The following is a 91,867-nucleotide window of genomic DNA, read 5'->3' as shown; positions in this document are numbered from 1 at the left end:
CGAATATTGGCAAAAAGGACAGTTTTTTATTCATATTTCAAAAAGGTAGCTTAAAGCCTTGTACTATAAGGCTTTAACCCAACTTTTAGCAACTATTTTGTCCTATATGCCTATTAAAATGCAATGAATGAATAGCATAGCAAAGAAAAAGCCCTTGATTAACTCAAGGGCTTTTCCTATTAACGTACTAAGGAGGTATATTATGACGTTTTTAAATTAGTTGGCGGAATGGACGGGACTCGAACCCGCGACCCCCTGCGTGACAGGCAGGTATTCTAACCAGCTGAACTACCACTCCGCAGCGAACGAGACGTATATTAATGATTTCGCTCTTAAGCGTCAAATACTTTTTTAAAAAAATTTGTTGATTGATTTTTTCCTATACAAATTGCATTGTTTTTAGTTAATTGTTGCATTTTCTGCACTCAAGTCTCTCGTCCACAAACAATTTCCCTTAGATTTTTTATTGATCAACTCCAAATATTTGAGATGAGCTTCTTGCTCTTCATCATCAGGGTGAATTAACACCAATTTTGACGTATCGACCTGCAATGGCTGAAACACTTGCTCCGCTGTGCTTGTTGCCACCTTTTCGTGTTCTTCTTCGCCGATTAACGCAATTTGCCCCCCTGTCATCATCAGGAATACATCAGCAAGGATCTCCGCATCCAGTAAAGCTCCGTGAAGTACCCGCTTGCTGTTATCGATCCCCAAGCGGTCACATAAGGCATCTAAATTGTTACGCTTACCAGGGTACATTTTGCGAGCCAGTTGCAAGCTGTCGGTCACCACACACATCTCACTGACTTTTTCAGGTGGATTAGGCAAAAACGAAAATTCGTGATCGATAAAGCCCACATCAAAGGGAGCATTATGAATAATCAGCTCTGCTCCTTTGATAAATTCGATAAATTCATCGGCAATTTCTGCAAAAACAGGCTTATCTGCTAACATTTCATTGGTAATACCATGAACTTGTATTGCATCTGCATCAACTTCTCTCGGCGGTTTAATATAAACGTGGAAAGTTCGCCCTGTTAAACGACGGTTAATCACTTCCACCGCCCCAATTTCGATGATGTTATGTCCAAGATGGGGAGCACCGTTGAAGTTCATACCTGTGGTTTCGGTATCGAGTACGACTTGACGTAAAATTTGTGGTTCGCTCATATTAATTCCTAACTTAACAAAAAGTAATAAGCGGTAAGATTTGCAAAATAATTTGCCTATCTCACCGCTCATAGCTCAAATTAGCTACCTGCTTTTAATTCATCAATCGCTTTTTGATCAAAGAAATACTGGGTGCCACAGCATTCACACTGCATATCAATCACCCCTTGCTTTTCGGCAAGCATCTCGGCAATTTCCGCTTCAGGTAACAACAAAATCGCAGCCCCTGAACGTTCTCTTGAACAGCCACATTTAAACTCGGTTTTTTGTGGCGGATAAACTTCGACTGTTTCTTCGTGGAACAAACGATAAAGCAACTCGTCAGCGGTTAAGCCGAACAGTTCTTCTGCTTTAATGGTTGAAGTCAATGTTGCTAAATGCTCAAAATCATCGGGGGATCCCGTACCGTCTGGCACAATTTGCAATAGCGTACCGCCTGCGACCGCTTTGCCGTCAAATTCACCCACACGGATCACTAATTGTGTAGCAAGCTGTTCAGAACGTGCGAAATAATCTTCCAAACACTCACTAACAGTCGGCTTATCTAAAGCGATAACCCCTTGATAACGTTCACCTTTTTCAGGAATAATCGAAATTACCAATACGCCATTGCCAACCATTTCCGCTAACGTGGCATTTTCGGCAATATCACCATCCACACGGGCTAAAGCACGAAATTGCTGTTGATCATTGCCATTTACCACCGCTAATTTCAAGGCTCCGTCACCTTGAATTTGAACGGTAATTGTCCCTTCAAATTTTAAGGTTGCCGTTAATAAGCTCGTTGCAACCAACATTTCGCCTAATAAATGCTGTACTGCCGTAGGATAATGGTGCGTATTTAATGTTTCCGTAAAGGTATCGTTCAAGCGTACCCACTCTCCACGTACAGCACGGTTTTGAAATAAAAAGCGATAGAGTTTATCGTTATCTTGTTGATAAGTTGTCATTCTGTATCCTTATAAAATATAAATGCGGTGACTTATTTCACCGCAAGTGTTCACAATATGGGGACGATTTCGCCAATTACAAATCGTTTTCTTGATATTTAAACTTAATCAAATCCCGTCGCTCTTTTTTATTTGGACGGCGATCAGGATGTGGCATTGAAAGAGCGTTGGCTTTGCGAGCAAAAGCAATTTTTTCTCGCTCTTGAATACTCTTTTCCGTTTCTTGATAAAGCAACTGTGCTTCAGGTGCACCACGACGCTGATCGCTTAATGCCATTACCACAATCTCTTTTTCATCATTGCCTTGTCGCAATTTAATGGTTGCCCCAACTTCAACCATTTTACTGGTTTTCGCCCGTTGCCCGTTGTAATGCACCTTTCCGCCTTCAATCATTGCTTTGGCAATGGAACGGGTTTTATAAAAGCGAGCTGCCCAAAGCCATTTATCCAAGCGAACTTCTTCTGTATTTTCAGCCATTTTCCCCCCTTAATTTCCGCATATTCTACTCTTTTTCTTGCAAACAAGCGGTCAGATCGCAGAAAAAATTTGCAAAAGCGCTTATTTCGCTGTATTCTTTGCCACCACAATTCATACAAACAAATCTGAATTAACCTTTTTTAATCCAATCTTTTAATAACAATTTATTATTCCTATGCATCTTACAGAGTTAAAAAATACACCTGTATCGGAGCTTGTCCGTATCGGTGAAGAACAAATGGGGCTAGAAAATTTAGCTCGCTTACGTAAACAAGATATTATTTTCGCCATTCTTAAACAGCACGCAAAAAGTGGCGAAGACATTTTCGGTCAAGGCGTGTTAGAAATCCTACCTGACGGTTTTGGTTTTCTCCGCTCTGCCGACAGTTCCTACCTTGCAGGCCCTGATGATATCTACGTTTCTCCAAGTCAAATCCGTCGTTTCAATCTTCAAACAGGTGATAAAATCGAAGGTAAAATCCGCCCACCAAAAGAAGGCGAACGCTATTTTGCGTTGTTAAAAGTCGATTTAGTCAATGATGACAAACCTGAAGTTTCTCGCAGCAAAATTCTCTTTGAAAACTTGACCCCACTTCACGCAAACTCACGTCTGCGTATGGAGCGTGGTAACGGCTCGAAAGAAGATTTAACCGCTCGTATTTTAGATTTGGCATCGCCTATCGGTAAAGGTCAGCGTGGTTTGATCGTGGCTCCACCAAAAGCAGGTAAAACCGTGTTACTGCAAAACATCGCCCAAAGCATTACCCATAACTATCCTGAATGTGAGTTGATCGTGTTGTTGATTGACGAACGTCCAGAAGAAGTAACGGAAATGCAACGTTCCGTTAAAGGCGAAGTGATCGCTTCAACCTTTGATGAGCCTGCTACTCGCCACGTTCAAGTAGCAGAAATGGTCATTGAAAAAGCCAAACGCTTAGTCGAACATAAAAAAGATGTGGTGATTTTATTAGACAGTATTACCCGTCTTGCTCGTGCGTACAATACCGTTACTCCAGCATCGGGCAAAATCTTGTCTGGTGGTGTTGATGCCAACGCATTACACCGTCCAAAACGTTTCTTTGGTGCAGCGCGTAACGTTGAAGAAGGCGGCAGCTTAACCATTATTGCCACAGCCCTTGTCGATACTGGTTCCAAAATGGACGAAGTGATTTTTGAAGAGTTCAAAGGAACAGGTAATATGGAATTACACCTTTCTCGCAAAATTGCTGAACGCCGTGTCTTCCCTGCGATTGACTTTAACCGTTCAGGCACACGTAAAGAAGACTTGCTCACCAGCCCAGATGAACTACAAAAAATGTGGATTTTACGCAAAATTCTCAACCCAATGGGCGAAGTGGAAGCAATGGAATTTCTCATCGATAAATTAATGGTCGCAAAAACCAACGATGAGTTTTTTGAAATTATGAAACGCTCTTAATGATCTAAACGGCACATGATGTGCCGTTTTTCCTATAACCCTATGAAAAATAAAAAACTTCTTCTTACCCTTATTCTACCCGCCTTTACGTTTGCCGTCGAAAAAGAACCCCGCACAATGCCTGCCGGTGGTATTGATAAAGCATTGCTAGGGCAAATTCTCTTTTTTGATAACAGTCTTTCTTTTCACGGTAATCAGAACTGTGCCAGTTGCCACAATCCTGATAATGCGTTTATTGATGTTAGGGAGACGAGTGCGAAAGGAATGGTTTCACAGGGCGATGATCCAACCAAATTTGGTAAACGTAACTCGCCAACAATACTCTATGCCAAATATGCCCCTGAATTTCATTTTGACGAGACGACTCAGCAATATATCGGCGGGCAATTTTGGGACGGGCGGGCAATGGATTTGCAAAATCAAGCAGGAATGCCACCGCTTGATCCGCTTGAAATGGGAATGCCTGATAAACTTTCGGTAGCAAAACGACTTTGGCAAATCCCAATGTATGCCAGTTTGCTGACTCAACATTATAGAAAAGACGTTTGGAACAGCGTTGATACAGTCTATACGGCAATGGAAGATGCTTTAGCAACTTTTCAGCAAGAGAAGAAATTGCTTGCCCCTTTTAGCTCAAAATATGATAAATCGCTCAAAGGTGAATATCAGCTCACCGCCCTTGAAGCCGAAGGCAAGGCACTCTTTTTTGACAAAGACAAAGCCAACTGCGCCAGTTGCCACCAGCTACAACAGACACAAGATCATTTAGAAGAAACCTTTTCAAATTACCACTATTACAACATCGGCACACCGAGCAACAAAGCACTGATTGCTCACAATGGCTATTCTGCGGATTTTGTCGATTTCGGGCTATTTGAAAATCCAAAGGTAAAAGGCGATGAAGCACAAAAAGGCAAGTTTAAAGTGCCAACTTTACGCAATGTTGCCGTTACCGCCCCCTATATGCACAACGGCGTATTTCGAGAGCTGAGAACGGTTTTGCTTTATTTAGATCATTTCAACAATGAAAAAAGAGCGATCAATCCTGAAACACAACAAGCATGGGAAAGCCCCGAATATGCTCCAACCCTTGCCAAACAAGATCTAAAAGCCAAAGCCTTAACCGATCACGAAATTGACGCTTTAGAAGCCTTTCTTCGCACATTAACCGATGAGCGATACGAGCCTTTGCTTAACAAGCGGTAAGATTTAAACTCTTTTTGCAAAACGCCCTGAATAGTCAGGGCGTTGTTACATTGATTATTTGCTCGAGATTAACAAATTCGCTAAGGTTTTCACGCCAATGCCTGTTGCCCCTGCTGCCCATAAATCGCTTGCGGTTTTGCGGAAAGTGGCAGAACAGTCGATATGTAACCAATTTTGTTGGTAATTTTCGACAAAGTAGGAAAGGAATGCCGTTGCGGTACTTGCCCCTGCTCCCACAGGTACAGAACCGATGTTGGCAATATCAGCAAAAGAAGATGAAATTTGCGAACGGTGGAACTCTTCAAATGGCAAACGCCAGAACGGTTCATTTTCGGCTTTTGCTACGTCAAATAGACGGGCGACAAGCTGATCGTCCATGGATAAAACCGAATGGTAGTCGTTGCCGACAGCGACTTTTGCCGCCCCCGTTAAAGTCGCACAGTCGATGATAAATTGCGGTTTCTGCTTGCTGGCTTCAATTAAACCGTCCGCCAATACCAAACGCCCTTCTGCGTCGGTATTCAGCACTTCAGCGGTGACGCCATTGCGGTAGGTGATAATATCGCCTAATTTGAACGCACGGCTGCTGACCATATTTTCCGCACAGCAAAGATAGAGTTTGACACGCTGTTTCAAGCCACGAGCAATCGCAAAGCCCAACGCCCCCGTGACCAACGCTGCACCGCCCATATCAGTTCGCATTGTGGACATACCGTCACTTGGTTTTAAGCTGTAGCCGCCCGTATCAAAGGTGATTCCTTTGCCGACCAAACACGCCAACACAGGTGCATCAGGATTGCCTGTCGGGTTGAAATCTAATTGCAACATTGCTGGCAAGTGTGCAGAACCTTTGCCGACTGTCCAAATACCGTGATAGCCACGCTCATTTAGGGCTTCTCGAGCGATAATTTCAAAGGAAACTTTGCCCTTGCCCACATATTTATCCGCTTGATGTAAGATAAATTCCGCCGCTTTGTGAGCTAACACTTCAGGGGTAAGGCTATCTGACGGCTCATTAATCAGCTCACGGGTAAAGGTGCTACAAGCAAGGCGAGCGTCAAATTCCGCCTGCTGTTCATTAAGTGCGGGATATGTTACTGAACCTGCATTTTTAACGCTCACAAAACCTTGATGAAACGCCCAACATTGCTCTAGCCCCCAGCCATTACCTGATAAAGCCACATTTAAAATCCCTTGATTTTTAATTTTGCGAGCAGCTTTTTGAATGGTGGTAAGTTCATCTTTGACAAGATGAATTGTCATTCCCTGCTCATTGGCTGACAAAATGGCATTTTTTCCCCATGCTTCATGAGCTGGCGTTGTTGATAGTGTAATTTGCATTGCTGTCATTGTTATTCCTTACTGTATTGATAAATAAGGCATTATAGATCGCTTTGTAAGCGACGGGTATCGACTTTACGTTTAATCTATAAAATCACAAGCGGTCAGATCCGATGAACTTTTTGCAAATTGCAAAAGATTTAACGAAACTGACCGCTTGTCGTCGAAAAGTGAACTCGCTATAGATTAGCTTAGTTTCACGCCCCCCGTACCAAAGGCTTCTAAATGGATTTGTTCAGGTGCGATACCACGTTCGACTAAGGCTTTATGCTGTGCTTGCATAAAGAATGTTGGACCACATAAATAGTAATCGGCATCTTTTGGTAACATCTCAGCCGGAACTTGCGCCAAGTCTAAATGACCAATAACATCGGCTTCACCACGGCTATCTTCTTCATAAGCCACAAAGGTTTTCACGTTAGCATATTGCGCTTTAACTTGTGCAATATGTTGCTTCATTGCATGAACATCTGCATTTCGACAAGCATGGATAAAGCTTACAGGTTGTGGAATACCTGCTTCAACTAACTGATTTAACATTGCTACCATTGGTGTTAAACCCACACCGCCACTGATAAAAACATTTTTCTTATCTTGATTGATAAGGAAGAAATTACCCGTTGGTGCAGTAACTTCAATTTCGTCGCCTTCTTTTAATCCATGTAAGGTATTTGAAACCCAACCTGCAGCAAAATCACCTTTCGCATCTTCACGTTTTACTGAAATACGTAAATGATCTGCTTTTGGACTATCTGATAACGTGTACTGGCGTGGTTGTTTTAAACCTAACTCTTCAACAAAAACACGGACAGAAATATATTGCCCTGCTTTATATTGTGGCAAGCTGCCATTATCAGCTGGCACTAAATAGAAAGAAGTAATTTCACTGCTTTCATCTACTTTTTTCGCAATTTTAAATTTACGCCAACCTAACCAGCTACCTTGTGTTTGAGCATGTTCATCATAGATGGCTTTTTCTGTACTGATAAGTACATCAGCTAATTGCCCATAAGCCGCTGCCCATGCTTCAATTAATGGATCATCCATCGAAATATTTAGCACTTCACTGATCGAGTGTAAAAGGTTTGTTCCTACAATATTGTAGTCTGGCGCTTGAATTTCTAAGCTTACATGCTTGTGCGCCATTAATTCAATCGCAGCAGCTAATACGGCTGGATTTTCAATATTTTCTGCATACGCTAATACCGCTCCTGCAAGTGAACGTGCCTGTGCGCCACTGCGTTGATGCCCTAAATTGAATACTTCTTTCAATTCTGGATGGTTTGTTAACATACGATTATAGAAATAACTTGTTAATGCAACGCCATTTTCTTTTAAAACAGGAACAGTTGCTTTCACGAGTTCAATTTGTTGAGCGGTAAGAGACATAAGTTTTTCCTTTTAAGTTAATAGGATTAAAGATGTATTTATAATACACCTTTAAACATTCAAATTGCAATAAAGTAAAATAGAAGAAATCACAAAAAATGGTTTAAACTATAGGCAATAATAAAAATACAAGGACAGCCTATGCAGCTAAGTAAATTTACCGATTATGCTTTTCGAGTATTGATGTATATTGTTCATCACCAAGACGCACTTCACACTATTCCACAGCTTGCAGAACAGTTACATGTTTCACAAAATCATTTAGTGAAAGTGGTGCATTTTATGGCAAAGCAACATTGGTTAATTACCACAAGGGGAAAAGGTGGGGGGATCAGAGTCTCTTCACTAGTTTTATCTATGCCCGTAGGTGAAGTAATTAGAACATTACAGGGCGATCCTAAACTCGTCGATTGCAATACGCCTGTTTGTATTTTAAAAGCAGATTGCCATTTGAAAAATTTGCTAGATGAAGCGTTAGAGCAGTTTTATCAAACGTTAAATCAGTACACTATTTCTCAATGTATTGGTGCTAAGCACGCAATATCATTAATCTCTGTAAAAAATGGTTAAGCTATTTGCATAACTTAACCATTCGGTTATCGAGCTTCAATAAATTGAATAAGCTTATCCCCATCCTGATATAGCAACTGGCTAGGAACAATATACAACTGCTCATCTTTTTCCACAATCAACTGCGGTACGCCTTGCACATTACAATGTTGAGCAAGCTGTTGCCCAAATTGGATACGTTGCAAGGTTGCCATTTCGATTGAAGGATCTTTCAATAATGCCACTGCTTGACCCAAATCTTGTTGAAGTAACACCTGCTCAATCACGTTCCAATCTGTATTATCTAATCCATCTACATAACGCACTGTTTGCAAGGCAGAAAGTACAGCAAGCCCTTTTTCAGGGGCAATTTGTTGTACGGCAGTTAAGGCTCGCAAGGCATTTTCAGAGTCAAAATCACCATTTTGTTGCAACACATTTTCCAAATAAGCCTGGCTAAAAGGTTGCCCTGTAAGCTTTTCAATACGTTGATCGTTTTGCCACGCATAATTAGCAAAACTGGCATCCATTTTGCGACCGCTTTGATAAAACAAACCTGTTGGCGTTAATACAAGCGGGTAGATTTCGTTAATTTTTTGCAAAACAGACGAAGCCCCATAGCACCAGCCACAAAGTGGATCAAACAGGTAGTAGATCTTCATTAGAACATTCCACGTCCACTGACGCTTTTCTCTGGAACAGCTTGAATCACATCCCAGTGTTCCACAATTTTACCATTCTCATCAAAACGGAAAATATCAACCACCGCTTCACCACGATCTTGTTCGTTCAATTTACTATGTACGTGTAACATCACTAAATCGCCTTCAGCCACCACTCGTTTGATTTCTGCACGAGATTGTGGATGAGCTTTAAGGAATGGTGCAAATGCATCTACAAATGCTTTGCCACCATCTGCGACGGTCGGATTGTGTTGTAAATACTCTTTACCGATGTATTTATCGGTTGCTTCTTGAACTTTATGTTGGTTAAAAGCCATTTCATAAAATGCAAGGGCGTTAGCTTTATTCTGCTCAGGTGTCGTTTGCGCCATGGCGAAAGCAGAAGATAAAAGTGTCGTTAAAATAATCAATGATTTTTTCATTTGGTTTTCCTTAAAATTAAACAAGATGAAATGCATTATAATGAAATAAAAAAAGAGAAAAATAGCGATTTTAGAATAAATTTGTTTCTTATATTGAAATAATAAATAATTATAGAAAAGTTGTATGAAATATAGCAAGCTTCGAGAGCTTTTCCACTATTTTCGAGTGTTCTAGGATTAAACCCACAACGGCAACGCTAATGTCTATGGAAATATTACCATTCACTAGCAATATTATTTCATTAATACACTCTCAATCTCATCAAATGATGTCATATCGTCTAATTTATCTAGTGTTGTTAGTTTAATGGAATGCCGGAATCCTCTACCTTGACTATCTAAGCATGGCACATCTAAAATTGGTATTTCTAAAAGAAATGGTTTACTAAGTTCAAAGAGATAATAAGGTTCAGCACTTTGACTTTTACTGCCAGATTGTTTCTCGGTAATTTTTGAACGTGCTAATTTTTGTACATTTTTAACAGGGTAAATTCGTTCAATTTTTCCATTAAATGCCAAGGCTAAAAATTGAATTTCGCTTGCAAGATAATCTGCAACTTTTAGTTCAAATGTAGCAACAGGTGTATGATACCATTTAGACTTACCTTGTTTAAAATCTGCTAAGTATTGCTCAGAACGATTTTCACCTAATGAGATCATTAAAACTAAATTTGAATAGATACGCTGTTGCATACCATGGTCTGCAATACGCGCTTCGTGTTGTAATAATAATTGAGATTGTAACCTAGATTTGTTTAATAATCGTTCTTGTAAAAAATGCTTCAACCAATAATCACCATTTTTCACAGGTAATAATGCAAAGGCGCCAATACCTACTTGTTCAATGGCGTATTTGTATGGGTTATCCATCTGTTCTTGAGCAAAAAAACCTGGATACAACGCAAAAGCACCAAAAATAGGGCGAGATTTGGGATTTAATTCATCTTCATTCAACAAAATTAAGGCATCACGATAGCGATGCATTTGATTTATAGCATCATCAGGCACATAATCAATATGCTCAATATCATCTTGTTCACCTTGCTCTTGTTCAGTTTTAATTCGGTATTTTGCATCAAATAACCAAATATAACGTTGTTGATTTGGAAAGGTAATTTCTAAGAAAATATCGGGTTTTTGTGGGGTTACGAAAGATCGAAGTGTCTGATTTTGCTTGGTAAATTTAGGTTCATGGGCTAAACAAATATGAATGCCTTCTTTTTCAAAGCGAAAAGCACCGCATATCCCATCTTGCATAATTAAGCTGAAATCAGTATTTTTATTTAAATTTGCTTTTTTCTTCACTTTCTCTTCAAAACCTAATGCGAGTAAACATCGTCTTAATGCTAAAAAACACCAGACTTCATAAATCTCTGCCACTGATTTCTGTGAAATTTCCGCTTGATTATCAAATAAATCTAAATAATGTTTCAGCTCTTGCCAAATTTGAAACAAGCGACTATAACCAGAGCGTTGTTGCAATACCAAACTTTCTTTCATTAATCCCTGAAATTCACCCACTTGTTGCATAAATGGTTGATGTAGTATCTGTTTTAATGGCTTTTGCCAGCCACTTAATCGCTCAAAAAACGCATCTGACAAGCGGTCACTTTTCTCATTTTCTTTGCGTAAAGTGCGATTAAATTTTCCTAAAATCTGATCTGAACGGATGACAGCCATTTTCACAAAACGGTTTTCAGGCGTATCTGCAGATAAAAGTTTTTCCTTTATGGCATAACGTTTGTGGTGTAACCCATTTCTAAAATCATCCCGAATTTTTATTGCAACACGCTCTGGCACTTTACCTTTGATTTTTTCCGCTTTTTGATATTTTTCTACGGTTTGTAAGCGATGATGTGGGCTATTGGCGATAACTTTCAATGCCGCTACAAAATCTTCTTGTAAACATTGGAATTGTGCAATCCATAATAAGGGAAAATACTCACCAACTTGGTGGCTATCGCTAGCATATTGTTCTGTTTTTTCTGCCAAATTAAATCGCCATAACGGATATTCTGCATCAATATCCTGATACATTCTAGGTAAATCTTGATGTAGGTTTATCTTGCTTGGCAATACTTCAAAGGCAAATTCAAAATCGTGAATTGAACCATCAAAAAGTTCGTAGCTTAATGGCAAATGAAACCAGCCAATATCATTAGCTGTATCAATAGAACCGGTAAAAAGTTGTTTATTTTTATTAAAACGAAAAGCATGATTAACAGCACTAAGTTTATGATTTAGCTTAACGGACAGAACATCACAATGAAATTCCCACTCAAAATCATAACGGCTATTTTCAAAGAAAATTGGCAGTCCAAGCGATTGAATTTCACCATTAATTTGCACGTAATAAACTGGTACAGACTCCCCTCGTTTTTTTAAGGTTTGTGCATGGCGAATTTGACGAGAAAGAAGATTAGTAGAATAAATAGAAAATTTGAAATGAGATGTTGCTACACATTTCTCGGACGGATAAATATAAACTGTATTATCCATTTTGCTGTTCTCGGAGAATTTCTTCAACTAAATAATCATCACTCAAGCAATGTAAATCAGCAATACCTTCACTCATCATTTCATACGTTTTTGAGAACATAAAGCAATCTAAAGCTTCCGCCAAGGAAATATGTAACTGTGTAGCAAGCAATACAATAATTCGAGCGTATTTACGTTGTAATAATATGGGATTTGCCATCATAGTATTTCACTTCCTTTAAAAATAAGGTGTTGATTCAAAACTTCCTGTTTCAAAAAACAAATCTGTTGGTTATTTTCTTCATAAATCAGTCTCCCTAATGCATCTTGCTTTGAGATCAAATTTTCCATTAATAACTCAATAGTATTAAATACGCGATCATTCGCAACACCACCAATCACAATATCAAAAAGCTCAATCTCTTTTCCAGTACGATTTGCTAAAATAAAATCAAGCCATTGCTCATTGTAAGAATAAAATTCCTTAGTATGAAATTGGGAAAATAGCGATTCATCAAATTCATAATAATTTAACACCGCACTTTTTCCCAATCTCTTAAAACGCATAGCCCAATTTATAGCTTGTTGTTTAATTGGTGTCGTATAAAATCCGCGACCAAAATCTAGTTTTTCACGAGAAAAAGTAATATCCGGGTGTAAAATTTCCAGCGTTGAACCATGATATAAAATCATAACAAATCCTTTTCTCGCATTAAACCAATAATATCCTCCACCAAATAATCCTTTCCAAGCGTATGCAATATCTCATAATTCGCAATAATATAGCTTTGCAACAAACTACTTTCTGCTAATTTTTGATAAATAACGTTTGTAGGCATTTTCAACTCTTTTGCAACAAAATCGATACAAAAGAGTGCAAATTCAAGCTCTCTTTTGTTATGAATTTGAAAATTCGCGTTTACATTCTTCATTTTTATCTACCAGAAACTTACCATACCGCGTTTGATTAACTGCATTTTCATATGGGCTAATTTGGGCTTAGTACGGCATTTTACTTTATACTCGTTACCATCATTATCCGTTTGCCAGAAGTCAAGACGAGTCAATTCATCATTCCAAATATGAGTTAAGTTTGTTTCTAGCACATTTCCCACATCATCTAACACCGTCCCCAGTTTATTCTCATCACCCTCGATACGCGGTAAGACTTTCATCATCACAAAGTCGTCCCACACAGCTTCTAATTCATCATCATTTTTGGGTTGATATGATTTCAAACCCAATAACAATTCATTGAGTGCACGATAACCCAATTTAAACGGCGTATTCTCAAGTTTTTTATTAAGTGCAGTTAGAAATTGAGTAGATTTTTTTGCAAAAACCAATTCCTCTTCCGTTAAATTTTCTTGAGTTAATTGCGAATAAATAGGATAAGTAAGTTGTTTTTGTTGTGTTTTAGGTGCAAAGAAATATTCAAAATCATTAGGATAAAACTCGCTAAAATCAAAACTTAAAGCGCGATCTAACACCTTACGAGAAAAAGCGTGCGTAGTTTCATCCATATTTACCGTTCCCGCCACAATCAAGTTAAACGGAATACCAATACCATTTTGTTGAAAGAAATTCCAAAGTTTTTCGCTAACACCAAGTTGCTCTTTGAATCCTACAATAGTATCCCAAGCTGTTGCACTTAATAATGCTTCTGTTTTATAGATAAAATGATTTGGACTTACCCATTCCCATTTACGGCTTTCAATAATAGAAAGATAATCAGCAAAATATTGCTCTACAGGTGCAAGGTTCATTTCATCTAAACAGAGCCAATAAGGAGCAACTTCTGCTAATTTCTCTTTTGAACCTTTTACTGTATTGTTTTCAATTAATTGCGCCTTTTCGACCGCTTGCCACGCTTTCACAATAAATTTTAGTACATCAGTCATCACATATTGAGCTGTTCCACTTAAACGAGAAACATAACCCAATAAATCTGAAGGTTCGTGCCAATCAGGACGAACGGCAACTAATTGATAACGTTCACTACGTTCAGATTCCACGACTTGTTCACGCACAAAACGTGATTTGCCTGTACCTGATATACCAGCGAGAAGAAGGAATGGCTTGGGGATCGAAAGTAAATTTTGCTTTACATCATTTTCAGCTATAACTTCACTTTTTTGCTGTTCTGATTTTATTTGCTTTGCAACCTTTTCATATAACTTTAACATCGCAAATAAATCAGATATTAATTCTTCATCTGAAGGGATATGCTCTCTATCATAGAATTTTGCTGCTAAATTAGTTTTCTCGTAATTTTTACTACGGGTGGTCGAAGCTAACAAATCAATAAAATTTGTATTCCAACCTTGGAGTTCTGGAATATTGGATAAAAGAGTTGATTTAAATGTTGCAAACTTAGAAAATTGCTCATTAGAAAGTTTATCGGCTCCTTGTTGCAAAGAAAGGTAAACACCAGAGCCATCAGATTTAAAAAGATACGTAGGATAAATATCCGATTGCACCGATTGAGTGATACTAGGATTAATAATCTCAATCCATAATATATCCGCCCAACCACCATTACCCGGATGCCCTTTTATAGAATAAGAAGAAAGGTTATTTGCTTTAAGGATGCCAGAAATTTCTTTAGGAAATTCATCTCGAAGAAAATTTGCCAACTTGTGATCTTTGAATGGTTGCTGTTTTGCTGAACCAAGTTCACTTAATACTTGATATAGATAATTACCTAAGTTCTGCATTTTTATGTCACTCCACCTAATTCTTCTACATAGAATTTCAGGCGATTCTAACAAATGTAGGGGAGATTTTGAACGAAAATCTGATGGGCTATTAGAGAGAAGAATAGTGTTGGTTAGATAAAACAAACAGTGAGATTTTAGCACCTATTTACAATTACAAATGCCCCAAAATCCCACTGCATGTTTTCCGTCAATAATTACTTACTTGCTACAGTAAAACGTTTAAACAAATGCGCCTGTTGCTCTGCATCATCAGCGATGGCAATCGCTAAATCTGCTACACTGATGCCCGCTGGAATATCGCCATTCATTAGTAACTCTTCACTGCCTAAACGGTATTCGCCCGTACGTTCTTCGCTAAAGCCAGCATCTGCGCCAAGTAACGCTGGTGGTGAAACAAATGCCCAATTTACATCACGACGATCACGTAAATCGTTAAGTAAGTTACGTGCAGCATTGGCACCAGCAAAGATTTCTGCAGGAAACTCTGGTGTATCAATCAGTTGTACATTTGGTGCAACAAATAAGCTACCAGCACCGCCAACCACTAATAAATAAGGCACTTGTGCAACTTTTGCCGCTTCCACAATCGCATTTGCCCCACGGGTAAAATCTTCTGCGATATTTGGGTTTGTCCAACCCGGGTTGAATGCGCTTACGACGGCATCAAAACCTTTTAACTGCTCGGCAAAATTTGCAGAATTTACGTCAAAACTGACCGCTTGTACGTTTTCTGCTTTGACAACTTTCTCCGTATTGCGGGCAAAAGCAGTCACTTGATGACCACGATTCGCTAACTCTGCCACTACTGCACTGCCGACATAACCTGTTGCGCCAATTACTGCGATTCTTTTCATACTGTTTTCCTTCTATGTTAAATGAAATAAAGCGACTATCTCGCTGTTGATGTTGCGCATTATAAAGAAATAAAAAAATAGAAAAACAGCGATTTTAGAATATAATTGTTTCATATTAAGAAACAAAAAGGTATCTCACTGATGGACAAACTGACCGCAATAAACGTTTTTCTTTCCGTTGCTGAAACAGGGAGCTTCACCGCAACGGCAGAACAACTCGACATATCTAAACCGATGATCAGCCGTTATATTGCATTAATGGAAGAGTGGCTCAATGCACGGCTATTTCAGCGTACGACCCGTAAAGTATCGCTCACTGAAGCGGGCGAACAAGCGGTGACTTTCTGCCAAAAAATTGCAAATCTAACCGCAGAAATGGAACAGGAAATGATGTCTCAACAAGGGGAATTACGTGGCACAATCCGCATTAGCAGTAATAGCTCTTTTGGTGCAAGCCATTTAACTGAAGCGATAAATGCTTTTCTTGCGCAACACTCCAATCTGCACATTCAACTTGATTTAAGCGATCGTCTTGTAGATCTGATTGCAGAACGTATCGATCTTGCGGTGAGAATCACCAACAATCCCGATCCGAATTTAGTTGCACGTAAACTCACCGCTTGCCACTCTTTATTGGTGGCAACCCCTGATTATCTTGCTCGATACGGCATACCAAATCACCCTGAAGATTTGCGTCAACATCGATACCTGACTCACGCTAATATCAACCGTCGTGAATGGCGTTTTTATCGGGATAAGCAAGAAGTCTTACTGGAATTGACGAGCCAATTTACGACAAACGAAACAACGGCACTGCTTAACAGTGTTCTAGCCCATAATGGCATCGCAATGTTACCTAAGTATATGATTGAAAAGGAATTAGCCACAGGGCAACTACAAGCTGTAATGACAGAATGGCAATTACCGACATATCAAATTTATCTGCTATATCCATCACGCCACAAATTACCGTTTGCGGTTCGTAAAGTCGTGGATTTTTTAGTAGAAAGGTTTGAAGAAAAAGATTGGTAGAGCGATCAACACTTGCATTTTTTCCCCAAAATTCGCTACAATACCACTAGTTATTTTTACAGTATTATATCTATGAATATCGACCCAATTTGGCTTTACGTTGCAATAGCTTTACTCTGCTTGATTTCATTGTTTCTATTCTTTAGCTACTCTCGTTCACAGCGAGATAGCCTAGAATTGCAACAAGATTTGAACCAACTTCAAACGCAATTTTCTGCCGTTTCTCAACGGGCGGAACAGCTTGCTGTTGAAAAAAATCAGGTGGAGCAATTTGCAATTCAACAGCAGAGCAAAGCCGAAGCCACCCTTGAGCGTTTAAATGAGCGAGATGTGGCAATTTCAAAATTACAGTTACAGCTGGAGCAAGCGGAGCAACAAGAAGATCAGCTCGAACGCTATATTAATGAGCTAAAAGAGCGGATTGGATCGGCTCAAACTAAAGCGGAAAGTTTGGAAGAGCAGTTGCAACAATCACAGTTACAGCTTCTACAACAGCGGAATGAAAGCGGTCAGTTACAGGCAAAATTTTCCCAAACGCAACAGGAATTGACCGAATTACGCACAACACTTCACGAAAAACAGGCAAATTTTGACGCTCAACAGCGGAATTTTTTAGAAGTTCGCCAGCAGTTAAATGTGGAATTTCAACACCTTGCTCAACAAATTTTGGAAGAGAAAAGCAAGTCTTTTTCACAGAGCAATCAGTCGGCGTTAGACTTGTTGCTCAAGCCCTTTAAAGAGCAGATTGAGAGCTTTCAAAGACGAGTGAACGAGGTGCATAGTGAGGCGATTAAAGGAAATGCGGATTTAGGGGCGGAGATTAAACGTGTGCTAGAAATTGGGCTGTCGATGTCGCAAGAAGCACAAAATCTCACGACCGCCTTAAAAGGTAGCAATAAAATTGCAGGTAACTGGGGCGAAATTCAGCTCGAAAGTGCTTTGCAGTCGGCTGGATTATTGGCAGGCGATCACTATTTGGCACAAGAGAGCTATCGAGATGAGAAAGGCAAACGCTTTGCTCCCGATTTTGTGGTAAAGTTGCCTGACGATAAGCATTTGATTTTAGACAGTAAAGTGTCGCTAGTGGCGTACGATCAAGCGGTGAGATCGGACGATCCATTTGCAATTCAGCAGGCTCTTGATGAGCATTGCCGTTCGTTGCGTACCCATATTGATGGATTGTCGAAGAAAAATTACAGCAATTTGATTGGCATTAAAAGCCCTGATTTTGTGCTGATGTTTGTGCCGATAGAGCCAGCCTACATTGAGGCGATGAAGCACGATCCGCAACTGTTTAATTTTGGCTATGAACGCAATGTGATTTTGGTGTCTCACACGACCCTAATGCCGATTTTACGCACGGTGGCGAACCTGTGGCGAATTGAGCGAGGCAATGCCGAAGCCCGTGAAATCAGCGAAAAAGCAGGGGATATTTACAATCAAGTTTGTTTGATTGCCGAACGTTTGGCAAAATTGGGCAATACGCTCAATACCGCAAGTAATCAATATAATCAAAGTGTTACCGCATTGGTGGGTAAACAAGGCTTACTGGGTAAAGTTGAACGTTTTCAACAGCTTTCGGCTAAGGCTCAACAAAGCACGCCACAGGTCGAATTGCTTGAAACGGATTGGGATACCACACGTTTAACCTTGCTTATTGAGAAACCGATTGAAAAGCAGATTGAAAAAACGATTGAGACACGAACAGAACAGGATAACGCCTAATGTTACTTATTATTGATAACCACGACTCTTTCACATTCAATTTGGTCGATTTATTGCGAAAAATCGGGGCAGAGATGAAAGTGGTGTCTGTCGAAGAGTTGGATTTGGACGAGATTGAGCAGTTTAGCCACATTATGATTTCGCCTGGCCCTGATGTGCCAAGGGCTTATCCGCAACTGTTTGAGATGTTAGAGCGGTATCATCAACACAAATCTATTTTGGGCGTCTGTCTCGGACATCAAACCTTATGCGAATTTTTCGGCGGAGAGCTTTACAATCTCTCAAATGTTCGTCACGGTCAGCAACGTCCGTTGATCCAACAAACCGATAATCCTTTATTTGCTAATTTGCCCGAACGTTTTCATATCGGCTTGTATCACTCATGGGCGATTTCGCAAAAATCGCTCAAAAACACACCGCTTGTGCCAACCTCAACCTGCGATCAAGGGGTATTAATGGCGGTAAAACATTGCTCACTACCGATTTATGGGGTGCAATTTCACCCCGAATCCTTTATTACTGAGTATGGAGAACAAATACTGCGTAATTGGTTATACCAACAAAAAGAGATTTAATATAAAATAAAAAACCACTGATTTCTCAGTGGTTTTTGCTTATTGGTTGAACAAAACTACATCATTCCGCCCATTCCACCCATACCGCCCATTCCAGCGCCTAGGTCAGCTTTTTCTTCTTTTGGTAAGTCTGTCACCATACATTCCGTGGTGATCATCAAACCAGCGATAGACGCCGCGAACTGTAATGCAGAACGGGTTACTTTTGTTGGGTCTAAGATACCCATTTCTAACATATCGCCGTACTGTTCCGTTGCAGCGTTATAGCCGTAGTTGCCGTTGCCGTCTTTCACGTTGCGAGCAACCACAGATGCTTCTTCGCCTGCGTTGGTCACGATTTGGCGAAGTGGAGCTTCCATTGCACGTAGTGCTAAACGAATACCCACGTTTTGTTCTTCGTTGTCGCCTTTCACAGTATCAGCCACTTTGCTTGCCGCACGCACTAACGCAACGCCGCCACCTGCAACGATACCTTCTTCCACTGCCGCACGGGTTGCGTGAAGTGCATCGTCTACACGATCTTTCTTCTCTTTCATCTCAACTTCCGTTGCTGCACCGACTTTAATCACCGCAACACCGCCAGCAAGTTTCGCGACACGCTCTTGGAGTTTTTCTTTATCGTAGTCAGACGTTGAATCTTCGATTTGTTGGCGAATTTGTGCCACACGACCTTTGATTTGTGCTTCATCGCCCACACCGTCAATGATGGTGGTGTTATCTTTTGAGATCACCACACGTTTCGCTTGACCTAACTCTTCAATCGTTGCTTTCTCAAGTTCCATACCGATCTCTTCTGAGATCACAGTACCTGCGGTTAAGATCGCAATATCTTGTAACATCGCTTTACGGCGATCGCCAAAGCCCGGTGCTTTCACCGCTGCCACTTTCACGATACCACGCATTGTGTTCACGACTAAGGTCGCTAACGCTTCGCCTTCAATATCTTCTGCGATAATTAACAATGGTTTACCTGCTTTGGCAACCGCTTCTAACACAGGCAGAATTTCACGGATATTGGAGATTTTCTTATCCACTAAAAGAATGTATGGATTTTCTAATTCCACCGTGCCGGCTTCTGGTTTGTTGATGAAATATGGCGATAAGTAACCACGGTCAAATTGCATACCTTCAACCACGTCTAACGCATCTTCTAAACCTGTGCCATCTTCAACGGTAATTACGCCTTCTTTGCCCACTTTTTCCATTGCTTGAGCAATTAATTTACCCACTGTGCTGTCTGAGTTCGCTGAAATCGTACCAACTTGTTCGATCTCTTTCGACGTTTCGCACGGTTTAGAAAGTGATTTTAATTCTTCAACCACAGCTGCAACCGCTTTGTCGATACCACGTTTTAAATCCATTGGGTTCATACCTGCAGCAACGGCTTTCAAGCCTTCATTCACAATCGCTTGTGCTAAAACTGTTGCGGTAGTTGTACCGTCACCGGCTGCATCGTTCGCTTTAGAGGCTACTTCTTTCACCATTTGAGCGCCCATATTTTCGAATTTATCTTCTAATTCGATTTCACGAGCAACGGACACACCGTCTTTGGTGATTGTTGGCGCTCCAAAAGCTTTATCTAACACCACATTACGACCTTTCGGACCTAATGTCACTTTCACTGCGTCTGCTAATACATTCACGCCCTTTAACATTTTCACACGAGCGTCATTACCAAATTTTACGTCTTTTGCTGCCATTTTTCTGTTCCTTTATCTCCTAGGGCTACACGCCCTAGGTTAAGCATTGATGAACCCCTAAGGGGTTCTTTTTCTACTAATGGCTACCTAGTAGCCTATTTATACATAGCCTAGGACGTGTAGCCCTAGATAAAAAACTACTCGACTACTGCCAAAATATTATCTTCTGAAAGAATCAACACCGTCTCGCCGTCAATTTTCTCTTCTTTTACACCATACTCATTGAAAATCACCACATCGCCGACTTTCACATTTAACGGTAACACAGTGCCATTGTCTAAAGTACGACCATTGCCAACCGCAAGTACTTTACCACGGGTTGATTTAGTAGCAGCAGAACCAGTTAAAACGATACCACCTGCTGATTTTGTTTCGACTTCTTCACGTTTTAAAATCACTTTGTCGTGTAACGGACGAATTTTCATTGTGTTGCTCCTAAAATTTAATTGAAAAATTTTGCGTCACCTAATGTGACGCAACGTTGGGTATTTGGTGGCATGATTTGAGATTTCAAGGGGAAATGAAAAATTTTTGTAAAATTTTATGAGAATCTGACCGCTTGTTTATCAATGTAATTGCATTATTTGATCTCTTTCTACGCTTAGTACCCCTTCTACTTCTTTAAAAAAGGCTTCAGCGTGCTCAATATTTTTCCCTTTTGGAATCCGAATGGCAAATCCATTCATATTTTCATATTCATAAACGGTTTCGGCTTGATAGCGTTGAATCGCCTTGATCAAAGGCTGTTTTCCAACACGTTGATCATAAAAAATAATAAGCACATTGTTTGAAACTATCTCTGCTTGAGTATGAATGCCCTTTGATTGCTCAAAAGGTTTCACTAATTGGTTTGTACAAGCCGTGACTATACTGGCTAGCGTGATAATAAAGATATATTTTTTCATTCTGTTTCGACAAATTTTAATGCTTCAATCACAACCTTTAAGTCAGCCCCTTGCTTACAGGCATTTTCACTTAAATGGCGACGCCACTGTCTTGCCCCTTTGCAATTCTGAAATGCCCCAAGCATATGTCGAACAATGTGATTTAAATAAACCCCTTGTGAAAGCTGTTGCTCAATATAAGGCAACATTTTTTCGACCGCTTGTTTCGGTGTAACAATCTCTGCCGTTGGGTCAAACAGTTCACGGTCAATATAGCCGAGTAGAGACGGATTTTGATAGGCTTCACGCCCAACCATGACGCCGTCCACAAATTGCAGATGCTGTTTGATTTCGTCAATAGTTTTAATGCCACCGTTAATGCTGATATTCAGATGCGGAAAATCTCGCTTGAGCTGATACACTCGTTCATAATCAAGCGGTGGAATTTCCCGATTTTCTTTCGGACTTAGCCCCGACAGCCACGCTTTGCGAGCGTGAACAATAAAATCATCGCAATAAGGCTGAATTTGTTCAATGAAATCACAGAGAAATTCATAGCTATCCAGCTCATCAATGCCGATACGATGTTTTACCGTCACAGGAATGTTCACTTCATTTTTCATCGCTTCTACACAACGAGCCACCAATTCCGCTTTTCCCATTAAACAAGCCCCGAACATCCCATTTTGCACACGATCAGACGGACAGCCAACATTCAAATTAATCTCTGCATAGCCACGTTCTTCAACCAGTTTGGCACATTTCGCCAACTGTTCAGGATCGCTTCCGCCTAACTGCAAGGCAACAGGATTTTCAGTCGGATCGTAAGCCAACAGATCGTATTTTGCGTGCAAAATCGCAGGGGCGGTGATCATCTCGCTATACAGCAAGCTATGTTGGGTAAATTGACGGTGAAAATAGCGACAGTGACGGGTTGTCCAGTCGAGCATTGGGGCAACGGAAAAACGCCCACGGTAGTGATTTTGTTGCATTATCTCATCCAAATAAAATAACAAGCGGTGAGATCATGAAGACATTTTGCAAAAAACAGGCAAGATCGAACCGCTTATAAAACATAATTGGGTGAAATGATACTACAAAATAGATAAATTCGGTTAATCCGAAACAATAAAAGCCATGATGACGCTATCTCATCATTTTTTCAAATATATACCGTAGCGTAAAACTCGCTATAATAGCGATGAAAATCCACCAAATGCCTTGTATCGTAAACATGAGTGAGAACTAACGCCTAATGAAAAGTAAAATGCAACAATTTATCGAAACGGCAAATCAATATGGCAAAATGCGTTTGCCTTTTTTCTTTTTAATTGACTTTGAAAAACAAAAGCCACTTATTTTTCTATATTCTGAAATGTCAGAAAAAAACATTCAATTTGATTTTAATAACAAAGGTAAATTAGTTAATCCATTAGAAATAAATAAACAATTTGAACTTAATGTTTTTCCTGTTGATTTTGAGAAATACCAAAAGGCATTTGAGTTAGTACAACATGAAATTCAAATGGGAAATAGTTACCTTTTAAACTTAACACAAAAAACAGAAGTTAAAATAAATTATCATTTAGAGCAAATCTTTCAACAAAGCAGAGCTAAATACAAACTACTCTTTAACGATCAGTTTACTTGTTTTTCACCTGAGTGTTTTATTCGTATCGAAAATAATAAAATTTATTCTTATCCAATGAAAGGGACAATAAATGCGGATGAAAACAATGCTATAGAAAAATTACTAAACTCAGAAAAAGAGTTTACAGAACATAATACGATTGTTGATTTAATTCGTAATGATTTAGCCTTAGTGTCAAAATATATTCAGGTAACAAAATATCGCTATGTGGAAAAAGTAGAAACGCATCGTGGAGCAATTTATCAAACGAGTTCTGAAATTTGTGGTGAACTTGACGAAAACTGGCAAGAAAATATTGGTACAATGCTTGATAAATTATTACCTGCGGGTTCAATTAGTGGCGCACCTAAGGTTAAAACTGTTGAAATTATTCAAAAGGCTGAGCAGCAAGAACGTGGCTACTATACGGGAGTGTTTGGTTATTTTGATGGTGAAAATGTAGAAAGTGCCGTTGCTATTCGTTATATTGAAAAAGAAAACGATAAATATTATTTTAGAAGTGGTGGTGGCATCACTGCATTAAGTCAATTAGATGACGAATATCGTGAAATTTTAGAGAAGATTTATGTGCCAATTCCCATTGTTTGAAACATTAGCAATTATTGATGGCGAAATTCAAAATATTTCTTACCATCAAAAACGAATAGATAATGCATTTACTTATTATTTTAAGCGTAATCCAAAATGGGATTTATCTAAAATTATTCAGGTTAAAGATGAATATACGAAAGGATTGATTCGTTGTAGAATAGATTATAATGAAACGACTTATCAAATTAATTTTTATCCTTATCAACCTAGAAAAATAAAGACGTTTCAATGTGTCTATGTTGAAAATATCGATTATCAATTTAAATATAGTAATCGTATTGCATTAGATAAACTAAAAACAGAAAATACCGATGAAATTATTATTATTCATCGTGGTTTTGTCAGTGATTGTACTATTGGTAATTTATTGTTTTTAAAACAAGGAAAATGGTATAGCCCCAATCATTATTTATTAAAAGGTACGCAGTTAACTCGCCTTCTTGAAGAGCAAAAAGTCTCTTTAACGGACATTCGTGCAGAAGATCTTTTTGATTATGAGCAGATAATGTTGATTAATGCATTGAATCCTTTTGACCCGGCAAGAGCGATCTCCATTGCAAGCGGTCAGATTTTGAAATAGTTTTACAAATTTTGGGATCTCGATCGAAAAATCTGAAAAAAACAGTTGAAACTGTATGAGTAAACAGTATAATAATTTACAGTTAAGTGACGATAAGCTCGTCGTATATGAACATCGAATAGATAAAGGAAAGCATCATGGCTGACAATAAAAAATCTTCAAAAGCAAATAATTCTGCAGTTAAACAAGTTGATCCTGAAAGTAAACAAAAAGCATTAGAAGCAGCCTTAACCCAAATTGAGAAACAGTTTGGTAAAGGCTCAATTATGAAGTTAGGTCAAACTCAACAGCTTGATATTGAAGCCGTTTCAACAGGTTCTCTCGGTTTAGATATGGCATTGGGTATTGGTGGCTTACCAATGGGCCGTATTGTTGAAATTTACGGACCTGAGTCTTCAGGTAAAACAACACTAACGCTTTCTTTAATTGCTCAAGCACAGCAGACAGGAAAAACGTGTGCCTTTATTGATGCCGAACATGCTTTAGATCCTGTATATGCACGAAATTTAGGTGTCAATACCGATGAGTTATTAATTTCTCAGCCTGATAATGGAGAACAAGCGCTTGAAATTTGTGATGCTTTAGTTCGTTCTGGAGCAGTTGATGTCATTATTGTAGACTCAGTAGCTGCATTAACACCAAAAGCAGAAATCGAAGGTGAAATGGGCGACTCACATATGGGTTTACAAGCTCGTTTAATGTCGCAAGCATTACGTAAATTGACGGCGAATATTAAAAATACAAACTGCCTTGTGGTATTTATTAACCAAATTCGTATGAAAATTGGTGTGATGTTTGGTAACCCTGAAACTACGACGGGTGGTAATGCATTAAAATTCTACGCATCTGTACGTTTAGATATTCGTCGTAGCGGTGTGGTAAAAGATGGCGATGAAGTGATTGGTAGTGAAACCAAAGTCAAGGTCGTGAAAAATAAAGTTGCTCCGCCATTCCGTGAAGTACAATTTGATATTATGTACGGCGAAGGAATTTCTCGTATGAGTGAACTATTAATTCTTGCCGAAGCAAATGGATTTATTCAGAAATCAGGGGCTTGGTTCTCTTATGAAGGAACGAAGATTGGTCAAGGTAAGAATAATGCAGTGACTTGGTTAAAAGAAAATCCTGAGATTGCAAATAAAATCGAACAAGATATCCGTCAGGCTTTAACAGCGAATAATACGTTAAAAGCAAAAAATGCTGATGTTGCCGAAGATGATTCTGAAGAATTTAACGAAGAAGAGCTATAAGGATTAAATGCGGTTTTATAAACCGCATTTTTATTTTGACTACCATTAACCATGAAAAATAAATACTCTGCGAGCAGTTATTTACTCTATCTTCTCTCTAAGCGAGAATATAGCGAGATGGAGCTACACCATAAGTTGCAACTCAAAGAATATGAGCTTGAAGAAGTAGAGCAAGCGATTATTCAGGCTCAAACAAATGGTTGGCAAAGTGATGAACGTTTTGCGACAAGCTATGTACGTTACCGCTCGCAACAAGGCTATGGACCACGCCGATTGAAACAAGAGTTACAACAAAAAGGTGTGAAAGAGTGGGTGATCAGCCAAGCACTTGATGAATCTGAAATAGATTTCTTTGAATTGGCGGAGCGACTTTTTGAGAAAAAGCGTCCACGTAGCTGGGATCTTAAAGCAAAGCAAAAAATGTGGCGATATATGGTGAGTCACGGTTTTTACCATGATCACTTTGGGCATTTATTGGAGATAGATTATGACGAATACGATGAATAAGATTACTTTTTTTAGCCGTTTTGAAGCAGATATTGTTAGCGGTAAAAAGACAATTACCATTCGAGATAAATCAGAGTCACACTTTCAAGTAGGGCAAAAACTTTGCGTTTTTACCAATGAAACTGACCGCTTGTTTGCACATATTCAGGTCATCTCGGTTACTCCAATTCACTTTGAACAACTCAATGAGAAACATGCACAGCAAGAAAACATGAGCTTGGAACAGCTTAAACAGGTTATCAAAGAGATTTATCCGAACGATAACGACTTTTTTGTCATTGAATTTGAACTAATTTAATTGAGAAATGAGCCTTTTTAAATCTACCAAACAAGCAGAACTTTGCCCACAATGCCACTCCCCGTTACAACTTAAACGGGGAAAACAAGGGCTTTTTCTTGGCTGTTCTAATTATCCTGAATGCGATTATCTCAAACCGCTTCATCAAGCAAGCCATGTTATTAAAACGTTAGATGAACTTTGCCCTGAATGCAAATCGCCACTACAATTAAAACAAGGGCATTTTGGTATGTTTATTGGCTGTAGCCACTATCCTGATTGCCATTTTACCGTGCATGAAGAAGCTGAAGTAGAAGAAGAGTTTGACTGCCCTGAATGTAAACAACATAAACTAGTCGCTCGTACAGGGCGTTTGGGTAAAACATTTTATGGTTGTGCAGGGTTTCCTGAATGTAAATTTACTTTGCCGAGTAAACCACAAAAACAGCCGTGTCCTGAATGCCAATGTGAGTTGGCAATTATCAAAAAAGTACGTGGTAAATCCTATTTTCTTTGTGCGAACAAAAAATGTCAGCACCTATTTAGTGAAAATGAATAATGTCTTCTTTTAATCAAATTGTTGAAAAACTCAAACAAAATCAAGTGATTGCTTATCCGACAGAAGCTGTATTTGGATTGGGTTGTAATCCACAATCTGAACAAGCGGTCAGATCTCTGCTGAAATTGAAAAATCGCCCTGAAGAGAAAGGGCTGATTTTAATTGCACATAAAAGCGAATTGCTCTTGCCTTATATTGATGAAAACCGTTTAACTGAATGTGAATGGCAACGTTTTGAAACTGTTGGCGAACAAGCGATAACTTGGGTAATGCCTGCAAAGGAAAGCGTACCACGTTATTTAAAGGGGCAGTTTGAGACGATTGCGGTTCGATTATGCCAAGTGCCAGCTGTTGCTGAACTTTGCTCCGCTACGGGATTTGCATTGACATCAACAAGTGCAAATTTAACGAGTTTACCGCCCTGTCGAACTGCCGACGAAGTTCGTCAACAATTTGGTGAAGATTTCCCTGTATTAGATCAAGCCACAGGTGGAAAGCAAAATCCATCCGAAATTCGTGATATATTTAGCCAGCATATTTTTAGACAAGGATAAACAATGAACCACTACGCCGTTTGGGGAAACCCGATTTCACAAAGTAAATCTCCCCGTATTCATACACTTTTTGGCGAACAAACTGGCAAATCAATCTCTTATGTGGCTAAATTGGGCGATGAACAGCAGTTTGAAAGTCAACTACAGCAGTTCTTTGCCGATGGTGCAAAAGGGGGAAATATCACCGCACCATTTAAAGAACGAGCTTTTGCCTTAGCCGATGTATATAGCGAAGGTTGCTTACAAGCGGAAGCGTGTAATACGCTTAAACGTTTAGATGATGGGCGTTTATATGCAGATAATACCGATGGTGTAGGTTTAGTCTCTGATTTGGATCGACTTGGCTGGCTAAAGCCAAATCAACGAGTACTGATTCTAGGCGCAGGTGGTGCAACAAAAGGCGTACTTTATCCACTATTACAAGCTCAACAGCAGATCACGATTTATAATCGAACGTTGGAGAAAGCGGTGAGTTTAGCGGAAAAATTTGCAAAATTTGGCACAATTCAGACCGCTTATTTAGATAATATGGCAGAGCAATCTTTCGATCTTATCATCAATGCAACGTCTTTGGGTTTACAAGGAAAATGTGTTGAATTGCCAAAGAAAATGCTTATCCAAGCTAAACTTTACGATATGCAGTATGCTCCCAACATGCAAACACCATTTCTCAACTATGCACGTTCTCAAGGTGCAACACAATGCCAAGATGGTCTAGGTATGTTAGTTGGGCAAGCTGCCTACGCTTTTAAATTATGGGAAGGTGAATTACCTAATATAGAATCGGTATTAGCTACTTTGAAGAAAGAAATGGAATCCTAAAAGAAGATTTATAACTTACTATAAAATAAGCGAATTTTAAAAGTTATTGATGTTTTTTCTAACAATTTGCCGAATCTCTAGTCAAACAAGCAGAAAAAATTACTTTTTTCAAAAAAGTATTTGACGAGATAGCTCTAAATCAGCATAATACGCCCCGCAAAGCCGATATGGTGACGCAAATGGCTACATAGCTCAGCTGGTTAGAGCACAACACTCATAATGTTGGGGTCACAAGTTCGAATCTCGTTGTAGCCACCATTTGCGGGACTGGCGAAATTGGTAGACGCACCAGATTTAGGTTCTGGCGCCGAGAGGTGTGTGGGTTCAAGTCCCTCGTCCCGCACCATTTGAAGCTTGCAAATAAAACGACTGGAGTATCGCCAAGCGGTAAGGCACTGGGTTTTGATCCCAGCATTCCTAGGTTCGAATCCTAGTACTCCAGCCATCTTATTTCCAAATCTAAATGAACTAACGAAAGTTAGTTTTTTTCTTTTGGGGTATCGCCAAGCGGTAAGGCACTGGGTTTTGATCCCAGCATTCCTAGGTTCGAATCCTAGTACCCCAGCCATCTCTTTTTATTTTCCTTAGATCAAAATAATCCTTAATTTTCATTCTTCATCAGTACTTTTTCTTTTTATCTCTTGAGAAATTCTTTAAAATTAACATTCAATTTATCAGGAGAAAACGATGCTTAATCCAAAAAATTTAGAATCTATCGCACAGCAACTTCATAATGCATTACCACAAAGTTTGAAAAATGTCGGTAATGATTTAGAAGAGAAATTTAAACAAATTTTACAAGCTCAACTTGCCAAACTTGACATCGTCACCCGTGAAGAGTTTGATGTACAGTCTCAAGTTTTGCTTCGTACTCGTGAAAAACTCAACGAATTAGAAAAACGCTTAGATGAGTTAAGTACAAAATCATCAACAGAATCTTAAAATTAAATTCAAGGGGATACTTAATGCAAAAAATCAATCCGACGCAAACTTTCGCATGGAATGCTTTAGAACAGCATAAGACGGAAAATTTAACAATTCCACAACTTTTCAAGGAAGATTCAGCCCGTTTTGATAAATATTCACTACGATTTGAAGATCAAATCCTTGTAGATTTTTCTAAAAATGCGATCAATGAACAAACCCTTTCACTTTTACGTCAACTAGCCGATGAATGCCAAGTTAAATCGGCAACTTATGCAATGTTTAGCGGTGCAAAAATCAATCGTACTGAAAATCGTGCGGTACTTCATACCGCTTTACGTAACCGTTCAAATACTCCGGTTGAAGTGGATGGCAAAGATGTGATGCCTGAAGTGAATGCAGTGCTAGAGAAAATGAAAGGTTTCTGTGAGCGTGTGATTTCAGGCGAATGGAAAGGTTATACAGGCAAAGCGATTACCGATGTAGTGAATATTGGTATCGGCGGTTCTGATTTAGGACCTTATATGGTAACTGAAGCATTACGACCATATAAAAATCACCTTAATATGCATTTTGTTTCTAACGTGGATGGAACTCACATGGCAGAAACATTGCGTAAAACTAACCCAGAAACGACGTTATTTTTAGTTGCATCTAAAACCTTTACAACACAAGAAACCATGACTAACGCACATTCTGCTCGTGATTGGTTATTGGCGGCGGCAAAAGATGATGCTGCGGTAGCAAAACATTTCGTCGCACTTTCTACCAATGCAAAAGAAGTGTCAAAATTTGGTATTGATACCGCGAATATGTTTGAGTTTTGGGATTGGGTTGGCGGTCGCTATTCTCTTTGGTCTGCCATCGGACTTTCTATTGCGCTCTCTTTAGGTTTTGAGAACTTCGAGCAGTTGCTTGAAGGCGCACATGCAATGGACAAACATTTCTTAAATGCTTCTGCAGAAGAGAATATTCCATTAACGTTAGCATTGGTGGGAATTTGGAATAACAACTTCCTAGGTGCAGAATCGGAAGCAATTTTACCTTATGACCAATATATGCATCGTTTCGCTGCGTATTTCCAACAAGGTAATATGGAATCGAATGGCAAATTTGTAGGACGTGATGGCAAAGCAGTAAATTATCAAACAGGTCCAATTATTTGGGGTGAACCGGGAACAAACGGTCAGCATGCTTTCTACCAATTAATTCACCAAGGCACAAAATTAATTCCTTGTGACTTTATTGCGCCAGCTCAAACGCATAATCCACTTGCAGATCATCATGCTAAACTGCTTTCTAACTTCTTTGCACAAACTGAAGCTCTTGCCTTTGGTAAATCACAAGAAGTGGTGGAACAAGAGTTTTTACAAGCGGGTAGATCTTTAGAAGATGTTGCAGAAATTGTGCCATTCAAAGTGTTTACAGGTAACAAGCCAACGAACTCGATTTTAGTACAAAAAATCACACCATTTACATTAGGTGCATTGATTGCCATGTATGAACATAAAATCTTTGTTCAAGGCGTTATTTTCAACATCTATAGCTTTGACCAATGGGGCGTAGAATTAGGTAAACAACTTGCAAACCGCATCTTACCTGAATTGGAAAATGATGAAAAAATCACAAGCCATGATAGTTCAACGAACGGGCTGATTAATCAATTTAAAGCTTGGAAATAAAGCTTTAGTAGCATAATAGACAAGGAGTAATGAATATTTTCATTACTCCTTTTTTATTATAAATAGACAGAATCTATCTATAATTTGTTTGCTAGTAAATATTTGGCGATGTGCATAAATAGGTTATGGTGAAAATGAAAAGGCGATATCTTATACACTCAATTAGATTTTCCAAAGATGCCATCTAAACCTTTAATGGATAAGCCGTCTTGTTCCAATTTAATCACTTCAATCGGATCAGGCAATTCAATACGGAAATGCTTGCTTTCGTAGTTCTCAATTAGTGTTAATAAAAAAGCCTTGAATCGTTGGTGTTCAAGGCTTTGTGTTACGTCTATTTACGTTGGTTTATTTCGATTTGGTGGAGCTGGGGGGATTTGAACCCCCGTCCGAAATTACTCCATCTTCAGCACTACACGTTTAGTCTCGTCTTTGATTTCGCTTACCCCCAGCGGACAGACACGCAAAGAATAAGCTAGCTTGATTTAATTTAGTGCTTCGATCTCCAAGCGTAAGCGTCCACACGATCTCGTTTTGGGTGACTTATCGGACTCCTCGTCTTACGAGCGGAAGCTGAGGCGATAAGGCTATGAGCAGGTTATTAAGCTGCTAAAGCGTATTGTTCGTCGTTTGCGACTATTTTTTGCGGTTTGTTTACGAGGCCTACCGCACCTCGACGTGCACCTTGGACTTCGCTAATCCCGTCGAATCCTGAATCAGCCCCAAAAGTTGGGCGATTGTAAAGGAAAGTTGCGAGATTTGCAAAACGTTTTACCTACTTTTTATCAATTCATTTTTTGAAGTGGCTCACATAACTACAAATTAGTTTCGATTTTGAAAATAAAAAGATGGTAAATTACGAATACTTTACATAATATAAATTTCGTTTTATTCGACTTATTTATCATCAAGTTAAATAAAATGTATCACGAATAATGATGTTTTTTTATGAATAAGGAGTCGATTATGTCTTTCGATTATGCTCAAAAAGAACCTGAAAAATTTCTGACATTTTTAAAACGTCAGAAAATGATTTTTATCGTGGCATTTTTAGGTTATGTCTGTGCTTACCTTGTGCGAAATAACTTTAAGTTAATGTCAAAGTCTATTATGGTAACAAATGGCTGGGACAAAGCAGATATTGCAATGCTATTATCTTGTCTAACCATTTCTTATGGTTTAGCAAAATTTTACATGGGGGCATTAGGCGACCGCGTAGATTTGCGTAAATTATTCTCTATCTGTTTAGCTGCGAGTGCCGCTATTTGTATCATTATTGGTATTTCGCATACATCTATTATTTTACTTTCTGTATTGCTGATTCTTTGTGGTGTTGTGCAAGGTGCTTTAGCTCCTGCTTCTCAAAATATGATTGCGAATTACTATCCAAATAAAACTCGTGGTGCAGCAATTGCAGGTTGGAATATTTCTCAAAACATGGGTTCTGCATTATTACCAATGGCAATTGCGACCATGACGACGATGGGTTTTATTGTACCTGCGACAGGCGATATCTTTATGGCATTCTTAGTTCCGGGCGTTTTAGTATTATTGTTTGCACTATTTTGTTGGAAATATGGTGGTGATAATCCTGAAGCTGAAGGGCTAGATTCATTAAGAACAATGTATGGTGATGCAGGTGAATCCAATGTGGCAACAGAAGAAGAGAAAAGCACACTAACATATTGGCAATTGATTTGGAAATATGTATTTTTAAATCCTGCATTGCTCTTAGTCGCAGCAGTTAATGTCGCACTCTACTTTATTCGGTTTGGTATTGAAGATTGGATGCCAATTTATCTGCATGAAGTTGCACATCTTGGTGATGCTGAAGCTCACATGGCTATTTCTGTCTTAGAGTGGGTTGCGATTCCAGGCTCATTAGTTTTTGCATGGCTAGCGGTTAAATATCCAAATAAAATGGCAAAAATGGGCGCTATCGGCCTATTCATTATGGTAGGTATCGTATTTGCTTATGAGTATGTTGCAGTTTCAGGCCCATCAAATTATGCCTTACTGCTTGTAATTTGTGGCATTCTCGGTGCATTAATTTATGGTCCGCAACTCATTGTGAATATTTTAACAATCAACTTTGTTCCACTAAATGTAGCCGGTACAGCAATTGGTTTTGTTGGCGTAACTGCTTATCTGATTGGAAATATGGGGGCGAACTGGATTATGCCATTAATGGCAGATGGATTTGGTTGGTTCTGGTCTTATGTTGTTATTGCAGCACTATCTGCCTTTTCTGCTATTGGTTATTTAATATTGGCAAAACATGAAGAGAAAACGATTAAAGCCTAAATGCTTATTTTAATGAGAGAACCGAGCCCAATGAGCTCGGTTTTTTTATTAAATCACTAAATGATTTGGTGATCTGTCGAGAAAGCGGTAAGATCTTAGGGATTTTTTACAGTTTCATACCCAAACTGTTTTTAAATGTGAGAAAAGAATGAATAAATATCCTAACGCAGATTTTGACGATACAGATATCGAAGATGCTGAAATTATAGAGCCTGAAGAAGTTGAATTAATTGATACTAATGATGAAGCGACCCACCCAGCTTTAGCAAATAATATGCTTATTCCGCAGGGAGGTAGTCTTGATAGCTATATTCGTATGGCGAATCAATATCCAATTTTGACTGCGGAACAAGAAAAAGAACTTGCTGAACGTTTTTATTATGATGAAGATTTAGATGCAGCAAAACAGCTCATTATGTCGCACCTACGTTTTGTGGTACATATTGCACGTGGTTATATGGGCTACGGCTTACCATTGGCAGATCTGATTCAGGAAGGTAACATTGGCTTAATGAAAGCGGTAAAACGGTTTAATCCTGAAGTGGGGGTGCGTTTAGTTTCCTTTGCAGTGCATTGGGTGAAAGCTGAAATTCACGAATATGTATTAAAAAATTGGCGTATCGTGAAAGTTGCCACGACGAAAGCACAACGTAAACTGTTCTTTAATCTACGCAAAAATAAACAGCGTTTGGCGTGGTTTAATGAAGAAGAAATTCAAAAAGTGGCAGAAGAACTGGGTGTTTCGCCTGAAGATGTAAAAGAGATGGAATCTCGTATGACTGGGCAAGATATGGGCTTTGATTTGCCTGTCGGTGAAGACAGTGATGAAGCTTATGTTCCATCAATGTATATTGAAGATGATAGATCGAATTTTGCCGATGAATTAGAAGATGAAGAACATAACGGGCAAGCAACAGCACAACTTGCTTATGCATTGGCACAGCTTGATGAACGTAGCCAAGACATTATCAAAACCCGTTGGCTTGATGAAAACAAAGCCACCTTACATGAGCTAGCGGCTAAATATAATATTTCTGCCGAGCGGGTACGTCAGCTTGAAAATCAAGCATTGAAGAAAATTAAAGATGCAATCACGCTTGAATAGCAAATAGCCCTTCCAGTTGGAAGGGCTATTTTTTACATTTTCTCTACTGTCTTAATCCCCAACAACCCTAAACCTTGCTGTAAGGTTTTTGCTGTAAGGTGAGCCAGTTTCAAACGGCTTTGTTTAATGCTTTCTTCTGCATTTAACATCGGGCAGGCTTCATAGAAACTTGAGAATACCCCTGCAAGTTCATAGAGATATTGGCACAGAACGTGTGGCGTGCCGTCTTTGGCAACCACTGTTACCGCTTCTTCAAACTGCAACAATTTTAGGGCTAACGCACGCTCTTTTTCTTCCGTGAGAACAATCTCGCCATTTAAGCTGTTCGGGTCAATCCCTGCTCGGCTGAAGATTGAACGCACACGGGTGTAAGCATATTGCATATACGGAGCGGTGTTGCCTTCAAAGCTCAACATATTGTCCCAGTCAAATACATAGTCAGTGGTGCGGTTTTTGCTGAGATCGGAGTATTTCACCGCCCCGATAGCCACCGCTTCAACCACCGCTTGTTTTTCACAAGCGGTCAGATCTGGATTTTTTTCTGCAATTAATTTTTCTGCACGTTCCACCGCTTCGTCTAACAAATCGGCTAATTTCACCGTGCCACCCGTACGGGTTTTGAACGGCTTGCCGTCCTTACCTAACATCATTCCGAAGTTGTGATGCTCAAGGCTGAAACTCTCTGGCACATAGCCTGCTTTACGAGTAATTAACCACGCCTGTTGCATATGCTGGCTTTGGCGAGTATCGGAGAAAACCAACGCACGATCTGCTTTTAGCGTTTCATAGCGATATTTAGCGGCGGCAATATCAGTGGTGGTGTAAAGGAAGCCACCATCTTTTTTCTGCACGATCACGCCCATTGGGTCGCCGTCTTTGTTTTTAAATTCATCAAGGAAAACCACCAACGCCCCATCGTCTTCAACGGCTAAACCTTGTGCTTTCAAGTCCGCCACGATTTCAGGCAACATTGGATTGTACAAACTTTCGCCCATTACATCGTTTTCGGTTAAGGTCACGTTCAAGCGGTTGTAGTTATGTTGGTTTTGTTGCATCGTGATATTGACCAACTTTTTCCACATTGTGCGACAGTATTCATCGCCACTTTGCAATTTCACCACATAGTTACGGGCTTTTTCCGCAAAGGCTTCATCGCTGTCGTAATGCTCTTTTGCTGCACGGTAAAAGGCTTCCAGATCGCTCAATTCCATTTCCGAAGCGTGTTCGTTTTCCATTTTTTCAAGGTACGCAATCAACATACCGAACTGGGTTCCCCAGTCGCCAACGTGGTTCGCTCGGATCACCTTGTTACCTAAAAATTCCAACGCACGCACCACGCCGTCACCGATAATGGTTGAACGCAAATGCCCAACGTGCATCTCTTTTGCTACGTTTGGGGATGAATAATCGACTACCACCGTTTGAGCTTGATTTAATTCAATGCCTAATTTATCGCCAACTAACGCTTTTTCTGCATTTTGTGCCAACCACGCTGGATTTAAGAAGATATTGATAAAGCCTGGACCTGCGATTTCTAACTTCTCGGCAATGTCGCCTAATTCAACATTGTCTAACACTTTTTGAGCAAATTCGCGTGGGTTTAAGCCAAGTTTTTTCGCGGCCCCCATAATGCCGTTGGCTTGATAATCGCCAAATTGCACTTTGCCTGATTGACGCACCAACGGCTCAACATTTTGCTCTGCCCCAGCTACAATCATTGCCTGTTTAATTTTTTCCGATAGAATGTGTTGTATATTCACGTTTATACCTATTTTTAACCCTAAAAAATGAGTGCAATGATACTAAAAAATACGGATAAAAGCTCCGAATTTGCAAACTTTTTCACAAATTTGACCGCTTGTTTTGGCGATCTAGCGGTATTTGAGCAGAAAATTCAACAAATCGCCGAAATAGCAAAGATCGATTTGTCACGTTATCAAATCGATCATCTGGCAGTGCGAATGAACAGCAATGAACTGGCGGAACAGTGGCGAGCGTTGTTACTCAACGGCTCAACCTTATTGAAAGAGAGTGAAGTGAATGGTCGCCCGATTGGGTTATTTACCTTAAACCAACCGCTTAACTTTTGTGGGCAGCAGGTTTCTGTGATTGAGTTACCTTTTCCCAAAGGCAAAATCTATGCAGAACAAGGCTGGGAGCATATTGAGCTAGTCGTGCCGATGCTTGAAAACGAAAGCGTTGAAGATTGGTGTAAGCGGATAGATTCGCACTTTTCTTTGCAAAATAACCCTGAATTAAAGGTTAAATTCAGTCAACCACAAGTCAATGGCGAACGTTTACCAAATCCTAGTGTGGCAATTTCACTAAAAAATGCAACTTATCGTAATTTTTGCTGTCTAAAGTTGCATCCTTATGATATAAATACAATCGTTTGTTCAGAGAGCAATCTTTGAACTTTTTTATTGGAGAACAATATGAAAAAATTTGGATTCGCAGTAGCATTAATGACTAGCTTAACTCTTGTTGGTTGTGCAAATACAGACGTTTATAGCGGAAGTGTATATCGTGGTGAACAGGCAAAAGAAGCCCGTTCAATTAGCTACGGCACGATCTTATCTGTACGCGATGTGAAAATCCAAGCAGATAATCAAGGTGTTATTGGTACTGTAGGTGGCGGTGTATTAGGTGGTATTGCAGGTTCAACAATCGGCGGTGGTACCGGACAAGCTGTAGCGACAGCAATTGGTGCAATTGCTGGCTCAGTCATTGGTAGCACAGTTGAAGAAAAAGCGAGTCAAGTTTCTTCATTAGAAATGGTGATTCGTAAAGATGATGGTAAAGAAATCGTTGTAGTTCAGAAGAAAGAAGACGGTTTCGTACCAGGTAAACGTGTAAGAATTGTGGGCTCTAGCTCTGATTTGAACGTTTCACTTTTATAATTTTTTAGATAATTTACTTTGTTTATATCTTAAGGACATAAAAATGAAAAAATTTTCACTTATTGTATTAATGAGTGCTGTATTAGCAGCTTGTACTGCAGATGTTTACTCTGATAAAGGTAATGCGACTATTGTAAGTAGCAAATATTTATCTGAGAATGTTGTAGAACTTGTTGTTAAAAAAGATAGCGGTGAGTTAGTTACAATGACTCGCGAATATGATGCTCACGCAGCTGTTGGCGCAAGAGTAAATGTAACTGACAACTACAATCACGAAGATCCTGATTTAAAAACCATTACTCGTTACGAGTTTAAATAATTCAGGCTAAGTATAGAAACCTCGATTTCATCGAGGTTTTTTTATGCCTAAATTTGACATAAAATGTAAAAAATTCATCTTATCTAACCGCTTGTTATGCACGCTTTTCTTCGAAAACTTTCATCTGATTGGTTAAATGCGAATATTATCGGTACATTGCCAATATTTTTCGCAACCAATATTGCCGCATTACTCATTTGGCAACTCAATATTTCAGAGCAAACTATGCCTTTGATTTTAGGCATTATTGCTGCTGGATTATCAGATCTAGATAACCGCTTAACAGGTCGTTTAACTAATCTTTTCTTCACCCTTATTGCTTTTGCTATTTCAGCATTAAGTTCTCAGCTTGCATTAAGCCATGGTTGGCTATTCATTCCTCTCATCACCATGATTACCTTTATTGTTATCATGTTAGGTGCAATAGGGCAACGTTATAGCACCATCGCCTTTGGTACACTACTAGTCTCCGTATATACCACATTAACTTATGTAGAAACAACAGCTTGGTATGGTAATACGCTCATGATCTTAGCTGGAACACTGCTCTATGGATTAGTTGCTGTCGTGGTTTATCTGATTTTCCCCAATCGAACAGTACAAGAGAATATGGCGCTCTATTTTGAAGCCTTAGGTAAATATTTGCAGGCAAAATCTGACTTTTTCGATCCCGATGAAATGGAGTCCTTGCCTGCTAAGCAATTAGCATTAGCGAAAGCGAATATAGACGTTATGGCTACTTTTGATAAAGCAAGAGTGTCTTTATTTTATCGCTTAAGAGGACAGCATCGCCATTTATGTACACAAAAGATGCTACGTTACTATTTTACAGGGCAAGATATTTGGGAGAGAGCGAGTTCAAGTCACTCACAGTACGAAAATCTATTTAAAGGGCTTAAAAATACGGATTTAATTTTCCGTTTTCAGCGGTTATTAGAGTTACAAGCCATTGCTTGCCAACAAATTGCAAATGCACTTCGTCATAATGAAGCTTATCAACATAATAGCCGAGGTGAGCGAGTATTAACAGGTTTAACTCAATCTTTGTCTTACCATCAAACACAAGGTATTCCTTCGATTTCTATCTTACAATCTATTACGGAGAATTTACGGAATATAGAAGGGCAATTAGCTCAATTATCAAATGACAATATAACTGCTATTAATCACCAACATCAGCCAAAAACAGCTCGTTTGATTGCAGAAAATGTTTCAGGTTTAGGCAATATGATTAAAGCAATCAAAAGTCAGTGTCACTTTGGTTCTCAGCTTTTTCGCCATGCTGTTCGACTATCCATTGTTGTGTGTTTGTGTAGTAGTTTGGTGGAATATTTTCATATTCAAGAAGGCTATTGGATTTTATTGACCGCAGTTTTGGTTTGCCAACCTAATTACTCAGCCACCAAAAAACGTTTGGTTCAACGTGTGATTGGGACAGTGCTTGGTGTGATTGTCGGTATGTCTTTCCGCTATCTTTCTCCAACTTTGGAAGCTCAATTAGGCATTATTGTCGCTGCAAGTAGTTTATTCTTTTTCTTTAGAACGAATAATTACAGCTTTTCGACCTTTTTTATTACGATTCAAGTTTTAGTCAGTTTTGATGTAGTCGGGTTTGGTTCAGATAGTGCAATGTTACCGCGTATTTTAGATACGTTGTTAGGTGTTGGTATTGCTTGGTTTGGGGTATCTTATTTATGGCCAGATTGGCGTTATATCAATTTACACAATAGTTTAAAAGAGACCTTAAAAACCAGTTCAACCTATCTCAAATACATTGTGGCCCAATTACAATTTGGTTATCGAGATCAATTTTCCTATCGTATTGCAAGACGTTCGGCACAAAACGCACTAGCAAATTTGAGTGCTGCCGTATCCAATATGACCGGTGAGCCTAAAAAATACAGTAAAGAGTTAACTTTCGCTCCAACCTTATTAGGCTTAAGTTATACGCTGATGAGTTATATTTCAGCATTAGGCTCACATAGAATTGACAGCGCTCATTTAAATCATCATGTTGACTTTGCCAGTGTCTTTTTTAAACAGGCAAAACAGATCTCGACTTTGTTAGAAAAAATGGCATTAGGAGACAAATGTACGGAACAAACCATTCACACCATGGATCAGCAGTTACAAAAATTTGAAGCGGATTTCCAATTATCACAAATTGATGAGCGAAGCTTCATTCTTCTGCAACAATTACGACTTATCGTCCAGCTACTTCCACAACTATGGGAATTAGTCGGAAAGGAGAAAAGTCACCATTACGAAAAAGGAATATAGAAAAGAAAAATAGGGGTATCGGCAAGATACCCCTATTTGTACTATAAGCCCAAACTCTCCCAAATTTCATCAACCCGTTTGACGACATCAGGATTTTTGCTAATCGGCGTCCCCCATTCTCGTTGGGTTTCGCCAGCCCATTTGTTTGTGGCATCAATACCCATTTTGGAACCTAATCCAGCGATTGGCGAAGCAAAATCCAAATAATCTATCGGGGTGTTTTCGATAAGTGTCGTGTCTCGTGCTGGGTCGCAGCGGGTGGTGATCGCCCAAATTACATCTTTCCAGTCTCGAGCATTCACATCATCATCACACACAATCACAAATTTGGTGTACATAAATTGACGTAAGAACGACCAAACCCCCATCATCACTCGCTTGGCGTGTCCTGCGTACTGTTTCTTAATCGTCACCACCGCCAAGCGATAGGAACAGCCTTCAGGTGGCAGATAAAAATCGACAATTTCAGGGAACTGCTTCTGCAAAATCGGGATAAAGACTTCATTCAAGGCTTCCCCCAACACCGCAGGTTCATCAGGCGGTCTGCCCGTGTAGGTGGAATGGTAAATCGCATCTTTTCGCATCGTAATGTGCGTTACGGTAAACACAGGGAAATACTCTTGTTCGTTGTAGTAGCCCGTGTGGTCGCCGTAAGGCCCTTCGAGAGCGGTTTCATTGAGATCGATATAGCCTTCTAGCACAATTTCTGCACTGGCTGGCACTTCTAAATCATTACTGATCGATTTTACTACTTCCGTTTTGTGTCCACGCAACAAACCTGCAAAAGCGTATTCAGACAAGGTATCAGGGATCGGCGTAACCGCTGCCAAAATGGTCGCAGGATCCGCCCCCAACGCCACCGAAACAGGAAACGGCTTATCAGGGTTGGCTTCTTTCCACTCCTGAAAATCCAACGCACCACCACGATGAGAAAGCCAACGCATAATCAGCTTATTTTTACCGATCAGCTGTTGGCGATAAATCCCCAAATTCAACCGCTTTTTGTAAGGCCCTTGTGTTATCGTCAGCCCCCAAGTGACAAGGGGAGCCACATCGCCTTGCCAACAGTGCATAATCGGCAGTTTATAGAGATCGACATCATCGCCCGAGAGCACCACTTGCTGACAATCCGCCTTGCTCAACACCTTGCTTGGCATATTCAGCACTTGCTTCCATTGTGGCAACTGCCCGATTAAATCCTTAAACCCCTTTGGTGGCTCAGGCTCTTTCAAAAACGCCAACAGCTTACCAAGTTCTCGTAAGGCTTTGGTATCTTCTTGCCCCATACCCATTGCCACCCGTTCAGGCGTGCCGAACAGGTTGCACAAAACAGGCATATCGTAGCCTTTCGGATTTTCAAACAGCAACGCAGGACCGCCCTTGCGTAAAGTGCGGTCGGCAATTTCGGTCATTTCCAAATAAGGATCGATCTCTTGGCGAATACGCTTTAACTCACCTTTTTGCTCAAGTAGATCGAGAAATTCTCGCAGGTTTTTATATTTCATAAGTTCTCCTGATTACTCATTGCAGTATAGCAAAATTTTGCTTAAATCTAACCGCTTGCAAGCGGTTACTTTTCATAAAAAATTTACAAAATTAAATAACCATAAAAAAATTATAGAAATATTGTGAAATTCTGCTAATATTTCGCCACTTTAATTTAAAGGAGATTTTTTTATGTTTAAGAAAAGTGTATTAAGCCTTGCTTTATTAGCTGCAACCGCTGTTTCAAATGCAGATGTACTTACTACGGTAAAACCGCTTGGCTTTATTGCTAGTGCAATTACTGATGGCGTAACTGAAACTAAAGTATTACTGCCAGTCAGCGCGTCGCCGCACGATTACAGCTTAAAACCATCTGATGTTGAGCAATTACAATCCGCTCAATTAGTCGTTTGGGTGGGTGAAGAGATGGAATCTTTCCTAGAAAAAAGCATTGAGAAATTGCCGAAAGAGAAAGTATTAACCCTTGAAAATGTTGATGCCATTAAAGAGATCGCGGAGCATTCAAGTGAACATAAAGAAGATAAGCACGACCACAAACATGAGCATAAGCATGAACACAAACATTCACACGGACACGATCATGCTCATAGCCACGATGAAGACTGGCACATTTGGCTTTCACCAACCGCCAGTGAGCATATCGCCGAGCAAATCGCCGAGCGTTTAAGCCAACAATTACCAGAACAAAAAGCGAAAATTGCGGAAAATTTAGCAAGCTTTAAAGCAACTCTTGCAGCTAAAAATGTAGAGATTGCAAAACAGCTAGAGCCTGTAAAATCAAAAGGTTACTACACTTTCCACGATGCTTACGGCTATTTTGAAGATGCTTACGGATTAAAATCCTTAGGTTCCTTTACCATTAACCCAACTGTTGCACCAGGTGCAAAAACCTTAAACAAAATTAAGCAAAGCATTGCTCAGAAAAAAGCACAATGTTTATTCGCAGAGCCACAATTTACACCGAAAGTGATTGAAAGTTTAAGCAAAGGCACTTCAGCGAAAGTCGGTCAGCTTGATCCACTTGGTGCTAAAGTTGAATTAAGCAAAAATGCGTATCCTGAGTTTTTACAATCCTTAGCTAGCCAATTTAGTGAGTGTTTAAACTAAATTAAAATATCCAATATGATGTAGCAGTTGCATAAAACTCAAAAAAGCTCGTAGCAACTGTGTTTGTGCAAATGCTACATAAAACTCAAAATACCTACGGGGCTTAGTAAGCCCCAAATTTTTCATCATTATTCTCTTACAAAATTTATTACACGTGAAAATAAACGTGTAAAAAGTGTTGGAATAGACTCTTTACCCCTTTTTTGAATTTCACTAGCAAGAGCAAGAGCTAGATCAGGTTTAGATGTTCGACGTATCGCTTGTTGAATAATTTTAGTAGCTGGGTAGTAATTCCCTTGAGCTTTCCAACGAGATAAATGAATAAAGATTGATGCAAAACCAGAAAAGTAGAGAAAATGTTCAATATCACTTTTAGGTAATATCGTAAGACGCTCCGAAGTAGTTTCATGCTCATCCAACATACTTTTCACCGCTTCTGCATATTTCTTACCAGCAATATCTCCATCAGTTAAAACATGCCACTCAATCCCCATCGCTTTCACATATTTCAGTAAAGGAGTAAGACCTGATTGCGCAAATTCAACAATACGAATTCCTTCCAATTCCAAGTTAATCCCTAATTGCTCCGCTAAAGCAGACAATAGCCAGACTTCTGTTTCACCCTCTACTAATATCCAAGCATTTGCAAATAGAGCGATGCTACGATTGTAATGAATGTGAAATGTAAGACGACGTAAAGCTTGCTTAGATAATGTATATTTTGAAAGCTGATAAGCTTTTATCGCATTAGGGGAACGGACCAATCGGCAAATAGAACGTAGCTCAACTTGTGAAAGTAACTCAACAGAATTCGTTGTTGTAATACGTTGAATAGGCAAAAACTGCATCAGCTCCCAAATAATAGCGACCATTCTAGGGTGTAATCTTGCATCAGGATCTTCAAATAATACGATGGGTTGCAGTACAGCACCAAATTCTGATTTTTCACTAATGGGAATAAAAAATTGTGAGATTTTCTCAAATAGAGTTTGACGTAATGCTAAATCTCCAGTTCTTAAATCAGAACAAAGTTGTTTCACTTTACTCCATAATACAGACGGGTCGGGAATAGTTTTGAGCAATAATTGTTTATTTTCATCATGAAAAAAATAGTATTGTAATAAGAGTACAAGAGCATTAATCTTTTCATCAAATAAGTGATTACAGCCATCTCCATCATCTATATAACACTGTTTAAAAGATCTATGCTCTTTTAAACGCGCATCACGAAAACGAAAAACCGGAAAATATTGGAGCAATTTAGTAATAATTTCTTCTTTATTTTCTAAATAGATCTCTTCACCATTTTGATCGATAAAATCATAGTAAGTTTGTATCTCATTTTCTGTTCGTTCACCACTTACTTTGAGATAAACACGATGGTATTGATCTTGGTGTTCTATAAAAAGTGCTTGATAGCATTGATGTTGAAGATCTAAATGCTCATCAATAAAACTATTACTAAAGCTAAAAAGTAACGTTATCTGATTTGAGACAGAAGGAGATTTTCCTGCTGTAACATGAAAGTCGGAATAAAGAAATTGATAACGTTTTTGCTCTGCATTGAAAATTAGGCTTAATGCATCAAGTAAACTCGATTTACCCCACGCATTTTCCCCAATCAACACCATATTAGGTCTTAATGTCATGGAAAGGCGACTAATACCTCTAAATCCGACGATATCGATATTACGTAAGTACATAAATTCTCCATTTCCATTATTTGAATATTGTCTATATGTTGCCTTTTATTACATCAACAACCGCTTGTGCCGCCTGAGCATCAGCATCGCATTGAATTAATTTATGCAAATCAATAAAACGTTGTTTTAAAGCATTTTTCTGTGCAACATCTTCAGGCGCTTGCGATAAATAAACCGCTAAATGCTTCGCTAAATTTTCAGGTTCACAAGCTTCTTGGATCAATTCAGGTACAAGCGGTTCGTTTGCGAGTAAATTTGGCAAAGAGATATAGTCTGTCTTAACCAATTTTTGCGCCAACCAATAGGTAAGTGGTTTCATTTTATAGCCCACAACCATCGGAGACTTACAAAGCATCGCTTCAAGGGCTGCTGTGCCTGATGCAAGTAATGTCACTTCCGCCACAATCATCGCAGAGCGTGCATTTCCATCTAAGATAATCACATCTAATTCAGGGGCAACTTGTGCTTTAATGGCTTCAAATTGTTCACGGCGTTTTTGATTTACCAGTGGTACTAAAAACTGCACATCGGGATATTGAGCTTTAAGTAATTGTGCCGTTTTTAAAAATGGCTCTGTGAGAAAATTCACTTCGCTACCACGGCTACCTACTAAAATTGCCATATAACGTTGAGTTTCATCAATGCCAAGTAAACGGCAAGCATCTTGACGATGAGGCTTTAATGAAATGGCATCTGCCATTGTATGCCCAATAAAACGACACGGCACATTAAAACGGTCGTAAAAGGCTTTTTCAAACGGTAAAAAGGCAAGCACTAAATTAGTTGCCCGGGCTATCTTATGTACCCGATTTTGTCTCCATGCCCAAACAGAAGGGCTAACATAATGAATGGTTTTAATTCCATTGGCTTTAAGCTTTTCTTCAACACCAATATTAAAATCAGGGGCATCAATACCAATGAAAATATCGGGTTTTAATGCCAACATAGTGTCAATAACTTGCTTCCTACGTTTTAACAAGCGAGGCAAATGTTTAACCACTTCAGCTAATCCCATGACAGCCAACTCTTCCATATCAAATAAGGTCTCACAACCTTCATTTAACATTCGCTCACCTGCAACCCCAATAAAACGAGCATTAGGATAGTGAATCTTTAATGCACGAATTAAACCCGCACCAAGAATATCGCCTGAAATTTCACCTGCAACAATAGCAATAAGAGGAGATGATGTTGTCATATACTGTCAATAGTTTATAAAAAGTAAAAGATGATGACATTATAGGCTAATAACCCACTTTCATCTAAATTTTTTATTAGGCTACTTTTTATGACATTTATTTCTATGAAATAAAAAAATATATCGGCACAGTTATGTATTATTGGATATAATGGAGCGGTAAATTTCATTTACACTCCATATTTTCAACCATACTCGGAATGACAAATTATGAAAAAAGCACTATTTACATTATCTGCTTTAGCGATGGCAGCAAGCTCAGCGCAAGCATACACACTAATTGATAACCAAGAAACAGGTACAAAATTAGATTTCAGCGGTTCTCTTCGCCTTAAGTGGCAGAGTTCTTCTGAAAAAACCGAGAATTATGAAAAAAACACGACTAAGCGTAATCATGTTAACCGTGCAGTAGCAAATGATGGCTCACGTTTTGGTTTCAAATTAACGCAACAAATTGCGAATGGTTTCTATGGTATCGGTCGTGCTGAATGGCGCTTCCGTGGTACTGCGCCCTCACAGCATAATTTCGACGACATTTATACTCGCCAACTTTATGTTGGTATCGGTCATAAACAATATGGTGAATTAACCTATGGTCATATGGCAACGATTACTGATGAAGTTAAACGTACAGACTTACCAAATACGTTAAGCTTAAGTGGTGGCTTATTAAACGGTTCATCACGTAAAGTAGCTCAATATACTTACAGTGGTATTAAAGGTTTAAAACTAGGTGCATTCTATGGTGGTCATAGCCAACGCGGTAATGATGCAAAAGATTTAACTGACGAGCGTAAAGATATTTGGGGTGCTGCAGCAATCTATAATCATAAAATTGATGAGCTACAAAGTGTAAAATTGGGTACAGGTGTATCTCGTGAGCGTTTTGAACAACGTAGCACTGGTCATACTTATGGCTATACCGCATATTCTGTTGGAACAGCTTATACCTATGATAAAACCACTGTCGGTATCGACTTAGAACGTGGTGTAACAAACGATCAAGGTACTATTGGCAACAAACGTGTACGTAAAGAAGTTCGTACTGTGCTTTATCAACAATTAACGAAAGATTGGTCTGCTTACACAATGTATGCTTATAAAACAGATCGTTTAGATCGTGTTTCTAGTGCAGATACTAACAAGAAAACCCATGAATTTATGTTAGGTACAGAATACTACATCGTACCTAAATACCTAAAAACCTTTGTTGAGTGGAAAACAGCAAAAGCTAATAACTATACTAACGGTGTAAAATCATCAAAAGTTCGTAATAACGAAACGGTTATCGGCTTACGTGCTTATTGGTAATAAAATTATTTTAAGTATGCCTGAATGGGCATACTTAATTAGATGCCACATAAGAGCGATAAAATAGCCACTACTTTACCTATACTTATCTAAGAAACGGTAATAATTTATACCAATTTTCAATGCGACTTTCTTGACCCACTTCCCACCAAATAAACTAGGTACTTTAAGGCTTTCAAAGACACGTAACCGCTCGTCATTGCCAAGAATAGATTCTGCGATAATACGTCCAGTCAACCCCGTGAGTGCAACACCATGACCTGAAAAGCCTTGGGCAAAATAAACATTAGATTTTACTCTACCGAAGTGTGGAGACGCATTGAGTGTCATATCAATCGGTCCACCCCAGCCATAATCAATTTTTACATTCTCTAATTGTGGGAATACATCAAGCATATTTCGACGCATTTTGGCGATCATATCGACATTTGAGCTAGAGTCACTCCCGAACAGCAAGCGGTTATCTGCACTCAAGCGGTAATAATCAAGCAAAATATTGTTATCACAAACAGACATACCATTATTGATAATACTATCTGCAACGGATTGGCTTAACGGCTCTGTAGCAATAATAAAACTTTCTACAGGCAGAATTTTTCGTGCGAGTTTAAAACCGATTTTTTTATTTGATTTCGCATCAATATAAGCATTGGTGGCTAAAACCACATTATCTGCCGTAATTGAACCTTGTGGTGTAATAACTTTGACTTGATTACCTGAAAATTGCAAATCAAGGGCAGGGGTATGTTCATAAATTGTCACACCACGTTGTAAACAAGCCGCTGCTAAACCTAAGCAGTAATTAAGTGGATGTAAATGTCCAGACTGACTATCATATAAAGCGCCACAGTAAATTTTACTGCCTAAATGCTGTTCTAGCTTTGTCTTATCCCATAATTCCATATGTTGATAGCCAAAACGTTCCCGGCTCTCTTTTTCGATAGCCATAAGATCATCCATACGACGATGATTTAGCGCCAATGTCGCATAGCCTTTTTTCCAATCACATTGAATGTTGTATGTCTTAACTCGCTCATCAATGATATTAATCGCTTCTAAAGACATATCCCAAAGCTTGCGTGCATTTTCTTCGCCGACTTGTTCAATATACTCGTCAATTCCTTCTTCAAAGCCATTGATAGCTTGCCCACCATTACGCCCTGAAGCCCCATAACCTACACGAGCGCCTTCAACGACAATTACGTTTTTGCCCTTTTCAGCTAATTCTAACGCCGTGGATAAACCTAAAAAACCTGCCCCGATAATGCAAACATCGGTGGATTGATTAGTGGCAAGATGTGGAAGAGTAAAATGAATATTTCTAGAATCGGAATAGTAAGTTCGAATATGTTCTTGATGAGCAAAATTAAGCATAAAAATCGCTAAGTAAGATCTTATCGTGACTTTATTTTTATTCTTGGTATAACGAAAAGATTTGAATATTAAGAAATGGCGCACCCGAGAGGATTCGAACCTCTGACCGCTCGGTTCGTAGCCGAGTACTCTATCCAGCTGAGCTACGGGTGCGTGATAAAGTAAATGGCGGTGAGAGAGGGATTCGAACCCTCGATGGAGCTTTTTAACCCCATACTCCCTTAGCAGGGGAGCGCCTTCAGCCTGCTCGGCCATCTCACCACTCACTGTGTCTGTGGGCGTGCATATTACTAGGTTCTAGAAATATGTCAAATTATTTTTGCAAAAAAAGTAAAATAACAGACCGCTTGCTTAGTAACTAAGCAAAATGGCTAATTTCTAACAATTTACAAAGAAATATTAAATTTTTCATAGGGTTATACATTAGAAATCGCCATTTTTCTTATATGCACTTATTTTTTACCTAATAGTTTAATCAACGGCAATAAAACTAAACACGCGATAGAACCAATAACGACACCTACAACTAAGTCAACAAAGCTTAAAAATGCTAAATCAATCTGTAATCCTTCAATAAAATGGTGAATAAATGGTACGGTATGGGTAAAAATACCCCCACCAACAAGGAACATTGCAATAGTACCAATTACAGAAAGAGATTTCATAAACCATGGCATAATAAAGAGTAATCCCTTACCAATACCTTGAGATAAAGTGCTTTTTTTATTCAGCATCCATAAGCCAATATCATCAAGTTTAACAATTAATCCAACCAATCCATAAACAAATAGCGTAATACCAATACCGATGGCTGAAAGTGATAGCACTTTTGTTAAAGTTGTAGAGCCTTGTAGTACGCCAAGGGCAATAATGATAATTTCAGCAGAAAGAATAAAATCGGTACGTACAGCACCTTTAATTTTATCTGCTTCAGAAACGATTTCTTGTGGTTCGTGACTATCCGCTTTATGTAAAAACTTATGCAATAACTTTTCAACCCCTTCAAAACAGAGATAAGCCCCACCAATCATCAATAGCGGATTAATTAATACTGGCAAATAAACAGAGAGCAACAGCGCAATAGGAATCAAGATTACTTTATTGATTAATGAGCCTTTCGCAACAGCCCAAATAATTGGTAATTCACGCTCTGGCTTAATATCTTTGCCACTTACTTGGTTAGCATTTAAAGCTAAATCATCTCCAATTACGCCTGCAGTTTTTTTGGTTGCAGCTTTGGTCATCAACGCCACGTCATCAAGCACGGAGGCAATATCATCGAGTAATGTAAATAATGAACTAAACGCCATTTTCTTTCCTTAAATGATCAAAAAGAAGCCCACAATATTGTGGGCGATAAATTAAAGGGTGATATATTGAGCGAAATTTTAAACAATTTCAATCATTTTCTATGATTACAAAAAACAGCAAAGAAGTAACCGCTCTTCATACATTTTTATCGAAATTTTGCCAATTGTTGTAGGGTATCGAAAGCTTTACCTGTCGCTAAATGTGCTTTAACTTTGGCTGTATTGGTCTTTAAATCTCTTTCGCCGAACAAACGCATTAACATCGCCACATTCACCGCTACAGCATCAATATGCGCTGCTTCTCCTTTGCCTTGCAATAACGCTGTGATTTTAGCCGCATTCTCGACGGGTTCTCCGCCTTTTAAGGCTTCTAAAGAATGTGTTTGAACCCCGAAATCTTCTGGGGTTAAGCTGAAATAGCAAATTTCTCCATTTTCCACTTCCGCCACTTGTGTTTCACCGTGAACCGCCACTTCATCTAAACCTGAACCATGCACCACAATCGTATGCCGATGATTTAAACTGTTCACCGTTTCCGCATACGTTTTGATTAATTCAGGGGAATACACGCCAAGCAGTTGATGTTTCGGGCGGGCAGGATTGACTAGTGGACCTAAAATATTAAATAGTGTGCGGGTTTTTAGTGCTTGGCGAACGGGGATCGCATATTTAAATCCCTGATGATATTGCGGTGCAAAGAGAAAGCAAAGGTGCGTATTATCAAGGGCTTGACGTGCTTTCTCGGCAGAAATTGAAACATCAATCCCTAGCGCCGTTAATACATCACTTGCCCCTGTTTTACTGGAAACGCTACGGCTACCATGTTTGGCAATTTTCAAGCCCATACTAGCAGCGACAATCGCACTTGCCGTGGAAATATTAATCGTATTTGCACCATCACCCCCTGTGCCGACAATATCGGCAAAAGGATAATCAGGCGTGGCAAAAGGTTGTGCATGTTCAAGGGTCGCTGTGACTGCACCTGCGATTTCGGCAATGGTTTCGCCCCGTAATTTAAGCGCAATCAATACCCCTGCAAGTTGCTCACTAGAGAGTTTGCCTTGCATTAAATGTTGAAATAAAAAGTGCGATTCGGTTTGGGATAAAGTTTGATGATTAAATAGTTTTTCTAAGAGTTGATCGAGTTGCATAGGGAATCCTTTTGTCGTTATTGCCGTTCTTCCCCTCTCCCGTTTACGGGAGAGGGTGGAGAAAATCCGAAGGATTTTCGGAGGGAGAGGGCTTGCAAATTTTTGATGAAAACTGACCGCTTGTTACCCCCTCTCTCTGCTCAAAATAGCCTTACGCTATTTTGAGCTGTCTCTCTCCCGCTTGCGGGAGAGAGTAAGATTATTTTAACAACCACTCCACCGACTGTTTCAGCAATTTGGTGCCTTCAACTGTCAGAATAGATTCTGGGTGGAACTGAAAACCGCAAATTGGCAATGTTTTATGACGAATTGCCATTACAATTTCGCCGAATCGGGCATTAACCTCCAATTCATCAGGCAAATTATCGCCCATCAATGAGTGATAACGAGCTACGGGCATTGGGTTGTTGATTCCTGCAAACATCGCCTGGTTATCATGTTCAATCTTAGACACTTTTCCATGTAGCACTTGCCCTGTATGCACCACATCGCCGCCTAAGGCTTCGATGATCGCTTGATGTCCTAAACAAATACCAATCATCGGCACTTTGCCTTTAAGCTGTTTGATGATCTCAAGTAAGTTCCCCGCTTCTTGCGGATTACCCGGCCCAGGCGAGAGTGCCACAATACAGTCGGGTGTCGTCAACGCTTTTTCCAAAAAGCGAGTTAGCGGATAATCATTGCGGAAAATCGTTACCGAATGCCCAAGTTGGCGAAACTGATCGACTAAGTTGTAGGTAAAAGAGTCGAAATTATCAATGAAAAGAATATTTGCCATAACGCTTTCCTTACTGATTCACTTGTGCAATTGCTTTTAATACCGCTCTTGCTTTATGACGGGTTTCGTCCGCTTCCATTTGCGGATCGGAATCCAACACTTCACCACAGCCGGCTTGCACATAGGCTGTGCCGTTCTGCACAAAGGCAGAACGAATCACAATACAGCTATCCAAATTGCCGTCGGACGTTAAATAACCGACAGCACCGCCGTAGCTATGGCGTTTTTGTTGTTCAAATTGATAAATTAACTGCATCGCTTTGATTTTAGGTGCGCCTGTGAGCGTTCCCATATTCATACAGGCTTGGTAAGCGTGTAGCGCATCAAGATCGGGGCGAAGTGTGCCGATTACACGAGAAACGAGATGCATAATGTGCGAATAACGGTCAATTTGCATTAAATCAGCCACTCGGCGAGAGCCTGAAACAGACACCCGAGCCACATCATTGCGGGCTAAATCGACCAACATTAAATGTTCCGCTAACTCTTTTTGATCCAAACGCAGTTCAAGCTCAAGGCGAGAATCGAGTTCTAAATCAATATTGCCTTGCTCATCAAAACCCCGTGGGCGAGAACCTGCGATCGGGTAAATTTCTAGCTGGCGATTGGTTTGCGAATATTTCAACGCACTTTCAGGCGACGCGCCGAACAGTGTGAAATTTTCCCCTTGCATAAAGAACATATAAGGGCTTGGGTTATTCACTTTAAGTTGGCGATAACTTGCCAAGGTATTCGGGCAAGGCAAACTAAAGCGACGAGACGGCACAATTTGGAACACATCACCGATATTGATATGGTGTTTGAGCTTACACACAATGGCTTTAAAGGAGTCATCGTCTAAATTGGTTTGTATCTCAGTTGAAGCCTGTTTCACATCAAGATCGAGATCGTTTGTCACATTTTTCGCTAATTTCTCGGCAAATCGTACCGCTTGTTCGGTAAGCATTTGCTGTTCTTTTGGATCAAAACAGAAGGTATGCAGTGTCGCCTGTTGCTGTTGGTGATCAATAAAAATAAGTTGCTCTGCAAGGTAAAAGCTATAATCAGGGCAGGATAAACCGTCATCTTTCAGCGTAATATTGTCCATTGGAATAAATTGTGCCACCAAGTCATAGCTAAATAAACCGCCTAAATAGACAGGTGATGTCGCCTCTGCAAACAGTTGGCTGACGGTGCGCAAGCCATCAAAAATGGTGGTGGTTTTGAGCTTGCTGTCTTCGTCTAAATCGTCATTTATAGTTGGAAAATCTGCTTGCAAGCGGTCAGATTCGTGGAAAAATTTGCAAATCGGCGCAGGATTGAGCTGGTTTAATGCCTGTTCAATTAACGGCAGAACCGCTTTTCCGTTATGCGTTAACGCCTGAAAATAGACTTGTTGTCCTTCACAAAAAATATGTAACGCAGACTTCGCAAATAACAGGCTTTTTAAGCTGTTTTTACTCTGAATCTCAGCAGAGTCTAAGAGTAATGTATGGGGTTGATCACCGCACAAATAATGAAAAATCGCTGTGGTATCAGCGTAGTAAGGAAGTTCCTGTTGTTGAATCTGCATGCTCATTTTGCTTTCCTTGAAAATTATTTTGTACTATTAAACTAGTACACTAAAGATAAGTCAAGTTTCTTTTTAGGAATAACTAAGATATTTTTTACACAAAGACAGATTACTAGTCTATCGCTATCTTTTTCTTGACACATACTATATAAGGATAAAAAACAATCTCTTTGTGCTTATTTATTAATCTCAATTGACTTTTAAATTTCAGGATTGCTCTAAATAACTGACAAATTTCTTATTTAGGATAAAATACTCTACAGGTAAGAAACTACAAATAAAATACTGCAACATTTGTCCATCACTCACCATTCTCTAATCATTAGGAATATTTGAGAAAATGACTTTGGCTAAAAATATGAAGATGAGATGCTGAATAAATCTGCTGTATTTTAAATTTGCTGAAATATAACAAGATTTACACCGAAACTTCGTAGTTATGATGTTGTTGATGTAAGTGAATTTAATTAGGATATACTTATGCAAAATAAACAATATAATAAATCTGTCGCTGTAATTACTTCAACTATTGGCCGACCAGAATTAAGGCAAGCAATACAAAGTGTTGAAGCGCAAACTTATCCTTGTACACACTATATTTTTGTTGATGGAAAACAACATAAAGATGCAGCTGAAATAATTCTAAAAGAATATCCAAATACTGTCGTTACATATTTGCCAATGAACACTGGTGCCGATGGCTGGACAAACAGTAGTATAAATGCTATCGCTCCTTTCCTTGTGAAAGAAGATATTATTTGTTATTTAGATGATGATAATTGGTATGCACCAAATCATATTGAAAATTGTGTAGCTACTTTAGAAAAAACAGATGCTGACTTAGTTTATTCTTTAAGAAATCTTTACACTTTAGACAAGGAATTTCTTTGTGAGGACTTTATTGAATCCATCGGTTTTTATGAAAATAAGCTTTCATATCCAAGAACAATAAATTTTAACTTTGACAATGAAGATTATTCTATTACCCATACATTAAATCGTACTTTAATAGATACAAATTGTTATGCAATGAAAAGAAATATCGCAGCTAAATTAGCTCAATATTGGTGTGAAGATAAATTAAATGATTATACTGTTTTTAACAAGATAAAAGAATTAGGGTTAGTTTGCGCATGTACTAATACTTTTTCTGTCAATTATATTTTTGATGCTATAAAACAAATAGGAACATCAATATCCTACCTTTACCAATTAGGTCTATCTGACCAAAATGCTATTGAGTTAGTAAATGCCATTAGAAAACAAGAGAATAAATTAAATTTAGAGTTATACGGTGGAAATTATCCTTGGCAAAAATAAAAGTGGGCATTTGATCTGCACCCCAAAAGTTGGACTAAACAACCAACTGACTAAGGTGCAGATTTTTTATGACCAAATACAACTCACTTTTCAAACAGCAAGTCATCGAATTTTATCTTCAAAACGGTAAAAATCGTTCACTCACCCGAATTTAAGCTTAACGTGATACAAGCGGTCAAAAATGGACAATTTTCTGCAGAAGCTGCCTGTTTATACTTTGGCATTGCCAATTGTAGAAGATCAAACCCAATCTGACAGTCCCCGTTTAAAATTAAAGTTCTACAGAGTCATTTGGATTTAGAATCTTATACGCATATTATTGTTGCCAATTTGTTCATCCGCAGAACGTTGCGTTGTAATAACTTGTTCACCTTCCGTTAATCCAGATATAATTTCTGTATATTGGCTATCGGATAATCCAATTTGGACAGATTTCTCAATCGCTTTTCCATTTTCAAGAATTTGAACAATATTTTCTTTCTCACGTTTCTTGATTGCTGTAGTCGGTATTAAAAGGACTCCATTTCTTTCTGCAATAATCACTTTACCTTGTGTTGTCATACCAATACGTAAGCTCATATCGGGATTATCAACCACGACATTGGCATAGTAATATACGGCATTACTATTACCAGATGCTTCCGTATAACTATTGTCTGTTAAAGTAGTTAATGCAGGATCGATTGATTTTATTTTTCCCTGATAATAACGATTTGGTTCAGCTAACGTTGTAAAACTAACAGATTGATCTGCTTTAACTTGAGCAATATCGCCTTCTGCGATTTCTAATTTCACTAACACTTTAGATAAGTCTGCAACCTGTACAATAGTTGGTGATGTTTGATTAGAGTTTACTGTTTGTCCTTCAGAAACAGGCATTGAGACAATAATACCGTCAATAGGTGAAGTAATATTCGTATAGCCTAAGTTTGTTTTTGCGGTATTAACCGAGATTTCTGCAACCTGAATCTTTGATTTGACATCTTCTAAATTTGCTTTTGCAGTAACAAGTTCATTTTTAGCTGCTTCTAAGTCATTTAATGATGTGCTTTTTTGTGCATAGAGTTTAGAGAGACGCTGATAATTGGATTCTGCAACGTTTAATGCTACTTGTTTCGCATTTAGCTGGGTTTTATAGGCTAGTAGTTCAGCCTGAGCTGTATTTAAATTATTTTGCTGTGTCTCAGAATCAATTTCTGCAATCAGTTCACCTTTTTTCACAGATTGTCCAAGAACAACATGAAGTTTTTGAATTTTGCCTGAAACCTGAGCGCCTACTTCGGTTCGTTGATTTGCTCGAATAGAACCTGTAGCTAATACACTTTTGTCTAGATTGCCAATTTTACTTGCTTCAGTAATATAGTGAATTTGTTGATTTTCACCTGTATTTACATAGTTGTAGCCAATGATGCCTGCGCCAGCAAGTAGCATTATCAGTAACAATGGTTTTAGAATTTTCATGATTTTCCGATAAAAATAGATAAGTGGTAAGTCCGACAATATTTTTGCAAAATTGTTCCAAGATCTTACCGCTTGTATTATGTCAGATTATGCCGAAAATAGCTCTGAGATAGCTGGCCACGGCTTCATGTTTATGGTCACCAATACGTTCATGGTTTGGTAGCATGGCTTTTAAGCGTGAATCAGCGTTTCCCATTACACAGCCTTTTCCAACCTGAGAAAGCATTTCTATATCATTCATGCCATCGCCAAAAGCAATACACTCATTAAGGGTGTAGCCCTTTAATTTTACTAGTTCAGCTAAGGTATTCGCTTTACAAACGCCTTTATTCATCATCTCTAAACATAATGGTGTTGAATACGTTATTTGTAATTGTTCGCCATAATGTTGACGTACATGGTGTTCAATAGGTAATAAGTCTTCTGGGCTTTTACCAATAAAAAAGACTTTTTCAGTTTCTCTCCCATGATGTGTTGAAAAATCGACAACTTGATACATAAAGCCAGAGTCTTGGTGATATTTTCTCAGTTGCTCTATCTCAATATTAATAAACCATTCGTCACCCTGATAGCTATTAATGAATACCCGTTTAGGATCAAAAGGTGTTTCTTGCATAATGGAAAGAGATAATGATTCAGGAATATGATTTCCATAAAGCTGTTGACCCGCAAGATTATTACCACGAGCACCATTAGATGTTACAAGCGTTGCATCAGCAATACCGACTTTATTAATAATATGTTTAACGTCGGGATAGTTTCGTCCCGTCGCTAAAAAAATATCTACACCTTGTTGAGAAAGTTTACGTAACGTATCAATAGTAAAATCGCCAATGCGGTGATTGGCATTAAGTAGCGTACCATCAAGATCTGAAATAATTGCACGATAAGGTTGAGTCGCCATGAAATATCCTTTGGCTGAGAGAAAAGTAGCGATAAGGCTAACAAATTTACTCAGGTATATCAAAAAAAATCCTATTTTATTTGTGATAGATTAATAACTGTATAAAAAATAACTGATCGGTTATACCGAATGAAAGATTATGTTTCACTAAATAACCTTCTTTTTATTTCAATCTAAACCAACTATGTCTATATAATCACTATATTTTTTAGCTTTATCAGATAAATATTCTGTTTTAATATCTTAATTCAAGCAAGTAAACGTTTGCGCAAAGTATAAAATGCTATTGACATCACTCCATTTGAAGCTAATATAGTGGCTGTTCCAAATAACAATGCAAACATAAACACACAACAATGGTAAAACTCTCTTCTCTGAGCCTGCTTCTTCTCACGCATTCTGTGCGAGGATAAGTCTCGGTTAGAGAAAATAGTTCACTATCCACACTTAGCCCGCACATTAAAATGCGGGCTTTTTTTATTGGTGTACATGTTAATATATCTACATACAAGAGTAAGAGGAGCTTCATATGGCTAATAACAACATTATTATTTTTGATACAACCTTACGTGATGGCGAGCAGTCGTTAAAAGCAAGCTTAACGGTAAAAGAAAAACTACAAATTGCTTTAGCTCTTGAACGTTTAGGCGTAGATGTAATGGAAGTGGGGTTCCCTGTATCATCTGCGGGGGATTTCGAGTCTGTTCAAACTATCGCTCGCCATATTAAAAACAGCCGAGTTTGTGCCTTATCTCGTGCGGTGGATAAAGATATTGATGTAGCGGCGGAAGCGTTAAAAGTGGCGGAAGCATTCCGTATTCATACCTTTATTGCTACATCTGCTTTACACGTTGAGTCCAAATTGCGTAAGACGTTTGACGATGTGTTAGATATGGCGGTTCACGCCGTGAAACGTGCGAGAAATTATACCGATGATGTGGAATTTTCTTGCGAAGACGCAGGGCGTACAGGGGTAGATAATATCTGCCGTATTGTTGAAGCCGCAATTAAAGCAGGGGCAACCACTGTCAATATCCCCGACACTGTTGGCTATTGCTTGCCAATGGAATACGGCGACATTATCGCTAACGTAATGAACCGTGTGCCGAACATCGATCAAGCGGTGATTTCCGTTCACTGTCATAACGATTTAGGTATGGCAACGGCGAACTCATTAACTGCAGTACAAAACGGGGCAAGACAGATTGAGTGTACCATTAACGGTATCGGTGAGCGTGCGGGCAACACTGCCCTTGAAGAAGTGGTAATGGCAATCAAAACTCGCCAAGCACTTTTTGGCGGTTTGGACACACGCATCAACACCCAAGAAATTCACCGTGTCAGCCAAATGGTGAGCCAGCTTTGCAATATGCCAATTCAGCCAAATAAAGCGATTGTTGGCTCAAATGCCTTTGCTCACTCGTCAGGTATCCACCAAGACGGTATGGTGAAAAATAAAAACACCTACGAAATTATGTCACCAGAAACCATCGGCTTGAAAAAAGAGAAGCTCAATCTGACCGCTCGTTCAGGTCGTGCCGCCGTGAAAAACCATATGGAAGAAATGGGCTACCACGAAAGCGATTACGATTTAGACAAACTTTACGATGCCTTCTTGAAACTTGCTGATAAAAAAGGACAAGTATTTGATTACGATTTGGAAGCCCTTGCCTTTATTGATATGCAACAAGGTGACGAAGATCGTTTGGCACTTGATGTCTTTACCACACAGATCATCAGCGGTTTACCAGCATCCGCATTTGTACAAGTTAAACTAGACGGCAAACAAATTAGCCAAGTATCACAAGGTGGTAACGGTCCAGTTGATGCCGTTTACAATGCGATTTTAGCGATCACAGGAATGGAGCTAAAAATGCTGAACTACAACTTAACGGCAAAAGGCGAAGGGGCTGAGGCGTTAGGTCAGGTGGATATTGTGGTTGAACATCAAGGTCGCCGTTTCCATGGCGTTGGTTTAGCAACAGATATTGTTGAATCATCGGCTCGAGCGTTAATCCATGCAATTAATGCTATTTATCGTTCACAAAAAGTAGCTGATTTAAAAGCAAAAAAATAATCTAGAATAAAAGGTAAAATAGCACGTATTCACCGTGCTATTTTACTTATCATGCTTTCCTACTCCTTTCTCATCCCTAATTCATACTTAAAAGAATGATTTACCACTCGCAATTTTGTTAATAATACCTATACTATTTGAAAAATTTTATTTGGAGGATTTATGCCATCTACTCAACTATTTCAAACCTTGTTTGAACAGTCGTTAAAAAGCTACTGTGAAGAACGCTTTTTAAAACCAGAACAACTTTCTACACAACAATGGTATCAATTTATTGCAAAAGTCAGCCAACAGGCGATTTTGCAACATTTCCCTAAAAACGCACCGCTTGCAAATAGCCGTAAAGTGAACTATCTCTCAATGGAATTTTTGATCGGGCGTTTACTTGGCAATAACTTAATGAGCCTTGGGGTTTATCAATATGTGGATTTAGCCCTTGCACAATATGGCAAAAATTTAGTCGATATTTTAGAAGAAGAACGTGATCCGTCTTTAGGTAACGGCGGTTTAGGACGTTTGGCGGCGTGCTATTTAGACTCAATGGCAAGCCTTGCTCAACCAGCGGTAGGCTACGGTTTACATTATCAATATGGCTTATTTAAACAGAGCTTCGGCTGGGCAGGCGAACAGCGTGAAGAGGGCGATGCGTGGAGCCGTGATTTTTATGCTCAACAGTATCACCGCCCTGATTTCCGCCAAACTGTCGGCTTTGGCGGCGAAGTGTGGCATCGTGACGGCGACCGCTACGAGTGGCAACCTGCGTGGACAATCTACGGCGAAGCCTTTGATTTACCTGTAGTCGGCTATAAAGGCGTACAACAGCCGTTGCGTTTATGGCAAGGTTATAGCGAAACTGCCTTTGACTTAGCTCAGTTTAATGATGGCGAATATCTTGAAGCGGAAAGTAAGGTTGTTGATGCAGCGAAACTCACCAAAGTACTTTACCCGAACGACAATCATCAAGAGGGTAAAGAACTTCGCTTAATGCAACAGTATTTCCACTGTGCTTGCTCTGTGGCGGACATTCTTAAAAATCACTTGGCTCAAGGCAGAACCTTAGAGCAACTGCCTGAATTTGAAGTGATCCAACTCAACGACACTCACCCAGCCATTGCTATTCCTGAATTAATGCGTCTGTTGATTGATGAACACGGCTTATGTTGGGATCGTGCTTGGGCGATCTGTTCCAAAACATTCGCTTACACCAACCACACCCTGTTGCCAGAAGCCTTAGAACAGTGGGATCAAAATCTCGTGGCGAAACTGTTGCCACGCCATTTAATTATCATTGATCGTATTAACCACGAGCTTTATCAACAGGTGAAAGCGGAATTTAGCGAAGCTGAATTTGCAGATGCGTGGGATCAAACAGCTGTACTGATGAACCACAGAGTGCGTATGGCGAATTTGTGTGTGGTTGGCTCTTTTGCAGTCAATGGCGTAGCACAAATTCACTCTGATTTGGTGGTAAGCGATTTATTCCCAGCATATAACCGCTTGTTCAAAGGGCGTTTCCACAACGTAACTAACGGCATTACCCCACGCCGTTGGATCCGCCAAGCTAACCCGTTATTAAGTGCCTTGTTGGATAAACATATCAAAGGCGACTGGACGAAAGATCTTGAATTGCTCAACCAAATTGAGAAATTCGCAGAAGATCCCCAATTTCAGACCGCTTACAATGAAATCAAACAGCAAAACAAACAGCTATTAGCCAAAGAAATCGAGCAATCACTAGGCTTAAAAGTGAACTGTAATGCGATTTTTGACGTACAAATCAAGCGTTTCCACGAATACAAACGCCAACATTTGAACCTGTTGAACATCATTGCGACATACCAAGAACTCAAAGCAAACCCAACGCAAGATTTTGTGCCACGCTTGTTTATCTTTGCTGGTAAAGCCGCACCAGGTTACTTTATGGCAAAACAGATCATTCAAGCGATTAATGCCGTTGCTAAGGTGATCAACAACGATCCTGATATGCAAGGTAAGCTACAAGTAGCGTTCTTGCCAGATTACCGTGTCAGCCTTGCAGAAAAAATCATTCCAGCAGCAGATGTGTCTGAACAGATTTCTCTTGCAGGTAAAGAAGCGTCAGGAACAGGCAATATGAAATTGGCGTTAAACGGAGCGATTACATTAGGTACGTTAGACGGGGCAAACGTGGAAATTGCCGAATTTGCAGGCAATGAAAACGTGGTGATTTTTGGACATACCGTTGAAAGTGTGCGTGAATTGCGTGAAAAAGGCTATGTCTCAAAAGATTACTATGAGCAAGATCCTGTGTTAAAACAAGCGATTGATGCTCTAGCGGACGGCACTTTCTCAGGCGGAAACAAAGAGACCTTTGAGCCTTTGGTTTACGACCTACTCAATAAGGATTATTTCTGCGTTCTCGCCGATTTCGCCAGCTACCGTGAAGCCCAAAAAGAAGTCGCAAAACGTTACCAAGATCAAACCGCTTGGGTTAAATCTGCGATTTTAAACACTGCACGTTTAGGCACATTTAGCTCAGACCGCTCAATTCGTGATTATCAAACACGAATTTGGAAAAATAAGGCATATAGGACAAAAATAATAGAGTAATGAAAAGGGCTAATAGTTTTGCTATTAGCCCTTCTTTTTATACTTTACACATCATACGTCGTTGATGCTGTATTCCCGCCACGTCCTGTCCAATTTGTGTGGAAGAACTCACCACGTGGTTTGTCGGTACGTTCGTAAGTATGTGCACCGAAGTAGTCACGTTGAGCTTGAAGTAAGTTTGCCGGTAAGCGATCTGATGTATAACCATCTAAGAAGGTAATCGCAGATGCCATACACGGCATTGGGATACCCACTTCAATCGATTTCGCTACCACTTTACGCCAGTCGCTTAATGCGTTCTCTAAAATGCCTTTGAAGTACGCATCTGAACCTAAGAAGATTAAGTCTGGATTCGCTTCGTACGCATCACGAATGTTGCCTAAGAAACGGCTGCGAATGATACAACCTTCACGCCATAACAAGGCGGTTGCGCCGTAGTTGATGTCCCAACCGAAGTTTTCTGAGGCTTCACGAATGAGCATAAAGCCTTGTGCGTAAGAGATAATTTTTGATGCCAATAACGCTTTGCGTACCGCTTCAATCCATACTTTTTTATCACCTTCTACTTTGCCGATAGTTTTGTTGAAGAGCTGAGACGCTGCCACGCGTTGATCTTTGAAAGATGAAACGCAGCGAGCGAATACGGACTCGGTGATTAAAGTTAATGGAATACCGAAATCTAAAGCGTTGATCCCCGTCCATTTACCTGTACCTTTTTGACCTGCGGTATCAAGGATTTTTTCCACTAACGGCGTGCCGTCTGTGTCTTTGTAGCCTAAAATATCTGTTGTAATATCAATCAGATAGCTATCTAACTCGGTTTTCTTCCATTCTGCGAAAATAGCTTGCATTTCATCGTAGCTTAAACCTAAACCGTCTTTTAAGAATTGGTAAGCTTCACAGATTAACTGCATATCGCCGTATTCGATCCCGTTGTGAACCATTTTCACAAAGTGACCTGCCCCTTCTTTGCCCACCCAGTCACAGCAAGGCTCGCCTTTGTCAGTTTTCGCTGAAATCGCTTGGAAAATTGGTTTGACATATTGCCACGCTTCTTCATTACCGCCCGGCATAATAGAAGGTCCGTGACGCGCACCTTCTTCACCGCCCGAAACACCCGAGCCGATAAAGCGAATGCCTTTCTCCGCCAATGCTTTTACACGGCGGTTGGTGTCTGGGTAGTTTGAGTTACCGCCGTCAATGATGATGTCGCCTTGCTCTAAGTGCGGTAATAATGCATCGATAAATTGATCAACCACTTCGCCCGCACGCACCATTAACATCACTTTGCGTGGTTTTTCTAATTTATTCGCTAAATCTTCTAACGAATATGCCCCGATAATGTTCGTGCCTTTTGCCGCACCTTCTAAAAACTCGTCCACTTTTGATGTGGTACGGTTATACGCCACGACTTTAAAGCCGTTATCGTTCATATTTAAAATAAGGTTCTGACCCATTACCGCTAAACCGATAACGCCGATATCGCCTTTTACTGACATTTTTTGCTCCTGTTGGATTGTTGAATTTGTTGCGGAAAATATTGGGAACTTGACCGCTTGATAAATTTTTGGATAGATTTCTACCACTTATGTTTATTTAATTTCTTTCACTAATTGACCATTGTGATAGACCTGAATAAGTTTAGTTTCACCTTTTTGATATAAAATTCGAGTTCTCAACACACCGTCCATAGTGTATCCATTAGACCAGCCTTCTGCTAATCCATTGACTAAAGGGGTGTTAGAATGTAGCTGACCATTTTGATGATAAATAAAAACTTCTTCATCAATACAATGATTTTTTATTTTCGCTTTAATTCTTCTTCCATTTGATACAACTTCATCAAGTTCCCCATTTTTATCAAATTTTGGAGAACATTGTTTTGGCTTGTAACGATGTTCCTGTGGTAAATCTTGAATTGATGTAATTTGTGGATAAGGATCGATAAATGTACTTTGCGTATTTTGTACAGAACTACACGCTGATAGAATTAAAGAAAAACTAAATAATAATGCTTTTTTCATATTTTAAACCTTTTTAATTCCCATAATTATTTTAGAAGCTAACAATGATTTTATTCCAAATTCAATCATCAACATTTTCACTCTCTAACTGCTCTAAAATTCTACTTGTGGATAAATCCATTTTAGAAAAAGCAAACCATTTTTTGCCTAAATCTTTTAATGATGCACCGATATGGTAAAGCTCAGCGCGGTCTAAAATTAAAAATCGGTCGTGTGATTTACTAAATTGTTTTATTGCTATCGGTTCAAATTGGCTATTATAACGTGCCAAATCTAGCTCTAATTGTTTACTGATTGTTTTGGTATAAAGTGTAACTACTACACCTGATTGGCGCTTATTAAATAACGTCAGCACTGTATCATCAAGATAATTATCAATCAAAATAATCGATGATTTCGCCTTTCTCACCAACTCTGCCACAAAGGTATAAGCATTAAAGGTTTCACCTTCAAAAAAGATCCCCTGTGTTTGTGGTTTATTACTTTCTAAGGCTAAAAACACCTGTTCCAACTGCCCAGACATTTCAATCTGTTTACGTTCAACCGTTTCCAACCGTTGCATTACACCAACATTATTCAACAATGTATGCCGCATTTGCACAAAGGCTTGCATAATTTTAATGCTGACTTGAACAGCGACTTCACTTCGTAATACGGCTGAAAGCATTGCAATGCCTTGTTCGGTAAAGGCGTAGGGTAAAAATCGTCTATATGAACTCTGATTTGCGGTCACAAATTGTGACCGCAAATAATCCCACTCTTGTTCTGTTAATTGAAACCGAAATTCATCGGGAAAACGTTCTAAATTTCGTTTTACCGCTTGGTTGAAAACCTTTGTTTCCACTTGGTAAAGGCTTGCCAAATGGACATCTAGCATTACTTGTACATTTCGGATCGTAAAAATTTGTGGTTCAATTTCTGGAGCAATTTGTACTAAATGGTTCATCTTTTTTTCCTTTGTTTTTTTCTTAATTGTTATTTTGAGGTCACAATTTGTGACCTTAAAAAACCTAGAATGAACCATTTCTTCTCCAAACTCGACCACATTTTTCCAATTTTTCGACACAGATCGCAAATTTAGATTTTATAGCCTACAACAACTTCGCCGCTTCTTTATCCAAATACCACTCGGTAATTCCATTTTTCGCTTTGATTTTTGCTGCTGGGTAAGGCAAGTTTTCCGTTGCTGTCGTCTGAAGTTCTTTTAAAATCTCCGCTTTACTTGCCCCTGTGACTAAATAGGTAATCCGTTTTGCTTGCTCAATCAATTTTGCTGTTTTGGAAATACGGATTTGCCCTGTTTCTGGGTGTTTTGCAATCACGGCTAAATTTGGATCGTTGAAATCCGTTTGATGTGGGAAAAGTGAAGCGGTATGTCCGTCTGTTCCCATTCCTAAAATAATCCAATCAAACGCAAGGTTAGGCACACAAGCGGTCAGTTCTTGCGAAAATCTTGCAAGTTCTTGCTCGACAGGCCCTTCGCCACGAATACGGTGAATGTTCTCCGCTGGGATTTGGATATGATCGAACAGTAATTTTTGCACTTCGCCGTAGTTGCTTTCAGGATCTTGTGGTGGCACCATTCGATCATCGCCCCACCAAAAATGTAAATGTTGCCACTGAATTTGGCTTTTATATGGCTCTTGAGCAAGGGTTTTAAACAGCAATTTTGGTGTGCTTCCGCCTGAAAGCGAAATATGCACAGGGTGGTTAAGTTGGCTATATAACACAAATTCTTGTGCGATTTTTTCAACAGCATGTTGGGCTGTTGGGAAAGTGATAGTGTTCATAAATTCCTTGTAGGGACACACTGTGTGTGTCCGTTAATTATCAATATTATTTAGCATTTAGTGGACACACGCAGTGTGTCCCTACTGTTACACTTTCTTTTTCATCAACCCACTTGGTTTACGCCATACTTTGCCGTGTTTTGCGATAAGTTTGTCGGCTTCTGACGGACCCCAAGTGCCAGCTTCGTATTCATATACTCGCCCACGTTCTGCCTTGTAATCTAAAATAGGTTGAACAAATTTCCAACAAGCGTGAACGGCATCGGTACGGGCGAAAAGCGTTGCATCACCTTTCATTGCATCAAGCAACAGACGTTCGTAAGCGGTCAAAAGGCTTGGTGACGCAAGGTCGGCGTAGCGGAAATCCATTGACACTTCTTTCGCTTCAAAGCCTGCACCTGGTTTTTTCAAGCCGAAACGCATTGAAATACCTTCGTCAGGCTGAATGCGGATAATCAATTTATTATCAGGGGCATTTTGGCTAAAGACAGGGTGTGGCGTGGTTTTAAAGTGAATAACCACTTCGGTAACTCGAGCCGGCAAGCGTTTGCCAGTCCGCACATAAAACGGCACACCCGCCCAACGCCAATTGTCGATTTGGCAACGCACCGCCATATAGGTTTCGGTGTTCGAGTCTTCAGGCACGCCGTTTTCTTGCAGATAACCTTTCACCACTTCGCCATTGATTGTGCTGGCGGTATATTGCCCAAGCACAAGGTTATTTTTCAGATCGTCAGATGAAAGTGGGTGCAGACAGTGCAACACTTTTGCCACTTCATCACGCATTGAGTCGGCATTGATAATCGCAGGTGGTTCCATTGCCACCATTGCCAACACTTGCAATAAGTGATTTTGGAACATATCACGCATTGCCCCCGAGCCGTCATAGTAGCCACCACGTTCTTCTACACCAATGGTTTCTGCTCCTGTGATTTCCACATAGTCAATAAAATTGCGGTTCCAAAGGGGTTCAAATAAGCCATTTGAAAAACGTAACACGAGTAAATTTTGCACTGTCTCTTTGCCTAAATAGTGGTCGATACGGTAGATCTGATGTTCTTCAAAGTATTTATGGATTTGAATATCAAGAGCTTTGGCGGTCTCAATATCATAGCCAAACGGTTTTTCGACAATAATACGTTTCCAGCCAAACTCTTCGGTAGTCAAGCCGTGAGCCGCAAGGCATTCAGGGATAACGCCATACAAACTCGGCGGCGTAGAGAGATAATAAAGCGTATTGCCGCCCGTGCCATATTTATCGTGCAGTTCGTCTAAACGGGGGAGCAATTTGGCATAATCAACCGCATCGGACGTGTTAATCGCTTGATAATAAAGGTGTTCGCAAAATTTTTCTAAGGTCTCACCGCTTGCATTTTCGAGCTTAACTAAGGTGTCGTACATTTTTTGACGGAAAGACATATCGTCTAACGCTGAACGTGCCACACCGAGTACGGAAAAATTATCGGACAATCTGCCGATTTTATAGAGATGATAAAGAGCGGGGATTAATTTTCGGTAAGTCAAATCGCCTGACGCACCAAAAATCACAATACAGTTACTATCTGCTTTCATTTGCAATCCTAAAATGTAAAAAAATTGTTATATTTCAAAAAACAAACGGAAATATAACAATAAATAAAATTAATTAAAAGCGAAAATCTGTTGCCAATCACGCTGTTTGTTCGCCACCATTATAAAATAAGGGTTCACAAAGGTTTCACGCTGATTGTAGCTTAAGGGTTGAAAGTGAAGATCAAACACCTGACCGCCCGTTTCTGCCAATAAAATCTCAGCCACCGCCGTATCCCATTCCCCCGTATCGCCCAAACGAACATAACAATCGGCTTTGCCTTCTGCCACAAGCCCTGCTTTCAAACTACTTGAGCCAAACTGCAGAAAATCGACCTGATAAGGCGGACGTACCGCTTCACGAATTTTATTGCTGTCGGTCGTGCCAATGGTGACTAACAAGCGGTCGGATTGAGCCTGTTCTTTGCAAGTTGTACCCATTATTCCTAAAGGACGTACTTCACCTTTTTCTCGCACAAAAGCACCGCTTGCGTGCATTGCATAGTAGGTTTTTTCCAACATCGGCGAATGAATAACCCCCAACACAGGGCGATTATGTTGCACCAAGCCGATCACCACAGAGAATTGATCAGTGCGATCAATAAATTGTTGCGTCCCGTCAAGAGGATCCACAATCCAATACTCCTGCCACTGGGAACGTTCAGAAAGTGGAATTTTACAGCTCTCTTCCGACAAGATCGGTACATTTGGGGTCAATTTCTGTAATTGTTCGATCACAAATTGACTAATAAAAAGATCCGCTTCAGTCACGGGCGTTTTATCGGCTTTAATTTGAATTGCCACAGACTGTTGATAAAAGCGTTTAAGATGTTCGCCGGCTTGGTCGGCGATATTCAGGATATTGTCTAATAATGGTTGAGTAAGTGCTTGCATATAAAACTCCCTAACGGTGTCTGAATAATACCTTACTCTGTGCGGAATGCCAAAGGTAATTATTACAGTCAGAAAGAATGTTTTGGAGTATTTTTATTTTTTCGATCTAGATCGAAAAAAGAGATCTTGCGGCTTTATGCCCTAAAACAAACTTGATACGTTACTAGTAAACAGAATTTAAAAAGATTAATAAAAAGACGTTTTATATTGACTGATATGTGCATACAACATAAGATAATCACATAAGGACTTTTATGAAATTTTCTTGGGACGAGCAGAAAGCAAAAACTAATCTGCTCAAACACAAAGTAAGCTTTGATGATGCGATTTTGGTTTTTTATGATGAATTTATGTGGCATAAACAAGATCGTATAGAACAAGGCGAAATGCGTTGGCAAGCAATTGGTATGGCGGCTAATCAAGTGATATTACTTGTTGCACATACTTGGAATGATATTGATGGTATTGAGCATATTCGTATTATTTCTGCCCGCCCTGCCACTAAAAAAGAGAGACAACAGTATGAGCAAAATCGTTACACGCACTATTGATTTAAAGCAAGCCCCTAATTTAGATCGTACAACTAAAGCTCGTTTAAACCAGTTATCACGATTAGACGATACGCAAATTGATACATCAGATATTGCGGAACTTAATGATGATTTTTGGAAAGGAGCTGCAAGAAATCCTTTCTATAAACCAGTCAAAGAACGTATTACGGTAAGAATTGATATAGACACGTTGCATTGGCTAAAAAGTAGAGCCAATGCAACGGGACAAGGTTATCAAACATTGTTAAATTCGATTTTACGTAACGCAATGTTGCAAACCGAATAACATTTGTTCTTATCTATTTCATTCAGACACTATTTTCTTCGGCAGACACAACCGCAATACCAACAATGTATACATCACATTAGCCAATGCAAAGGTCAAGGCGAATAGGATTGTGGCAAGGGATTGTTCCCACAGGGGAATGGGTTCTTGTAGGCTTGTGTAGTCATCAAAAGCAAGCATCAGTGAAAAGGAAAGCAAGCTGTAAATAAACATAATCACGCCTGAAAAAAAGGCGATTTGAATAATGTTGCGTTGATGATACTGCTGTTTGTAGCTGATTAGTGCAAACAAAAAAGTTGGCAAAGTAAACAGTAGAAAGACGACCAGCATGCCCCCTTGACTGAATTTGCTCAGCAACGGCAGTAACGCAGAGCCGATGGCTTGGCTGAGTAAAGGGAAAATCCATAGAATGTGCGGACTAGTTTTGTGCATTGAGATACTCTCTTAATAAAAATAAAGCGGATAGGTTGCGTGCTTCGGCAAAATGGTTATCGGCTAATAATTCATCAATTTTATCTAGCGGATAATAGACGATTTCAAGGGGTTCAGGTTCATCGCCTTCAAGCTGTGAAGGATAGAGATCTTGTGCCACAAAGACGTGCATTAAGCCGTACATATGGCTAGGACCACTGTATAAAGAACGCAGTGGCTCAATTTTTTTCGCTCCAAAGCCAATCTCTTCTTGTAGCTCTCGGTTGGCACTTTCCATTGGATCTTCGCCCAAATCGACAATACCTTTTGGAAAGGTGAGTTCATAGCGTTCAGGACCGACAGCGTATTCTTTTACAAAGATCAGCTGATCATTGTGGATCGGCACAACCATTACTGATGAGCGACGCTGTGGTGTTAAACGCTCGTAAGTTCGTTCTTCGCCATTGGAAAAACGTAAATCAACGGATTGCACTTCAAAAATACGGGTTTTGGCAATCACTGAAATGGATTTAATTTCAGGGAGTTGTTTAGACATAATGAACTCAAATAGGGTAAATTTTTCGCCATTTTAGACTGTTACAGCTTACGCAACAACTAAATAAACACTCCAAAGTAATAAGCCATAGCGAATAGCTTTGCCAATCACAATAAGTAGCAAACTGTGCCATAAGTTAAAGCGTAGCCAACCTGCAATTCCACAAAAGAGATCGCCTACGACGGGTAACCAACTAAATAAAAGTACCCAGACACCGTATTTTTCACTGAATTTAAACGCAAGTTGAACACTTTTGCCTTGTTTTTCATGAAGTTTAGGTGGTGGAAAAAACTGTGCAAGAAAATAGGTAGTGAGACTGCCTAAGCTATTTCCTACCGTCGCAGTAAATAAGAGACCGCATAGCGTATAAGAGAATAATGTTGGTTTTACGAGTAAAGCTTGGCTAGTAAAGGTACTAAAAATAATTTCAGAGTTTCCAGGAAGTAGTGTTGAGCTTAAAAAGCTACTCGCTAGCATAATTAAGAATTGGTTTTCTTCATTGAAGAAAAAACCAAGTAAAGCAGTCAAATAATCAGTCATTTTGTATTAGTTTTGTTGGTTTATTGTTCAAACTCACTTTTTAAAAATTGTACTTTTTTTGAAAGATTGATATGGATCAAGAAATAATTCTACTTTATTTATTTTAAACGTAAAAATTATTTAATCATTATCTGAACAGGTCTATAATTCTCAACAAATTTTATAAATTTTCAAATTTTCATTTAAGGATAGTGATGTTTTCTCCAGCAGAGATGGCTAAGATCGCCGAAGATGGTGCGGTTTATAAAGCAACAAAAAATCAATTTTACTCTTTCATTTCCGCAATTACTGCAGGGGCTTATATTTCGATTGCCTTTGTGTTCTATGCAACAACGCAAGTAGGGGCGGCCGAGTTACCTTGGGGTGTCGCCAAACTGATCGGCGGTGTTGTATTCTCTCTTGGCATTATTATGTGTGTTGTATTTGGTGCCGAACTCTTTACTTCTACAACAATGACCATTGTCGCCAAAGCGAGCAAGCGAATTAGCTGGACTCAGATGTTTAAAAACTGGTTGGTGGTTTATGGCGGTAATTTCATCGGGGCAACTTTTATTGTGTTGCTAGTATGGTTTAGCGGTGAAATTATGGCGGCAAATGGGCAATGGGGCTTGACTATTTTGAAAACGGCCCAACATAAGATTCATCATACTTGGATTGAAGCCTTTAGTCTTGGGATTTTCTGTAACCTGATGGTGTGTATTGCGGTTTGGATGGCTTATGCAGGTAAAAGTCTGACCGACAAGGCATTTATTATGATCCTACCGATTGCAATGTTCGTCGCATCAGGCTTTGAACACTGTGTGGCGAATATGTTTATGATCCCAATGGGCGTATTAATTCACGGTTCGGCAAGTCCGGAATTTTGGACGACAATCGGTGTCGAACCAAGTAAATTCGCCGATTTAACAATGGCAAATTTTGTGGTGAAAAATTTAATCCCAGCGACGCTAGGTAATATCGTTGGCGGTGCATTTTTCATTGGTATGGTGCAGTGGTTTTTGCACTTGAAGAAGCATTAATTCAATAATTGCAAGCGGTCACTTTTCGCAGATTTTTTGCAAAATCGCACCGCTTGCGTTCGATTTATGACATTAACTAACGAGGACTTAAAATGACTCAACTAACCGAAGCTCAAAAGAAAGCGTGGGAAGGTTTTGCGCCGGGTGACTGGCAAACCGATGTAAACGTGCGTGACTTTATCCAAAAAAACTATACGCCGTATGAAGGGGACGAATCTTTCCTAGCTGATGCAACCGAAGCAACCACAACGCTTTGGGCAGATGTAATGGAAAAAATCAAAGTGGAAAACAAAACCCACGAACCGTATGACATCGACTGCGATGTACCATCAACCATCACATCACACGCACCGGGCTATATCAACAAAGATTTAGAAAAAATCGTTGGTCTTCAAACCGATGCACCATTAAAACGTGCAATTATGCCATTTGGTGGTATCAATATGGTAAAAGGCTCTTGCCAAGTTTACCGTCGTGAATTAAACCCAATGGTTGAAAAAATCTTCACCGAATACCGCAAAACTCACAACCAAGGTGTATTCGATGTTTATACCCCAGACATCTTACGTTGCCGTAAATCAGGCGTAATCACAGGTTTACCAGATGCTTATGGTCGTGGTCGTATCATCGGTGACTATCGCCGTATGGCACTTTACGGTGCAGACTTCTTAATGAAAGACAAAGTGAAGCAGTTCAACTCTTTACAAGCGAAATTAGAAGCGGGCGAAGATATTCAAGCGACAATCCAATTACGCGAAGAAATTGCTGAACAGCACCGTGCTTTAGGCAAAATGAAAGAAATGGCGGCATCTTACGGCTTTGATATTTCAAACCCAGCAACTAACGCACAAGAAGCGGTACAATGGGTTTACTTCGCTTATCTTGCGGCGGTGAAATCACAAAACGGTGCGGCGATGTCTTTCGGTCGTGTTTCGACTTTCTTAGACGTTTACATTGAGCGTGACTTAAAACTTGGTCGTATCACTGAACAAGAAGCACAAGAATTAATGGATCACTTAGTGATGAAACTCCGTATGGTGCGTTTCTTACGTACCCCAGAGTACGATCAATTATTCTCTGGCGACCCAATGTGGGCAACAGAAACCTTTGCAGGTATGGGCTTAGACGGTCGTACATTAGTGACCAAAAACAGCTTCCGTCTATTACATACCCTGTACACAATGGGTCCATCACCAGAGCCAAACTTAACGATCCTTTGGTCTGAAAGCTTACCAGACGGCTTCAAACGTTATGCAGCGAAAGTGTCTATCGAAACTTCATCTGTTCAGTATGAAAACGATGACTTAATGCGTCCAGACTTCCAAAACGATGACTATGCGATTGCGTGCTGTGTAAGCCCGATGATCGTCGGCAAAATGATGCAATTCTTCGGTGCACGTGCGAACTTAGCGAAAACCTTGTTATACGCAATCAACGGCGGTATTGATGAGAAATCAGGCGATCAAGTTGGTCCGAAAACCGATCCAATTATGAGCGAATACTTAGATTACGATGATGTAATGGCTCGCTTAGACAGCTTTATGGATTGGTTAGCGAAACAATACGTTACTGCGTTGAACATCATTCACTTTATGCACGACAAATATGCGTATGAAGCTGCATTAATGGCGTTGCACGACCGTGATGTATTCAGAACAATGGCGTGTGGTATCGCAGGTCTTTCTGTTGCAGCAGACTCACTTTCAGCAATCAAATATGCGAAAGTTAAACCAATTCGTACCGACATTGAAATCAAAAACAAAGCGGGTGAAGTGGTTGGCGTGTCTAAAAATGTGGCAACTGACTTTGAAATTGAAGGCGAATATCCACAATTCGGTAACAACGATAACCGTGTAGATGACATTGCTGTTGATTTAGTTGAACGCTTTATGAAGAAAATTCAGAAGCTCAAAACTTACCGCAATGCGACCCCAACACAGTCTGTCTTAACCATTACATCAAACGTGGTTTACGGTAAAAAAACCGGTAACACCCCAGACGGTCGCCGTTCAGGTGCACCATTCGGACCAGGTGCAAACCCAATGCACGGACGTGACCAAAAAGGTGCGGTAGCATCATTAACATCGGTTGCTAAATTACCATTTGCTTATGCGAAAGACGGTATTTCCTATACCTTCTCTATCGTACCAAATGCGTTAGGTAAAGACTTAGAGTCGCAAAAACGTAACCTTGCAGGCTTAATGGACGGCTACTTCCACCACGAATCAACCATCGAAGGTGGTCAGCACTTAAACGTAAACGTAATGAACCGTGAAATGTTATTAGATGCAATGGAAAACCCAGAGAAGTATCCACAATTAACCATCCGTGTTTCAGGCTACGCAGTACGTTTCAACTCTTTAACCAAAGAGCAACAAATGGACGTAATTACTCGTACTTTCACACAGTCGATGTAATTTAGGCTAAAAGATCAAGCGGTCAGATTTTGCAAAATTTTTGCAGAAACTGACCGCTTGTTGTATCTTAGTTACAAGTGTGATTAGCAGAAATGAAGATTTGTCCTAATCATATTTAGATAAAGGAAAAAGAATGACAGTTTTAGCACGTTATCACTCTTATGAGTCTTGTGGCACAGTGGACGGTCCGGGAATCCGCTTTATTCTCTTTTTACAAGGCTGTTTAATGCGTTGTAAGTATTGCCACAACCGAGATACTTGGGATCTGGAAGGGGGCAAAGAGATCTCCGTTGAAGATCTAATGAAAGAAGTGGTGACCTATAAGCATTTTATGCGAGCAACGGGCGGCGGTGTTACCGCATCAGGCGGCGAAGCAGTGTTACAAATGGAGTTTGTGCGAGACTGGTTCAGAGCTTGTAAAGCAGAAGGGATCGACACCTGTTTAGATACCAACGGCTTTGTGCGAAATTACTCGGAAATGGTCGATGAAATGTTAGATGTAACCGATTTGGTTATGCTTGATCTGAAACAGCTGAATGAGGAGATCCACAAAGACTTTATCGGCGTTTCCAATAAGCGTACCTTAGATTTCGCACGCTATTTACACAAACGCAACCAACGCACTTGGATTCGCTATGTGGTCGTGCCAGGCTATACTGATGCCGATGAAGATATTCACTTACTTGGGCAATTTATTCAAGGTATGAATAACATTGAAAAAGTGGAATTATTGCCTTATCACCGATTAGGCGCGCATAAATGGAAAACCTTAGGGCTAGAGTATGAACTTGAAGATGTGATGCCGCCGACAAAAGAGTCGTTGGAGCATATCAAAGGGATTATTGAGAGTTACGGGCATACGGTGAAGTATTAACGATGAAATAAAGCCTCTAAGAAGATTTTCTTAGAGGCTTTTTTAACACTGTAAATATTTACAAAAAAATGGTTAAATTTTAGTTGACTCTGTATTTTTAACCAGTAAAATGCACTCTGTATAAACAAACAGTTTATTGGAGAATTTTATGGCACACCTTAGACAATTAACCCGCGAATTATCTTATCAACCAATGCCTTTGTATCGTGATTCAAATATTAACCGAGCAATCAAGTTAGATTTGAATTCATTATGTATTCGTAAGCCTAAGGAAACATTTTTTATTCATGTTAAAAACCCCAATTTAATTTCTTGGGGAATTGAATTAGACGATTTATTGATTGTTGAAAATGGCAGTGAATTTGAAGTTAATGATTTGCTTGTGGTTGAAAAACAAGGGGAATATAAGTTTTACCAATTTTTTAGTGAAATCGGAAATGAAAAAATTCTTTTTTCACTAGATGTGAGCGAACCCAATTTACGTATTCAACATTGGGAAGAAGTAAATGTTGCAGGTGTAATTACGAATGTGGTTCATCAAATGAAAAGCCGCACATCTCATCAAAGAAAATATGCGGCTTAGTGAAAAAGTTAAAGGACTCTACGTGATTGCGTATAAGTTCTCGCCCAGTAGCTTTCAGATAGTGAGCTTGTGGTGACGCCACGACTAGAGCTCGCGTGTACAAATTTACCATTACCAATATAAACACCGACATGGTTATTTTTACGGAAAAAGACTAGGTCACCAGGGCGTAATTGAGATTTAGAGATTGATTTACCAGAATATTTTTGTTCCGCTGTTGAACGTGGAAGATGCAAATTAAATGCAGAACTCATTACTGTTTTAACGAATGCAGAGCAATCAATACCCGCTTTAGTTGTGCCACCTAAACGGTAACGCGTGCCTGCCCAATGACGATATACACTTAATACTTTGTTATTTGCATCAGATGTTGTTTGATTTGATTTACCAAGTTCTAGATCGGTTGCAGGTCTTGCTTTGATTAATTGAGTAGGCGTTGCAGCTTTTGTACTTAAGCTTGCATAAGCCATTGATGAGAAACTCATACTTGCTACAATAAGTGTAGAAAGTAAAAAAGATTTCGTTAAATTGAAAAATGATTTTTGCATAATAATTTGTCTCGCCAGAACTAAAAAAGCGAATTACCTCGTAAAACAAAGATAAAGTGAAAAATAAAAAGGCTCTTTTGCGCAGAGCCTTTACGTAAATTAGGACCAAGTATAACTATTTTTGTTCCAAAGATCGTAGAAATTTTATCTCATCTGCCCAAATTTCAGGTTCAATTGTTTCTAAAATAAGCGGAATGTTGTCAAAATGAACACTGTTCATGATAAATTTAAAGACATCAGTACCAATAGTTCCTTCTCTTAATGTGTGATGTCTGTCTACTCGGCTACCAAGCGGTGTCTTTGAGCCATTAATATGCATACCTTTCAAAAATTCAAAGCCGACGATATTTTTAAATTCTGCGAAGGTTTTTTCGCAGGCTTTAATCGAACTTATATCGTACCCTGCTGAAAAAAGATGGCAGGTATCTAAACAAACACCGACACGGTTTTTATTTTCAACTTGTGAAATGATTTCTGCCAAATGTTCAAAACGCCAACCAAGATTAGAACCTTGCCCTGCAGTATTTTCAATGACAGCAATCACATTAGGCACAGCTTGATGAGCCAGATTTATGGATTCAGCAATACGAGCAAGACATTCCGTTTCAGTAATTTTGTTTAGGTGGCTACCCGGATGAAAATTTAATAATTTTAATCCCAGTTGATCACAACGCTGCATTTCATCAATAAAGGCTTCACGAGACTTCGCTAAATTTTCGGCATCGGGATTTCCTAAATTAATCAAATAGCTGTCATGGGGAAGAATATGATCCGCCGAAAACTGATGTACCTTACAAAAGCGTTTAAACTTTTCAATCGTATCCGCTTTTAATGGAGGCGCTTTCCATTGACGTTGGTTTTTCGTAAATAATGCAAAGGCATTTGCACCAATTTCAACAGAACGTAAAACGGCATTTTCTACCCCACCTGAAGCACTGACATGAGCGCCAATATATTTCATTTTCTCTTCCCCTTAGAGTTGGTGTAACATACGCTTTTCTTTTTTATCGCGTTCAACTTATGAATAATACAACAATTAATGATTTTTCTCTGTTATGTCGCCTATTTGGCAATCTTTTTTACCGTGAGCCGACGGATCCTATTCTCGCTGGGACATTCGCTTGGTTAAAACAAGATGGATTGCGACAACACTGGGCGTTATCTACTGATAGCCAAAGCGAATTAGCGCTAGCAACTGTTGCTCAAGGTGCTAACCCTACGGAACAAGCGGTCAGTTATCAAGCTCTTTTTGCAAATAATGGCGCTATTGCTACAACAATTTCTGCCTATGGATTATCTGTTGATGAGTTTATCGCTTTTCGTCAACAACGTGGAATGCCTGAACTCGAAAAGCCTGATCATGTTGCATTATTATTGTTAACGGCATCTTGGATTGAAGATAATTTGGATTCTTTGGCTGCCCAACAAACCTTTTTTGAACACTTCTTACTGCCTTGCCTAAGTAAGTTTTTGGGCAAAGTAGAAGCTTTTGATACAGGATTTTATAAAGCTTTAGCGCAATTAACTCGTGATGCCTTATCTGCAATGGCAGATGAGTTAGAAGAGAGTAATGATGAAGAAGATTAATTGTGCTATTTTGTAGATTTTGAACTATGAAATGCACTTGGTTATTAATAACAATTCTTATTTGTAAATTTTTGTAAATAAGATTGTTTATGTTGATGAGAATTATTATCATCTAATCACTTCAAAAATAATAGGTAATCACTCCAACTCTTACGCCGTATTCCCCCACAAAATACGGCGTTTTTTTTCGCCTTTTTTCCTTGTTCTCCGCTATAATAGCCAATATTTTTCGCAATAAGTAAAAGGAATAATAATGACACAATCTATTGAAACCATTCTCGCTGAACTTAAACGTGGCGTAGAAGATGTTTATTCAGAAGCAGATTTAATTGAGAAACTAAAAGAAAATCGTCCACTACGTGTAAAACTTGGCGCAGATCCGACCGCTCCCGATATTCATTTAGGGCATACTGTTGTGTTGAATAAACTGCGTCAGTTCCAAAATTTTGGTCATGAAGTGATTTTCTTAATTGGCGACTTTACCGCAACCGTGGGCGATCCATCAGGTAAAAATGCGACACGTCCGCCACTTTCTCGTGAAGATGTGTTACGCAATGCGGAAACTTATAAAGAGCAGATCTACAAAATTCTCGATCCACAAAAAACCCGTATCGTGTTCAACTCAGATTGGTTGGGCGAATTAGGTACAGTAGGTATGATCCGCTTGGCTTCAAACTACACTGTAGCTCGTATGCTTGAGCGTGATGATTTCAAAAAACGTTTTGCGAATAACCAATCTATCGCAATTCACGAATTTATCTACCCGTTATTGCAAGGTCACGACTCTGTTGCGCTAGAAGCAGATATTGAGCTTGGCGGTACAGACCAAACCTTTAACTTGTTGATCGGCCGTGAATTACAAAAAGCGGCAGGTCAAAAACCACAAGTGGCAATGACGTTACCACTTTTAGTCGGTTTAGACGGCGAGAAAAAAATGTCGAAATCACTCGGCAATTACATCGGCGTAACTGAAGCTCCAAATGAAATGTTCGGCAAAATTATGTCGATTTCCGATGAATTGATGTGGGATTGGTATAATTTACTCTCATTCCGACCGCTTGCGGAAATTGCTCAATTAAAAGCGGATGTTGAAGCAGGGAGAAACCCTCGTGATGTGAAAATTCTGCTTGCGAAAGAGATTATCGCACGCTTCCATTCAGAAGCTGATGCCGATGCCGCAGAGCAAGAGTTTATCAACCGCTTCCAAAAAGGTGCAATGCCTGATGAAATGCCTGAATTTACCTTTGAAGGCGATATCGGTTTAGCAACCTTGTTAAAAGAAGCAGGTTTAGTGCCTTCTACCTCTGAAGCAATCCGTTCTGCACAACAAGGCGGTGTGAAAATTGATGGCGAAAAAGTCGATGATGTGAAACAAAATGCACAAAAAGGTACATTCGTTTATCAAGTGGGCAAGCGAAAGTTTGCACGAGTGACAGTAAAGTAACGTATAATAGTTGATGAATTTATCAGCATCTTAAAGTTGAACTTTAAGATGCTGATTCTTTCTATCATCTAGAAAGCAACAAATTTATTAGTGTACTTTGGGCTTTTCTTCCATTTTAGGCTTAGAAAAATGACTATGTAAAAAGAGTGTTACTAAACGTAAATACTCGACGATTTCTTCGCCTGCACTGAGCAATTCTTCACTTTTATCGTCCTCGCTGTAGCCCAATTTAGCGATTTCATCTAAATCGTCAATGGCTTCGCCTACTTCGTCCGTTTCTTGCTGTAGTTTAGGTTGAGCAAGTCCTAAACCAAGTAGAAAATGTCCTGTCCATTCCGCAATGCCGTCAGCCATCGCAAAGCCATTATCTTCATCTAACCAAAGTGAAAAAAGCGTATCTGTTTCATCAAAACTTTCGCTAAGTTGTTGATAAAATTCAGTGAGTTTAGTTAATGGCGCTTGAGAAAAAGCGTGTCCATCATTGGTAAATTGGTAAGTGAGCGTTTTCCAAGATTCATCTTGAATACCACCTGCGATTAGCCCACTTAAAAAACCGTGAAATTCTGCGGGGGTGTAATCAATTTGTAATTCAGTAATGAGTTGTTTAAAGTCATTTGATTTTGAAATTGCCATAGTGATTCTTTATGATTTAGTTAAAGAATGGCATAATAGCAAAAATTTCTATCTCCGTGAGGATTTCTCAACAATGTCAAAAAATAATATTGAATTATCGCTATTTGGGCAGGTTTTACGTTTATATTGTCCGCCTGAACAGCAAGAAGCGCTATTAGCGTCGGCAGAGCGATTAGAAGAACGAGTGGCAATTCTGAAAGAGCAATCAGGTATCATTCAATTAGAGAAAGTATTATCGATTGTGGCATTAAATCTTAATTATGAGTTAGAACAAGAACAACGTAAGAATGCAGAAAATAAAAATATTTTAAAGTCTTGTGTTGAGCAGCTAGATAATTCTTTAGCGAAATTCCAAACAAGTGGGATGGATTCTGTTTCAGTTGGTCAAGAAAATAACTAATAAGATAATTTCTTTGATTTTATTGATCTGAACACTAGGAAAAATCAGTAAATTCCGTTACTATTCTTTTTGCCTGAGGTGTGCGTTATGAGTTACGTCCCTGAGCCGATATTTAAAACACTTTGAGTTGGACTCTTATATCGTTGGTGAGCAGGCTCGCTTGACGAGAAGCCTAAAAACGGTAATGTTCGACTCCCTTGAACCGTCTGGTTCAAGGACCATCACTTGTAACGGCACTTCGGGTCTTTTATGATAAAACTTTCCATAAACGAACAACTCAATCAACAACGCCAGAAACTTCGCAAACAGATGCGAGCCAAACGTCTTGCGTTATCTTCAGAACAGCAAACTCTTGCCGCACAAAGCATTATTCCAAAATCTCTTGAATTGATCGAACAACATTCTGCCCAACATATCGCTTTTTATCTGCCTTTTAACGGCGAAATCTCACCGCTTGCGTTGATAAATGAATTGACGAAACAAGGCAAAGATCTTTATCTACCGGTACTTCACCCTTTTTCAGCTAATCAACTGCTGTTTCTCAAATATCAAGGGCAAGAGCAACTTGAGATGAACCGCTTTGGCATTTTACAACCTAAACTTGATGTAAGAAATGTATTGCCACTCAGTGAGTTAGAGATAATTTTTGTACCACTTGTCGCCTGTGATAAGCAATGCAACCGCTTAGGTATGGGCGGCGGATTTTATGACCGCACCCTTGCTCAAGCCAAACATTTGATTAGTGTTGGTTTGGCTCACCATTGCCAACAGGTAGAGCAACTGCCGATAGAAAGTTGGGACGAGCCGTTGGATTATATTGTGCTTGGGGAATCTTAGAATTTAAATACGACAGCAAGCGGTCAAATAGAGAGGAAAATTTGTAAATCTAAAGACAATTTCTCTTTTATATTTCTCTTTGTTGAATTTTTGTTATAATTCCACCGCTTTTAAGCATTCATTAATATATCGCAAGTTTTGTGTATAGGAAATGAACAAATTAAACGGTCAAACCACCTTTCTATTTTTCATCGTTATACCTTTCTTGCAAATCTACTCACTTTTCTCTTAAGGATTTAAGGAACTTATGTTAGAGATTTGGCAACAATTCAAACAAAATTATCTGATTAAGTATTGGAATCCCGTTGCAGCAGTTATCGCGGCTGGGCTTCTTTCTGCTTATTATTTCGGCATTACTGGCACTTATTGGGCGGTAACGGGCGAATTTACACGTTGGGGCGGTCACGCTTTACAGGCGTTGGGCATTGATGTGAGCGAATGGAGCTACTATAAAATCATCGGAATGAACGGTACAGTTTTTACCCGTATTGATGGCGTGATGATTTTAGGAATGTTCGCTGGTTGCATCTCTGCAGCACTTTGGGCGAATAACGTAAAATGGCGTAATCAACCCCATAAACGCCGTATTGTGCAAGCAGTCATTGGTGGCATTTTAGCAAGTTTTGGTGCTCGTCTGGCAATGGGCTGTAATTTGGCTTCATTGTTTACGGGGATTCCACAATTTTCGGTTCACGCGTGGTTCTTTACTATTGCTACTGCGGTGGGAACTTATGTTGGTGTGAAAGTCACGCTACTGCCAATGTTCCGTGTCAAACTGGAGCTGAAAAAAGGTGCGGCAAAACTGCAAGAAACCGATCCAAAACAAGCAACACGCCGTTTCCGTTTAGGTATGGTTATTTTCCTTGCTTATCTTGCCGCTTCACTTTATGTGATGCAACATTCTGTCAAATTCGGTTTTGCGATGTTATGCGGTTTAGCATTCGGGCTTTTAATTGAACGAGCTCAAATTTGTTTTACCTCTGCATTCCGTGATTTATGGGTAACAGGGCGTGCTTATATGGCAAAAGCGATTATCTTCGGGATTATCGTAGGCACTATCGGTGTGTTCTCTTATATTCAACTGGGTGTTTCGCCTAAAATTATGTGGGCAGGTCCAAATGCTATTATCGGCGGATTGCTGTTCGGTTTTGGTATCGTATTAGCTGGAGGCTGTGAAACAGGTTGGATGTATCGCTCAATGGAAGGGCAAGTTCACTTTATGTGGGTGGGCGTGGGCAATGTGATTGGCTCAACGTTACTTGCGTATATGTGGGACGATCTTGCACCTGTTCTCGCCCTTGATTATGAAAAACTTAACTTACTCAAAGAATTTGGTGCAGTAGGTGGCTTACTTGTTAATTATGCATTACTGATTCTTTGCTTAATTGCAGTGGTATGGTGGGAAAAACGTTTCCTTTCTAAAGCGAAAGCCAAAGTTGCCGCCTCATCTTGTGGTATTAACTAATTTTTAACTGACAAAAGGAACTTATTATGGCATTTACTGTTGTACAAAAATTGGATAAAGATCCAAAAGACATTACCCCAGACTACACGCTCGACACCTTAGGCGAGCCTTGCCCTTACCCAGCGATTGTGATGTTGGAAACAATGCCACAATTACAAAAAGGCGAGATTTTAGAATTACTGAGCGACTGTGCACAATCTATCAATAATATCCCTGTGGATACCAAAAACCACGGTTATACTCTATTAAGCGTGGAACAGGACGGCACAAAATTACGTTATTTAATTCAGCGTTAAATGTTTTTCCCACTCTTTATTGCTAGGAGTGGGAAAATTTTATTTAAAATAAGTTTTATCTATGGATCTCAAACTCCCTCCGCCCCTTGTGGCATTTATCTGTGCGGTAATCATTTACTTCTTACCGAATTACGCCGAACCAAACTGGGTTTATCGCTGTTTGGCGGTGATTTGTTTTGCATTTGGGATTGCAGTTGATCTCTGTGCGTTATGGGCGTTTTGGCAAAATAAGACGACAATCACCCCGCTTGATCCGCATAAAACGTCATCATTGGCAACGAATGGCATTTATCGTTTTAGCCGTAATCCAATGTATTTAGGGCTGGCAAGTCTGCTGACTGCGTGGGCGTTTTGGTGGGGAAATGCCTTTGCTTTGTTGGTGGTGTGGGGATTTGTGGGCTATATCAATCGCTTTCAAATTGAGCCTGAAGAACGAATTTTGAGTGAAAAATTTGGCGAGCGTTATCGTCAATATCAGCAACAAGTTCCCCGTTGGCTATGGTAAACAGGGAGCAAGCGGTCAAATTCGCAGAAAATTTTGCAAATTAGCCAAAAAAATTAGACAATCTCACCGCTTACAACCATTAAATAAGGAAACATTATGCTTACCAACTACGAAGAAACCATTTTCAGCAAAATTATCCGCAAAGAGATCCCTGCGGCGATTGTGTATCAAGATGATTTAGTGACCGCTTTCCGTGATATTGCTCCGCAAGCGAAAACCCATATTTTGATTATTCCAAACAAATTTATCCCAACGGTAAACCACGTTACCGCAGAAGATGAGCAGACACTCGGTCGTCTGTTTACAGTGGCGGCGAAAATTGCCAAAGAAGAAGGCATTGCCGAAGATGGCTACCGTTTGATTATGAACTGCAACAAACACGGCGGACAAGAAGTGTTCCACATTCATATGCACCTTGTCGGCGGTGAACCGCTTGGCAAAATGTTGGCGAAATAAGATGAAAAAAACTTTTTCGATTATTGCATTTTTTAGCCTGCTTCTGACCGCTTGTGCGTCAAATCCGCCGAGCTATTTACCGTCAGGTAACACGCCGATTGTGAATGTGGAAGAAAATGTCGCTAAAATGGTTGATGTGGTGGCTAAATCAACGGAATTGACGCTCACCAATCAAAGCGAGCAACCACTTTCACTTAGCTATAAGCTATTTTGGTACGACAAAACAGGTGTGACCCAAACGCTAAACGGCGAAGAACATTCTGCTTGGCAAAGCTTATTACTTGAGCCAAAACAGCGTCAAGCAGTAGCACTAGACAAGCCAACAGTGGAAAGCGAAAACTACCGCTTTTATCTTCGTTTTTCTCGATGAAAGCGTTGCAATGGATTGAGCAACATCGGCAACAAGCGGTCGTTTCTGTTTCAAAATTGGCAGGATTGACCGCTTGTAGCCAGTTGGTCTGTTTGGCAAACGGCGAACGCTATGTGTTACGCACCCAAACGGAACGAGCCAGCAATTACGGCATCAATTATCAGCAAGAAGTCGCTTTTTTACGGGCGATTTCGCCTTTGGGCTTTTCGCCAAAGGTGATTTATGCGGACAGCCATTCGGCGTTGTTAAGTTGGATCGATGGGCAAACGCCTACGTTTTTTGATGAAAAATGTTTAACTTCTTTGGCAGAACGACTAGCACAACTTCATCTATTTCCACTACAAGCGGCTGATTTTGCACAAAAATTTACAACACTCAATCTTGCCGAACGTTGCCAATTTCTATGGCAAAAACTGCCAAAAGAAAAACAGCAAATGTTGAATTTCGCTCCACCCTTTAAGCCAATCACTCCATTCAAACAGACGATCTGTCACCACGATATTCATCTCGCTAATCTTGTGCAACAAGGCGATGCCCTTTTTCTGATCGATTGGGAATATGCGACAATTTCCGATCCTGCGTTAGAATTAGCAATGCTCTGCCACAACAACCATTTTTCTGCGAAGCAAAAAGCGATTTTCTTTAGGCACTATTTTGCAAAAACAGGCTGGGATTTTACCGCTTGTATCGAAAAAATGGCGGGATATCAGCCTGAAATAGAGAAGTTAAATGGGTTGTGGTTTGCAATGACTTAAGAATTAACATTGTTGTTCTAAAATCACAAACCCAATTCGGCGACGCTCTGCAATTCGACGTTTTAATTGATAAATATGTAAAATTCGGCGAGATTTATTGCTATTTAAACGTCTAACTCGTTGTTTTAATTTGTGTTTTCTCATGATTTTAATTCCTTATTTATTCTGATTTTTCCGATTTGTTTTGTGTCTCACTAACTTCTAAATCTGTATTTGCGTTTTCTTGCTGTTGGCGGATTTGGGCTTCTTGCTCTTTTACCCGCTGATGATTAATGATGCTATTGTAATAGCGTCGGATATTTTCAACATATTGAAACGCTTCGTAGCCACGTGCATAACCATACTTGAGTTGGTTGTAATAGCGTTTTTCTGCAAGGAGTGGCAAGTTCTTTTTCACATCAAGCCAACTATCAGGATCTCCACCAAGTTGCTTCGTTAGGCGACGCACATCGATCAGATGTCCCATGCCCATGTTATAGGCAGCGAGACTGAACCAAATGCGATCTTCTGTGGCAATACTTTGCGGTAGCTGATTCATTAAAAGATGTAAGTACTCTGAACCTGCTTTAATACTTTGCTCTGCATTGATACGATTTGTCACATTCATTCTTTCAGCGGTATCTTTTGTTAGCATCATCATGCCACGTACACCTGTTGGTGATGTTGCGCTAGGATCCCAATGCGACTCTTGGTAAGCAATCGCCGCCAACATTTGCCAATCTAGCGTTCCCCGATATTTTTCAAATAAATGCTGATATTTCGGTAAGACGGTTTCAATCGCTTTTAAATAGCTTTGACTATCGACATAATCGAAACGGCTTAAATAGTTGAAATATTTCTCTTCAATACGTGCGATAAGCCCTGTTTCATTGGCATTATCCATAAAGCTTAAAACAGCAGCTTGTAATTCACTGTAAGCGCTATTTTGTAAATACCAAACGACAGGTTCTTCATCGGTCAAATCAAAACCGACGGCTACATCGGGTTTGATATGTTGAGCTGCAGAAACATCAATTGAAACCGCAATGGTATAGGGAATTTTGCCGTCAGCAACTTGCAATAACAGTTCTTCTTGAGTGAAACCATCGGTTACTTTCCAAGTTAGTTTTGGGTATTGCTCTTGTAATGCCGTTAAAATAGGAATAACAGCAGAACCCGCAGGAATCACAATATCGCCCTTGAGTTCATCAATGGTATAAGGGCGTTGTGTACCTTTTTTGTAAACAACTTGCCAAGAAGCAGAGTAGTAACTCGGACCTAGTTGAAATTTATCCACATTCTCTACTTGGTAAAGTAACCCAGCGGCGGCAATATCAATGTCATTCTGTTTTAATCCTGCAAAGAGTTGCTCACTATTATTATAGGCTTTGACTTCAAGATTTACGCCTAAATAATCAGAAAATGCTTTTGCTAAATCATATTCAATCCCAGCAGTGCCTTCAGAGCCAATAAAATAAGAGATGGGATGATTAATCATTCCAACTTTGAGTGTCTTTCGTTGCTGTATTTGTGAATATCGATTCTCTTCTGCTAGCATTGCTTGTTGCCAAGGAAAAACCATATCCCAAGCCCATAATAAGAGTGCAATGCCTACGACAAGTCGAATAGCTAGGCCTTTCAAATTTTTATCTCTACAATATAAATAACAAAGTCGAAGTGTAGCAAACTTCGACTCAGATCAAAATGGATTTCTAAAAACAGCAAGCGGTCATTTATGCTACATTTTTTGCAAATTTTATATCGAACTGACCGCTTGTTGTTGATGCTTATAATTCAACTTCTTCCTGCAAGAACCCACCGCTTTGATGTGCCCATAATTTCGCATAAACACCATTCAGGGCAAGCAACTCTTCGTGGCTACCTTGTTCGACAATTTCGCCTTTGTCTAACACAATTAAGCGATCCATTGCCATAATGGTGGATAAGCGGTGAGCGATAGCCACAACGGTTTTTCCTTCCATTAATTCGGTCAAGTTTTCTTGAATAGCGACTTCTACTTCCGAATCCAACGCACTGGTTGCTTCATCGAGCAACAAAATCGGGGCATCTTTGAGCATTACACGGGCTATTGCAATCCGTTGGCGTTGTCCGCCCGATAGTTTCACCCCACGCTCACCAACGTGAGCATCGTAGCCTGTTCTGCCTTTGGCATCGCTTAATAGCGGAATAAAATCTGCTGCCGAAGCACGTTCTACCGCCTTGAGCATTTCTTCTTCCGTTGCCGTTGGGCGACCGTAGAGCAAATTGTCTCGCACAGAGCGATGTAACAGCGATGTATCCTGTGTCACCAATCCAATTTGAGATCGCAAGCTCTCTTGCGTCACATCACAAATGTTCTGCCCGTCAATTTCAACGGAACCCTTTTGCACATCGTAAAAACGTAACAAGAGATTTGTTAGGGTCGATTTTCCTGCCCCACTGCGTCCAACCAAGCCCACTTTTTCGCCTGCTTTGATATGTAAATCAAAGCCTTTGAGCAACGGTTTTTTCTCGGTATAGGCAAAATCGACCTTGTTGAAACGAATTTCCCCTTGCGTGACGGCAAGCGGTTTGGCATCGCTTTTATCTACAATGGTTTTCGGTTTAGATAGGGTTTCCATACCATCTTGCACTGTCCCCAAATTCTCAAACAAGCGGGCAAATTCCCACATAATCCACTGCGACAGCCCTTTAATGCGTAACGCCAACGCCGTAGAAGTGGCTATCGCACCCGCAGTAACATCGCCGAGCGACCAAAGCCATAAGCCAATGCCTGCGGTAATAGTAATCAGGGCAATGCTGTTAAAGTAAGTTAAGGTCTCAATCGTGGTTACCAAACGCATCTGTTTATGCACCGTAACCATAAATTCTTCCATCGACTCTTTAGCATAACGAGACTCTCGATTGCCGTGTGAGAACAGTTTTACAGTGGCAATGTTGGAATAAGCGTCAGTAATTCGCCCTGTCATCAAACTGCGAGCGTCCGACTGCTCTTGTGCTGCTTGAGCCAGCTTCGGCACATACAGCCGAATAATCGCCGCCAAGCTCACCACCCAAATAATGAATGGCACAAACAGCCAACCGTCAAGTTGGATTAAAATCACGCTAGTGGTGGTCAAATAGACAATCACATAGACCAACATATCCGCACAAGTCATCAGCACGTCTCGCACCGCTAAGGCTGTCTGCATAACCTTTGCCGACACTCGCCCAGCAAATTCGTCCTGATAAAAACTCATACTTTGCCCGAGCATCAAGCGGTGGAAATTCCATCGCAATCGCATCGGAAAAACTCCTTGCAATGATTGAAACCGCACCGCACAGCCAAGATAGACAAACACCACGCTCATCAAAGCAACAATCAGCATTAAGATCAGCGATGTGCCTTTCTCTTGCCACAGCTGTTGAGCCGAATAGGTATTCACCCAGTCCACCAACTCGCCCATATATTGAAACAGAATACCCTCAATAATCCCGATGAACGCCACAAATACAATCAACGCCACAAAATAGCTTCGCATTCCTTTAGTCGTTTCAAAAATAAAAGGAATGACTTTCGCTCTCGGCGTATTCGGGACCTCTTCGGGATAGGGATTGATACGGTTTTCAAACCAAGTAAAGAGTTTATTTAACACGGATTTCCTTATTACAGATTTAACAATTTTTCATCTAACGCCAAATCTTCGTTACGATTTACGCCAATCGGCTGTTTCAACACATTACGAGCGATTTCGTGGGCATCGGCAAGGGAATGTTCTTTGTATGAACCACATTGAAACTCGTTTAATTCAGGGATTTTGCTCTCATCGGGTACTTTTTCTAACGCATCACGCATTGACGCTTCCCACGCTTTTGCCACCGCTTCCGCTGACGGCGAGCCGATTAACGACATATAAAACCCTGTGCAACAGCCCATTGGCGAAATATCAATAATTTCAACGGTTTCGCTGTTTAAGTGATCACGCATAAAGCCTGCAAATAAATGTTCCATTGTGTGAATACCGCGTGGCGATAAAATCTCCACATTCGGACGCACAAAGCGTAAATCAAACACGGTAATAGTATCACCCTTTGGTGTGGTCATTGTTTTCGCCACACGTACCGCAGGGGCATTCATTTTTGTATGGTCAACTTTAAAACTATCTAGTAAAGGCATAATTTTCTCCAATTAATAAATTTCAGGGAATTATAGCCTATTTAAGCTCGAGTTTTTATTCAAGCGGTAGGTTATTCGTAATAATTTGCAAATTTTTACTTCAAACAAACCGCTTGCTTTCTAGTCAGTTTGGCGAAAGTTCTGTATAATCGCCCGTCTTTTTGTGATCACTATCACAATTTTGGATTTCGTACTGATGAGTTTTGGCTCATCATTTCTTTTCACGGTGGGTTAAAACCCACCCTACAATACAGTAATTTCAATGCAACAATTAGATACTCAAAAACTGCGTAATATCGCAATTATTGCCCACGTTGACCACGGCAAAACAACCTTAGTTGATAAACTTTTAAAACTTTCAGGCACATTAGATACTTCTCGTGGTGATGTCGATGAGCGTGTAATGGACTCTAACGATCTTGAGAAAGAGCGTGGCATTACCATTTTAGCTAAAAATACGGCGATTAACTGGAACGGTTATCGCATCAATATCGTTGATACCCCAGGGCACGCAGACTTCGGTGGCGAAGTAGAGCGTGTACTTTCAATGGTAGATTCGGTGTTATTGGTGGTGGACGCTTTTGATGGCCCGATGCCACAAACTCGTTTCGTGACTCAAAAAGCCTTTGCTCACGGTTTAAAACCGATTGTAGTAATTAACAAAGTGGATAGACCTGGCGCTCGCCCTGATTGGGTAGTTGATCAAGTCTTTGATTTATTTGTGAATTTAGGGGCAACAGACGAACAGTTAGACTTCCCGATCATCTACGCTTCTGCCTTAAACGGCGTTGCTGGTTTAGATCACGAAGATCTTGCACCAAATATGGATCCGCTATTTGAAGCGATTGTGGAACACGTTTCTCCGCCAGATGTGGAACTTGATGCACCGTTCCAAATGCAGATTTCGCAATTAGATTACAGCAAATACTTAGGCGTTATCGGTATTGGTCGTATCAAACGTGGTACGGTGAAGCCAAACCAACCAATTACCGTTGTTGATGCTGAAGGTAAAACTCGCAATGGTCGTGTGGGTCAAGTGTTGGGACACTTAGGTTTACAACGCTATGAAGCAACGGAAGCCTACGCAGGCGACATCATTGCGGTAACGGGTTTAGGCGAGTTAAATATTTCAGATACGCTTTGTGATGTTAACAACGTAGAAGCTTTACCAGCATTATCGGTCGATGAGCCAACGGTTACCATGTTCTTCTGCGTCAATACTTCGCCATTCTGTGGTCAAGAGGGCAAATTTGTGACATCTCGTCAAATTTTAGAACGCTTGAAAAAAGAGTTGGTACACAACGTTGCATTGCGTGTGGAAGAGACTGATGACTCTGATATTTTCAGTGTGTCAGGACGTGGTGAATTACACTTGTCGGTCTTAATCGAAAATATGCGTCGTGAAGGCTATGAGTTAGCGGTTTCTCGTCCGAAAGTAATTTTCAAAGAGATTGACGGTCGTAAACAAGAGCCGTTTGAACAAGTCACCATTGATATTGAAGAGCAACATCAAGGATCAGTAATGGAAGCATTAGGGATTCGTAAAGGCGAAGTGCGTGATATGATCCCAGACGGTAAAGGTCGCACCCGTTTAGAATATGTGATTCCTAGCCGTGGTTTAATCGGTTTCCGTAACGAGTTTATGACAATGACATCAGGTACAGGCTTACTTTACTCGAGCTTCAGCCATTATGATGATGTGAAAGCAGGCGAGATCGGTCAGCGTATCAACGGCGTATTGATTTCTAACGGCACAGGTAAAGCCTTAGCCTACTCACTCTATGCTTTGCAAGATCGTGGTAAGTTGATGATCGATCACGGTGCGGAAATTTACGAAGGTCAAGTGATCGGTATTCACAGCCGTTCTAACGACCTAACCGTAAACCCACTTGAAGGTAAAAAATTAACCAATATGCGTGCTTCAGGTAAAGATGACGCATTAACGCTCACCACACCAGTAAAAATGACGTTAGAACAAGCGTTAGAGTTTATTGATGATGATGAATTAGTGGAAGTTACACCAAAATCTGTACGTGTTCGTAAAAAACTTCTGACTGAAGTTGAACGTAAACGTGCAAGTCGTACGACGACCAGTACTAGTACGAAGTAATCGAAATAGTATGAAATAATAGGGCGAATAAGATTCGCCCTTATTTTATCGACGAAAGGAGCAAACTATGTTAGTTGAAATTTACGGTAGAATGAGCTGCCCTTATTGTGTTCGAGCTAAACAGCTAGCCGAAAAAATGAAAACAGAATTGTCAGATTTTGACTTCAAATTCATTGATATGATAGCAGAAGGGCTTGATAAAAAAGATCTCGAACCACGTGTTGGTAAGCCAGTTATGACAGTGCCACAGATTTTCTTAGATAATGTTCATATTGGCGGTTATTCTGATTTTGCCCCGCTTGTGAAAGAAAAGTTTGATATTTCATTATAATTAAGACGCCATACAGTAGTATGGCGTTTTGTTTTACTCACCCACCCAAACAACCATCACTTTATCGTTGCCATCTTGACGAGAAAAGGCGAAGTATTTGCTAGTTTCGAGAATTTTCTGTGTGCCGTTACCAATCGCATTGTGGTGTTGGCGGAAGGTTGCCAGCCGTTGCCAATGTTTTAGCAAGGCTTGGTGTTCTGCACTTTTCGCCACCTCTTGCCAGTTCATATCTGACCGTGTGCCTTGAATCGGGTCTGAACCCGTTGCACCAAATTTTCGTCCGCTTTCATCGCCGTAGTAGATTTGTACCGCCCCCGGTGCGAGCATTAACAAACTGCCTGCGACTTTCTGTTTCTCTACATCATTTGCACTGTCGCTATGGAAGAACAAACGGGTATCGTGAGAAGAAAGGTAGCTTAACACATTGAAATCACTGAGTTTTTCGCTCATCTGTTGATAAGTCGGTGCGATTTTCGCAAAGCAACTTAAGGCTTCTTTAGCTTGATCTTGGAAGCTGAAGTTAATCATCGCGTCAAAGCCGTTTTTATAGTAATCGCTAGTGTGTACGCCGTGTCCCCACGCTTCGCCCGCCATCCAGAATTTATCGTTAAATGATTGATTTGGATGGAATTTTTGCCATTTTTCTAAGGCTTTTTCTGCCGATTGTTTCAATTCCAACCAAGTACTTTTTTCAACGTGTTTGGCGGTATCGACACGGAAGCCATCAACGCCATATTTTTCCACCCAATCGGAAAGCCAGCCGATTAAATAATCACGCACTTTGGCATTTTCACGGAATTTCGCTGCCGTATCGGGCTTATTTGCAAAAAATTCAGGTAATCCGACCGCTTGTTCGCTTTCGGTTTTCAGGTCTGGCAAGGCGGAGAGCGACATTTTGAGATCGTCAAATTTCGGGCTGTCGTAGTCGCCAATATCGGAGCGAGCCCACGCTTTGCCCCACCATTTTTGCCAGCCGGCTTTGTCGCTGAAGTTAATTAAGTTATTGAATGAATGCCAGTTTTGCCCCGTTTTCGGCTGCCAATCAGTCCAATTTTTACCAAGGGTTTTCTCGATTTCATCGCCTTTGAGATGTAACGCACCAAAACCATATTGTTGCATATCGGCAAGGGTGGCGTAACCTGTGTGGTTCATCACAATGTCGAAAATCACCCGCATACCGCGTTTATGAGCTTGGTCGATAAAAGTTTTCAAATCCTGCTCGCTCCCCATATTGGCATCAA

At 39.8% G+C, this 91,867-nt stretch carries 90 protein-coding genes, 7 tRNA genes, 2 other RNA genes and 1 pseudogene (1 of these 100 running past the window's edge); 51 read left to right on the top strand and 49 right to left on the bottom strand.

The genetic code is table 11. The features are described 5' to 3' along the window. Nucleotides 1–221: 221 nt before the first annotated feature. The 4 genes from C5N92_RS03270 to hslR form a co-directional block, all read right to left on the bottom strand. Nucleotides 222–298: transfer RNA gene (locus C5N92_RS03270), tRNA-Asp, on the bottom strand. Nucleotides 299–399: 101 nt separating this feature from the next. Next, nucleotides 400–1,170: a DNA polymerase III subunit epsilon gene (gene dnaQ, locus C5N92_RS03265; RefSeq protein ID WP_111749437.1), complete on the bottom strand. Its 771-nt coding sequence runs from the start codon at nucleotides 1,168–1,170 to the stop codon at nucleotides 400–402. Nucleotides 1,171–1,250: 80 nt separating this feature from the next. Beyond that, nucleotides 1,251–2,120: an Hsp33 family molecular chaperone HslO gene (gene hslO, locus C5N92_RS03260; RefSeq protein ID WP_111749436.1), complete on the bottom strand. Its 870-nt coding sequence runs from the start codon at nucleotides 2,118–2,120 to the stop codon at nucleotides 1,251–1,253. Between the two features lie 76 nt (nucleotides 2,121–2,196). Further along, nucleotides 2,197–2,598 carry a ribosome-associated heat shock protein Hsp15 gene (hslR, locus tag C5N92_RS03255; protein ID WP_111749435.1) on the bottom strand — a complete coding sequence of 134 codons (402 nt, stop codon included), beginning with the start codon at nucleotides 2,596–2,598 and terminating at the stop codon, nucleotides 2,197–2,199. A 175-nt stretch (nucleotides 2,599–2,773) separates the two neighbouring features. On the opposite strand from hslR, the gene rho reads away from it, so the two are divergent. Beyond that, nucleotides 2,774–4,036, top strand: coding sequence for a transcription termination factor Rho (gene rho, locus C5N92_RS03250; protein WP_005714322.1), 1,263 nt, complete (start codon nucleotides 2,774–2,776; stop codon nucleotides 4,034–4,036). A gap of 42 nt (nucleotides 4,037–4,078) precedes the next feature. Then, nucleotides 4,079–5,242: a cytochrome-c peroxidase gene (locus tag C5N92_RS03245; RefSeq protein WP_238138394.1), complete on the top strand. Its 1,164-nt coding sequence runs from the start codon at nucleotides 4,079–4,081 to the stop codon at nucleotides 5,240–5,242. A 54-nt stretch (nucleotides 5,243–5,296) separates the two neighbouring features. On the opposite strand, the gene pepB is transcribed toward C5N92_RS03245, so the two are convergent. Next, nucleotides 5,297–6,592 carry an aminopeptidase PepB gene (gene pepB, locus C5N92_RS03240; protein ID WP_181015866.1) on the bottom strand — a complete coding sequence of 432 codons (1,296 nt, stop codon included), beginning with the start codon at nucleotides 6,590–6,592 and terminating at the stop codon, nucleotides 5,297–5,299. Nucleotides 6,593–6,769: 177 nt separating this feature from the next. Then, nucleotides 6,770–7,972: an NO-inducible flavohemoprotein gene (gene hmpA / locus C5N92_RS03235; protein ID WP_111749433.1), complete on the bottom strand. Its 1,203-nt coding sequence runs from the start codon at nucleotides 7,970–7,972 to the stop codon at nucleotides 6,770–6,772. Between the two features lie 141 nt (nucleotides 7,973–8,113). Between hmpA and C5N92_RS03230 the strand changes: the two genes are divergently transcribed. Then, nucleotides 8,114–8,542, top strand: coding sequence for an RrF2 family transcriptional regulator (locus tag C5N92_RS03230; protein WP_111749432.1), 429 nt, complete (start codon nucleotides 8,114–8,116; stop codon nucleotides 8,540–8,542). Nucleotides 8,543–8,568: 26 nt separating this feature from the next. On the opposite strand, the gene C5N92_RS03225 is transcribed toward C5N92_RS03230, so the two are convergent. From C5N92_RS03225 to C5N92_RS03190, 8 genes are all read right to left on the bottom strand, one after another. After that, entirely contained in the window at nucleotides 8,569–9,183 is a 615-nt protein-coding gene (locus tag C5N92_RS03225; protein ID WP_111749431.1) for a DsbA family protein, read from the bottom strand. Further along, entirely contained in the window at nucleotides 9,183–9,626 is a 444-nt protein-coding gene (locus C5N92_RS03220; protein ID WP_111749430.1) for a nuclear transport factor 2 family protein, read from the bottom strand. The genes C5N92_RS03225 and C5N92_RS03220 overlap by 1 nt, the downstream gene beginning before the upstream one ends. Nucleotides 9,627–9,860: 234 nt before the next feature. Continuing rightward, complete coding sequence (locus tag C5N92_RS03215; protein ID WP_111749429.1) at nucleotides 9,861–12,125, bottom strand: DUF2357 domain-containing protein; 2,265 nt, start codon at nucleotides 12,123–12,125, stop codon at nucleotides 9,861–9,863. Then, entirely contained in the window at nucleotides 12,118–12,324 is a 207-nt protein-coding gene (locus tag C5N92_RS03210) for a DUF3791 domain-containing protein (RefSeq protein WP_245898283.1), read from the bottom strand. The genes C5N92_RS03215 and C5N92_RS03210 overlap by 8 nt, the downstream gene beginning before the upstream one ends. Then, nucleotides 12,324–12,797: a DUF3990 domain-containing protein gene (locus C5N92_RS03205; RefSeq protein WP_111749427.1), complete on the bottom strand. Its 474-nt coding sequence runs from the start codon at nucleotides 12,795–12,797 to the stop codon at nucleotides 12,324–12,326. The genes C5N92_RS03210 and C5N92_RS03205 overlap by 1 nt, the downstream gene beginning before the upstream one ends. After that, nucleotides 12,794–13,036: a DUF3791 domain-containing protein gene (locus tag C5N92_RS03200; RefSeq protein WP_111749426.1), complete on the bottom strand. Its 243-nt coding sequence runs from the start codon at nucleotides 13,034–13,036 to the stop codon at nucleotides 12,794–12,796. The genes C5N92_RS03205 and C5N92_RS03200 overlap by 4 nt, the downstream gene beginning before the upstream one ends. A gap of 6 nt (nucleotides 13,037–13,042) precedes the next feature. Further along, nucleotides 13,043–14,821 (bottom strand): MrcB family domain-containing protein, encoded by a 1,779-nt coding sequence (locus C5N92_RS03195; protein ID WP_111749425.1) that lies wholly within the window; start codon nucleotides 14,819–14,821, stop codon nucleotides 13,043–13,045. Nucleotides 14,822–15,018: 197 nt separating this feature from the next. Next, nucleotides 15,019–15,678, bottom strand: coding sequence for an NAD(P)-dependent oxidoreductase (locus C5N92_RS03190; protein WP_111749424.1), 660 nt, complete (start codon nucleotides 15,676–15,678; stop codon nucleotides 15,019–15,021). 141 nt (nucleotides 15,679–15,819) lie between these two features. On the opposite strand from C5N92_RS03190, the gene C5N92_RS03185 reads away from it, so the two are divergent. The 3 genes from C5N92_RS03185 to C5N92_RS03175 all read left to right on the top strand — a co-directional run bounded on the left by C5N92_RS03185 (nucleotide 15,820) and on the right by C5N92_RS03175 (nucleotide 19,010). Beyond that, nucleotides 15,820–16,710 (top strand): LysR family transcriptional regulator, encoded by an 891-nt coding sequence (locus tag C5N92_RS03185; protein WP_111749423.1) that lies wholly within the window; start codon nucleotides 15,820–15,822, stop codon nucleotides 16,708–16,710. 72 nt (nucleotides 16,711–16,782) lie between these two features. Next, nucleotides 16,783–18,435 carry a DNA recombination protein RmuC gene (locus C5N92_RS03180; RefSeq protein WP_111749422.1) on the top strand — a complete coding sequence of 551 codons (1,653 nt, stop codon included), beginning with the start codon at nucleotides 16,783–16,785 and terminating at the stop codon, nucleotides 18,433–18,435. Further along, entirely contained in the window at nucleotides 18,435–19,010 is a 576-nt protein-coding gene (locus C5N92_RS03175; RefSeq protein ID WP_111749421.1) for an anthranilate synthase component II, read from the top strand. The genes C5N92_RS03180 and C5N92_RS03175 overlap by 1 nt, the downstream gene beginning before the upstream one ends. A 56-nt stretch (nucleotides 19,011–19,066) precedes the next feature. Here C5N92_RS03175 and groL read toward each other — a convergent pair whose 3' ends face one another. The 4 genes from groL to dusA all read right to left on the bottom strand — a co-directional run bounded on the left by groL (nucleotide 19,067) and on the right by dusA (nucleotide 22,586). Further along, nucleotides 19,067–20,710, bottom strand: coding sequence for a chaperonin GroEL (groL, locus tag C5N92_RS03170; protein WP_111749420.1), 1,644 nt, complete (start codon nucleotides 20,708–20,710; stop codon nucleotides 19,067–19,069). Between the two features lie 137 nt (nucleotides 20,711–20,847). Next, entirely contained in the window at nucleotides 20,848–21,135 is a 288-nt protein-coding gene (locus C5N92_RS03165; protein WP_111749419.1) for a co-chaperone GroES, read from the bottom strand. A gap of 141 nt (nucleotides 21,136–21,276) precedes the next feature. Then, nucleotides 21,277–21,615 carry a hypothetical protein gene (locus C5N92_RS03160; protein WP_111749418.1) on the bottom strand — a complete coding sequence of 113 codons (339 nt, stop codon included), beginning with the start codon at nucleotides 21,613–21,615 and terminating at the stop codon, nucleotides 21,277–21,279. Further along, complete coding sequence (gene dusA, locus C5N92_RS03155; RefSeq protein WP_111749417.1) at nucleotides 21,612–22,586, bottom strand: tRNA dihydrouridine(20/20a) synthase DusA; 975 nt, start codon at nucleotides 22,584–22,586, stop codon at nucleotides 21,612–21,614. Before dusA ends, C5N92_RS03160 begins: the two co-directional genes overlap by 4 nt. A gap of 275 nt (nucleotides 22,587–22,861) precedes the next feature. Here dusA and C5N92_RS03150 point away from each other — a divergent pair, with 275 nt between their 5' ends. The 14 genes from C5N92_RS03150 (at nucleotide 22,862) to pgi (ending at nucleotide 30,991) form a co-directional block, all read left to right on the top strand. After that, complete coding sequence (locus C5N92_RS03150) at nucleotides 22,862–23,833, top strand: aminodeoxychorismate synthase component I (protein ID WP_111749416.1); 972 nt, start codon at nucleotides 22,862–22,864, stop codon at nucleotides 23,831–23,833. Then, the gene (locus C5N92_RS03145) at nucleotides 23,811–24,416 is read left to right on the top strand and encodes an aminotransferase class IV family protein (protein ID WP_111749415.1); all 606 of its coding nucleotides are present in this window, start codon (nucleotides 23,811–23,813) and stop codon (nucleotides 24,414–24,416) included. The genes C5N92_RS03150 and C5N92_RS03145 overlap by 23 nt, the downstream gene beginning before the upstream one ends. A gap of 137 nt (nucleotides 24,417–24,553) precedes the next feature. Next, nucleotides 24,554–25,666: a recombinase RecA gene (recA, locus tag C5N92_RS03140; protein ID WP_111749414.1), complete on the top strand. Its 1,113-nt coding sequence runs from the start codon at nucleotides 24,554–24,556 to the stop codon at nucleotides 25,664–25,666. Nucleotides 25,667–25,717: 51 nt separating this feature from the next. Continuing rightward, the gene (recX, locus tag C5N92_RS03135) at nucleotides 25,718–26,173 is read left to right on the top strand and encodes a recombination regulator RecX (RefSeq protein ID WP_111749413.1); all 456 of its coding nucleotides are present in this window, start codon (nucleotides 25,718–25,720) and stop codon (nucleotides 26,171–26,173) included. Then, nucleotides 26,166–26,471: a N(4)-acetylcytidine aminohydrolase gene (gene yqfB / locus C5N92_RS03130; protein ID WP_111749439.1), complete on the top strand. Its 306-nt coding sequence runs from the start codon at nucleotides 26,166–26,168 to the stop codon at nucleotides 26,469–26,471. Before recX ends, yqfB begins: the two co-directional genes overlap by 8 nt. A 7-nt stretch (nucleotides 26,472–26,478) precedes the next feature. Further along, on the top strand, nucleotides 26,479–27,009 hold the full coding sequence (locus C5N92_RS03125; RefSeq protein WP_111749412.1) for a DNA topoisomerase family protein: 531 nt from the start codon (nucleotides 26,479–26,481) through the stop codon (nucleotides 27,007–27,009). Then, on the top strand, nucleotides 27,009–27,563 hold the full coding sequence (tsaC, locus tag C5N92_RS03120; protein WP_111749411.1) for an L-threonylcarbamoyladenylate synthase type 1 TsaC: 555 nt from the start codon (nucleotides 27,009–27,011) through the stop codon (nucleotides 27,561–27,563). Before C5N92_RS03125 ends, tsaC begins: the two co-directional genes overlap by 1 nt. 3 nt (nucleotides 27,564–27,566) lie before the next feature. Next, nucleotides 27,567–28,385 (top strand): shikimate dehydrogenase, encoded by an 819-nt coding sequence (gene aroE, locus C5N92_RS03115; RefSeq protein ID WP_111749410.1) that lies wholly within the window; start codon nucleotides 27,567–27,569, stop codon nucleotides 28,383–28,385. A 181-nt stretch (nucleotides 28,386–28,566) separates the two neighbouring features. Next, nucleotides 28,567–28,643: transfer RNA gene (locus C5N92_RS03110), tRNA-Met, on the top strand. A gap of 3 nt (nucleotides 28,644–28,646) precedes the next feature. Continuing rightward, nucleotides 28,647–28,731, top strand: a tRNA-Leu gene (locus C5N92_RS03105). A 24-nt stretch (nucleotides 28,732–28,755) separates the two neighbouring features. Beyond that, nucleotides 28,756–28,830 (top strand) — tRNA-Gln (locus C5N92_RS03100). Nucleotides 28,831–28,878: 48 nt separating this feature from the next. Then, nucleotides 28,879–28,953: transfer RNA gene (locus tag C5N92_RS03095), tRNA-Gln, on the top strand. Between the two features lie 119 nt (nucleotides 28,954–29,072). Further along, nucleotides 29,073–29,327 (top strand): ubiquinone biosynthesis accessory factor UbiK, encoded by a 255-nt coding sequence (gene ubiK, locus C5N92_RS03090; protein ID WP_111749409.1) that lies wholly within the window; start codon nucleotides 29,073–29,075, stop codon nucleotides 29,325–29,327. Between the two features lie 23 nt (nucleotides 29,328–29,350). Further along, on the top strand, nucleotides 29,351–30,991 hold the full coding sequence (gene pgi / locus C5N92_RS03085; protein WP_111749408.1) for a glucose-6-phosphate isomerase: 1,641 nt from the start codon (nucleotides 29,351–29,353) through the stop codon (nucleotides 30,989–30,991). Between the two features lie 359 nt (nucleotides 30,992–31,350). Here pgi and ssrA read toward each other — a convergent pair. Next, nucleotides 31,351–31,715: a transfer-messenger RNA gene (ssrA, locus tag C5N92_RS03080) on the bottom strand. 242 nt (nucleotides 31,716–31,957) lie between these two features. On the opposite strand from ssrA, the gene C5N92_RS03075 reads away from it, so the two are divergent. Beyond that, on the top strand, nucleotides 31,958–33,295 hold the full coding sequence (locus C5N92_RS03075) for an MFS transporter (RefSeq protein ID WP_111749407.1): 1,338 nt from the start codon (nucleotides 31,958–31,960) through the stop codon (nucleotides 33,293–33,295). 148 nt (nucleotides 33,296–33,443) lie between these two features. Next, a complete protein-coding gene (gene rpoH / locus C5N92_RS03070; protein WP_111749406.1) occupies nucleotides 33,444–34,400 on the top strand; it encodes an RNA polymerase sigma factor RpoH in 957 nt (318 codons plus the stop codon). Between the two features lie 32 nt (nucleotides 34,401–34,432). Here the strand turns inward: rpoH and argS are convergent, their stop codons facing one another. Beyond that, a complete protein-coding gene (argS, locus tag C5N92_RS03065) occupies nucleotides 34,433–36,160 on the bottom strand; it encodes an arginine--tRNA ligase (RefSeq protein ID WP_111749405.1) in 1,728 nt (575 codons plus the stop codon). A gap of 36 nt (nucleotides 36,161–36,196) precedes the next feature. Between argS and C5N92_RS03060 the strand changes: the two genes are divergently transcribed. The 4 genes from C5N92_RS03060 to yccS all read left to right on the top strand — a co-directional run bounded on the left by C5N92_RS03060 (nucleotide 36,197) and on the right by yccS (nucleotide 39,899). After that, nucleotides 36,197–36,814, top strand: coding sequence for a VOC family protein (locus C5N92_RS03060; RefSeq protein ID WP_111749404.1), 618 nt, complete (start codon nucleotides 36,197–36,199; stop codon nucleotides 36,812–36,814). 21 nt (nucleotides 36,815–36,835) lie between these two features. Beyond that, complete coding sequence (locus C5N92_RS03055) at nucleotides 36,836–37,300, top strand: outer membrane lipoprotein (protein ID WP_111749403.1); 465 nt, start codon at nucleotides 36,836–36,838, stop codon at nucleotides 37,298–37,300. A gap of 43 nt (nucleotides 37,301–37,343) precedes the next feature. Beyond that, nucleotides 37,344–37,619 carry a deoxyribose-phosphate aldolase gene (locus tag C5N92_RS03050; RefSeq protein ID WP_111749402.1) on the top strand — a complete coding sequence of 92 codons (276 nt, stop codon included), beginning with the start codon at nucleotides 37,344–37,346 and terminating at the stop codon, nucleotides 37,617–37,619. A gap of 96 nt (nucleotides 37,620–37,715) precedes the next feature. After that, nucleotides 37,716–39,899, top strand: coding sequence for a YccS family putative transporter (gene yccS / locus C5N92_RS03045; RefSeq protein WP_111749401.1), 2,184 nt, complete (start codon nucleotides 37,716–37,718; stop codon nucleotides 39,897–39,899). A gap of 41 nt (nucleotides 39,900–39,940) precedes the next feature. On the opposite strand, the gene ubiD is transcribed toward yccS, so the two are convergent. Next, entirely contained in the window at nucleotides 39,941–41,404 is a 1,464-nt protein-coding gene (gene ubiD, locus C5N92_RS03040) for a 4-hydroxy-3-polyprenylbenzoate decarboxylase (protein WP_111749400.1), read from the bottom strand. A gap of 172 nt (nucleotides 41,405–41,576) precedes the next feature. Between ubiD and znuA the strand changes: the two genes are divergently transcribed. Then, a complete protein-coding gene (gene znuA / locus C5N92_RS03035) occupies nucleotides 41,577–42,512 on the top strand; it encodes a zinc ABC transporter substrate-binding protein ZnuA (protein WP_111749399.1) in 936 nt (311 codons plus the stop codon). A gap of 128 nt (nucleotides 42,513–42,640) precedes the next feature. On the opposite strand, the gene C5N92_RS03030 is transcribed toward znuA, so the two are convergent. Together C5N92_RS03030 and lpxB are read right to left on the bottom strand one after the other, a co-directional pair. Next, on the bottom strand, nucleotides 42,641–44,215 hold the full coding sequence (locus C5N92_RS03030) for a DUF2813 domain-containing protein (RefSeq protein ID WP_111749398.1): 1,575 nt from the start codon (nucleotides 44,213–44,215) through the stop codon (nucleotides 42,641–42,643). Nucleotides 44,216–44,246: 31 nt separating this feature from the next. Then, entirely contained in the window at nucleotides 44,247–45,413 is a 1,167-nt protein-coding gene (lpxB, locus tag C5N92_RS03025) for a lipid-A-disaccharide synthase (RefSeq protein ID WP_111749397.1), read from the bottom strand. A gap of 210 nt (nucleotides 45,414–45,623) precedes the next feature. Here lpxB and C5N92_RS03020 point away from each other — a divergent pair, with 210 nt between their 5' ends. Continuing rightward, nucleotides 45,624–46,724: a porin gene (locus C5N92_RS03020; protein ID WP_111749396.1), complete on the top strand. Its 1,101-nt coding sequence runs from the start codon at nucleotides 45,624–45,626 to the stop codon at nucleotides 46,722–46,724. A 75-nt stretch (nucleotides 46,725–46,799) separates the two neighbouring features. Here C5N92_RS03020 and C5N92_RS03015 read toward each other — a convergent pair whose 3' ends face one another. The 7 genes from C5N92_RS03015 to trpE form a co-directional block, all read right to left on the bottom strand. After that, the gene (locus C5N92_RS03015) at nucleotides 46,800–48,098 is read right to left on the bottom strand and encodes an NAD(P)/FAD-dependent oxidoreductase (protein ID WP_111749395.1); all 1,299 of its coding nucleotides are present in this window, start codon (nucleotides 48,096–48,098) and stop codon (nucleotides 46,800–46,802) included. 76 nt (nucleotides 48,099–48,174) lie between these two features. After that, nucleotides 48,175–48,251: transfer RNA gene (locus tag C5N92_RS03010), tRNA-Arg, on the bottom strand. 13 nt (nucleotides 48,252–48,264) lie between these two features. Next, nucleotides 48,265–48,359 (bottom strand) — tRNA-Ser (locus C5N92_RS03005). A gap of 191 nt (nucleotides 48,360–48,550) precedes the next feature. Continuing rightward, nucleotides 48,551–49,408, bottom strand: a complete 858-nt coding sequence (locus C5N92_RS03000) for a DUF808 domain-containing protein (RefSeq protein WP_111749394.1) — start codon at nucleotides 49,406–49,408, stop codon at nucleotides 48,551–48,553. A gap of 146 nt (nucleotides 49,409–49,554) precedes the next feature. Further along, a complete protein-coding gene (trpD, locus tag C5N92_RS02995; protein ID WP_111749393.1) occupies nucleotides 49,555–50,559 on the bottom strand; it encodes an anthranilate phosphoribosyltransferase in 1,005 nt (334 codons plus the stop codon). 199 nt (nucleotides 50,560–50,758) lie between these two features. Further along, nucleotides 50,759–51,337, bottom strand: coding sequence for an aminodeoxychorismate/anthranilate synthase component II (locus C5N92_RS02990; RefSeq protein ID WP_111749392.1), 579 nt, complete (start codon nucleotides 51,335–51,337; stop codon nucleotides 50,759–50,761). Between the two features lie 10 nt (nucleotides 51,338–51,347). Then, nucleotides 51,348–52,895, bottom strand: a complete 1,548-nt coding sequence (gene trpE, locus C5N92_RS02985; protein ID WP_111749391.1) for an anthranilate synthase component I — start codon at nucleotides 52,893–52,895, stop codon at nucleotides 51,348–51,350. A gap of 474 nt (nucleotides 52,896–53,369) precedes the next feature. Here trpE and C5N92_RS02980 point away from each other — a divergent pair, with 474 nt between their 5' ends. Together C5N92_RS02980 and C5N92_RS02975 are read left to right on the top strand one after the other, a co-directional pair. Further along, complete coding sequence (locus tag C5N92_RS02980; protein WP_111749390.1) at nucleotides 53,370–54,209, top strand: glycosyltransferase family 2 protein; 840 nt, start codon at nucleotides 53,370–53,372, stop codon at nucleotides 54,207–54,209. A 68-nt stretch (nucleotides 54,210–54,277) separates the two neighbouring features. After that, nucleotides 54,278–54,440, top strand: a pseudogene (locus C5N92_RS02975) (IS3 family transposase); the annotation flags it as partial. Nucleotides 54,441–54,506: 66 nt separating this feature from the next. On the opposite strand, the gene C5N92_RS02970 reads toward C5N92_RS02975, so the two are convergent. Continuing rightward, nucleotides 54,507–55,670: an efflux RND transporter periplasmic adaptor subunit gene (locus C5N92_RS02970; RefSeq protein ID WP_111749389.1), complete on the bottom strand. Its 1,164-nt coding sequence runs from the start codon at nucleotides 55,668–55,670 to the stop codon at nucleotides 54,507–54,509. A gap of 82 nt (nucleotides 55,671–55,752) precedes the next feature. Then, nucleotides 55,753–56,574 (bottom strand): Cof-type HAD-IIB family hydrolase, encoded by an 822-nt coding sequence (locus C5N92_RS02965; protein ID WP_111749388.1) that lies wholly within the window; start codon nucleotides 56,572–56,574, stop codon nucleotides 55,753–55,755. Between the two features lie 529 nt (nucleotides 56,575–57,103). On the opposite strand from C5N92_RS02965, the gene leuA reads away from it, so the two are divergent. Together leuA and glgP are read left to right on the top strand one after the other, a co-directional pair. Further along, complete coding sequence (leuA, locus tag C5N92_RS02960; protein WP_111749387.1) at nucleotides 57,104–58,651, top strand: 2-isopropylmalate synthase; 1,548 nt, start codon at nucleotides 57,104–57,106, stop codon at nucleotides 58,649–58,651. Between the two features lie 162 nt (nucleotides 58,652–58,813). Beyond that, nucleotides 58,814–61,240 (top strand): glycogen/starch/alpha-glucan family phosphorylase, encoded by a 2,427-nt coding sequence (gene glgP / locus C5N92_RS02955; protein WP_111749386.1) that lies wholly within the window; start codon nucleotides 58,814–58,816, stop codon nucleotides 61,238–61,240. A gap of 44 nt (nucleotides 61,241–61,284) precedes the next feature. Here glgP and gnd read toward each other — a convergent pair whose 3' ends face one another. The 6 genes from gnd to cysQ form a co-directional block, all read right to left on the bottom strand. Further along, a complete protein-coding gene (gene gnd, locus C5N92_RS02950; protein ID WP_111749385.1) occupies nucleotides 61,285–62,739 on the bottom strand; it encodes a decarboxylating NADP(+)-dependent phosphogluconate dehydrogenase in 1,455 nt (484 codons plus the stop codon). A gap of 93 nt (nucleotides 62,740–62,832) precedes the next feature. After that, complete coding sequence (locus tag C5N92_RS02945) at nucleotides 62,833–63,264, bottom strand: toxin-antitoxin system YwqK family antitoxin (protein ID WP_111749384.1); 432 nt, start codon at nucleotides 63,262–63,264, stop codon at nucleotides 62,833–62,835. Nucleotides 63,265–63,325: 61 nt separating this feature from the next. Next, entirely contained in the window at nucleotides 63,326–64,210 is an 885-nt protein-coding gene (locus C5N92_RS02940) for an ORF6N domain-containing protein (RefSeq protein ID WP_111749383.1), read from the bottom strand. Nucleotides 64,211–64,355: 145 nt separating this feature from the next. After that, nucleotides 64,356–65,054, bottom strand: a complete 699-nt coding sequence (pgl, locus tag C5N92_RS02935) for a 6-phosphogluconolactonase (protein ID WP_111749382.1) — start codon at nucleotides 65,052–65,054, stop codon at nucleotides 64,356–64,358. An 87-nt stretch (nucleotides 65,055–65,141) separates the two neighbouring features. Continuing rightward, entirely contained in the window at nucleotides 65,142–66,626 is a 1,485-nt protein-coding gene (zwf, locus tag C5N92_RS02930; RefSeq protein WP_111749381.1) for a glucose-6-phosphate dehydrogenase, read from the bottom strand. Between the two features lie 69 nt (nucleotides 66,627–66,695). Then, nucleotides 66,696–67,517, bottom strand: coding sequence for a 3'(2'),5'-bisphosphate nucleotidase CysQ (cysQ, locus tag C5N92_RS02925; protein WP_111749380.1), 822 nt, complete (start codon nucleotides 67,515–67,517; stop codon nucleotides 66,696–66,698). Between the two features lie 254 nt (nucleotides 67,518–67,771). Between cysQ and C5N92_RS02920 the strand changes: the two genes are divergently transcribed. Continuing rightward, entirely contained in the window at nucleotides 67,772–68,068 is a 297-nt protein-coding gene (locus C5N92_RS02920) for a BrnT family toxin (protein WP_111749379.1), read from the top strand. Further along, a complete protein-coding gene (locus tag C5N92_RS02915; RefSeq protein ID WP_111749378.1) occupies nucleotides 68,040–68,354 on the top strand; it encodes a BrnA antitoxin family protein in 315 nt (104 codons plus the stop codon). The genes C5N92_RS02920 and C5N92_RS02915 overlap by 29 nt, the downstream gene beginning before the upstream one ends. A gap of 18 nt (nucleotides 68,355–68,372) precedes the next feature. On the opposite strand, the gene C5N92_RS02910 is transcribed toward C5N92_RS02915, so the two are convergent. The 3 genes from C5N92_RS02910 to C5N92_RS02900 are packed head-to-tail and all read right to left on the bottom strand — an operon-like array spanning nucleotide 68,373 to nucleotide 69,861. Continuing rightward, entirely contained in the window at nucleotides 68,373–68,786 is a 414-nt protein-coding gene (locus tag C5N92_RS02910; RefSeq protein ID WP_111749377.1) for a hypothetical protein, read from the bottom strand. Beyond that, on the bottom strand, nucleotides 68,773–69,321 hold the full coding sequence (gene nudE / locus C5N92_RS02905; protein WP_111749376.1) for an ADP compounds hydrolase NudE: 549 nt from the start codon (nucleotides 69,319–69,321) through the stop codon (nucleotides 68,773–68,775). The genes C5N92_RS02910 and nudE overlap by 14 nt, the downstream gene beginning before the upstream one ends. Before the next feature lie 48 nt (nucleotides 69,322–69,369). Next, nucleotides 69,370–69,861, bottom strand: a complete 492-nt coding sequence (locus C5N92_RS02900; protein WP_111749375.1) for a YqaA family protein — start codon at nucleotides 69,859–69,861, stop codon at nucleotides 69,370–69,372. A gap of 194 nt (nucleotides 69,862–70,055) precedes the next feature. On the opposite strand from C5N92_RS02900, the gene focA reads away from it, so the two are divergent. The 4 genes from focA (at nucleotide 70,056) to C5N92_RS02880 (ending at nucleotide 74,754) form a co-directional block, all read left to right on the top strand. Then, a complete protein-coding gene (focA, locus tag C5N92_RS02895; protein WP_111749374.1) occupies nucleotides 70,056–70,880 on the top strand; it encodes a formate transporter FocA in 825 nt (274 codons plus the stop codon). Nucleotides 70,881–70,972: 92 nt separating this feature from the next. Beyond that, entirely contained in the window at nucleotides 70,973–73,297 is a 2,325-nt protein-coding gene (pflB, locus tag C5N92_RS02890; RefSeq protein WP_111749373.1) for a formate C-acetyltransferase, read from the top strand. A gap of 133 nt (nucleotides 73,298–73,430) precedes the next feature. Beyond that, on the top strand, nucleotides 73,431–74,171 hold the full coding sequence (gene pflA / locus C5N92_RS02885; protein WP_111749372.1) for a pyruvate formate lyase 1-activating protein: 741 nt from the start codon (nucleotides 73,431–73,433) through the stop codon (nucleotides 74,169–74,171). A 148-nt stretch (nucleotides 74,172–74,319) separates the two neighbouring features. Next, the gene (locus C5N92_RS02880; RefSeq protein ID WP_111749371.1) at nucleotides 74,320–74,754 is read left to right on the top strand and encodes a LexA family protein; all 435 of its coding nucleotides are present in this window, start codon (nucleotides 74,320–74,322) and stop codon (nucleotides 74,752–74,754) included. Between the two features lie 8 nt (nucleotides 74,755–74,762). On the opposite strand, the gene C5N92_RS02875 is transcribed toward C5N92_RS02880, so the two are convergent. After that, on the bottom strand, nucleotides 74,763–75,302 hold the full coding sequence (locus C5N92_RS02875; RefSeq protein ID WP_111749370.1) for an NlpC/P60 family protein: 540 nt from the start codon (nucleotides 75,300–75,302) through the stop codon (nucleotides 74,763–74,765). 115 nt (nucleotides 75,303–75,417) lie between these two features. Beyond that, entirely contained in the window at nucleotides 75,418–76,263 is an 846-nt protein-coding gene (gene nfo / locus C5N92_RS02870) for a deoxyribonuclease IV (protein WP_111749369.1), read from the bottom strand. A gap of 59 nt (nucleotides 76,264–76,322) precedes the next feature. Here nfo and C5N92_RS02865 point away from each other — a divergent pair, with 59 nt between their 5' ends. Together C5N92_RS02865 and tyrS are read left to right on the top strand one after the other, a co-directional pair. Then, nucleotides 76,323–76,889 carry a TorD/DmsD family molecular chaperone gene (locus C5N92_RS02865; protein ID WP_111749368.1) on the top strand — a complete coding sequence of 189 codons (567 nt, stop codon included), beginning with the start codon at nucleotides 76,323–76,325 and terminating at the stop codon, nucleotides 76,887–76,889. Nucleotides 76,890–77,142: 253 nt separating this feature from the next. Further along, nucleotides 77,143–78,333: a tyrosine--tRNA ligase gene (tyrS, locus tag C5N92_RS02860; protein ID WP_111749367.1), complete on the top strand. Its 1,191-nt coding sequence runs from the start codon at nucleotides 77,143–77,145 to the stop codon at nucleotides 78,331–78,333. Between the two features lie 87 nt (nucleotides 78,334–78,420). Here the strand turns inward: tyrS and C5N92_RS02855 are convergent, their stop codons facing one another. Further along, nucleotides 78,421–78,966, bottom strand: a complete 546-nt coding sequence (locus C5N92_RS02855; RefSeq protein WP_111749366.1) for a UPF0149 family protein — start codon at nucleotides 78,964–78,966, stop codon at nucleotides 78,421–78,423. A gap of 73 nt (nucleotides 78,967–79,039) precedes the next feature. On the opposite strand from C5N92_RS02855, the gene C5N92_RS02850 reads away from it, so the two are divergent. The 9 genes from C5N92_RS02850 to C5N92_RS02810 all read left to right on the top strand — a co-directional run bounded on the left by C5N92_RS02850 (nucleotide 79,040) and on the right by C5N92_RS02810 (nucleotide 84,050). Beyond that, nucleotides 79,040–79,366 (top strand): cell division protein ZapA, encoded by a 327-nt coding sequence (locus C5N92_RS02850; protein WP_111749365.1) that lies wholly within the window; start codon nucleotides 79,040–79,042, stop codon nucleotides 79,364–79,366. 67 nt (nucleotides 79,367–79,433) lie between these two features. Beyond that, nucleotides 79,434–79,615: non-coding RNA, 6S RNA (gene ssrS / locus C5N92_RS02845), on the top strand. Continuing rightward, entirely contained in the window at nucleotides 79,616–80,203 is a 588-nt protein-coding gene (locus C5N92_RS02840; RefSeq protein WP_111749438.1) for a 5-formyltetrahydrofolate cyclo-ligase, read from the top strand. A 247-nt stretch (nucleotides 80,204–80,450) separates the two neighbouring features. Further along, nucleotides 80,451–81,668 (top strand): selenium metabolism membrane protein YedE/FdhT, encoded by a 1,218-nt coding sequence (yedE, locus tag C5N92_RS02835; protein ID WP_111749364.1) that lies wholly within the window; start codon nucleotides 80,451–80,453, stop codon nucleotides 81,666–81,668. A 26-nt stretch (nucleotides 81,669–81,694) separates the two neighbouring features. After that, nucleotides 81,695–81,964, top strand: coding sequence for a sulfurtransferase-like selenium metabolism protein YedF (gene yedF, locus C5N92_RS02830; protein WP_005696304.1), 270 nt, complete (start codon nucleotides 81,695–81,697; stop codon nucleotides 81,962–81,964). 61 nt (nucleotides 81,965–82,025) lie between these two features. Next, a complete protein-coding gene (locus tag C5N92_RS02825) occupies nucleotides 82,026–82,469 on the top strand; it encodes a methyltransferase family protein (RefSeq protein WP_111749363.1) in 444 nt (147 codons plus the stop codon). Between the two features lie 96 nt (nucleotides 82,470–82,565). Beyond that, entirely contained in the window at nucleotides 82,566–82,925 is a 360-nt protein-coding gene (hinT, locus tag C5N92_RS02820) for a purine nucleoside phosphoramidase (protein ID WP_111749362.1), read from the top strand. A gap of 1 nt (nucleotide 82,926) precedes the next feature. Next, nucleotides 82,927–83,295 (top strand): YcfL family putative periplasmic lipoprotein, encoded by a 369-nt coding sequence (locus C5N92_RS02815; protein WP_111749361.1) that lies wholly within the window; start codon nucleotides 82,927–82,929, stop codon nucleotides 83,293–83,295. Next, a complete protein-coding gene (locus C5N92_RS02810) occupies nucleotides 83,292–84,050 on the top strand; it encodes a choline/ethanolamine kinase family protein (RefSeq protein WP_111749360.1) in 759 nt (252 codons plus the stop codon). Before C5N92_RS02815 ends, C5N92_RS02810 begins: the two co-directional genes overlap by 4 nt. A 3-nt stretch (nucleotides 84,051–84,053) precedes the next feature. Here C5N92_RS02810 and C5N92_RS11205 read toward each other — a convergent pair whose 3' ends face one another. From C5N92_RS11205 to luxS, 4 genes are all read right to left on the bottom strand, one after another. Next, nucleotides 84,054–84,194: a hypothetical protein gene (locus tag C5N92_RS11205; RefSeq protein WP_165827744.1), complete on the bottom strand. Its 141-nt coding sequence runs from the start codon at nucleotides 84,192–84,194 to the stop codon at nucleotides 84,054–84,056. 16 nt (nucleotides 84,195–84,210) lie between these two features. Beyond that, complete coding sequence (gene mltF, locus C5N92_RS02805; RefSeq protein ID WP_111749359.1) at nucleotides 84,211–85,671, bottom strand: membrane-bound lytic murein transglycosylase MltF; 1,461 nt, start codon at nucleotides 85,669–85,671, stop codon at nucleotides 84,211–84,213. Nucleotides 85,672–85,816: 145 nt separating this feature from the next. Continuing rightward, nucleotides 85,817–87,664, bottom strand: a complete 1,848-nt coding sequence (locus C5N92_RS02800; RefSeq protein ID WP_111749358.1) for an ABC transporter ATP-binding protein — start codon at nucleotides 87,662–87,664, stop codon at nucleotides 85,817–85,819. A gap of 11 nt (nucleotides 87,665–87,675) precedes the next feature. After that, a complete protein-coding gene (luxS, locus tag C5N92_RS02795; protein WP_111749357.1) occupies nucleotides 87,676–88,185 on the bottom strand; it encodes an S-ribosylhomocysteine lyase in 510 nt (169 codons plus the stop codon). Between the two features lie 262 nt (nucleotides 88,186–88,447). Between luxS and typA the strand changes: the two genes are divergently transcribed. Next, complete coding sequence (gene typA / locus C5N92_RS02790; protein ID WP_111749356.1) at nucleotides 88,448–90,295, top strand: translational GTPase TypA; 1,848 nt, start codon at nucleotides 88,448–88,450, stop codon at nucleotides 90,293–90,295. 67 nt (nucleotides 90,296–90,362) lie between these two features. Beyond that, nucleotides 90,363–90,626 carry a GrxA family glutaredoxin gene (locus tag C5N92_RS02785; protein WP_111749355.1) on the top strand — a complete coding sequence of 88 codons (264 nt, stop codon included), beginning with the start codon at nucleotides 90,363–90,365 and terminating at the stop codon, nucleotides 90,624–90,626. Nucleotides 90,627–90,659: 33 nt separating this feature from the next. On the opposite strand, the gene C5N92_RS02780 is transcribed toward C5N92_RS02785, so the two are convergent. After that, nucleotides 90,660–91,867 carry the 3' portion of an alpha-amylase gene (locus tag C5N92_RS02780; RefSeq protein ID WP_111749354.1) on the bottom strand. 850 nt of this gene lie beyond the right edge of the window, so 1,208 of the gene's 2,058 nt are visible here — the last part of the coding sequence; its start codon lies beyond the right edge, outside the window; the stop codon is at nucleotides 90,660–90,662.

The organism is Glaesserella australis, assembly GCF_003260095.1.
Taxonomy (GTDB): Bacteria; Pseudomonadota; Gammaproteobacteria; order Enterobacterales; family Pasteurellaceae; genus Glaesserella; species Glaesserella australis.
Note: the sequence above shows the minus strand (reverse complement) of the source record. Positions and strands in the feature narration are given on the sequence as shown.

Coding starts and splice junctions, on each gene's coding strand:
- dnaQ (WP_111749437.1), bottom strand. CDS start 1,170: ATGAGCGAACCACAAATTTTACGTCAAGTCGTACTCGATACCGAAACC.
- hslO (WP_111749436.1), bottom strand. CDS start 2,120: ATGACAACTTATCAACAAGATAACGATAAACTCTATCGCTTTTTATTT.
- hslR (WP_111749435.1), bottom strand. CDS start 2,598: ATGGCTGAAAATACAGAAGAAGTTCGCTTGGATAAATGGCTTTGGGCA.
- rho (WP_005714322.1), top strand. CDS start 2,774: ATGCATCTTACAGAGTTAAAAAATACACCTGTATCGGAGCTTGTCCGT.
- C5N92_RS03245 (WP_238138394.1), top strand. CDS start 4,079: ATGAAAAATAAAAAACTTCTTCTTACCCTTATTCTACCCGCCTTTACG.
- pepB (WP_181015866.1), bottom strand. CDS start 6,592: ATGACAGCAATGCAAATTACACTATCAACAACGCCAGCTCATGAAGCA.
- hmpA (WP_111749433.1), bottom strand. CDS start 7,972: ATGTCTCTTACCGCTCAACAAATTGAACTCGTGAAAGCAACTGTTCCT.
- C5N92_RS03230 (WP_111749432.1), top strand. CDS start 8,114: ATGCAGCTAAGTAAATTTACCGATTATGCTTTTCGAGTATTGATGTAT.
- C5N92_RS03225 (WP_111749431.1), bottom strand. CDS start 9,183: ATGAAGATCTACTACCTGTTTGATCCACTTTGTGGCTGGTGCTATGGG.
- C5N92_RS03220 (WP_111749430.1), bottom strand. CDS start 9,626: ATGAAAAAATCATTGATTATTTTAACGACACTTTTATCTTCTGCTTTC.
- C5N92_RS03215 (WP_111749429.1), bottom strand. CDS start 12,125: ATGGATAATACAGTTTATATTTATCCGTCCGAGAAATGTGTAGCAACA.
- C5N92_RS03210 (WP_245898283.1), bottom strand. CDS start 12,324: ATGGCAAATCCCATATTATTACAACGTAAATACGCTCGAATTATTGTA.
- C5N92_RS03205 (WP_111749427.1), bottom strand. CDS start 12,797: ATGATTTTATATCATGGTTCAACGCTGGAAATTTTACACCCGGATATT.
- C5N92_RS03200 (WP_111749426.1), bottom strand. CDS start 13,036: ATGAAGAATGTAAACGCGAATTTTCAAATTCATAACAAAAGAGAGCTT.
- C5N92_RS03195 (WP_111749425.1), bottom strand. CDS start 14,821: ATGCAGAACTTAGGTAATTATCTATATCAAGTATTAAGTGAACTTGGT.
- C5N92_RS03190 (WP_111749424.1), bottom strand. CDS start 15,678: ATGAAAAGAATCGCAGTAATTGGCGCAACAGGTTATGTCGGCAGTGCA.
- C5N92_RS03185 (WP_111749423.1), top strand. CDS start 15,820: ATGGACAAACTGACCGCAATAAACGTTTTTCTTTCCGTTGCTGAAACA.
- C5N92_RS03180 (WP_111749422.1), top strand. CDS start 16,783: ATGAATATCGACCCAATTTGGCTTTACGTTGCAATAGCTTTACTCTGC.
- C5N92_RS03175 (WP_111749421.1), top strand. CDS start 18,435: ATGTTACTTATTATTGATAACCACGACTCTTTCACATTCAATTTGGTC.
- groL (WP_111749420.1), bottom strand. CDS start 20,710: ATGGCAGCAAAAGACGTAAAATTTGGTAATGACGCTCGTGTGAAAATG.
- C5N92_RS03165 (WP_111749419.1), bottom strand. CDS start 21,135: ATGAAAATTCGTCCGTTACACGACAAAGTGATTTTAAAACGTGAAGAA.
- C5N92_RS03160 (WP_111749418.1), bottom strand. CDS start 21,615: ATGAAAAAATATATCTTTATTATCACGCTAGCCAGTATAGTCACGGCT.
- dusA (WP_111749417.1), bottom strand. CDS start 22,586: ATGCAACAAAATCACTACCGTGGGCGTTTTTCCGTTGCCCCAATGCTC.
- C5N92_RS03150 (WP_111749416.1), top strand. CDS start 22,862: ATGCAACAATTTATCGAAACGGCAAATCAATATGGCAAAATGCGTTTG.
- C5N92_RS03145 (WP_111749415.1), top strand. CDS start 23,811: ATGTGCCAATTCCCATTGTTTGAAACATTAGCAATTATTGATGGCGAA.
- recA (WP_111749414.1), top strand. CDS start 24,554: ATGGCTGACAATAAAAAATCTTCAAAAGCAAATAATTCTGCAGTTAAA.
- recX (WP_111749413.1), top strand. CDS start 25,718: ATGAAAAATAAATACTCTGCGAGCAGTTATTTACTCTATCTTCTCTCT.
- yqfB (WP_111749439.1), top strand. CDS start 26,166: ATGAATAAGATTACTTTTTTTAGCCGTTTTGAAGCAGATATTGTTAGC.
- C5N92_RS03125 (WP_111749412.1), top strand. CDS start 26,479: ATGAGCCTTTTTAAATCTACCAAACAAGCAGAACTTTGCCCACAATGC.
- tsaC (WP_111749411.1), top strand. CDS start 27,009: ATGTCTTCTTTTAATCAAATTGTTGAAAAACTCAAACAAAATCAAGTG.
- aroE (WP_111749410.1), top strand. CDS start 27,567: ATGAACCACTACGCCGTTTGGGGAAACCCGATTTCACAAAGTAAATCT.
- ubiK (WP_111749409.1), top strand. CDS start 29,073: ATGCTTAATCCAAAAAATTTAGAATCTATCGCACAGCAACTTCATAAT.
- pgi (WP_111749408.1), top strand. CDS start 29,351: ATGCAAAAAATCAATCCGACGCAAACTTTCGCATGGAATGCTTTAGAA.
- C5N92_RS03075 (WP_111749407.1), top strand. CDS start 31,958: ATGTCTTTCGATTATGCTCAAAAAGAACCTGAAAAATTTCTGACATTT.
- rpoH (WP_111749406.1), top strand. CDS start 33,444: ATGAATAAATATCCTAACGCAGATTTTGACGATACAGATATCGAAGAT.
- C5N92_RS03060 (WP_111749404.1), top strand. CDS start 36,197: ATGATACTAAAAAATACGGATAAAAGCTCCGAATTTGCAAACTTTTTC.
- C5N92_RS03055 (WP_111749403.1), top strand. CDS start 36,836: ATGAAAAAATTTGGATTCGCAGTAGCATTAATGACTAGCTTAACTCTT.
- C5N92_RS03050 (WP_111749402.1), top strand. CDS start 37,344: ATGAAAAAATTTTCACTTATTGTATTAATGAGTGCTGTATTAGCAGCT.
- yccS (WP_111749401.1), top strand. CDS start 37,716: ATGCACGCTTTTCTTCGAAAACTTTCATCTGATTGGTTAAATGCGAAT.
- ubiD (WP_111749400.1), bottom strand. CDS start 41,404: ATGAAATATAAAAACCTGCGAGAATTTCTCGATCTACTTGAGCAAAAA.
- znuA (WP_111749399.1), top strand. CDS start 41,577: ATGTTTAAGAAAAGTGTATTAAGCCTTGCTTTATTAGCTGCAACCGCT.
- C5N92_RS03030 (WP_111749398.1), bottom strand. CDS start 44,215: ATGTACTTACGTAATATCGATATCGTCGGATTTAGAGGTATTAGTCGC.
- lpxB (WP_111749397.1), bottom strand. CDS start 45,413: ATGACAACATCATCTCCTCTTATTGCTATTGTTGCAGGTGAAATTTCA.
- C5N92_RS03020 (WP_111749396.1), top strand. CDS start 45,624: ATGAAAAAAGCACTATTTACATTATCTGCTTTAGCGATGGCAGCAAGC.
- C5N92_RS03015 (WP_111749395.1), bottom strand. CDS start 48,098: ATGCTTAATTTTGCTCATCAAGAACATATTCGAACTTACTATTCCGAT.
- C5N92_RS03000 (WP_111749394.1), bottom strand. CDS start 49,408: ATGGCGTTTAGTTCATTATTTACATTACTCGATGATATTGCCTCCGTG.
- trpD (WP_111749393.1), bottom strand. CDS start 50,559: ATGCAACTCGATCAACTCTTAGAAAAACTATTTAATCATCAAACTTTA.
- C5N92_RS02990 (WP_111749392.1), bottom strand. CDS start 51,337: ATGGCAAATATTCTTTTCATTGATAATTTCGACTCTTTTACCTACAAC.
- trpE (WP_111749391.1), bottom strand. CDS start 52,895: ATGAGCATGCAGATTCAACAACAGGAACTTCCTTACTACGCTGATACC.
- C5N92_RS02980 (WP_111749390.1), top strand. CDS start 53,370: ATGCAAAATAAACAATATAATAAATCTGTCGCTGTAATTACTTCAACT.
- C5N92_RS02970 (WP_111749389.1), bottom strand. CDS start 55,670: ATGAAAATTCTAAAACCATTGTTACTGATAATGCTACTTGCTGGCGCA.
- C5N92_RS02965 (WP_111749388.1), bottom strand. CDS start 56,574: ATGGCGACTCAACCTTATCGTGCAATTATTTCAGATCTTGATGGTACG.
- leuA (WP_111749387.1), top strand. CDS start 57,104: ATGGCTAATAACAACATTATTATTTTTGATACAACCTTACGTGATGGC.
- glgP (WP_111749386.1), top strand. CDS start 58,814: ATGCCATCTACTCAACTATTTCAAACCTTGTTTGAACAGTCGTTAAAA.
- gnd (WP_111749385.1), bottom strand. CDS start 62,739: ATGTCAGTAAAAGGCGATATCGGCGTTATCGGTTTAGCGGTAATGGGT.
- C5N92_RS02945 (WP_111749384.1), bottom strand. CDS start 63,264: ATGAAAAAAGCATTATTATTTAGTTTTTCTTTAATTCTATCAGCGTGT.
- C5N92_RS02940 (WP_111749383.1), bottom strand. CDS start 64,210: ATGAACCATTTAGTACAAATTGCTCCAGAAATTGAACCACAAATTTTT.
- pgl (WP_111749382.1), bottom strand. CDS start 65,054: ATGAACACTATCACTTTCCCAACAGCCCAACATGCTGTTGAAAAAATC.
- zwf (WP_111749381.1), bottom strand. CDS start 66,626: ATGAAAGCAGATAGTAACTGTATTGTGATTTTTGGTGCGTCAGGCGAT.
- cysQ (WP_111749380.1), bottom strand. CDS start 67,517: ATGCAAGCACTTACTCAACCATTATTAGACAATATCCTGAATATCGCC.
- C5N92_RS02920 (WP_111749379.1), top strand. CDS start 67,772: ATGAAATTTTCTTGGGACGAGCAGAAAGCAAAAACTAATCTGCTCAAA.
- C5N92_RS02915 (WP_111749378.1), top strand. CDS start 68,040: ATGAGCAAAATCGTTACACGCACTATTGATTTAAAGCAAGCCCCTAAT.
- C5N92_RS02910 (WP_111749377.1), bottom strand. CDS start 68,786: ATGCACAAAACTAGTCCGCACATTCTATGGATTTTCCCTTTACTCAGC.
- nudE (WP_111749376.1), bottom strand. CDS start 69,321: ATGTCTAAACAACTCCCTGAAATTAAATCCATTTCAGTGATTGCCAAA.
- C5N92_RS02900 (WP_111749375.1), bottom strand. CDS start 69,861: ATGACTGATTATTTGACTGCTTTACTTGGTTTTTTCTTCAATGAAGAA.
- focA (WP_111749374.1), top strand. CDS start 70,056: ATGTTTTCTCCAGCAGAGATGGCTAAGATCGCCGAAGATGGTGCGGTT.
- pflB (WP_111749373.1), top strand. CDS start 70,973: ATGACTCAACTAACCGAAGCTCAAAAGAAAGCGTGGGAAGGTTTTGCG.
- pflA (WP_111749372.1), top strand. CDS start 73,431: ATGACAGTTTTAGCACGTTATCACTCTTATGAGTCTTGTGGCACAGTG.
- C5N92_RS02880 (WP_111749371.1), top strand. CDS start 74,320: ATGGCACACCTTAGACAATTAACCCGCGAATTATCTTATCAACCAATG.
- C5N92_RS02875 (WP_111749370.1), bottom strand. CDS start 75,302: ATGCAAAAATCATTTTTCAATTTAACGAAATCTTTTTTACTTTCTACA.
- nfo (WP_111749369.1), bottom strand. CDS start 76,263: ATGAAATATATTGGCGCTCATGTCAGTGCTTCAGGTGGGGTAGAAAAT.
- C5N92_RS02865 (WP_111749368.1), top strand. CDS start 76,323: ATGAATAATACAACAATTAATGATTTTTCTCTGTTATGTCGCCTATTT.
- tyrS (WP_111749367.1), top strand. CDS start 77,143: ATGACACAATCTATTGAAACCATTCTCGCTGAACTTAAACGTGGCGTA.
- C5N92_RS02855 (WP_111749366.1), bottom strand. CDS start 78,966: ATGGCAATTTCAAAATCAAATGACTTTAAACAACTCATTACTGAATTA.
- C5N92_RS02850 (WP_111749365.1), top strand. CDS start 79,040: ATGTCAAAAAATAATATTGAATTATCGCTATTTGGGCAGGTTTTACGT.
- C5N92_RS02840 (WP_111749438.1), top strand. CDS start 79,616: ATGATAAAACTTTCCATAAACGAACAACTCAATCAACAACGCCAGAAA.
- yedE (WP_111749364.1), top strand. CDS start 80,451: ATGTTAGAGATTTGGCAACAATTCAAACAAAATTATCTGATTAAGTAT.
- yedF (WP_005696304.1), top strand. CDS start 81,695: ATGGCATTTACTGTTGTACAAAAATTGGATAAAGATCCAAAAGACATT.
- C5N92_RS02825 (WP_111749363.1), top strand. CDS start 82,026: ATGGATCTCAAACTCCCTCCGCCCCTTGTGGCATTTATCTGTGCGGTA.
- hinT (WP_111749362.1), top strand. CDS start 82,566: ATGCTTACCAACTACGAAGAAACCATTTTCAGCAAAATTATCCGCAAA.
- C5N92_RS02815 (WP_111749361.1), top strand. CDS start 82,927: ATGAAAAAAACTTTTTCGATTATTGCATTTTTTAGCCTGCTTCTGACC.
- C5N92_RS02810 (WP_111749360.1), top strand. CDS start 83,292: ATGAAAGCGTTGCAATGGATTGAGCAACATCGGCAACAAGCGGTCGTT.
- C5N92_RS11205 (WP_165827744.1), bottom strand. CDS start 84,194: ATGAGAAAACACAAATTAAAACAACGAGTTAGACGTTTAAATAGCAAT.
- luxS (WP_111749357.1), bottom strand. CDS start 88,185: ATGCCTTTACTAGATAGTTTTAAAGTTGACCATACAAAAATGAATGCC.
- typA (WP_111749356.1), top strand. CDS start 88,448: ATGCAACAATTAGATACTCAAAAACTGCGTAATATCGCAATTATTGCC.
- C5N92_RS02785 (WP_111749355.1), top strand. CDS start 90,363: ATGTTAGTTGAAATTTACGGTAGAATGAGCTGCCCTTATTGTGTTCGA.